Raw genomic sequence first — 110557 nt, 5'->3', positions numbered from 1 at the left:
CGAGGCCGAGAAGAAGGCTGCCGAAGAGGCCGCCGAGGCCTTCAAGCCCCTGCTCGCCAAGCTCAAGGAAGCCTTGAAGGACAAGGCAGAGGACGTGCGTGTGACCACGCGCCTGGTCGATTCACCGGCTTGCCTGGTGGTGCAGGACGATGGCATGAGCACCCAACTGGCCCGCATGCTCAAGCAGGCCGGCCAGCAGGCGCCCGAGTCCAAGCCCGTGCTGGAGGTGAATGCCGAGCACGCCCTGGTCAAGAAACTCGAAGGCAGTGTGCACTTCCACGACCTGGCGCACATCCTGTTCGACCAGGCGCTGCTGGCCGAAGGCGGCCTGCCGGCCGACCCAGCGGCCTACGTCAAGCGCGTGAACGCCTTGTTGGCCTGACGGATATCCAGGGGCATCCTCTGTTCGCGGCGATGCGCGCGGAGGCCTTTGCTCTGCGGGTGCCTCGGTTTTTGAACGCAGCCTGGAGCCATTGACGCGGGCGCGGCTTCAAGCCAGTGCCCCCGCGCAAGGGCCGCCCCGCCGCGCTGGGGGCGTCCCCCTTCCAGGGGGAAGGCGCGAAGCGCCTCAGGGGGTTACTCTTCCTTTGCCTTGGCCATGATGCGCGCGTGCACGGCATCGCGCTGCGTGGGGTCTGCTTCAATCAGCAGCTTGAGCAGGCCATCGGGCATTTCCGTGTACTGGCGCCGGTCGTTCTTGACCGGCACGTTGCGCCAGCCCGACAACACCATCCAGCTCCACAGGTCGCGCGAGATGGGCTCGGTGACGTTCATCTTCACGTCACCGCGGATGATGGCTGTGCCCACGGCGGGAACGCTGCCCACGGGCGCGGGGCGGCGCTGCTGGCGGATATTGAGCAGGTTCCTGAAAACGTCTTTCATGGTGAGGGCCGGGGTGCGGTAGCGGATATGCCGACAAGCATATACGAGTCAAATCCCCATCCCAAGTGCTTGATGGTTACAAAGCCGGCCCGCCGCGCCCATGGGCAGGCCTGCGTGGCCCCGCAGTGCAAGCCGGGTCAGGCGTTCAAAGGCTCCTCCAGCATGGCCTCGCACTGCTCGATCAGCATGTCCACCTGGCCGCGCCAGTAGTCGCTGCTGCCGAACCAGGGGAAGTTGACGGGAAAGATCGGGTCTTCCCAGCGCCGGGCCAGCCAGGCGCTGTAGTGGATGAGGCGCAGGGTGCGCAGCGGCTCGATCAGGGCCAGCTCGCGCCGGTCGAAGCTGCGGAACTGCTCATAGCCCTCGACCAGGGCGCTCAGCTGCTGGGTGCGCTGGCGCCGGTCGCCGGACAGCAGCATCCACAGGTCCTGCACGGCCGGGCCCATGCGGGCGTCGTCCAGGTCCACGAAGTGCGGGCCGCCACCGGGCAGGTCGGTGGGCGTCCAGAGGATGTTGCCCGGGTGGCAGTCGCCATGCAGGCGGATGGAGCGGGCCTGGGCGAGGCCGCTGGCGGCGACCAGCGCGAGCGCCTTGTCGCACTGCTCCTGCCAGGCCGATTGCATGTCCAGCGGGATCATGTCGTGGCCCAGCAGCCAGTCGCGCGATGCCGTGCCAAAGCCCTGCAGGTCCAGTACCGGACGGTGTGCGAAGGGCCGGGCCGCACCCACGGTGTGGATGCGCGCGAGGAAGCGGCCGATCCATTCGAGCACGTCGAAGTCATCGAGCTCGGGCCCGCGTCCGCCGCGCCAAGGGCTCACGGAGAAGGAAAAGCCCTCGTGTGCGTGCAGGGTGCTGCCGTTCAGTGCCATGGGGCCCACGGCAGGCACCTCGGCCGCCATCAGCTCGGCGGCAAAGGCGTGCTCTTCGAGGATCTGGGCCTCGGCCCAGCGGCCGGGGCGGTAGAACTTGGCGACCACGCGCTGGCCGTCTTCCAGCGAAACCTGGTAGACGCGGTTCTCATAGGACGACAGGGCCAGGAGCCGGCCGTCGCCGTACAGGCCCACGCTGGCCAGCGCGTCGAGCACCTGGTCCGGAGTCAGGTGCGCATAGGGGTGCTGAGCGGGTGGGCTGTCGGCGGTGTCGTTCGGGGGCAGTCGGTTCATGCCCCGATTGTCCGCTGTGCAGGGACTCGACCGGATCAGAGCCCGCCCATGTGCCCGGTGCGTGGGTCACCCCCGCCCCCCAGCACGGCGGCAAACAGCGCCTCGACCGCCTCGGGGCCCTGGTGCTGTTGTACCTGCAGCCAGGGCGTGGGCGGCGCCTGCACCGCCGCGGCAAAGGCCTGCCACGCAGCGACCAGTCGTTCGTTGAGCACCTGGGCGCCCCAGTCGTCGCGGCGCTTCTTGACCTGGGCGGGGGCGAAAAACATGGTCGGGCGCGGCCCGGGCAACTGGCCGGCACCGCCCAGGTCGTTCACGTGGCTGGCACCCACGGCGCAGCTGTAGGCCAGGGCGGAAAACCGCTGGTGGATGGCCGCACGCAGGGCCACGCTGCCGGCGAAGTCGATATAGACGCAGGGCGTGGCCGCGTCGATGGACTCCAGTTGGTCGTAGGCGACCACCCGGTCATAGCAACCCAGGCTTTCGCAGAAGGCCACGTTGGCTGCCGAGGTCAGGCCGATCACTTCCAGGCCCTCGCGCTGCGCCAGCTGGAAGGCTGTGCCATAGGCGGTCTTGCTCGATGCGCTGGACAGCAGCAGGCGCCGCGTGCCGAAGAACTGCTGGTCGGCCATGAAATCGTCGATCAGCCACGACGTGACGAACAGCGGGCGCAGCAGGGCCTGCACGTCCTCGGTGTCCGGCGTGTAGAACGGGTCGGTGCCGGTGCGCACGTACTGGTTGTACACGGCGTGCAGCTTGGCGCGGTGCGCCGCGCCGTCGTAAAAGCCTGTCTCGGTGAGCCGGGCCGGGGTGAGCACGGCATGGGTGGACATGGGCCAGTAGCCATAGAGCCGCTCGCCCACGGCCACGCCGGGGTGCAGGGACTGCACCACCGTGCCGAAGCCCCACACGGGCACGATGCCCCAGCCCGTCTCATCCGAAGGGAAGAACTGCCAGTACTCCAGCATGCCGCCCATGGCGGCGTAAGTGATGTTGTTGGCCGTGAGCGCGAAGCGCTCCACGCGCACGCGCACCTGGCCATCGGCCAGAGGAACATCCTGCGTGGTGCGCAGGGCCGTGTGGGCCAGGGCGTCCTGGCGTACGAGGAGGGTGGTGGTGCTCATGGCCGCACGCTAAACGAATCCGCAAGGGGGCTCAAGCGGGCGGGAGCACCTGCGCGACACCCAGGCGGCAAAAAAGCCCACCGGCATGCGCCAGTGGGCTTTCTTGTGAACCGCTTGCAGGCAGCTCAGGCGTTGCGGGCCGAGGGCTTGTCCAGCGCCAGCACCAGGGCCAGCGCGATGATGGCAGGCAGGGCCTGGGTGTAGAAGATCTTGGGCACGGCCGTGGCGGCGCCGAAGACGCCGGCCACGATCACGCAGGCCAGGAAGAAGATCTTGAACAGCCGGTTGCTGGTGAACAGGCCCCAGAACAGGCCGGCCGACAGGAACCCGTTGTACAGGCCCTGGTTGGCAGCCAGCGTGACCGTGGCATCGGCCAGTTCCTGGGTCAGGTTGAAGGTCTTCAGGCCCAGGGGCTTGTTCCAGAAGAACATCTCCAGCACCAGGATGTAGGCATGCTCGATGGCCACCAGGGCCACCGCGATGCGGGGGAGCAGCAGCCGGCCCATGGATTACGCCAGGGTGATCTTGACGTCGATGTTGCCGCGCGTGGCGTTGGAGTAGGGGCAGACCTGGTGGGCTGCGTCCACCAGCTTCTGGGCCGTGGCGGTGTCCAGGCCGGGCAGGCTGACCTTCAGGCGGGCGGCGATGCCGTAGGCGTTCGGGATGGGGCCCAGGTCGACTTCGGCGTCGATGGACACGTCCTGTGGCACAGGGATGCCGATCTTGCCGCCGACGGCCTTCATGGCGCCGATGAAGCAGGCTGCGTAGCCCGAGGCGAACAGCTGCTCGGGGTTGGTGCCGGTGCCCGAGGTACCGGGCGAGGACAGCTTGACTTCCAGGCGGCCGTCGTCGGTCTTGGCGGCGCCATCACGGCCACCGGTCACGTGGGACTTGGCGGTGTAGAGGACTTTTTCGAGTTGCGTCATGGTGTCTTCCTTTGCAGTGGGTCAATGAATGTCCGGAGGTGGACGGGGGAACGGAACAAAAAATGGGGTCAGCGCGGCGGCTGGATCCGGTCGCGGAAGGTCTTGAGCTGCCCGGTCAGCGCGGTCAGCTCGGGCACGGTGCACTGGCTGGCTTCGAGCACGCAGGGTGGAATGGCCTCGGCCTTGTCGCGCAGTGCACGGCCCGGGGCCGTGAGGCTGATGCGCACGCGGCGCTCGTCCTGCGCATCGCGGATGCGGGCGATCAGGCCCGAACTTTCCAGGCGCTTGAGCAGCGGGGTCAGCGTGCCCGAATCGAGGAACAGGCGCTCACCGAGTTCGGAGACGGTCACGCCGTCCTGCTCCCAGAGCACCAGCATCACCAGGTACTGGGGGTAGGTCAGGCCCACGGTCTCCAGCAGCGGCTTGTACAGCTTGGTCATGGCCAGCGAGGCGGAGTACAGCGCGAAGCACACCTGGTTGTCCAGGCGCAGCTGGACTGGGCTCGGGGTGTGGGTGGTGGGGTTGCTGCGTGCCATGGGGTGAATTGTGCGGCACATTTAAATTGCGTGCAATTCAATTGTGTAATCTTTTGTTGCGGTGGTGGTTTCTCAGGGGGCTGCAGCCGGCACGGGCCGAAGGTGCTATTCACGCACGGCGCGCGTGCGGGTGCAAGCGCCCGTTGGCAACGAAGCGTGACGGACGCGGGGCGCTGGTGACTTCAGCGGCCGGTGAAGCGGGCAGGGCGCCGCTCGACGAAGGCGCGCACGCCCTCGGCCGCGTCTTCGCTGTTGGCCAGCTGTTTCTGCACGGGAATGAACTCGGCCACCGCGGCGGCCTGGCCCTGCTCGATGGCCTTGAGCACGTTGAGCCGGGTGGCGACCACGGCCAGCGGGGCCTGGGCTTCGATGCGCCGGGCGATGGCCAGTGCCTCGTCCAGCACCTGGGCGGCGGGCACCACCTTCTGCACGAAGTTCAGGCGCAGCGCCTCGGCACTGCCGAATTCATCGGCCGTCAGCAGGTGCAGCAGGGCGTTGCCTGTGCCCGCACGCTCGGCCATGCGCAGCGTGGCACCGCCCGTGGCCATGATGCCGCGCTGCACTTCCATCTGTGAGAAGCGGCAGTCATCGGCCGCGACCACGATGTCGGCGCCCAGCATGAGCTCGATGCCCACCGTGAAGCAGATGCCCTTGACCGCCACCACCATGGGCTTGCTGCGCCGCCGGTAGCCGGGCAGCCCGTAGTCGTGGGGCTCCACCAGGCCTTCGGGGATGGCCTTTTCGCCGCGCTGCATGTAGGCGCTCACGGCCGGCAGGTCCAGGCCCGCCGTGAAATGGTCGCCAAAGGCATGCAGCACGCCCACGCGCAGGGTGGGGTCGTCGTCCAGCCGGGTATAGGCCTCGGCGAGCTGGCGGAACATGGGGGGCGTCCAGCCATTGCGCTTGGCCGGGCGGTTGATGCCGATCAGCAGCACATGGCCGAGCACCTGGGTGTCGATGCAGCCTTCGGCCGGGGGCGTGGTGGGCGTGATGGGGGTGGTTGTCATGGGCACGGAAGTCTCCTTGCCCTTGATTGAAAACCCAATGCAAACAGCGCGCCGTCCCCGGGGGGACAGCGCGCATGGGCTGCCTCAGTAGCTGTAAACCCCTTGGCCGGTCTTGCGGCCCAGGCGGCCGGCGGCCACCATTTCCTTGAGCAGCGGGCAGGGGCGGTACTTGCTGTCGCCGAACTCGGTGAGGTAGACGTCCATCACGGCCAGGCACACGTCCAGGCCGATCATGTCGGCCAGCGCCAGCGGGCCGATGGGCTGGTTGCAGCCGAGCTTCATGCCGGCGTCGATGTCCTCGGGCGTGGCCAGGCCTTCGGCCAGCACGAAGAAGGCCTCGTTGATCATGGGCACCAGGATGCGGTTGACCACGAAGCCAGGCGCGTTCTTCACGGTGATGGGGCTCTTGCCCAGGGCCTCGGCGAGGGCCTTCACGGCGTCGTGCGTGGCATCGCTGGTCTGCAGGCCGCGGATGATCTCCACCAGCGCCATCATGGGCACAGGGTTGAAGAAGTGCATGCCGATGAAACGGTCGGCGCGCGTGGTGGCAGCGGCCAACTTGGTGATGGAGATCGACGAGGTGTTCGAGGCGATCAGCACTTCGGGGGCGACCAGGGCGTCCACCTGCTTGAGGATCTTGAGCTTGAGCTCGTAGTTCTCGGTCGCGGCCTCGATCACGAGCTGCGCAGCCTTGAGGTCGTCGTAGCTGGTGGAGACCTTGATGCGCGCCAGCGCGGCATCCTTGTCGGCCGCGGTGATCTTGTCCTTCTTGATCAGCCGGTCCAGGCTGCCGGACACGGTGGCCAGGCCTTTTTGCACTGCAGCATCGGAGATGTCCACCATCACCACGTCGATACCCGACACCGCGCAGGCCTGCGCAATGCCGTTGCCCATGGTGCCAGCGCCGATGATGCCAACGGTTTGAATCGTCATATAGAGAGCTCTCTTCAAAGTGAAACGGATGGGCGCCATGGTAAGCCGAATCGCACGCCCGTTCGGTTATGGTCCATCGGGTCCCTGCGCGGCGAAAGCTCCGCGCACGGCCTGGAGACAAAAACATGTTGTTCGACTACATCGTGATCGGGGGCGGCTCGGCCGGCTCCGTGCTGGCCGGCCGGCTCACCGAAGACCCCGCCGTGCGCGTGTGCCTGCTCGAGGCCGGGCCCGCCGACAAGAGCGTGCTCATCCATTGCCCGGCAGGCCTGGCCGTGATGGCCAAGTTCGAGCTCAACGGCTGGGGCCAGAACACGGTGCCACAGACCGCCCTCAACGGCCGCCAGGGCTACCAGCCGCGCGGCAAGGTGCTGGGCGGCTCCAGCTCGATCAACGCCATGGTCTACATCCGCGGCCAGCATGCCGACTACGAGCACTGGGCCGAAGAGGGCAACCCCGGCTGGGGCTGGGAAGACGTCAAGCCCTACTTCCTCAGGGCCGAGCACAACGAGCGCGGTGCCGATGCCTGGCACGGGGAGGGCGGGCCCTTCAACGTGGCCGACCTGCGCTCGCCCAACCGCTTCAGCCAGCTGTTCACCGAGGCCGGCGTGCAGGCCGGCCACCCGCACAACACCGACTTCAACGGCGCCACGCAAGAGGGCGTGGGCATGTACCAGGTGACCCACCGAAATGGCGAGCGCCACAGTGCGGCCAAGGGCTACCTCACGCCCCACCTGGCGCGCAGCAACCTCCAGGTGATCACTGGCGCGCACGCCACGCGCATCCTGTTCGAAGGGCAGCGTGCCGTGGGTGTGGAATACCGCCAGGGCGGTGCGCTGCACGAGGTGCGCGCCAGCCGCGAGGTGCTGCTCAGCGCGGGCGCGCTGCTCTCGCCGCAGCTGCTCATGCTTTCGGGTGTGGGGCCGGGCGCGCACCTGCAGCGCCATGGCATCCCGGTGCTGCACGACCTGCCGGGTGTGGGCCAGCACCTGCATGACCACCCGGACGTGGTGCAGGTATTCAATGCGCCAGCACTCAAGGACCTGTTTGGCATCTCGCCTGCCGGCATGCTGGCCCAGTTGCGCGGCGTGCTGGAGTGGCGCCGCAGCCGCACCGGCATGCTCACCACCAACTTCGCCGAGGCGGGCGGCTTCATCAAGAGCGACCCGGCCGAGACCGCGCCCGATCTGCAACTGCACTTCGTGATCGGCAAGCTCGTGGACCATGGCCGCAAGACGGTGCTGGGCCATGGCTACTCGGCCCATGTGTGCCTGCTGCAGCCGCGCAGCCGGGGCACGGTGGGCCTGGCCACCAAGGACCCGATGGCCCTGCCGCTGGTGGACCCGCGCTTCCTCACCGATGCGGACGACATGCAGCGCATGGTGCGGGGCTTCCAGCGCCTGCGCGAGATCCTGGCCCAGCCGGCGCTGGCCCGTTTCGGGGCGCGCGAGCTGCCGGCATCGGCCGGTGCACAGACCCCCGCGCAGATCGAGCAATTCATCCGCCAGTACGCCGACACCATCTACCACCCGGTGGGCACCTGCCGCATGGGGTCGGGCCCGCTCGACGTGGTGGATGCGCAGCTGCGCGTGCATGGCCTCGCCGGCCTGCGCGTGGTCGATGCCTCCATCATGCCGCGCATCGTGAGCGGCAACACCAATGCACCCACGGTGATGATCGCCGAGAAGGCTGTCGACATGTTGCGCGCCGCAGCGTGAGGAATATCACGCCGCAGGTGGCGCCGGGGCGCTGAAAGCGGAAGTTCTTCACAGGCGAAAACGCCGCGCTTTCCTAGACTTCTTTCATCGGCTGCGGGTGCATGGTGCACCCGGCCGAACACTGCCAAAGAGACAGTGTGCAACGGCCCGCAAGGGCAGCATGAAAGAAGAAGACTGCGATGAACATCGACCCCCGCGAAATCTCGGCCCTGATCTCGGCCCATTCCGATGCCTCGAATTCCACCGGCGCACCGCGCGTGGACATGTACGCCGGAATCCACAAGGCGCTGCGCGCACTGATGTCCGACACCCTGCTGGCCCTGGGCCGCATGGACGTCAGCGACGATCTGGAGTTTGCCACCCACTGCGAACGCGTGATGGAGCTGCTGGACCTGTGCCGTTCGCACCTGCAGCACGAGAACACCTTCGTGCACACGGCCATCGAGGCGCGCGCGCCGGGGGCTGCACGCGCGCTCGAAGGCGAACATGGCGAGCACGAAAAAGCCATCACGGCGCTGGCCGCCGGCGTCACGCAGCTGCTGGGTTGCCCCCCTGTCGCGCGCTCGGCGGCGGCCCATGTGCTGTACCGGCAATTGGCGCTGTTCATCGCCCACAACTACGAGCACATGCATGCCGAGGAAACCGGGCACAACAGCGTGCTGTGGGCGCACTACAGCGACGAGGAGCTGATCGAGATCCACAACGCGCTGGTGGCCTCCATCCCCCAGGCGGAAATGATGGCCATCCTGCGCTGGCTGGTGCCCTTCATGTCGCCGCCCGAGCGCACGGCCATGCTGGCCGACATGCGCGCCCATGCCCCCGCGCCGGTGTTCCAGGCGGTGCTCGACAGTGTCAAGCCCCACCTCACGCCCTACGAATGGATCAAGCTGATGCGCAGCCTGGATCTGTCGGCAGAAACCGCACCACCGTATTGATGCGGGGTGGCATCTGAGGCGCGGCCGGCCCGAAGTGCTGCGCGTGCGCCGGGTTCAGGCCGCGGCGGCATCGGCCGGCGCGTAGCACCAGCGGTTGCGGCCGTTGCGCTTGGCCTCGTACAGGCCGGCGTCGGCATGGGCAATCAGCTCGTCCACACCGCGTCCATGCTCGGGGAAGTGCGACAGCCCGATGCTGGTGCCGATGTCGGCGCCCCCGGCGGCGAGCTGGAATCGGTCGGTCAGCACCGCCACCATGCGGTTGGCCACGCCCTGCGCATCGTCGGCGCTGGCACCGGGCAGCACACACAGGAATTCGTCGCCGCCCAGCCGGGCCAGGGTATCGCCCTCGCGCAGGCAGCCGCGCAGGCGTTGCGTCACCAGGCACAGCAGTTCGTCGCCCGCCGCATGGCCCATGGTGTCGTTGACATGCTTGAACTTGTCCAGATCGAGGAACAGCACCGTGAGCAGGCCATGGCGCGTGTTGGCGTCGGTCAGCGCCTGGCGCAGCCGGTCGCGCGCGATCATGCGGTTGGGCAGGCCGGTCAGCGGGTCCAGGTTGGCGGCCTCCAGCTCGCGGCGGGTCTGGTCCAGATCGGAAATGCGGCATTCGAGTTCGAACTCGCGCGCTTCGAGCTTGACCACCATGTGGGCAAAGGCCTCGGCCAGCCGGGCCTGCACGCTCTCCTCGGGGCGCTCGCCCGTCATGTCCATGAGCGGGCCGATGGCGCGCAGGTCACCCTGCTGCGCGATGCGCTGCATGACGTCGCACAGGCGTTGCAGGAAGGGGTCCTCGGTCTCGACAGGGGTCACGGGTGGTTCTCCTCATTGCGGCTGGCGGCATGCCGGTGGCCGCCCAGGCGCGCGAAGCGCCGAAATCACGCTGCAACAGCAGCTTCAGGCTCCAGAAAAAGCGCAAAGCGAGGCGCACAAACGACAGCCGCGCAACGGGCGCAATGATACGCTTGTACACTTGTTAACAATCCGGGGCTTGTCAACACGGGTGTTTCGGGCCAGCCGAAGGGCGGGCCCTAGAGCGATTGTGCCGCCCTGGCGGCTGGCAGGCAGCGCGACACCGTGACCTCGTTGACATCACCGTCGCGCCGATACTCAAACCGATCTGCCAATTTCTGCACAAAATGCACGCCCAGGCCACCCACGTCCCGATCATCCAGCGATGCCTCCACGTCGGGCGCCGCCAGGGTGGTGGGGTCGAACGCCTTCCCATGGTCGCGCAGCACGGCCTGCAGGCGGGCCGGCGCTTCAAAGCGCAGGTGCACTTCCACCAGGCCGCCCTGTCCCGCGTAGCCATGCATGGCCACATTGGTCAGCAATTCGTCGAGCATCAGCCCGAAGGAGGAGGCCAGGGGCATAGGAACGCCGTTGTCGTCGGCCCAGGCCTCCAATCGCTCGAAGAACGCGGGAAGTTCGGCCACGGTGCCGTGCAGGGTCTGCTGCCATTCGAGCGGTGGATTCATGGGTGTCTGCGCGCTGAAACCTGGGGCTGTACCGGCGGGCGCTGTCTTCGCCCCGGTCCGGTTGGTCGCCAGAGCATTGTGGCATGAGCCGGACCATGCAGACGCTTTCATCCTCCCAGGATTCGGACACCGCCGTCGCGGCCAAGCCGACCTTCGCCGCACTGTGGGAGCTCGGCGGCCTGTGGCTGCTCATCGTGCTGGCAGGCATCGCATTGATCGCCAGCCTGCTGCTGGACGTGCGCGCGCAGGAGGAAGCCCAGATCCAGCGCTCACGCCTGTCGCTGACGCTGGTGGAGCTGCAGGAGTCCATCGAGGGCGACCTGGCGCTGGGCTTTGACCTGCCCGACCACCGCGGTATCCAGCCCCGGCTGGAACGCGCCCTGGCGAGCGACAGCCAGCTGTACGCCATCGATGTGGTGGACCGCGCCGGCATGGCCCTCTTCAGCACCGATCGGGGGGCCGTCGGCGAGGCGCTGCAGCCGCGTGCCGCGCGCGCGGCCGAGGCCGGCGCGCGCCAGGACCGGGTCTGGCATGCGGCGCTGCCGGGCGAGGCCATCATGGGCCTGCCTCTGCACAATGCCTTCGGCGAGGTTGTGGGCCATATTGGCGCCACCTACGCAACCCAGGCCGTGCGCTTTCGGCTCGCCGTGTGGCAAGCCGATGGGCACACGCTCACGCTGGGCGCCATGGCCGTGCTGGTGCTCGCCACGGCCGGCCTGCTGGGCTGGCTGGCCACGCTCTGGGCCCTGCAGCCGCAATCGGCCCGCCTGCGTGCCGAATGCCGGGGTACCCAGGCCCGGACACTGGCACGCAGTGCCCAGGTGCGCCAGCGCATGGACGATTGCCTGGTGCGCCTGGACGAAAGCGAGCGCTCCGAATGACGCGCATCCGCCGCCCCTGGGCCCCCGCCACCCGCCTGGGCATCGCCGCCCTGGTGCTGCTGCTCTTGGCCGCCTGCGTCCTGTCCATTCACACCTATGACCAGTCGCGCGAAATGCGGGCCACCAGCGACCGCACGCGTTCGCAGCTGATGGCGCAGTCGCTGAGCCTGCGCATCAGCCATGCGGTCGAATCCGGCATTCCGCTGCCCAGCCTGGTCGGCGTCGAGGCGCTGTTCCAGCAGCGCATGGCGTCGCAGCCCGACATCCACGCCGTGGCGCTGGTGCTGCCGGGTGGCAAGTTGCTCTGGCAGACCACGCGCGATGCCAGCGCGGCGGGTGCCACGGCCGAAGCGCCGGTGCAGGTCCGGGGCGCCTCCGTTGCCACCCTGCGCCTGACCCTGCGCGACAGTGGCGCAGCCACGTTTTCCCGGGCCACTGCCGCGCTGCTGCTGCCGGCCATCGCACTGCTGGCGCTGCTGGCCTATCTGGCAGCCCGTTTTTCACAGGCCCAGGGCATCGAGTTGCGCAACCATGCGGCCTGGCGTGCGCGCCGTGCCATCGCCCAGGGCCGCTACGACAACACCGTGGTGCTGCCGCAGCGGCGCGGGTTCGACCTGCGCGTGCAGCAGCTCGGCCATGCCGTGCGCAGCGTGCACGAAGGGTTGGTGCGCGTGCGCCGCCTGATCGCCTCGCTGCGCCAGACAGAGCCCCAGCACACGCGGCGCGAACGCCTGGACCAGTTGCTGGCCAAAGCCGAGGCCGATGACCGCTTTGCCGAACATGGCATCGCCCAGGTGCGGGTGGTCGCCGTGGAGGCGCAGGCATTCTGGATCGCACTGCTCGTGGCCTTGAGCGCGCTGGCGCTGCAGACCCTGTGGCTGCGCAGCCTGCACCTGCAAGGTGAAACCCCCTGGCAATGGCGGGGCGTGGCGCCGGCCACGGCAGCGAGCCTGGCCGCCTTCTTCGGGGCGGGCATGGTGGCCTGGTCTGTGACACGCTGGCGCCGCTGGCCCGCACCCACTGTGGTGCTGCCCGCCTGCGCGGCCCTGCTGGCCACGGCCGTGGCCAGCGCGGCAGGCCTGCCCGCCAGCCTGCCCTGGGTTTTTTCCATGGCCGCGGGCGCCTGGCATGGCCTGGTCGTAGGGGCCGTGCTGGCCGCCTGCCAGGCCGTCGAACAGGTACCTCGCACCCGGCCCGACTACGCGTACGCCCGGCCGCGCTGGCGCGCCGCCACCTGGAGCGCCTGGACCGTCACCGCCGTCTGGCTGGGCCCGGCACTGGGCAGCCTGGCGCTGGACGCTATGGGCGCGCTGCAAGGGGCGTATGCGCTGCTGCTTCCGGCCTTGTGCGCGGGATTTTTCGTGGTGCGCTGGAACGAGCCGCGCAGTCCCTGGCGCAGCCGCACGGGCGTGCACGGAAGTGGCCTGGCGGAGGCGCCCCGGCCCGCGACCGGGCGCGCCAGGGCGCTGGGCCAATCGGGCGCCGCCGGCCTGCTGCTGGGATGGGCGCTGGCTGCCCATGCGCTGGGGCAGCCCGTCCTGTGGGCTCCTCTGCTGGGGCTGGGGGTGGGGGCAGGTCTGTTCCTGCGCAGGCGCTTGCCGTCTTCGGCTGTCCTCGCGGCGGTGGCCGCTGTGGCCACCCTCCTGGCCCTGGCGTCGGGCTGGCTGTCGGCCGGCCCCTCCCTCCAGGATGCGGTGCTCGCACTGGCCGCCCTGCTGGCCGGTGGCGCGCTGGGGCGCCTGGCGCGTGCGACCGAGGTCGAGCAGCAGTTGCCGGGCCTGTCCACGGCCCAATGGGCCGTGATGGGCGTGGGGGCCGTGGGCGCCAGCAGTGCCCTGGGGGCCCACCTGCACGGCGGCTGGCCACTGCTCGCAGCGGCGGTGTTGCTGCTGGTCTGCGGCCGGGCCGCGCCGCGCGCCGGGGGACAGCATGCACCTTAGGTACCGGCTGATTGCCATTTTGTTGGCCGCCATGGCCCTGCTGGTCGCCGCCTTCGCCGCGATGGGCTGGCTCAGCGACCAGCGCTGGTCGCAGCGCTACGACGAAGTGCTGCTGCAGAACCAGCGCATCGCCTGGGACAAGCTGCAGAACGAGAACCTGGACCGCCAGGACGTGCTGGCCCAGCAACTGCTGCAGGACGCCGCGATCCGTGATCTGGCGGCCCAGGGGGGCACGGCCCGCCTGGACGCCCTGCTGGCGGCCGCGACCCGGCGCGCCCCGGGTGTGCGCATCGATGTCTTCGATCGCCAGGGCGCCCTGGTGGCCACCACCGAGCCCGGCATTGATCCACAGCCCATGGCCGAAGTGCGCTGGGTGGCTGCGGCCAGTGGCCAGGCCGGTGCCGTGCGCGGCCTCACCCAGGTGGCCGTGCGCCAGTACCAGTGGGTGGTGGTGCGTGGCTTTGACGGTGGCGCGCTGGCCGTGGGCCAGGACGTCGCACCCAAGCTGTCCGAGCTGGCTGGCTACCTCGGGGGGGACATCTTCCTGGCCAATATGCGTGGCGCCGAAGCCGTGGGCACCCGCGCAGGCGTGCTGGCCGCCACCGAGACACCCATTCCCGTGCGCTCCAACCAGGCCGTCACCGTGCAGGTGGACGACCACGACAACCAGCCCCGCGCCTTGCGCATCGTCAGCCAGCCGGTGCACAACCCCGACGCACGCATCGTGGGCTCCCTGGTCTGGATGCAGGACGTGAGTGCCACGCACTATGCCGACCTGCTGTTCTCGCGCAGCACGCTGGCCGCGGCGCTGGTGTTCGCCGCCGTGCTGGCGGCAGGCTTGGTGGCCTACCTGCGCCATGCCATGGAGCCGTTGGCGCGCTCGGTCGGCGTGCTCAACGCGCTGGCACGCGGCGCCACCGACGCATCCCTGGACCAGGGCGAGGAAGATGCCGAGGACGAATCCGGAGAGATCGCGCGCGGCGTGGTGGCCATCCGTTCGGAGCTGCTGAACCTCGAGACCCTGCGCCAGGAGCGCATCCGCATCCGGCAGCAGCAGGAACGCCTGATCCGCGGCCAGCTGCGCACCCTGGCCGACAGCCTGGACCCGGCATCGCGCGAGGAGATCCTCACGGCGCTCGGTTCGAGCGCCGAGGCGCAGGCCGGCTCCGGCGCGACCGATGCGAATGCCGCGCCGACCAACCAACTGGCCGAACTGGCCGGTATCCTGGGCCGCATGTCCGGCCTGGTGACCAACCAGCAAAACCGCCTGCTCAAGCTGCTGCGCGAGCTGCAGGCCGCGGTGCAGACCCAGGCCACCCTGGCCAGCCTGCAGCAGGAACTGGAGATCGCCCGCCAGATGCAGCTGTCCATCCTGCCACGCTCGGCGCCGGACGTGGACGAGGTCGACATCGCGGCCACCATGATCCCGGCCAAGGAGGTGGGGGGCGACTTCTACGACTACTTCCCGATCGACGCCGAGCACCTGGCCGTGGTGGTGGCCGACGTGTCGGGCAAGGGCGTGCCGGCTGCGTTCTTCATGGCGATCTCGCGCACCCTGCTCAAGAGCAACGCATTGTTCCTGCGCGAGCCGGGCGCCACGATCCGGGCCCTCAACGACCAGCTGTGTGCCGAAAACGACCAGATGATGTTCGTCACCGTGTTCTACGGCGTGCTGCACCTGCCCACCGGGCGGCTGGTCTATGTGAATGCGGGCCACAACCCGCCGGTGCGCCTGGCCGGCAGCGGTGCCACGCTGTTCCCGCGCGGCCGCAACATGGCGCTGGCCGTGATGGAAGAGCAGGAGTACATCGAGGGCGAGGCCTTGCTCGTGCCCGGCGAAACCGTGGTGCTCTATACCGACGGCGTGACCGAGGCCACCAATGCCGACAATGCCCTGTTTGGCGACGATGCGCTGCTGGCGGCCATGGCGGCCATCGGCAGCGATCCCCGGGGCGTGGTCACGGCGCGCATTCCGGACCAGATCGTGCGCGCCGTGCGCGGTTTCGAGAATGGCGCCGCGCAGGCCGACGACATCACGGTCGTGGCAATGACCTACCGGGGGCCACGGTTGTGAACCAGATGGCGCGCGTAGCGCAAGGACACCGCGCCATCGGGTGCGCGCACTTCGCCCACACAGGCGTAGCCGGCCAGCGCCGCGGCGCGCAGCGCCTCGTAGTCCAGGCTGGGCAGCAACAGCTCGCCCTCGGCCGCGAAGCCCATGCCCTGCTCCAGGTCGATCATGGCCACGTGGCGCTGCAGCCCGTCGATCATGCCGGTCCAGACGACGCGCAGGCCCTGGCGCAGCATGTTGTGGCGGCTGCGGTGGTTGAGCAGGGACACCATGGCCATGCACAGGGGACGTCCGCAGGCCAGTGCCAGTTCCAGCCGCGCCGACAGCAGCGCACGCTGCAACTGGCGGCCACGCCACTGCGGCAGCACCATGCAGCTCGACAGATGCGCCACCATGCCCTGCTGTTCCGGGGCAAGGCCGATCACCTGGCCCAGGTTGTGGGCCTCGTGTTCGCCCGGCAGCTCCAGCATGGCGTAGGCGACCAGGGCGTCTTCCACGAACACGCCGATGACTTCGCCGCCCGGGTACATGTGGGCCTGGAAGAAGTTCTCCTCATCGTCCTCGCGCACATAGACGTCGGAGTTGGGCAGCGAGTCCAGCACGGTGTCGCGCAACGCCACCCAGGCATCGAAGTCCTGCGCCTCCAGCAGGCGGGTGCTGGCCTGGGAAAGGTTGCCCAAGCCTGCATCGGGCAGCAGGACGGGCTGGATTTGGGGCAAGGAACTGAGCACGATGGGCAAATTGGCGCACACTGTGCGCAACGGGGCGAAAGGGTTGAAAGGAATCGTAAAAGTTCCCCGACTATAGAACAGCTGTACGACATCTGACGAACACGGTATTGCAAGGAAGCACTTCCATGACCGACACGACCCCCACCACGCCCGACAGCGAGATCGATGTGGCCGCCATGCAGCGGCGCCTGCGGCGCGAATCGCTGATGTTCGCGTCGATCTTCGCCCTGGTGCTGTTCGGCCTGTCCCTGGTGCTGATCGCCTGGCGGACCGAGCAGCTGCTGACCCAGCTGGCGCAGGACCGCACCGTGCGGCTGCTGCGCCAGGTGGCAGACGAGGCCGAGTCCGGGCTGCGCTTCGGCGTTTCGGTGGCCGACCAGACGGTGCTGTCCGAGCGCGTGGCGCGCCTGGGCGCTGCAGGCAGCCCGCTGCGCGGGGTGTTCATCGACACCGACCGTGGCGAGGCCGTGCTGAACGCGGGCGATGCTGCGCTGCATTCCACCATCGCTGCGCGCTGGCGGCAGGCCCTGCTCGACGCCGGGCCGGGCCACGCGCCGGCAGTGCGCAACACCGGCCGCTATGCCTGGATCGGCGCCGCCATCTTCGACTCCACCGGCGCGCCGGCGGCCACCCTGTGGGGGGCACTGGATCCGGCCGAGGTGCGCGCCCAGGCGCGGGACGCCGCGCTCGACATGGTGCTGCGTGCGCTGCCGCTGATGCTGCTGGCCCTGGTGACCACCTGGTGGCTGCTGCTGCGCTGGAGCACCCGAATCATCACCTCGATGCGTGGCATTGGCAGTATCGAGGCCCCCCAGGGCTCCGCACGGCAGCTCTGGCTGGCCGTGGTCTTCAGTGTGGTGGTGGCGCCTGCCGCCATGCTGTGGATCGCGCGCGAGGCCGCCCGCCCGGCCGTCACGGCGCAGATCCAGGAAAACGCCGATGCCGTGGGCCGCACCCTGTCAGGGCAGGTCGCTCGCGCCCTGTCGCTGGGCGTGCCCTGGAATGCCATGAATGGCATGGACGAGTTGTTCCAGCAACAGCTCAAGGAAGCGCCCGAGCTGAGTTACCTGGCGCTGCAGCCGCCGGGCGAAGCGGCCCGCAATGCCACCTGGGGCGGCGATGTGCCTGCGCAGGCCCGCACGGCGCAGGCATCATCCGACCTGCTGCGCCGCACGCTCACGGCCGGTGACGGCGCCGTGGTCGTCGGCTACCCGGCCGACTTTGTGGACCGCCAGCTCGCCGGCATGCTGATCGACCTGGTGCTGGCCCTGGTGATCGCCGCTGTGCTGGTGCGCGAACTCTCGCGCGGCCTGTGGCGCCGCTCGCTGCTGTTCCCGCTGTCTGCCTACGTGCAGGCGCGCCTGTGGCAAGGGCTGCAGCGCCGCTGGCAAAAGCGCCATGCCATTGACCAGGAAAGCGCCCAGGCCCATGACCGAGATGCCGCCGAATGCCGGGCCCAGCTGATCCGCGCTGCGCGCAGCGACGGCCCCACGGCCGAAGCGCCCCAGGTCGGGGCCCAGCTCACCCTGCTGCGGTTGACGGTGTTCCTGGTGGCCCTGTCCGAAGAGTTGCTGCGCCCCTTCTTCACCGTGTTCGCCAGCGAGGTGCGGCCCATCGATGCGGCCCTGTCACCCGCCATGGTGGCCGGATTGCCCGTGGCTGCCTTCATGGCCACCCTGGCCCTGGCCCAGCCTGCAGGCCCGGCGCTGGCGCGGCGTTTCGACCTGCGCTGGAGCCTGATGCTGTCGGCTCTGGTCGGCACGCTGGCCTTGACCGCCACCGCCTGGGCCACTGATGCCTGGACCCTGATCGGCCTGCGCGCCCTGGGCGGCGCGGCCTACGGCCTGGCACTGATCCTGGTGCAAACCGCCATCGTGCGCATCACGCCGCCGCAGCAGCGCGCGCGGGGCCTGGCCGAAGTGGCCGCAGCCATCGTGGCGGCCGGCATCGTCGGCCCGCCCTTCGGCGGCATGATTGCCGCGCGTGCGGGCGACGGCATCGGCTTCCTGGCCTGTGCGCTGTGCATGGTCGGCGCCTTGCTGGCTGCGCTGCGCCTGTCGCTGCCCGTGCCCGAGGGCAGCCCTGCGGCCCAGCGCGGCCTGGCGACCACCGGCGGCTGGCGTGGCTACATGGCGGTGCTGCGCGAGCCGCGCGCCATCTGGGTGATCCTGGGGGCAGCGCTGCCGGGCCGCCTGGTGGCCGTGACCATCCTCTCGGTGGTCGTGCCCCTGTACATGAACGAGTTGCAGCAGCCGCCTGCGGTGGCGGGCCGGGTGCTGCTGCTGTATTTCCTGTGCTTTGCGCTCTCGGCCTCGATGGTGGCGCACTGGTCCGACCTGCTCGGTCAGCGCAAACCCTTCATCGTGGCCGGTGGCGTGTTCAGCGTGCTGGCCTGCCTGTCGCTGCCACTGCTTGGTGGCGTCTGGGGCATGGCCGCCTGCTGTGCGCTGCTGGGCCTGGGCCAGGCGCTGCAGTCCTCGCCCCAGATCGCGTTGACGACCGAGGCCTTCGAAGGCGTGGACGCCAGCCGCGCCACCGCCACCCCCGAGCAGGCGCTGGCAGCCTTCCGGCTGATCGAGCGCGGCGGCAGCATCGTCGCGCCCTTCGTCACGGCGGTTGCCGTGACCGCCTTCGGCTATGCCGGCGCAGCGGTGGCCGTGGGCCTGCTGCTGTCGGTGACGACATTGAGCCTGGCCGCCGGCCTGCGCAACCCCCGTATCCAGGCCGCGGCAGCCGCCTGATGACCCCAAGGAGAATTCCGATGACCAAGCTGCGCCGCATCCTCCTCGCCGCCGGGGCCGCCTGCGCCCTGGTGGGTACCTCGGCCGCCATGGCCCAGAGCGCCGCCAACGCTGCCGCCGCGGGCGTCGCCGCCGCCACCAAGCGCTTCACCGTCGCCATGGTGCTGCCCCGCGATGACCAGAACATCGAGGCAGGCTTCACCGGTTACCTGCAACGCCAGGATGTACCTGTGCAGTATGTGAGCATTCGCTTCTCGGGTCGCAGCGAAGACATTCCCGAGCTGCGCGCCAAAGTGCGCGCGGCGCGCCCGGACCTGATCTATGCCTGGGGCACGCCCACCACCCTGGCCCTGGCCGGGCGGGACGACCAGGCTGGCAAGGACGATGCGATCCGCGACCTGCCCATCGTCTTCACCGAGGTCACCGACCCGGTGGGCGCGGGCCTGCTGCGCACGCTGGAGGGCCATGGGCGCAATGCCACGGGCGTGAGCCACGTGGCGCCTTTGCCGGTGCAGCTCAATGCCATCCGGGCCTACCGTCCGTTCACGCGCCTGGGCTACCTGCACAACCCGGCCGAGCCCAACTCCGGCCTGATCCGCGACCGGCTCAAGGAACTCGCGCGCACGCAGAATTTCGAGGTGGTCGAGGCCAGCCTGCCGCTGCTGCCCCAGGGCGGCCCCGACCCGGCGCAGATTGCCCCGCAGATCCAGACCCTGGCCGAGCGCAAGGCCGACTTCCTCTACGTCGGTCCCATCACCTTCCTGGCCTTCACGCACCGCGACGCCGTCACCTCCGCCGCCCTGCAGAACAAGCTGCCGACCTTTTGCGCCACCGAGAGCATCGTGCGCCAGTCCGGCTGCCTGTTCGGCCTGTTCTCCAATGGGGCCAACATCGGCAGGTATGCCGGCTCCATGGCGCGCCAGATCCTGGTCGAGAAGAAGCCGCCCCAGGCCATCGCCGCCTCCACGCTGCAGCGCTTTTCGCTGCTGATCAACATGCGCACGGTGCAGGCGCTCGACCTGTATCCGCCCATGCTGCTGCTGAATGTGGCCGAAGTGATCAACGTGCCCAAGCAGGCCGCAGCAAACTGAGGCGACTTCACCCAATGCGCCCAGCCGAAGTCCGAGGGCTTGTCTTTGCGGCCCCCCATTCCAAAGGATTGCGCCCATGAACCTCGAACAGGAGCGCCGCGACGGCATCTTGATCCTGCGCCCGCGCGGCCGCCTCGACAGCAGCAGCTCGCCCGAACTCGAACGTGTGGTCACCGAGCAGCTTGAAGCGGGAATTCAGCGTGTGGTGTTCGACCTTTCGGCGCTGGACTACATCAGCTCCGCTGGCCTGCGCGTGGTGCTGCTCGCGGGCAAGAAGCTGCGCGCCAGCAAGGGCAAGCTGGTGCTGGTCGGCCTGAGCGCCATGGTGCGCGAAGTGTTCGACATGAGCGGCTTTTTGACCTTGTTCGCCGTGACCAACACCTTGGACGAAGGCCTGGCCAAAGTCTGAGCGCCGCCCTAGCTGCGAAAGCGCTTGCGGGTCAGCGCCAGGGCGACCCAGAAGGCCACCACCGTGGTCACCACCAGCACCAGGCCGTGGCGCCAGGGGTGGGCGGGCCACTGGTCCATGAACAGGGGCCGCACCAGTTCCACCGCATTCGTCAGCGGCAGCCAGTCGGAGATGGCGCGCACGATGGGCGGCAACTGCTCGCGCGGGAAGAACACGCCCGAGAGGAACATCATGGGCGTGAGCACCAGCGTGAAGTAGTAGGTAAAGAAGTCGTAGCCCTTGGCCAGCGCGTTGAAGATCAGCGCGATGCTCGAGAACATGATGCCCACGCCGAGCAGCACCGGCCAGGCCACCAGCAGCTTGGGGCTGTGGCTGATGCCCAGCGCCAGCATCACGCCCAGGATGGCGGTCACGGTGAACAAGGCCTTGAAGGCCGCCCAGAGCATCTCGGCCAGCACCACGTCGTCCAGGCGCACGGGGGCGTTCATGATGCCGTCCCAGGTCTTTTGCACATGCATGCGCGAAAAGGCCGAGTACAGCGCCTCGAAGCTGGCTGCGTTCATCGCGCTCATGCAGATCGAGCCGCTGGCCAGGAACAGGATGTAGGGCACCCGGGTGCCTTCGCCCACGCTCACCTGGCCCACCAGCGCCCCCATGCCATAGCCAAAGGCCACCAGCCACATCAAGGGCTCGGCGATGTTGCCCACCAGGCTGGGGATGGCCAGCTTGCGCCAGACCAGCAGGTTGCGCAGGAAGACGGGCCACCAGCGCGCCGACAGCGAAGGTGGCATCCACACGGATGGTGTGGGCGGTGGCAGTGGGGCCGAGGGGGGGGGGGGCGCGGCGGTTTGCATGTCCCTATTGTGCTGTGCATTGGCCGGGCATGCGCATTGCTTGCGCCCGGCGCATGAGCGCCACCGTCCTGCACCTGCCTCCCTCCGCCCCCACCCTGTGGCGCGAGCGGCTCGGGCTGCTGCTCGAATCCACGGGCGAGGGCGTGTTCGGCATCGACCTGGCGGGCGACTGCATGTTCATCAACCGGGCTGGCGCGCGCATGCTCGGTTTTGCGGCCGAGGAGGTGATGGGGCGCAACATGCATGCGCTCACCCACCACTCCCACCCGGATGGCAGCCCCTACGCGGACAGCGACTGCCCCATCTTCAATGCCTTCCGCAGCGGCCTGCCCTGCCGGGTCGACAGCGAGGTCTTCTGGCGCCGCGACGGCACGGCCTTCGCGGTGGAGTATTCGAGCCATCCCATCGTGGAGGACGGCCAGGTGCAGGGCGCGGTGATCACCTTCCTGGACATCAGCGAGCGCAAGCGCGCGGCTGGCGAGCTGCAGCGGGCGCACGACGAACTGGCTCGCGCCAACGACGAACTGGAGCGCCGCGTGGCCGCGCGCACGCAGGAGCTGTCTCAGGCCCTGGGCCAGTTGCGCGAGCTGTCGGCCTACTCGGAGCAGGTGCGCGAGGACGAGCGCACGCGCATCGCACGCGAGGTGCATGACGAGCTGGGCAGCTTGCTCGTGGCCCTCAAGATGGACGTGAACTGGCTGGACAAGCGTCTGGGCGAGCAGGGCGCCCGCACCCCCGAGGCCGCGGGTGACATGCGCCAGCAGATGCGCTGCAAATGCCAGAACATGAGCCGGCTGATCGAAACCGCCGTGGACAACGTGGGCCGCATCATCACCGACCTGCGCCCCAGCATCCTGGACCACCAGGGTCTGTGGGCGGCGCTCGAGTGGCAGGCGCAGGAATTCGTGCAGTCGGCGGAGCTGCAGCTCGACTGGCAGATGGACCTGCCCGATGCGCTGCACCTGCCCGAGCCGGCTGCCATCGCAGTGTTCCGCATCTTCCAGGAGATGCTGAGCAATGTGGGGCGCCACGCCCAGGCCAGTGCCATCGCGGTCCGCATCGCTACCCGGGAGCAGCAACTGCAGTTGTGCGTGCAGGACAACGGCGTGGGCGCTACGCGGCAGGCGCTGGAGGCGCCCACCGCCTACGGCGTGATGGGCATGCGCGAGCGTGCGCGCCAGCTGGGCGGGCACCTCTCGATCACCAGCGAGCCTGGCGAAGGCTCGAGCCTGCAGCTGAGCATCCCTTTGGAGGCCATGGCATGAGCACCGCCAGCGTGCGCGTGCTCATCGGCGACGACCACCGCATCGTGCGCGAGGGCCTCAAGCAGGTGCTGGGCGACCCCGCCAACGGCCTGCCAGAGATCGTGGTTGCGGCCGAGGCCACGGGCGGCCAGGAGGTCCTGGACCAGGTGGCCGGGCTCGGCGGCACGGCCGGCCTGGAGCTGGTGCTGCTCGACATCGCCATGCCCGGCATGGACGGGCTGGAGGTGCTGCAGGCACTGCGCACCGCCTGGCCAGGCCTGCCGGTGCTGATGCTCAGCACCTACCCTGAGCGGCAGTACGCGGTGCGCTGCATCCAGATGGGCGCGGCCGGCTACCTGCACAAGAGCGCCGACCCCGACGACATGGTGGCCGCCGTGCGCAAGGTGGCGGCCGGCGGCCGCTACCTCACGGAGGCCACGGCCCAGGCGCTGGCTGGTGCCGTGGAGCGCACCGGGGTGGTGCGCTCTGCCCAGCAGGGCATGCCAGCCGGGGTGGACGCGCTATCGTACCGGGAGCACCAGGTGTTCCGCCTGCTCACCGCGGGGCAGAGCGTGGGCGAAATTGGTGCGCAGCTCAAGCTGGCGCCCAACACGGTCAGCACCTACCGCGCCCGCATCCTCGAAAAGACCGGGGCGCGCAACGATGTGGAGCTGGCATTGCTGGCGCGCGGCACGCCAGCGGAGTGATTTCACGGCCTTGCGGGCCCGATTTGTAGTGCTGCCCCTACACGCTGTAGACAACGCACCCGCGAATTCATGACACCGGGCTGGTGGGGCCGGCAACTGGCCCGTGCCTTGCGTAGCGGCTGGCATCAACTTCACCGAGGTGTGCCATGTCCGAATTCTTCTCGCCTTTCGATGCCGACCGCCCGTTGATGCTCCAATGCAGCTGCGGCCGCGACCACACGGCGGCCGACCACCATGCCGAGGCGTCGGCCGATGCCGCGGCCGCCACCTTGCGCCAGCGCAGCCTCACGAGCGAGTTCGAGGCCTACAGCAACGAATTCATCGAGGCCACCCTGGTCAAGGCGCTGTTCCCGCAGGATGCCGTGCGCCGCCGCTTCATCAAGGCCGTGGGCAAGGGCACGGCCATGGCCGCCATCGCCAGCGTGCTGCCCGTGGCCAGCATGCAGGCCATGGCCCAGGAAAAAGGCGCACTGGAGAAGACCAACCTCAAGATCGGCTTCATCCCGATCACCTGCGCCACGCCGCTGATCATGGCGCATCCGCTGGGCTTCTACAGCAAGCAGGGTCTGAATGTCGAAGTCACCAAGACGGCCGGCTGGGCGCTGATCCGCGACAAGATGATCAACAAGGAGTACGACGCCACGCACTTCCTCTCGCCCATGCCGTTGGCCATCTCCATGGGCCTTGGGTCCAACGCCACGCCGATGAATGTGGCCACCATCCAGAACGTGAACGGCCAGGCCATCACGCTGAGCCTCAAGCACAAGGACAACCGCGATCCGAAGAACTGGAAGGGCTTCAAGTTCGCGATTCCCTTCGAGTACAGCATGCACAACTTCCTGCTGCGCTACTACCTGGCCGAGGCAGGCCTCAATCCCGACACCGACGTGCAACTGCGCGTGGTGCCACCGGCCGAGATGGTGGCCAACCTGCGCGCGGGCAACATCGACGGCTTCCTCGGCCCCGATCCGTTCAACCAGCGTGCCGTGTTCGAGGAGGTCGGTTTCATCCACGTGCTCACCAAGGACCTGTGGAACGGCCACCCCTGCTGCGCCTTTGGCACCAGCACCGAGTTCATCCAGAAGAACCCCAACACCTTCGCCGCGCTGTACCGCGCGGTGCTCACTTCGGCCGCGATGGCGCGCGACCCCAAGAACCGCGAGCTGATTGCCAAGGTGATCGCGCCCCAGGCCTACCTGAACCAGCCCGAGGCCGTGCTCAACCAGGTGCTCACCGGCAAGTTCGCCGATGGCCTGGGCAAGATCCAGAACGTGCCCGACCGCGCCGACTTCGATCCCATGCCCTGGCAAAGCATGGCCGTGTGGATGCTCACGCAGATGCAGCGCTGGGGCTACATCAAGGGCGACGTGGACTACAAGCAGATCGCCGAGAAGGTCTTCCTCATCACCGATGCCAAGAAGCAGATGAAGGCCCTGGACCAGAAGGTGCCCGACGGTACCTACCCCAAGTTCACCATCATGGGCCGCGAGTTCGATGCCGCGAAGGCGGCCGACTACGCCAAGAGCTTCCCGATCCGCAAGGTGGCATGAAATGAAGCACCCCCTGAGTCGCTTCGCGCCTTCCCCCTCAAGGGGGACGCCCCCAGCGCGGCGGGGCGGCCCTTGCGCGGGGGCGCTGGCCTCGGCCCTGCCCGTTTTGCGGGCCGGTGGATTTGTGGAACGCACGGAGATTTGACATGGCAAGTTCCAAGAACCTCCACCTGCGCGCGGGACTGCTGTCCGTGCTGATCTTCCTGGCCGTGCTCGGCATCTGGTACGCGGCCACGGCCTCGTCCGGCGCGGGCGGCAGCACGGCCGGCATGACGCCCGAGCAGATCGAATACGCCAAGATGATGGGCAAGGACCCGGGCGCCGGCACCAAGAGCAGCGGCTTTCCCACCCTGGCCGAGATGGGCACCACGGTCTGGGGCCATGTGTCCAACCCGTTCTACGACAACGGGCCCAACGACAAGGGCATTGCCATCCAGCTCGCGCATTCGCTGGGTCGCGTGGCCCTGGGCTTTGGCCTGGCCTGCCTGGTGGCAATTCCGCTGGGTTTCGTGATCGGCATGTCGCCGCTGCTGCGCCGCGCCTTCGATCCCTTCATCCAGGTGCTCAAGCCCATCAGCCCGCTGGCCTGGATGCCGCTGGCGCTCTACACCATCAAGGACTCGTCGATCTCGGGCATTTTCGTGATCTTCATCTGCTCGGTCTGGCCCATGCTGGTGAACACCGCCTTCGGCGTGGCCTCGGTCAAGCGCGAATGGCTCAACGTCTCGGCCACGCTGCAGGTCAACCCGCTGCGCAAGGCCTTCCTGGTCATTTTGCCCGCGGCGGCGCCCACCATCCTCACGGGCATGCGCATCAGCATGGGCATCGCCTGGCTGGTGATCGTGGCCGCCGAGATGCTGGTGGGCGGCACGGGCATCGGCTACTTCGTCTGGAACGAGTGGAACAACCTGTCGCTCACCAACGTGATCTTCGCCATCCTGGTGATCGGCGTGGTCGGCATGCTGCTCGATCTGTTCTTCGGCCAACTGCAGAAGGTGGTGACCTATGTGGAGTGATGTCGCCCAGCGCCCCGCCGCATCCAAAACCCCTGACGCCCACCCGCAACGAAAGGCCCCGCCCGTGACCTCCGGCTTCCTCCAGATCGACCGGCTCAGCAAGGCCTTCGTGCCGGCCAAGCCGGTGTTCGCCGACGTGTCCTTCACGCTCGACAAGGGCGAGTTCGTCTGCATCATCGGCCACTCGGGCTGCGGCAAGACCACCATCCTCAACGTGCTGGCGGGGCTCGACACCGCCACCTCGGGCACCGTCATCATGGACGGGCGCGAGGTCGCCGGCCCCAGCCTGGACCGGGGCGTGGTGTTCCAGAGCCATGCACTCATGCCCTGGCTCACGGTGCGCCAGAACATCGCCTTCGCCGTCAAGTCGCGCTGGCCCGACTGGAAGGGCGCGCAGGTCGACGCGCATGTGGAGAAATTCGTCGCCCTGGTGGGCCTCACGCCCGCCATCGACAAGAAGCCCTCGCAGCTGTCGGGCGGCATGAAGCAGCGCGTGGGCATTGCGCGCGCCTTTTCCATCCAGCCCAAGATGCTGCTGCTCGATGAGCCCTTCGGCGCGCTCGACGCGCTCACGCGCGGCACCATCCAGGATGAGCTCATGGCCATCGTGCGCCAGACGCAGCAGACGGTGTTCATGATCACGCACGACGTGGACGAGGCCATCCTGCTGTCCGACCGCATTTTGCTCATGAGCAACGGCAACGAGTCGCCCCAGGGCTACCACCCGGGCGGTATCGCCGAGGTGGTGGTCAACCCGCTGCCGCGCGAACGCACGCGCAGCAGCCTGCACCACCTGGACGGCTACTACGCGCTGCGCAACCACATCGTGGACTTTCTCGTCACCCGGGCCAAGGCCCACTGATCCTCGCCGGCCACCAGCCTCGCCGTGCCGCCCGACCGGGTGGCAGGGCGGTCTGCACCCCGGATGTTTTCCCTGTTGTCCCCTGTCAAAACCCATCCAACCGAAGGAGCCATCACTATGAACCGCAACGACGTCACCGAAAAAATCATCAGCACCAAGGTCGCCAAGGGCCTGCAATGGGATGCCATTGCCAAGAAGGTCGGCCAGTCCAAGGAATGGACTACGGCCCTGTGCCTGGGCCAGATGACGGCATCGGCCGAACAGGCCAAGGTGCTGGGCAAGATCTTCGGCCTCACGGCCGAAGAACAGAAGTGGCTGCAGGTCGTGCCCTACAAGGGCTCGCTGCCCACGCCCGTGCCCACCGACCCGCTGATCTACCGCTGGTACGAGATCGTGAGCGTCTACGGCACGACCATCAAGGAGCTGATCCACGAAGAGTTCGGCGACGGCATCATGAGCGCCATCGACTTCAGCATGGACATCACGCGCGAAGCCGATCCCAAGGGCGATCGCGTCAACGTGGTGCTCTCCGGCAAGTTCCTGCCGTATAAACAGTATTAACCCCCTGAGTCGCTTCGCGCCTTCCCCCTTTCTCTCGAATTGCTGCGCAATTCGGGAAGGGGGACACCGCCAGCGCGGCGGGGCGGCCCTTGCGCGGCGGTCGCTGGTACAGGCAGTGCTTCACATCCAGGCGTGCTCCCATGCATTGCGCCAAGGGGAATAACCAAGACGCGGTCAGAGCACCTTGACTGCCCGGCCGATGAACTGGATGGGGCCCGTGGGCTTGCCGATGGGCGAGCCCGTGGGCGGCTCCAGGGTCAGCTCGAAGAGCTGGTTGGGCTGCAGCGGTGGCAGCTTGTCGAGCTGCACCTGCAGCGGTTGGCCAGGCTTGACCAGGCCCAGGGAGACGGGGCCATTCCAGTCGTCGGCCTTGGTCCAGAACTCGAGCGCCTTGTCGGCCGGTACTTCGGCCACGCCCAGCGGTATCAGGCTGATCTCGCGCGGCGAACTGGCCTGCACCACCCAACCGGGGGCCTTGTCCTGTGGCGCCACCAGCACCACCATGAATTTTGGCGGCGCTGCCACGGGCGCGGTGCGTGTGACCAGCACCGCTGCCAGCACGGCCGCCATGGCAAATCCTGAGCCTGCGAGCGCGCGCCACAGACCCAGGTGGTTCCACCAGCCCCTGGAGCTGCTGCGCGCCGGCACCACCGCTGGGGCGGTTTGCGGCTGCTGGCGCAGCCCTTGCAGCGATGCCTCGATGCGCGAGGCCAGGGGCGCCGGCAGCGGCACGGGCTCGGCCAGCTGGGTCAGGGGCAGCAAGCGCTCCTCCCAGTCGTTCACGGCTTGCTGCAGCGCGGGTTCGGTGGCCAGGCGTTGTGATACGGCCAGGCGCTCGGCTGCAGGCAGCGTGCCCAGCACGTATTCGCCGGCCAGCACCTGCAGATCGTCGTGCGGATTGTCGGGAAAAGGTGCGCTCATGCCATGCACTCCCGCAGCGAAGTCAGGCTGCGCCGTATCCAGGCCTTCACGGTGCCCAGCGGTGCGCCCAGGCGCTCGGCAATCTCGCCATGTGAACAACCTTCGACATAAGCGTGCAGCACGCAGTTGCGCCGTGCCGGCTCCAGCGCCTCCAGGCAGTGCTGCAGGCGGCCCAGGCTGGCATTCAGCTCGAAGCTGGCGGCAGCATCGTGGAAGGCCTGCACGGACATGTCGGCCTCCAGGGTGTGGGTGGTTTCCTCGTCGATGTCGACGTGGCGGCGCGCGTTGCGCACGGCATTGAGCGCCAGGTGGCGCACCACGCTGTAGATCCAGCCGCGCGCGCTGCCCCGTGCCGGTTCGTAGCTGGTGGCCCGGCTCCAGATGTTCACGCAGGCATCGTGCACGATGTCCTCGGCCAGCGCGCGCTGGCGCACGATGCGCAGTGCCACGCCCAGCATGCGCGGGCCCTCGTGCTCGTACAGCCGGCGCATGGCCAGGCGGTCGCCGGCCGCGCAGGCGGCCAGGGCTGCTTCGTAGTCAAAATCGCCAGGGGTTTCAGGCACGGGTTGCGAGGGGCTCGGCACGGTCGTGGAATGGCTGCGTGGCGCAGTGCGCGCACCCAGGGCGTGGCTGCATCCTAGCCCACCAGGCCATGCTTTCACACGCAATCCCCAGGCGTCCAGGGGATTGCGTTCATCCTGCTGCAGGGCGTGGTCTTTACGCGGCGTTCACGCGGCCTTCCAGAAGATGTAGTCGGCCTGGTACTTCACGATCTGGCGCTCGCCCTTGTTGGCCGCAGTGCATGCCGCCATGGGCGCAGCACCGCCCTTCAAGGCCACGCGCTGGATGTAGGTCACGCCCGTCATGGCGCCCGAGCCCATGGCAGGGTTGGCCTTCACGAGCTGGTAGGGGATGTTGCCGGCACCGGCCGGGGCCACCGCGACCTGGGTGGCGGTGAGCTTGGAGCCGTCCTTGGATTCCCAGGTGGCGGGCGGGCCGTAGTAGGTGCCCACTTGCATGCCGCTGCGGTCGTTCAGCACGGCCTTGGGGCCCACGAAGAACCATTCCATCTGGCCGGGAGCGTTCGCCTTGTCGCGGCATTCGTAGGTGATCTCGCCCACGCCCACGGTTTCCATGGCGACCTTGTTGCCGCCAGGCACCTTCACGGTATCGGGCAGGCTGTCCTGCGAGAACATGGGGCCGGACGACTTCATCGAACCGCAAGCCGTCAACAGGGCCGCTGCGGCGATGGCGCCTGCCAGGGGGAGGAGACGGGTGCGCGTAGCTTGGTTGGTCATGGCGTTTCTCTTCTTCAAATGGGTTGAAAGAACAGCAGCGATAAGGAGCTGCTGCAGGTACTACCCACGAGAACGCCGTTTGGATGCACGCGTGGTGCAATTTCTCGAAAATATTTTTGCGGCCTCTTTCTCAGAGGGTCATGGGCCAGGAACTGGTCTTGACGCGTATGGGCAAGGGCCGGTGCTCATAGGGCAGGTCTGCCGCGCCCGTGATCGCGGCGGCGATGGTGCGTGCCTGGCGCGCGATCGGCTCGATGAAGCGGCTGGCCTGCCCGCCGATGGTGATGCAATCGCCCAGGGCATGGATGCCCGGTACGCTGGTCTGCAACTGTTCGGGCGTCACGGCGATGCCGCCGTCCCAGGCCAGGCCGGCGCTGTGCGCCAGGCGCGTGGGGGTCTGCAGGCCGGCGGCCACGATCACCTGGTCGGCCGTGAATTGGCGGCCATCGGTGGTGCTCAGTTGCAGGCTGCCATCGGGTGTGGGCGTCGGCAGGGTGCCGAGGGAAGCCACGCGCACGCCGCCCACGAATGCAATGGGAAGCCGGGACCACGCGGCCAGCAGTTCGCGGGCGCGGGGTTCGCCGGCGCAGCGTGCCAGGGGCAGGGCTTCGGTGTCCAGCAGGGTGATGCCGTGGCCGCCCAGGGCCAGGTCGTTGGCCAGTTCGCAGCCGATGAGGCCGGCACCCACGATGAGCACGCGGCGCGGCGTGTGGCCCAGGGCCGCGCGCAGGCGCTGGTAGGCCTGCAGGTGGTTGATGCGCCAGCACAGCGCCGCCGGCAGGCCTGGGGGCAGGGCCGCCTGCGCGCCATGGGCCAGCACCAGGTGCTGGTAGCGCTGCGGGCCGCGCGTGGTGCGCAGTGTGCCGCCGTTGCTGTCGGCGGAGGGCTCCACGCGCACGGCATGAGTGTGGGCCAGCAGGCGCACATTCAGCCTGGCGGCGGCGGCCGCGCCGCTTTCGCGCACCAGGCGCTCGGGGGGCAGGTGCTTGGCCATGGCGATGGACAGTTGCGGCTTGTCGTACAGGTCGCCGCTGCAGTTGCTCACCAGGGTGATGGGCAGCTGTGCGTCCAGCGCGCGCAGGGCTTCGGCCATCTGCCAGCCGGCACGGCCTGCGCCCACGATGAGCACGCCGGGGTCGACCTGGCGCCGCGCTGCGGGGGGAGCGCTGCTGCGCGCCAGCGTTTTGAGTGCCTCCATGCTGGGCGCCACATAGGGCTCGAAATCGTTCTTGGTCACACCGCACAGCGGACAGGCCCAGTCGTCGGGGATGTCGGCGTAGCGGGTGCCGGGCGGCAGGCCGCCATCGGGGTCGCCCTGCTCCTCGTCGTAGATGTAGCCGCAGGCGTGGCAGATGAACTGCAGCCAGGGATCGTCGGCCAGCGCCGTGTGGGTGGCTGTGGCTGCGCTCATGAGGGCATCTCCTCGGTCGAGAGGCGTGCGATCTCCTTGCGCAGGTGCTTGATGGCCGGCGTGACGATGGCCACGAAGTGCGATTCGCGCACGCGGCGCTGCACGTCGGAGCTCATCAGATAGCCGCGCGCGCCCTGGTGCATCAGGGCCGACTGGGCGGCGCGCAGGCACAGCTCGGCGCCATGGGCGCGTGCGTCCAGCACGTCGATGAAGAATTCGGTACGGGTGTCGAAGGGCGTCTCGGCCAGGCGCATCACGCGCGTGCTCAGGGCGTCGAGCTCGGCCTGCAGGGCATCGGGCCGGTCCTCGAGGAACTGGTTCACGTGGCCGAGCTGGGCCTCCACGGCCCACATGGAGTCGATGGCACCCTGGGTGACGCCCACGGCCATGCCGCACTGCAGCATGACAAAGGCGGCGCGGATGCGGGCGATGTAGGGCTTTGTCGGGTCGGCGATGGTGTGGTCCGCCCCCACGAAATGGTCCTTGAGCCGCAGCGCATAGGTGCCCGTGCCCTCCATGCCCGAAAAGCTCGGGCACTCGCGCATCTCCACGCCTGGTGCGTCGCAGCGCAGCAGGAACATCAGCTCGCGCGGGGCGGCCCCGTCGGGCTGGGCGATGGCTGCCACGGCGCCGCAGTAGTGGTCCGGCCCCAGGTTGCTGACCCAGGGCAGGGTACCGTTCACCAGATAGCCGCCTTCCACCGGCGTGGCCTGGAGCAGCAGGGCCTCGATCTGGGCATAGCTCTTCATGGGGTTGGAGAGCGCCGTGCCACCCAGGCCCGCGCCGCTGGCATGGCGCTGCAGCACCTCACCCACCAGGGCCGGGTTGCCCGATTGCTGCAGGTACAGCCCGCAGACCGCCTGGCACCACAGCATGAAGCCCGTGGCGCCGCACACGCGCGAAACCTCGGCCATGGCGCGGATGGCCAGGCCGTAGTCGGCCGGGCCACCCGTGCTGTCCAGGTGGGCCGAGATCCCGCCCACGGCCGCCAGCTGCTGCAGTTCGGCACGCGGGTAGTAGCCCACGCGGTCGATGGCCTCGGCCTGCGCGGCCAGCGGGCCCTGGGCGATGGCGCGCACGGCGGCGATCAGGGCGTCGCCCCGCAGGGCGCCTTCCAGATGGAGTTGGGGAGGGAGGTCGGCGGGTTTCATGGGGGCGGGGTCCTTGGGTGTGCGCGGCAGGGCAAAGACGGGGAGCGCGGTGCGCTCAGTCCATCAGGCTGATCTCGAACGGGATGGGGTTGCGCATGCTGTTGGCCACGGGCGAGTAGAAGTTGGCGTGCTGCACGATCTCGTCGAGCACTTCGCGCGGCGCATCGCCTTCGACCAGCACCTTCACGCGGATGGCCTGGAAGCCCATTTCGGGGGGCAGCTTCTGCAGCGCACCGCCGGCACCCCAGGCGGCAGGGTTGCCGATGTCGCCTTCCATGAAGACCTCGATCTTGCTCAGCTTGACCTGCTTCCAGGTGGCCACGGCGGTGATGCCCACGGCCAGGCAGCCGCCCAGGCCCGAGAGCACGATCTCGCCGGGGGCAGGCGCCGTGTCCTGGCCGAAGAGGTGCAGCGGCTCGTCCACCACCACGGGCGTGTGCTTGCCCACGGTGCTCAGCGAGCGGTACTGGCCTTCCATCACGGTATGGACCTTGTTGGTACCGCGGCTCGCCGGGTTGTTGCGGCCTTTCTCGGCAAAGGCCATCAGGCCATCGCGGTCGATGGGGCGCAGGGCCGTATGGATGGTGGTGACAGGGGCGGTGGGTTCCAGCAGATCGGTGGACATGGTTTTCCTTGGAGGGTTGAAAGGCGAGAAAGAAATGGGGGACGGGGCAAGGGCCCCGCAGAAGCTCAGGCCGCCAGGGCCAGCGCCGGCTTTCTGGCAGGGCGCAGCAGGGGCAGACCGCTTTCGATGGGCAGCTTGTCGTCGCGCGACCACTCGTTCCAGGAGCCGAAGTACATGCGCACATCGGCAAAGCCGGCCTGCTTGAGCGCGAGGAATGTGTTGGACGCGCGTGCGCCCTTGAAGCAGTACAGGTAGACCGTGTCGCTGGGCGCGATTCCGGCGGTGGCGCATTCGGCGCGCACTTCGTCGGGCGACTTGAACACCGGGCCCTGGGGCGAGGGCTTCATGAAGCGGTACCACTCCACCCACTTGGCGCCTGGCAGGCGGCCCTTGCGCGGCGCGAAATCCTTGCCGTAGGGGCTGGAGCTTTCGCCGATCCACTCGTCCACGTCGCGCACGTCCAGCAGCACGGTGTCCGTGCCCAAGGCCTCGGCCACATCGTCCTTGGTCAGCATCACGTCGGCCGTGGCCAGGGTGGTCGGGAAGATCGCGGGCGTGGGCATCACGGCTTCGGTGGAAACGGGCAGCTCGGCGGCCTTCCAGGCCGAGTAGCCGCCGTTCAGTACCTTGACCTTGGGGTAGCCCAGCCAGGTCAGCAGGTAGTAGCCGCGGCAGGACTGGCCGTAGCCGCTGTTCAGCGCGTCTTCATAGAACACCGCCGTCTCGGCGCCCGACAGGCCGATGGCCCCCAGGTGCGCGGCAAAGGTGTCCTTGAGTTCCTGCAGACCCTCGGGGCTGGAGGTGGCCAGGTAGGTGAAGGTCTCGCGCAGGTTCACCGCGCCCGGGATGTGGCCCAGGGCGTAGGTGTCGGCGTCGCGGGTGTCGATCAGCACGACGGGCTCTGCAGCCTGCAGGGCCTGCAGCTGGGTGGGCGAGATCAGGACGGCGTCGGAATCGGTGCTCATGGAAAACCTTTCGATGCGGTGGTGGGCAGGATGGCCTGCGTCCCTTACCGCAACAGGTGTGCCAAAGGCGCCGGATTGCGTTCTGATCTCTGGGTGTCGTTGCCTGGTATTTGTTGGTTGCTATCGCAAAAGGAGCAAGTTTGGCCCTTGTGCATGCGCCAACGGCGGATCCCCGTGGGGTGCTGTGGACACAGTGTCGACAAATTGTCGACACAGGTGCCGCTTAGCGCAGCCCCGCCTTGCGCAGCCGGTAGCTGAACTGGCGCAGGGTCAGCCCCAGGCTCTGGGCGGCGCGCGACTGGTTGCCGTGGTGCTCCGCCAGGGCGGCCTGCAGGGCCTGCGCGCTGTGCGAGTGGGCGGGGGTGTAGTCACGCACCAACGGGGGCTCTGCGGGGGCCGGTGGCGCCACGGTGGCGGGTGCTGCCGCGCCGGGCAGAAAGCGGTCCAGCTCCCCGCCGGTCACCAACGTGCCTTCGGCCAGCAGCACCAGCCGCTCGATCACATTGCCCAGCTCGCGGATGTTGCCGGGCCAGGGCTGGGCCTCCAGCCGTGCCAGGGCGTCGGGCGCCAGGTTCACGTTGCTCTGGTGGGCCTGGTTGGCCCGGCTCACGAAATGCAGCGCCAGCGCACGCACGTCCTCGCGCCGCTCGGCCAGCGAGGGCAGGCGGATCGGAATCACGTTGAGCCTGTAGTACAGGTCCTGGCGGAAGTTGCCGGCCTCCACCTCGTGCGCCAGGTCGCGGTTGGTGGCCGCCACCAGGCGCACGTTGACCTTGAGCTCGCGCTGCCCGCCCAGGCGCACCAGCGTGCCCTCCTGCAGGGTACGCAGCAGCTTGGACTGCAGGGCCAGCGGCAGTTCGCCGATCTCGTCCAGGAAGATGGTGCCGCTGTCGGCCTGCTCGAACCAGCCCGCGCGGGCGGTGCTGGCCCCGGTGAATGCCCCGCGTTCGTAGCCGAACAATTCAGATTCGAACAGAGCATCGGGGATGGCCGAGCAGTTGACCTTGATGAAGGGCCGGTCGCGCCGGCCGCTGGCCAGGTGCACGGCGCGCGCGAACAGCTCCTTGCCCGTGCCCGACTCGCCCAGCAGCAGCACGGTGGCCTGGGTCTGCGAGACGCGTTCGAGTTCGCCCAGCGCCTGCAGCAGCGGCGGCGAGTTGCCGATCAGGCCGTAGCGCGCGCTCTTGGTGTTGAGTGCGTTGGCCAGTACGGCGTTGCGCGCCTCCAGTTGGCGCGTCTGATCGGCCACCAGGGCTTCGAGCTGCAGCAGCTGCCCGACCAGGGTGGCCAGCACGCGCAGCACGGCCAGGTCGTCGTTCAGGTGGCGCTGGCGGCTGCGAATGCGGTGGCAGGCCAGCACGCCGATGGGTGCGTGGTGGAGTTCGATGGGCAGGGCGATGAAGGCCACGGTTTCGGGCGGCAGCTGGCTGCGCTCCACGGCGCGCGCCAGGAACAGGGGCTCGGCGTCGATGTCCTGCACGATGGCCGGCTGGCCCGTGGCCAGCACGCGCCCCGTGATGCCTTCGCCCCAGGCATAGCGCCCGCGTTGCACCTCGGCCTGGGTCAGGCCGTAGGCGTGCTGGATGGACGCCGTGCGCGGCGCGCCGGCCGCGGTGTCGTCCACCAGCACGATGCGCCCGCGGTTCAGGCCCAGCAGCTCGCTCATGAGGTGCAGCATTTCGCGCAGCACCAGCCCGGGTGCCAGGCTGCTGCCGATCAGGCGCATCACCTCGCGCATCAGCAGCAGCTCCTGGGCATGCCAGTCAGGCTGAGCGCGCGGGTGGCCGGGAGCGGGTGGGGCGGTCATGCCCTGGCATTGCAAGTTCTGCGCCACAGAGCGGGGCCGGGTGCATTACAGTCGGCACCCACGGGCCGCCTGGCGGCCCTCCCCATTCACCTTCTGTCGAAAGCACCGCCATGACCACCTTCGGAACCCCTCTGTCCCCCCATGCCACCAAAGTCATGCTCCTGGGCTCGGGCGAGCTGGGCAAGGAGGTGCTGATCGCGCTGCAGCGCCTGGGCGTGGAAACCATTGCGGTGGACCGCTACGAGAACGCACCGGGCCAGCAAGTGGCCCACCACAGCCGCACCATCACCATGAGCGACCCGGCCCAGCTCAAGGCCCTGATCGAGGCCGAAAAGCCGCACCTGGTGGTGCCCGAGATCGAGGCCATCGCCACGCCCATGCTCGAAGAGCTGGAGGCTGCCGGTACCGTGCGCGTGATCCCCACGGCCCGCGCCGCGCGTCTGACCATGGACCGCGAAGGCATCCGCGTGCTGGCCGCCGAAACCCTGGGCCTGCCCACCAGCCCCTACCAATTCTGCAATTCCCTGGAGGAGTTGCAGGCCGCCATCGACGCCGGCATCGGCTACCCCTGCATCGTCAAGCCGGTGATGAGCAGCTCGGGCAAGGGCCAGAGCAAGATTGACGGCCCCGATGACGTGAAGAAGGCCTGGGACTACGCCATGGCCGGCGGCCGCGTGAGCCACGGCCGTGTGATCGTCGAGGGTTTCATCGACTTCGACTACGAGATCACCCAGCTCACAGTGCGTGCCGTGGGCGCCGATGGGCAGATCGAGACCCACTTCTGCGACCCCATCGGCCATGTGCAGGTCAGCGGCGACTATGTGGAAAGCTGGCAGCCCCACCCCATGCACCCGGCCGCGCTCGAAAAGTCGCGCCAGATCGCCAAGGCCGTGACCGACAACCTGGGTGGCCAGGGCCTGTTCGGGGTGGAGCTGTTCGTCAAGGGCCAGGACGTCTGGTTCAGCGAGGTGAGCCCGCGCCCGCATGACACTGGCCTTGTGACCCTGTGCACCCAGAACCAGAGCGAGTTCGAGCTGCATGCCCGCGCCATCCTGGGCCTGCCGGTGGACACCAGCCTGCGCAACCCCGGTGCCAGCGCCGTGATCTACGGCGGCGTGGAGGCCGTGGGCATCGTCTTCGACGGCGTGGACGAGGCCCTGCGCGTGCCCAACACCGACCTGCGCCTCTTCGGCAAGCCCGAGAGCTTCACCAAGCGCCGCATGGGTGTGGCCCTGGCGCGCGCGCAAGACGTGGACACCGCGCGCGACAACGCCAAGCTGGCCGCGAGCAAGGTGAAACCACGCAAGGCCTGACAGGCCTCAGCCGTCCTCCCGGATCTGCCGCCCGGTGAGCTTGAGGAACAGGTCCTCCAGGTTCGCCGGCCGGTGCAGGGTGCGCAGGTGGGGATGTGCGCCCAGCGCCTGCAGCAGGGGCTGGGCGTTCTGGGTGTAGAAGAACACCGTCTCGCCGCTGATCTCCACGCGCGCGGCCAGGGCGCGCAGTGCGGCGTCCTCGGCCAGGGCCACGGCACCCAGGCCGAAGACCTCGACCACATCGGGCTCCAGGTGCTGGGCGATGAGCTCGCGCGGGCGGCCCTCGGCGATCTTCCTGCCATGGTCCAGCACCAGCAGGCGCGAGCACAGGCGTTCGGCCTCGTCCATGAAGTGCGTGGTCAGCAGGATGGACTTGCCCTGCTGCAGCAGCAATTGCAGCCGCTCCCACATCAGGTGGCGGGCCTGCGGGTCCAGGCCCGTGGTGGGCTCGTCCAGCAGCAAGAGGCGCGGGTCGTTGACCAGGGCGCGTGCCAGGCTCAGGCGGCGCTTCATGCCGCCCGACAGCTCGCCGGGCTTGGCATTGGCCTTGTGCGTGAGCGCCGCGAATTCGAGCAGTTTGGGCACACGCTCGTCCATGGCGGCACCCTTGATGCCGAAGTAGCGGCCGAACACGCGCAGGTTCTCGGCGCAGGTGAAGTCCGGGTCCAGGGTGTCGAACTGCGTCACCACACCGATCTGCGCCTTGATGGCCAGGGCATCGTGCGGCATGTGCAGCGGCCCCGCTCCCCCGGCCGGGTGGAAGCGCACGCTGCCGCTGTCGGGGTTGGTCAGGCCCAGGCACATGCGGATGGTGGTGGTCTTGCCCGCCCCATTGGGGCCGATCACGCCCAGGCATTCCCCGGGGGCGATGGCGAACGAGACATCGTTGACCACCGTGGCTTCGCCATAGCTTTTGCGCAGTTCGCGCACGTCGAATAAATCCGTCATGCACCGATTGTGTGCGATACCGGAATCCGGGGTGCGCTCACGCCTCGACCATGCGTCCTCTTCCCTGGGCCTTGGCCAGGTAAAGCGCAGCGTCGGCCCGTGCCATCAGGTCGGGCAGGCGGGTTTCCGCCGGCAGCAGCACGGCCATGCCAGCGCTGTAGTCCAGCCCAAAGCCCAGTTCCGCCATGCTGAGGGTCTGCAGGCGGTTGCGAAGGCGCTGGTCGAAGGCGATGCCTGCGGGAGCGCTGTTGTGCAGCAGCAGCACGCCGAATTCCTCGCCGCCCAGGCGTCCGACCAGATCGCCGGTGCGGCAGGTTTCCTCCAGCAGGCGGGCAAACAGCTTCAGCGCGCGGTCCCCGGTCTCGTGGCCATGCGTGTCGTTGATCTGCTTGAAATAGTCCAGGTCCAGCACCAGCGCCGTCAGAGGCAGGTGGTGGCGCCAGGCGTGCGAGAGCATGTTCTCGGCCTGCTTGTTGAAGCCGCGCCGGTTGAGCACACCCGTGAGCCCGTCGGTCATGGCCAGGGCGCGCAGCTTCTGCTCGGCTTCGGCGCGCCAGGCCACCAGCACGGCCACGGTGCCCAGCACCAGGCTGACGTTGGTGGCCACAGCGGCGGCCAGGTTGACGGGGTGGGGTGTGCGAAAGCTGGGGTACTGGTCGGTGAAGGCCCCCAGCAGGCCGCGGGCCAGCGTGAACGCAGCCGAGGTGACCAGGCAGGCCATCAGCAGGCGGCGCCAGCGCGGGTCGGCATAGTGCGCGGGGTACAACGTGGCGCGGGCCACGATGAGCAGGATGGCGGACATCAGCAGGTTGGCCCAGCCCACGCGCCAGGCGTAGTGGTCGAACGCCAGGGTGTAGCCCAGCGGGGTGATCACCACCAGCGCCAGCAGCAAGGACTGCAAGGGGCGCTCGCCCAGCCACTCGCGCAGTGCACGGTAGAGCATCCACTGCGCCAGCGCATTGCAGGCCACCGAGACGGTGGACAGGGCCTGGTCCCACCACGTCCCGGCTGCGATGATGGCGGCCCAGGCCACGGCCTGCAGCAGCATGCTGGCCTGCACATGGCGGGCTGCGGTGCTCACGCCGGGTCCCATGATCAGCGGCAGGGAGGCCGAGATCATGAACAGGTTGGCGGCCATCACCGCCATCAGTGTCAGAAAATCCAGTGGCATGGAGGGAGATGCCGCCTGCATCAGGCGGCGGGTCTACTGGAAAGCCACCTCGGCAAAGCTGCGCAGCTTGCGGCTGTGCAGGCGGTGGATGCCCCCTTCGCGCAGGATCTCGATGGTGCGCATGCCGATGCGCAGGTGCTGGTCCACGCGTTCGCGGTAGAAGTGGTTGGCCATGCCGGGCAGCTTGATCTCGCCGTGCAGGGGCTTGTCGCTCACGCACAGCAGGGTGCCGTAGGGCACGCGGAAGCGGAAACCGTTGGCTGCGATGGTGGCGCTCTCCATGTCCAGCGCCACGGCACGGCTCTGGCTGAAGCGGCGCTGGGGCATGTTGTCGGGCAGCAGCTCCCAGTTGCGGTTGTCGGTGCTGGCCACGGTGCCCGTGCGCATGATGCGCTTCAAGTCCGCCTCGGCGATCTGGGTCACATCGGCCACGGCCTGCTCCAGCGCCACCTGGATCTCGGCCAGTGCCGGGATCGGTACCCACAGCGGCAGCTCCTCGTCGAGCACATGGTCCTCGCGCACATAGGCGTGGGCCAGCACATAGTCGCCCAGTTGCTGGCTGTTGCGCAGGCCCGCGCAGTGGCCCAGCATCATCCAGGCGTGCGGGCGCAGCACGGCGATGTGGTCGGTGATGGTCTTGGCGTTGGCCGGGCCCACGCCGATGTTCACCATGGTGATGCCGCTGCGGTCCTCGCGCACCAGGTGGTAGGCGGGCATCTGCGGCAGGCGCGGCGGGGCCACGCCCAGGGCATCGGCCTCTGCCGCGGGCAGCCCGACGCGGCGCGTGACCACATTGCCCGGCTCGATGAAGGCCACGTACTCGCTGTCGGGCTTGGCCATCTCGGCATGGCCCAGGCGCACGAATTCGTCGATGTAGAACTGGTAGTTGGTGAACAGCACGAAGTTCTGGAACCACTCCGGCGCCGTGCCCGTGTAGTGGCGCAGGCGGTGCAGCGAGTAGTCCACACGCGGCGCGGTGAACAGCGACAGGGGCTGCGCTTCGCCCTGGCGCGGCGCCCAGGTGCCGTTGGCGATGCCGTCGTCCATGGCGGCCAGGTCGGGCAGGTCGAACACGTCGCGCATCAGCATGCGCCGCTCCTGCGTCAGCGTGCCCTCGATGTGGTCGTGCTCGGCGAACGAGAAGTGGATGGGGATGGGCTGCGCGCTGGTGCCCACTTCCAGTTCCACATTGTGGCTTTTGCGCAGCAGGCGGAACTGCTCGGCATAGTAGTCGCTGAACAGGTCGGGCCGGGTCAGTGTGGTTTCGTAGCGGCCGGGGCCTTCCACGAAGCCATAGGCCAGCTTGGTGTCGGCCCGCGCCACGGTGGTCGTGTGGATGCGCACAAAGGGGTAGAAGGCGCGCACATGCCCTCCCGGCGTCTCGCCGGCCACAAAGCGGTGCATGGCATCGCGCAGATGGCCGATCTGTTGCTGGTAGATGCGCTGCACCTGGGCCAGGGCCTCGGCGGGATCGGTGTGGCGGGTGGGGGCGATGAAGTCGGGAATCAGGGGCATGGACCCTATTGTCCACAAGCGGCGGGGCAGCGGGCTGACAGCCGCTGGTTGCGCACCAGAAATTCACGCGAAACCCCCGCTGCCTGATGCCTGGCGCGGGTCTGCAGGGGCTCAGGCGGCGGTCCGGGCGGAGGGGCCCAGCAGCCATTGGCGGATGGCGGGGGCGTCCATGGGCTCCGAGACCAGGTGCCCCTGGACAAGGTCGCAGTCCAGGCGGCGCAGCAAGGCCATCTGCTCGGCCGTTTCCACCCCCTCGGCCACGGTCTTGAGCTGCAGGCTGCGGCCCATCTGCACGATGGCCGTGACGATGGCCACGTCGTCGGCGCTGCCAGGGGTGTCCATCACGAAGGAGCGGTCGATCTTGAGCTTGTCGATGGGGTAGCGCTTGAGGTAGGCCAGCGAGGAGTAGCCCGTGCCGAAATCGTCGATGGAGATGCCCACGCCCAGGTCCTTGAGGGCCTGCAGCGTGTCGAGCACCTGGCCGGTCTGGTGCATCAGCACCGACTCGGTCAGCTCGATCTCCAGGTACTGCGGCGCCAGACCCGTGGCCTGGAGGGCCGCGGCGATCTCGCCGGCCACGTCGCGCTGGCGGAACTCCAGCGCCGACAGGTTGACCGCCACGGGCACCAGGGCCAGCCCTTCGTCCTGCCAGGCCTTGAGCTGGCGGCAGGCCTCGTGCAGCACCCAGCGGCCGATCGGCGTGATCAGCCCGCGCGACTCGGCAAAGGCGATGAACTCGATCGGACCCACCAGGCCGCGCACCGGGTGGCGCCAGCGCACCAGGGCCTCGAAGCCCCGCAGCGTGCCGTCCTTCAGGCAGATCTGTGGCTGGTAGTGCAGCACGAAGGCGTTGTCTGCGATGGCCTCGCGCAGCAGGCGCTCCTGCTGCAGCACCTCCATGGCGCGCACGTCCATGCCGGGCTGGTAGAACTGCCGGTTGCCGCGGCCACTGTCCTTGGCCTGCTGCATGGCCGCGTCGGCGCAGCGCAGCAGCGCATCGCCCGTGGCCCCGTCGTCGGGGAACAGGCTGATGCCGATGGAGGGCGACATGGTCAGCGGCAGGTGCCCGACCGTGAAGACGGTGCGCATGGCCTGCAGCACGGCATCGGCGACGCGAGCGGCATCCTCGGGCGCCTGGATGGGGGTGAGCACCAGCACGAACTCGTCGCTGCCCAGGCGGGCCACGACGTCGGCCTCCCCCACGCAGTGGCGCAGCCGGTCGGCCACCTCGCGCAGCAACTGGTCGCCGGCATGGTGGCCGAGCGAGTCGTTCACGGTCTTGAAATGGTCCAGGTTCACGAACAGCACCGCCACCCGGTCCTGGCGGTGGCGGACCAGGGCCTTGGCCAGCTGCTCCATCAGGTGGCGGCGGTTGGGCAGTTGCGTGAGGGAGTCGTGCAGTGCGTTGAAGGCCTCGCGCTCCTGGGCCTGCTTGCGCGCGGTGATGTCGCGCACCACCACGATGCGGTAGTCCGCATGGTGGAAGGGCATGGTCTTGCCGACCACCTCCACCGGAATGGCGTGGCCATCCTTGTGGCGGATGGTGACTTCGTAGGGGTCTTCGCGGCCGCTGCGCGTGTAGTCAAGCGCCACCGCGCGCCATTCGGGGCTGATGAAGTTGAAGATGGACAGGCCCACCACCTCGTGCAGTGCATAGCCCGTGAGCCGGTAGAGCGCTTCGTTGCCGTCCGAGATCAGGCCGTCGCGGTGGAACACGATGGCCTCGTCGGTCGCCTCGGTGAACTTGCGCATGCGCTCTTCGCTCTCGCGCACCGAGCGTTCGGCGCGCCAGCGTTCGGTGATGTCGGTGATCAGCACGAAAGAGCCCAGTTGCCGGTCCTTCTGTGCAGCGTCGAAGTGCGGAATGAGATTGACTTCGATCATGCGCAGCTCGCCATTGGGCAGGGTCTGCTCGCGCGCATACTTGACGTGCTCGCCCCGGCTGGAGCGCTCCACATGGGGCTGTATGGCCTGCCAGGCCTTGTCGCCAATGGCCTCCTGCACCGTGAGGCCGAGGATGGATTCGGTGGAATGGCCGTTGTAGGCCGCATACCCCTGGTTGGCGAACAGGCAGCGCAGGCCGGGCAGGTCGAAATAGGCCATCAGCGCAGGCACGGAGTCCGCGATCAGGCGCAGCAGCAGGTCGCTGGAGCGGCCCTGCCCGGCGGTGCTGGCTGCGTTGATCGTTTCTGGCATGTACCACCCGGTTCCTGCACTGCATTCGTTATAGCCGATCCACCTGACAACGGCGTAAGGTAGTTGCCCCTATGCCGGCGCCGAATGGTCCTTTTGTGGCCTGCCCCGGATAATTGGGGCCATGACCTCCAAAGAAAACCAAGCCGCCGCTGATTTCAGCGCGCTGGCCCTCGGCCCTGCCACGCTGGCCAACCTGCAGCAACTGGGCTACACGCAGATGACCCCCATCCAGGCAGCCAGCCTGCCACCCGCCCTGCTGGGCAAGGACCTGATCGCCCAGGCCAGCACCGGCAGCGGCAAGACGGCCGCCTTCGCCCTGGCCCTGCTGGCCAACCTCAACCCGCGCCGCTTCGCCGTGCAGGCGCTGGTGCTGTGCCCCACGCGCGAGCTGGCCGACCAGGTGACCACCGAGATCCGCCGCCTGGCGCGGGCCGAAGAGAACATCAAGGTGGTGACCCTGTGCGGTGGCGTGCCGCTGCGCGGCCAGGCCGTGAGCCTGGAACACGGCGCCCACATCGTGGTGGGCACGCCCGGGCGCGTCATGGACCACTTGGAGCGCCAGAACCTGTCGGTGGAGGCGCTCAACACCCTGGTGCTCGACGAGGCCGACCGCATGCTGGACATGGGCTTCTTCGACGACATCGCCACCGTGGCGCGCCAGTGCCCCCAGGGACGCCAGACCCTGCTGTTCTCGGCCACCTACCCCGAGGGCATTGCCAAGCTCAGCCAGCAGTTCATGAAGGCGCCCGTACAGATCACCGTGCAGGCCCAGCATGCCGAGGGCAAGATCGCGCAGCGCTGGTACGAGGTGAAGAACTCCGAACGCCTGCACGTGGTCTCGCAGATCCTGAACCACTTCCGCCCCGAGTCCTCGCTGGCGTTCTGCAACACCAAGCAGCAGTGCCGCGACCTCGTGGCCGTGCTGCAGGCCCAGGGCTTCAGCGCCCTGGCGCTCTACGGCGAACTCGAGCAGCGCGAGCGTGACCAGGTGCTGGTGCAGTTTGCCAACCGCAGCTGCTCGGTGCTGGTGGCGACCGACGTGGCCGCGCGCGGCCTGGACATCGCCAACCTGGCGGCCGTGGTGAATGTGGACGTGACGCCCGACCCCGAGGTGCACATCCACCGCATCGGCCGCACCGGCCGCGGCGATGCCGAGGGCCTGGCGCTCAACCTCGCGAGCATGGACGAGATGGGCAGCGTGGGCAAGATCGAGCAGTTGCAGGGCCGCGAATCGCGTTGGTACCCGTTGGCCGAGCTCGTGCCCACGGGCGGTGGGCCGCTGGTGCCGCCCATGGCCACCATCCAGATCGTGGGCGGGCGCAAGGAAAAGATCCGCGCCGGCGACGTGCTGGGCGCACTCACGGGCGAGATGGGCTACACGCGCGAGCAGATCGGCAAGATCAACGTCAACGAGTTCTCCACCTATGTAGCGGTGGACCGTTCCATCGCCCGCCAGGCGGCCGACCGCCTCAACAGCGGCCGCGTCAAGGGCAAGGCCGTCAAAGCGCGCCTGGTCACGGACTGACCAGCATCTGCACCATGGCATCGTAGCCCCGCTGGCGTGCCAGTTGCAGGGGGGTGTTGCCCTGCCGGTCGGTCAGCGCCTTGCTGGCGCCGGCCTGGACCAGGGCCTTGAGCGTGGCCTGGTGGCGCGGCCCGCCATTGCCCAGCACGATGGACTCGATCAGCGCCGTCCAGTGCAGGTTGTTCACATGGTCCAGCGGCGCGCCGGCGGCGATCAACTGGCGCACCACGCCATCGTGGCCCAGGTGGGCGGCGGCAATCAGGGCCGTGCCGTCGTAGCGGCTGGTCACCTGTTTCGCGCTGGCGCCCAGCGAGAGCAGCAGGGCCAGGGTCTCTTCGTCGTCGGCCACAGCGGCGATGGTCACGGCGTCGTAGCGGTCGTTCTCCAGCAGGTCCAGCCCGGCGCCGGCCTTGGCCAGCACGCGGATGGCTTCGCGCTGGCGCGCGAAGGTGGCCACATGCAGGGCCGTGCGGCCATGGGCGTCGCGGGCATTGAGCTGGGCGGCACCGGCGCTGGCCAGCAGGCGCTGCAGCGCCGCGCTGTCACCCTGGGCCGCCGCGGCATGCACGCCCTGGTAGGCGGCGATGTCGGCCGCGCTGGGCGGCACCTGGGCCTGGGCCGGCTGCAGCGCAGCGCAGGCCAGGGTCGCGGCGATGGCGCACAGCGCACGCGCCGTGCTGGCGAAAGGGGGGGCGGTGCGGTGGGCCATGGCGTGCTCTGGTTCGGTTCGCGAGGGCTTACTTGAGCTGGTCCTGCACCTTGGCGATGCCCGCCACGGCGCATTGCTCGTCCAGGTGGCCGCCGGGCGCACCGCCCACGCCCACGGCGCCGATCACTTCATTGCCCACCTTCACGGGCACGCCGCCGCCCAGCAGCAGGTAACCGGGGATGTTGACCAGGTTGGCGGCGGCGGGGTTCTTCTGTGCGCCTTCCATCATGGCCAGCGTGGTGTTCTTGGCCGATGCCGAGGTGTAGGCCTTCAGGCGGCTGGCTTCCAGCGTGTGCGGGCCGGCGTTGTCGGCGCGGTAGACGGCGCGCACGGTGCCGGCGCGGTCCACCACGGTGGCGGTCACGGCATAGCCGTTGGCGGTGCAGGTGGCCACGGTCTGGGCGGCGATCTGCGTGGCCAGGTCCAGCGAGATGTTCTTCTCGGTGCGCACGCCTTCGGCGCTGGCGGCGGTGGCAGCGAATGCGATGGCGATGGCGGCGGCGGTCTTGGCGTAGCGTTGCATGGTGTGTTCTCCGGTGGTTTGGAAGGCCGGCCTGGCAAGGTGTCGGGCCGTGGGAGAACTGTAAAAAACGCCGGCCGCCGGCACCATTCGTGCGGCTACGCGCGGGCCTCCGTAGAACTACGGAGCGCCGTCCACCAGCGCTGCATAGCGCCGTATCAGCTGGGCCAGCGATTCGGCCCCGAGCTTGGCGAACAGGTTGGCGCGGTGGGTTTCGACCGTGCGCGGCGAGAGTTCGAGCGCGCGGCCGATCTCCTTGTTGGTCAGCCCCTCGATGATCAGGCCCAGCACCTCGCGTTCGCGCGCCGAGAGCTGGGCATGGCGCTCGCGCGCCTGCTGGTCGGCCTGCTGGCGCTCGCGCGAGCGCACATGCTGGCGCACGGCGTTCTGCAGGGTCTCCAGCAGCACCTCGTCGTCCACCGGCTTTTCCAGGAACTCGGCCGCCCCGGCCTTGAAGGCGCGCCGGCACATGTCCACCGTGCCATGGCCGGTGAGCATCACCACGGGCTGGTCCACCCCTTGGGCCAGCAACTGCTCCAGCAGGGCCAGGCCGCTGGTGCCCGGCATGCGCACGTCGAGCACGATGGCGCCGATGCTGGCGCGGTCGAAGCCGCTGGCAAAGGCCAGCGGGTCGGCCCAGGCCTGCACGCGCAGGCCCACGGTGCTGATGAGCAGGGAGAGGCTGTCGCGCACGGCGGCATCGTCGTCCACCAGGTGGATCAGCGGGGACAGGGGCGTGGCGTGGTCGGTCATGGATGCACGGGGGTGTGGAGGGACGCGGCCGGGTGGGCCACCGCGGGCGCCTGCGCCGTCACGGGCAGCTCCAGCACGAAGGCCGCACCGCGCCCGCCGGCCGGCGCCAGCCAGAGCTGCGCGCCCATGGCCTGCGCCAGGCTTTCGCACAGCGTGAGCCCCAGGCCCAGGCCGCCTTCGCGCGTGGTGTAGAAAGGTTCGAACAGGCGCTCGCGCGCCTCGGCCGGGATGCCCGGGCCATGGTCGCGCACGGTCAGCGCCACCTGGCCCGTGTCCTGCTGCGCCATGTGCAGTTCGAGCCGGCGCTCGCTGGCCGGCACCTGTTCCATGGCCTGCAAGGCATTCATCACCAGGTTGTGCACGATCTGCTGCAGCGCCACGGGCTCGGCCAGCACCGCGGGCAGGTCGGGTTCGGCGGCCAGCTCCAGGGCCACGCCGCGCTGGCGGAGCTCGGGCTCCACCAGGTGCAGCACGTCCTGCACAGCGGCCGGCAGTGCCAGCGGCTGGGCCTGGCCGGCCAGGTCGGGCCGCTCCACCAGGCGGCGCAGCCGGCCCACCACGGCCGATGCGCGGCGCGCCTGCTCCACGGCGCGGCCCATGGCTTCGAAGGCCGTGTCCAGGTCGGGCGGCGACTCGCCCAGCAGGCGCTTGGCGGCCTGGGTGCTGGCCAGCAGGGCCGTGAGGGGCTGGTTGAGCTCGTGCGCCATGCCGGCGGCCAACTCGCCCAGGGTATTGAGCCGGGCCACCTGGCCCAGGCGCAGCAGTTCTTCGGCCCGCTGGCGCGCCACACGCTGGCGCCACCAGGCCAGGGCCCCGGCCCACAGCGCCGCAGTGAGTGCACACCAGCCCAGCATGGCCCACCAGGGCAGCTCGGCCGGGGTCACGGTGCGTTCGGCCACCACGTCCAGGGGCTGGCTGGGCGATGCCAGCAGCTTGTGCACGCCGAATCGCCAGCCCATGCGGTCGAGGTGGCGGCCTGGCTGCACGATGAAGGCCTGGCCGGACTGTTCGAGCGCCACGCGCACCGGGCTGGTCACCCGGTTCATCGGCCATTCCTCCTGCGGCACGGTGGCGGCCAGATCGATCTGCAGCGCGTAGCTGGCGGGGCTGCCCGCCAGCACCAGGTGGTAGCGGCCGGCGGCCAGATCGGCCAGGGCCATCTCGGCGCGCCCGGTGCGGCGCGATGTGGCTTCGGCGGCATCGAGCGCCGCCTTCTGCGCGGCCGGCCAGGCACCGCCGGCCGGCCGCTGCAGCACGGCCAGGATCTGCGGATAGACGGAAGGCAGGCGCGGCAGGGTCGAGGCCGCTGCCGTGTCGGCCATGGCGCCCGGGACCGGGGGCTGGAGCAGGGCCAGCGTGGCCATCACGGCGTCGTGTTGCACCACGCGCTGGCTCAGCAGCCGGTGCACGATGCGCGCGTCGGTATCGAAGGCCGCGCGCAGCTGTTCCACGCGCGCATGGGCGAGCCAGCCGGCGCCGGCTCCGGCCACGAGGGCCCACAACAGCAATCCTGCGAGGCGATGGCGCCATGCCTTGGTCATGGTGCGGATTCTGGCACGCAGGCGGTCTGGTGTAATCCAGTCCGCCATGCCCACCACCACCCCGCCGCACCATCCCTGGCTCACGCCCCGCAATCTGCTGTGGGCGTCGGTGGCCGTGGCGCTGGTCACCATCGCGCTCAAGACACTGGCCTGGTACGTGACCGGCTCGGTCGGCCTGCTGTCGGACGCCATGGAATCCTTCGTCAACCTGGCCAGCGCCGTGTTTGCGCTGGCCATGGTGACCATCGCCCAGTGGCCGGCCGACGAGAACCACCCCTATGGCCACCACAAGGCCGAGTACTTCTCTTCGGGCTTCGAGGGCATTCTCATCGTCGGGGTGTCGCTGGGCATTCTCTGGGCGGCCGGGCACCGGCTCTTCGCTCCACAGCCGCTGGAGCAGGTGGGCTGGGGGCTGGCGCTGTCGGTGGCCAGTTCGGTCCTCAACGGCGTGCTGGCCTGGCTCATGCTGCGCTCATCGCGTGTGCACCAGTCGATTGCGCTGGAGGCCGATGCGCGCCACCTCTTCACCGATGTCTGGACCTCGGCCGGCGTGCTGGTGGGCATCACGGCTGCGGCACTCACGGGCTGGCTGTGGCTCGACGCGGCAGCCGCGATCGCCGTCGGGCTCAATATCCTCAGGGAGGGCGTGTCCCTGGTCTGGCGCTCCTCCCAGGGCCTGATGGACGAGGCCGCCGAGCCCGAGGTCCAGGCCGCCATCGAGGCCACGCTGCAGCGCTTCGCGCAGGCGCAGGTGCCCGGGGCGGTGCGCTTCGACCATGTGTCCACGCGGCGCGCGGGCCAGCGCCAGTTCGCCAGCCTGCACCTGCATGTGCCCGCCAACTGGACCCTGGGCCAGGCCGCCCGCTTGCGCGGCCAGGTGGAGCGGGCCCTGGTGGCGGCCGTGCCCGGCCTGCGTGCCACCATCGAGCTGCTGCCCAACGACGTGGAGGCGCTTTTCCATGAACCCGAAACCGAGGATGTGACGACGTGATCAGTGTGATTCAGCGCGTGCGCGAGGCGCGCGTGGACGTAGAGGGCCAGACCGTGGGCGCCATCGGCCATGGCCTGTTGGTGCTGGTGTGCGCCGAGCGCGGCGACACCGAGGCCGAGGCCGACCGGCTGCTGGCCAAGCTGCTCAAGCTGCGCATCTTCGGCGACGAGGCCGGCAAGATGAACCGCAGCCTGCAGGACGTGGCCGGCGGCCTGCTGCTGGTGAGCCAGTTCACGCTGGCTGCCGACACCACCGGCGGCAACCGCCCGAGCTTCACCCAGGCCGCCGCGCCCGACGAGGGGCGGCGCCTGTTCGACTACGTGGTGGAGCAGGCCCGTGCCCTGCACCCGGTGGTGGCCACCGGCCGCTTTGCGACCGAGATGCAGGTGCACCTCATCAACGACGGGCCGATCACCATACCGCTGCGCATTGCGCCAGCGGCGCCTGTGCAGTAGGCAGGGTCAGGCGGCAACGAGTTTCTGGAACGAGCCCAGAACCGCCGGGCCGTTGAAGGGCTTGACGATCCAGCCGCGGACGCCGGCGGCCTTGCCGCGCTCCTTCATGGCAGGCGAGTTCTCGGTGGTCAGCATCACGATGTTGACGCCGGTGTTCTTGAGCTCGCCACGCACCTTCTCGGCCATGGTCAGGCCGTCCATGTGGGGCATGTTCACGTCGCAGACCACGAGCTTGATGCGCGGGTCCTGCTGCAGTTTGGCGAGGCCATCGCGGCCGTCCACCGCGAACGCGATGTCGAAGCCGTTCTGGCCCAGGAAGTTGCCGACTTCGTTGCGCACGGTGCTGGAGTCATCGACGACGAGGATATTGGCCATGGTGCTGTCCTTGTAGGAAAGAGAAAAAGCGGGTCAGAAGAATTCCAGCTCGCCCGCGGTCTCCTGCACCTCGGGGGCTGTCCAGTGGAAGTCCATGGGGGTGTAGGCGCGGGCGCACAGGGTCGCGTACAGGGGCGGGCCGGGCAGCAGGTCGGTGATCTCGAAGTGCTGCAGGTGGTCCGTACCGATCTGCGCCAGGTGCGGCAGGCTGCGGATGTCCAGGACCTGCGGGGTGGACAGGCCCAGGCAGTCGTAGAACGCACCCAGTTCGCGGTTCAGCGTGCCGCAGCACATGTTGCCGATCTCGCAGACCGCGTCGAGGAACGGCTGGCCGCCCATGCCGGATTCGTCCAGGCCGATCCGGCCCGCGATCCAGGCGCGGGTGCGCGCATCGTGTGCGAAGTGCAGCGCCGTGATGATGCGAAAGGAGTAGGAGGCAATCGACAGCACCGCCATGTGGGTGGCTGCCGATGCCGGCCCGGGGGCGGCCACGGCGCGGAGCTGCGCGCCGGGGTGGTGCTGCGCCATGCTCTGGCGCAGGCCCTCGGCCATCATGCCGTCCAGGCTGTCCCTGGCGCGTTGGCTCAGTGTCATGGTGTTGGGATCAGGCGCCCAGGGCGGTCTGGATCTTGCGATTGGTCAGCGCCAGGCCCATGGCCGTGTTGATGACCATCTTGCCGCCCGCCTGCATGTCCTGGAAGGTGGTGGTGGCGATCAGGTCGTTCTTGTAGAGGTTGTCCCGGTAGTGCTTGGACAGGGCTTCGGCGTTCACCGAGAGCGCGCGCATCTCGTTGGCCACCACGGCAAAGCCGCGCCCCGCACCGCCCGCGCGGGCCGCCTCGATCGAGGCATTCAGCGCCACGATCACCATCTGGCGCACGATGCGCGCGAACTCGTCGTTCTTCTCGTGCATGTCCTTGTTGTGGGCCACGAGCTTGCTCATGTCGGCATGCCAGCGCTCGAAGGTCTTGCTGATGCCCTGCAGCTCGGCCAGGGCCTTGGCCAGTGTCTGGCTGTGGCCCATCGCGCCCTGCACCACGGCCTGGGTCTGCTGCCCGGCGCTGTGTGCGATCAGGCGCTGCTCCTGCTGCCACTGCGTGAGGGCGTCTTCCATGCGGGCCTGGGTCTGCTGCAGCGTATCGTGCAGTTGATCGACCTGGGTCTGGAGCCGGGCGTTCTCACTCTCCAGCGCCCATTGGGCATGCGGGTCCTCGGCCTCGGCCGCCAGCGCGGCCTGGCGCAGCCGGCGGCGTGAAAGCCATCCGACCAGCGCTGCGCCCAGTGCGCCTCCGCACAGCAGCATCAGGATGTCCATCATCGTGCGGCCTCCTCGGCAAACTCCACCGGGGTGCGCTGCGCCACGCCGTACTGCGCGGGCAGGTGGATCACGGTCTGGAACGGCGCATGCTCCGAACCCTCTGTGGTCGGCCCCAGTTCGAGCGCGATGCTGCCGCCCACGGATTCGACGAAGGCCTTCACCGCGTCCATGCCGACCCCGCGGCCCGAGATGGCGGTCACCGCGCGGGCGGTGGAGAAACCGGGGGCAAAGACCAACTGGGCCGTTTCGGCGGGCGTGAGGCGGCGGCCCTCTGGCACCAGCCCCGAGGCGACAGCCTTGTCGCGGATGCGGGCGAGGTCCAGGCCCCGGCCATCGTCGGACAGCCGCAGCGTGAGCTGCGCGCCGGCCTGGTGCAGGCTGATTCCAATCCGGCCCTGCGGCGGCTTGCCGTTGGCGGCGCGCTCCGCCGCTGCCTCGATGCCGTGGTCCAGCGCGTTGCGCAGCAGGTGCATGAAGGTGTTGCGCAAGACGTCGGCGACCTGGGTGCGCAGCACCACGCCACCATCGGCGATGGCGACCTGGGGCGCTTCCTTGCCCAGTTCTTGCGCCAGTCCGGGCAGCGAGGCGAGCACCGGTTCCAGCATGTCCTGCAGCGGGCTGGTGCCCAGCAGTTGCAGGGCGTGCTGTACCTCTTCGAGCAGGGCACGCGGGGCGTTGGCGTCGCCGCTCTGGAGGGCATTGTCAGTGGCGTGCAGCAGCGCGTCGATGCGTTCGCGGGGCACCATCAGGTACTTTTCCACGCTGCCACGGCGCCCCGGGCCCTTGCGGCCGAGCGTGGTGTCGTTGATCTGGGCATAGTGCTCCAGCGATGCGCGCACCGCCTGCAGTTCGGCTTCGAGTGCTGCAACGTCCCAGCCCGAGAGTTCCTGGCGCAAAGTGTCGTAGCGCTGCTCGGCCGTGTGGGCCACGTCCGCCAGCTGCAGCAGGCCGTAGGTGCGGGCATTGCCCTTGAGGGTGTGCATGTTGCGAAACAGCTCCGCGACAGCGGCGCTGCGGGCCGGCGCATCGGTGGCTGCGGCGTCCAGCAGGCGCTGGTTGTGCCGCACGAAGGAGGCCGAGCTGTCCGCGAAGTCCTGGAATTTCTCCTGCTGCACGGCCAGCACCTCGCCGATCATGGCCAGCTCCTGCTTTTGCACCTGGGCGGCCCGTGCCAGCTCGCGCAACTCGGTCACGTCGCGCACGCAGAGCATCAGGCGCTCGATGCTTGCGTCGGCCGCTGCGATGGGTGACCAGGTGAGGTCCAGCACCTTGGGCCGCCCGTCCCCGAAACGCGCGCTCACCTCGCCGGGCAGCAGGTGGGCGTTGAAGTCGAAGTTCATCAGGTCCTCGCCGATGCACGCGTCGATGGCCGTGGTGGCCTGCGAGAGCGCATCCGCACCCAGATCGGTGTGGGTGAGCAGCAGATCGACCACGCTGCGCCCGGCGATTTCGCGGGTGCCGACGATGCTGGCCAGGTGGTCCGAGTATTCGGGGTGGACCAGGCCGCCAGCCTGCAGCGTCAGGATGCCCTGGGGAATGGTGTGCAGCATGACCTGGATGTCGGCCGTCCGCTGGCGGACCAGCTCGGTGCTCTCCTCGATCTTGGCCACCATGAGGTTGAAGGCCGTGAGCGAGCGCCCGATCTCGTCCATGCGCGCCACTGGCACGCGGTGCGAGAAGTCCTGGCTGGTGGCGATCTCGGTCATCTTGCGCTCCATTTCGCCGATGGGGCGCACGATCTGGCGGTACAGCATGAGCCCGATGCCCGCCATGCCCAGCACCGCCACCAGGGTGATCGCGCTCAGCGTGGTCGTGGTTTCGCGCAGGTTGGTGTTCAGCGAGGCGATGGCCTGGTCCTTGCCGCGGCGTTTTTCCACCTGCACGGCCTCGATCATCTGGCCCTGCTCGCGCAGGTACTGGTCCACGGTCGCGGCCATGGTGGCCTCGGCGGCCTCCTGCTGGCCGGCCAGCTTGAACTGGGCCGTGCTGTCGATGGCCTGGAAGTAGTTCTCCAGGCTCATCTCGGCCTCTTTGATCAGGCCGCGCTGGGCGTCGCTGTCGGCCTGGCGCGTCTGCTCGGCCAGGGCCTTCTGCAGGTCCGCCTTGCGCGTGGAGAGGGCTTCGTGCAGGGTCTTGGCGCTGGCTTCGTCGGGTGCCGAGACCATGGCCATGGTGGCGATGTGCACATCCTTGAGCTGGCCCATCAGTTCCACCGACTGGATGGTGCTGGGCACCACGCCTTCGGTGACTGCCTTGACCTGCTGGGCCCCGCGGGACGACTGGTACAGCGCAAAGCCGCCGATGGCGCACAGTGCCAGGAAGGTGAGGGTGATGAGCAGGGTGATGCGCAGGCGGACGGTCATGGGCAGGACTGGCGGCTGAACCAATGTAACAATTTGATTCAACTGTCGCCGCCACGCATTGCGGCTTGATGACAGTGCCCCCGGGCAGCCAAGGGGCAAGCCCGCCTGGTTCGGCGCAGAGAGCCAGCGCTCCAGGCCTGCGCGGGCTGCTACGGCAAGGTGAACGCCAGCGCGAAGGGCAGGAACACCAGCGCGCCCAGATTGCCGATGAGCACCATCGACGCCACCTTGTCGGGCTCCTGCCGGTAGCGCTCGGCCAGGATGAAGTTGATCACCGCGGGCGGTAGCGCACCGAAAACCAGCAGCAGACCCTGCTCGCGCGGCGCGAGGCCCATGCCCCAGGCCACGGCCCAGGCGATGGCCATGCCCGCCACCGGGCGCAGCACGGCACCGAAGACGCCGAAGCCGATGGAGTGGATGCGCGAGTCCGCCATGCGCACCCCGAGCGCGAACAGCATCAGTGGGATGGAGATGTCGCCCACCATGCGGATGGCCGTGAGCAGGGGCGGCCACAGCTCCCAGCCCGCCAGGCCCACGACCAGGCCTGCGATGGCCGCCAGGATGGCGGGCGAGGCCCACACCGTGCGCAGCCGTGCCTGGTGGTCCAGCAGCCAGATGCCGAACGAGAACTGCAACGCGTTGGAGACCACGAACATCGCCACCGCCGGTGCCAGCGCTTCCTGGCCGAAGGCCAGCACCGCCAGCGGCAGGCCCAGGTTGCCGCAGTTGTTGAACATCATGGGCGGCACCAGCGTCTTGGGGTCCATGCGCAGCGCACGTGCCACCAGCCAGCCCACCACGCCCGTGCCGGCGATGAGCAGCAGCGTGGCCGCCAGCAGCGGCAGGTGGTCCTGGGCGCGGAAATCCTTGCTCGCGATGGCGCCGAACACCAGGGCCGGCGCGAACACGGCCAGGTTGAGCTCGTTGGTGGTGGAGAGATCGGGCTTCATGCGCCGCCCGACGGCATAGCCCAGGGCTGCAATGGCGAACAAAGGAAACAGGATGGAGAGAATGCGCAGCAGCATGGAAACCCGGGGAGCGATTCCCCGAGCTTAAAGCACCTGCGCCAGGCCTGCAGGGGCAGGCCTCAGCCGCCTGCGCTCGCCAGCACTTGGCGCAGGCGACCCGCGTCGATCATTTCCCGGGTGTCCTGAGTGCCGGGCTGCATCCACCACCGCCCCGCAGTCATTGCCGCCAGAAGAATAAGCCCGCCATCACCAACCCCGTGGCCACGATGCCGGCGCGCAGCCAGTGCGCGGGGATGCGCCGCGCCACGCGCGCACCGCCGTAGCCGCCGGCCGTGGCGGCCAGCATCATCATCAGGGCCTGGGGCCACTGCACCACGCCACCGGCCGCATAGATGGCCACGGCAATCGCCGTGAGCAGGGCCGACACCCAGTTCTTGAGGCCGTTCATGGCATGCAGGTTCGCCTGCCCGAGCAGACCGAACAGGGCCAGCAGCAGGATGCCGAGCCCGCCATTGAAGTAGCCGCCATAGGCCGCCACGGCCAGCAGGCCTGCGACGGCCTTGGGGGTGGAGGGGGCGCCGTCCGCCAGCCGTTGCCGCAGCCAGGGGCCGAAGGCGAACAGCGCCGTGGCGGCCAGCAGCAGCCAGGGCACCACGCGGCGGAAAGTGGACTCGGGCGTGACCAGCAGCAGGGCCGCACCGGCCGCACCGCCCACGAGGGCCAGCACCACCAGCAGCCGCATCGACAGCCCGGGCGGTGGCGCCGTGTCTTCGCGGAATCCCCAGGCCCCCGCCATGTAGCCGGGCAGCAGCGCCACCGTGCCCGTGGCATTGGCCACCACCGGGGGCACCCCTGTGAACACCAGGGCTGGCAGGGTCAGGAAGCTGCCCCCCCCGGCAACGGCATTGAGGGCGCCGGCCACGAAGGCAGCGGCAAGCAGCAGGGCAATTTCAGGCATGGAACGCAGGGGTCGGTGGTGCAGAGAAAGCGCCAGCCCAGGCTGGCGTCGCGCGCATCTTAGGGGGAGATGCAGCGCCCTGCGCGGTCACGGCGCATGGATAGGGTAAAAGGTGTTTTGCCTCAAAAAGGGAAATTCCAAGGGCCTCCCCCGCTTCACCATGCGCACCCTGCATTTCATCAGCCACCCCGATGTCGTGATCGACCCCGCTGTGCCCATCACCCGCTGGTCCCTGTCCGCGCGTGGCAGAGACCGCATGGCGGCGGCGCTCGCGCTGCCCTGGGTGGCGGGCCTGTCATCCATCTACTGCAGCACCGAGCAAAAGGCCATCGATGGCGCTGCCATTCTGGCGGCGCATTGCGGGCTGGGGTTCACCCAGGATCCAGCGCTGGGCGAAAACGACCGCAGCTCCACCGGCTATCTTCCGCGGGCCGAGTTCGAGGCCGTGGCCGATGTGTTCTTTGCGCAGCCCGGTGCATCGGTGCGCGGCTGGGAGACGGCCATCGATGCGCAGGCCCGGATCACGGCGGCCGTGGCCTCCATTGCTGCCAGCGACACCACGGCCGGCGGTATCGCCATCGTCTCGCACGGTGCCGTGGGGACCTTGCTGTACTGCCACCTCACCGGTCAGCCCATTGCACGGCGCTGGGACCAGCCTGCCAACGGCGGCGGCAACTACTTCACGGTCCAGTGGGGTGCGCAGCCCCGCGCACTGTCCTGGTGGCTGCCGGTGGATGGGGTTTCCTAGCGCTTGCGGGCCTTCGCCGGCCTGGCCGCCACGGGCTTGGCGTCGTAGGGGTCGGCAAAGCCCAGTTCCTGCAGGATGGCGGTTTCGTAGGACTCCATCTCGTCGGCATCGGCCGCGCTGGTCTCGTGGTCCCAGCCCTGGGCGTGCAGTGCGCCATGCACCAGCATGTGGGCGTAGTGCTCTTCCAGGCTCTTGTTCTGCTCCTTCGCCTCGCGCTCGATCACCGGGGCGCACAGCACCAGGTCGGCCGCGACCAGGGGCTCCTGGGTGTAGTCGAAGGTCAGCACATTGGTCGCATAGTCCTTGTACCGGTAGTCCTTGTTGAGCTGGCGGCCTTCCTCGGCATCGACGATGCGCACGGTGATCTCTGCGTCGGTGGCCAGGGCGTGGCGTATCCAGCGCGCGACCTTGTGGCGTGGCAGCACGGCGCGGTGGGCGGCGGCGCCGTCGAAGCGGCCGAATTGCAATGACAGGGACAGTTGGTTCAATGGCATGGATGGCTCTCAGTGCTTGCTCGCCGCGCTGCGGCGCGTGGTCGAGGCCTCGTAGGCATCGACGATGCGTGCCACCAGCGGGTGGCGCACCACGTCGGCGCTGGTGAAGCGGGTGACGGCGATGCCCTTGACGCGCTTGAGGATCCGCTCGGCGTCGATCAGGCCGCTCATGGCGCCCTTGGGCAGGTCGATCTGGCTCACGTCGCCCGTGACCACGGCGCGCGAGCCGAAGCCGACGCGCGTGAGGAACATCTTCATCTGCTCGGGCGTGGTGTTCTGGGCTTCGTCCAGGATCACGAAGGCGTTGTTCAGCGTGCGCCCGCGCATGAAGGCCAGCGGTGCGATCTCGATGGCATTGCGCTCGAAGGCCTTCTGCACCTTGTCGCTGCCCATCAGCTCGTACAACGCGTCGTACAGCGGGCGCAGGTAGGGGTCCACCTTCTGCGCCAGGTCGCCGGGCAGGAAGCCCAGGCGCTCGCCGGCTTCCACGGCCGGGCGGGTCAGCACGATGCGCTGCACATTGCTGCGCTCCAGCGCGTCCACCGCGCAGGCCACGGCCAGGTAGGTCTTGCCGGTGCCGGCCGGGCCGATGCCGAAGGTGATGTCGTGCGTGGCGATGTTCTGCAGGTACAGGTTCTGCGTGGGCGTGCGCCCGCGCAGGTCGGTCCGGCGCGTATTGAGCACGATGGCGTCGTCCGGCGCTTCCAGCAGTTCGCTGTCGCCCGCCAGCATGAGCTGGATGTGGTCTTCGGGAATGGGGCGCTCGGCCATCTCGTACAGGGCCTGCAGCAGCTCCATGGCCTGGGTTGCCTTGGCCTTGGGTCCATCGACCTTGAACTGCTCGTGCCGGTGCGCAATGCTGACCTGCAGCGCCTCCTCGATGGTGCGCAGGTGCGCATCGGCCGGCCCGCACAGGTGGGTGAGCCGGGTGTTGTTGTGGGGAGTGAAGGTGTGGCGCAGGATCACGCTGATAATTCCCGTCAGGCAATGGAAACGGCCGCAGGCACGGTGCATGCGGCGGCGCCGCGCGGCACGCCAGCGTCGGCAAAGGACATCAATGATAGGCAAATTGACCGGCACCCTGCTGGAGAAGAATCCCCCCGAGGTGCTTTTGGACTGCCACGGCGTGGGCTACGAGGTGAATGTGCCCATGAGCACCTTCTACAACCTGCCCTCGGTGGGCGAGCGCGTGAGCCTGCTCACGCAGTTCATCGTGCGCGAGGACGCGCAGCTGCTCTACGGCTTTGGCACGCCCGAAGAGCGCCAGGCCTTTCGCGAGCTGATCAAGATCTCGGGCGTGGGCCCGCGCACGGCGCTGTCCATCCTGAGCGGCATGGGCGTGGGCGACCTGGCCCAGGCCATCACGCTGCAGGAGGCGGGGCGCCTGGTCAAGGTGCCCGGCATCGGCAAGAAGACCGCCGAGCGCCTGCTGCTGGAGCTCAAGGGCAAGCTGGGTGCCGACATGGGCGGCGCACACCACCACGCCGCCAGCGATGCCCAGGCCGACATCCTGCAGGCCCTGCTGGCCCTGGGCTACAACGACAAGGAGGCGGCCGCCGCGCTCAAGGCCCTGCCGGCCGACGTGGGCGTGAGCGAGGGTATCAAGCTGGCACTCAAGTCACTGGCCAAATAGCTACTGGGCTTCGCGTACCAGGCGGCCATTCGTCGCCTGCACGGGCCGTGCGTTGGGCGGCGACACGCGCTGCAGCAGGCGCAGCTGTTCGAGCCCTATGCTCACCGGGGCCTTCATCACGATGCGCAGCACGCCCTCGGTGCAGGGCGGGGCGCTCAGGGAGCCTGCATACTGGTAGTAGCGCCGGTCCTGCGGCAGCAGCTCGCCCACGGAAAGCACCGGCTGCGGCAGGCGCACGCGGTCCTGCGCATCCAGGGGCATGTGCGTCCAGATGCGGGTGATGAAAGCATTGGGGTTGCCCAGCTGCATGGGCACGCTCACCACGGCCATCTGGCCGTTCGGGCCCTGGTACACCAGTTCGGTGGCCATGGGGTAGTTCTGCAGGTGCACCCGCTCCTCCGCCGGGTGGCGGAACTGCAGGCGCACCAGGCGCCAGGGGGCCCCGCGCAGGGGCAGGATGCTGGCGCCTTCCACCTCCAGTTCCAGGCCGTGCCCCGTGTTCCACACCGTGCCGCCGAAGAACTGGTGGCCGAAGGGCAGGGGGTCTGCCGGGCCGACCGCAACATCCTGGGCCGTGATGTGGATCGGCGACTGCCGCGTGCCCTGGCTGCAGGCCGCAAAGTCCGGGTGCAGGCTGCCCCAGGCCTGGGGGCCTTTGTCGCCGCTGGCGTGGTCCCAGCGCACCGTGCGCGGGTCGGCAGGCGGTGGTGGCGGGGCCGGCGGCGCGGCGGCGGCGAGCTCGGCCGCCCGCGTCTGGATGTAACGGCGGCTGGCTCCAGGGTCCTGCACGGCCGGCCGGGGCGGGGCCGGCGGGGGGGCTTCGGCCTTGGCCGGCATGCGCGGGCGCTCGGACGGAATGCGCACTTCCACGCTGGGCAGGGGCTCAGCCCGCCGGCGTGCGCCTGGCGGGGTGGGGGCCGCATTCCGGGCCTTGGCGCGCTGGATGGCCTCGTCGATCCGGGTGGCCAGGGTGGCCTTGTCCTGCGGGTTCTCGATGCGGATCGTGCCGCTGGCGGCCCGCGAGGGCGGGGGCGGCGCGGTCTGGGCGGTCGCGGCAAGGGCGGTGGCGCCACAGGCCGCCAGCGCGGCCAGCTGTTGCAGCAGCAGTGGCCGGGGCAGGCGGGTGGGCGCGGGCATCGTCTTTTTCATGGTCTTCTTCCTCTATCGGCGCCGCTCCCGCTTACTTTACCCCTGGGGAGACGCCCGGGCGATATAGTTCCAGCCTGCCCGCCTGCGCGGGCATTCGACCCCCGGACAGAACCACCGTGACCATCCAGACCGACGATTTCGCCCCCGTGCCACCGCCCAAGCGCGTGGTGTCCGCCGCGCCCGCCTCCCCGCAGGAGGAGGCGATCGAGCGTGCCCTGCGGCCCAAGCTGCTGCAGGAGTACGTGGGCCAGGCCAAGGCGCGCGAGCAGCTGGAGATCTTCATCGGCGCGGCGCGCAAGCGCGAGGAGGCGCTGGACCATGTGCTGCTGTTCGGCCCGCCGGGCCTGGGCAAGACCACGCTGAGCCACATCATCGCGGCCGAACTCGGGGTGAACCTGCGCCAGACCAGCGGCCCGGTGCTGGAAAAGCCCAAGGACCTGGCGGCGCTGCTGACCAACCTGGAAAAGAACGACGTCCTCTTCATCGACGAGATCCACCGCCTCTCGCCCGTGGTCGAGGAAATCCTCTACCCCGCGCTCGAGGACTACCAGATCGACATCATGATCGGCGAAGGCCCGGCGGCGCGCAGCATCAAGCTCGACCTGCAGCCCTTCACGCTGGTGGGGGCCACCACGCGCGCTGGCATGCTCACCAACCCGCTGCGCGACCGCTTCGGCATCGTGGCGCGGCTGGAGTTCTACACCTCTGAAGAGCTCGCGCGCATCGTGCAGCGCAGCGCCGGCCTGCTCAATGCCCCCATGGACGAGGCGGGCGGCTTCGAGATCGCACGCCGTTCGCGTGGCACGCCGCGCATCGCCAACCGCCTGCTGCGCCGCGTGCGCGACTATGCCGACGTCAAGGGCAATGGCCGCATCACGCAGGAGATCGCCAACCGCGCCCTGGCCATGCTCGACGTGGACCCGCAGGGCTTCGACGTGATGGACCGCAAGCTGCTCGAGGCCGTGGTGCACCGCTTCGACGGCGGGCCTGTGGGGCTGGACAACATCGCCGCCAGCATCGGCGAAGAGGCCGGCACCATCGAGGACGTGATCGAGCCCTACCTGATCCAGCAGGGCTTTTTGCAGCGCACCACGCGCGGCCGGGTGGCCACGCTGGCCGCCTACCGGCACCTGGGCGTGACACCGCCCAAGACCGGCGGGCAGGACCTGTTCGAAGGCTGAAGCCACCGGGGCGCTGTCCGGCCATGTCCCGCTCCAAAAAGCGCCGCAGGCAGCTGCGCGAAATCGCCAAAGCCCAGGCCGAGCGCCGCGGAAAAGGCGTGGCCAGGGCCCTGGCCTGGCAGTCCGACTGGGAGGCCCTGGCCCCCGAGCAGCGCTTTCTCAACTCCTGCGGCCTGGCCCTGGTCCTGGGCTGCATGGTGTTGCACGGGCTGGGTGGGGTGGTCTATGGCCACTTGCCTGTGTTTCTGCTGGAGGGCTTCGAAGACCTGCCGGGCTGGGTCGCCGTGTGGGGCGCGGCCAGCCTCTGGTGCCTTGCAGCCGCCTGGGCCACCTACCTGGCGGGGCGGCACCTGCCCGCCTGGGGGCCGCAGCGCTGTGCGCGCTGGCGCTTGCGGGCCTACCTGGCTTCGGGCACGCTGGCGGGCATCAGCCTGCTGCTGTGGCTGCTGAGTACACCGGGCATGTGGGGCGCGCTGGGCGTCTGGCCGGGGGCGGCGCCGCGGTCCGAATGGCTGCTGGCCCCGCTGCCCTGGGCCTGGCCATGGGTGCTGCCCGTGGCCAGCGACGGCCTGCAGCCCTGGTGGCTGGGCTCGGTGGGCTTGGGGATCTCCCTGGGCCTGTGGTTCTTCGGTGCCGGCAAGCGACCGCGTGCCGGGCTGGCCTGCATGGGCGTTGCAGTGCTCGCCGTCGGCATGTGGGCCCTGGGCGGCGCGGTGTACCACTATGTGGCGGGGCGCGGCCTTGCCGGGGTGGTCGAGGAGGTGGCGGCGCTGAACCTGCAGTCCCATCCTGGCCAGCGCAATGCCGATACCTTCCTGTGGTTGCTGTGCTCCTGGTTCCTTCTGGCCCTGGGCGCCCTGCTCATGGCCGGGGCGTTGCATATCCCGTCGGCGGCACTGCAGCGCTCGCAGCAGAACCTTCGCCACTGAGTACTGCGGAACCTTCACCACCGACCGCGGTGGAACGCTGCGGGCGGGCCGGGTACAGCATGCCCGCCACGATCAGCACCTGCGCAATGTAGTAGGTGGACAGCACCCACAGCTGCGCCAGCGGCAGGGGTTGCACAAAGCGGTTGGTGGCCAGCGTGGCATCGCTGAGCATGAAGAAGCCCGCGCCGATGGCGACCAGCCAGGCGCCACGCCCGCCGAGCACAGTGGCCCGGCCAATGGCCTGGGCGGCCATGAGGGCGATCACCAGCACATAGGCCGCCACGGGCCCGCGCAGCGCGGTGGGCAACCCACCCAGCCACAGGAAGGCATACATGCCCGCACCGATGGCCAGCGTGGCCAGCAGCGCGCCGCGCCGTGCAAACCAGGGCACGCCCTTGCGGAACAGCACGATATAGCACAGGTGGGCGAGCAGAAAGCTCACCAGCCCGGGGATGAAGAAACCGCTGAACATCAGGAACACATCGCCCGCGAGCGAGCCGGCCAGCGCGGCGATGAGCCAGCGGCCTTCGGACCGGCCGAGCCCGCTGCCGGGCGCCGCGGCGCGCAGGTGCCCGGTGACCACGGCGATGGCGATCACCATGGTCAGGGGCTTGAACAGCCAGTGCCATTCCTGCAGCCCGAGCACGCTGGTCGCCGTGGCCAGGGCGGCCGATTCGATGAGGAGCGCCATGCCCATGCCGATGCGGCCCTGCACCGCTGCGCCCAGGGCCCATTGGGCCGCCAGCAAGGTCGCAAACCAGACGGCGTTGTCCGCCAGCGGCGCCGCATCGGCCTGCCAGAGAAAGGCCGCCACGCCCGCCAGCATGAGCGCGAACTGCACGCCGGCGAACCACTGCAGGGCGCGTGACATGGGCGGGTGGTACAGCGGCATCTGGGCGATGTCGAACGCCGGCTTGGGAAAGCGCTCGGCCACATCGGTCGGGCGCCAGCCCGGCGGCTTGATCCAGACCCGGAGCTTGTCGAGCCAGTTGCGTGCATGCCAGCTGTCGTGCGCCAGGCCGGCGTAGACCTGGGCATTGGCCCACAGCGGGTCCCAGCTGTTGAGCAGGCCGCGCGTGCCGTACGCGCATTGCTCCCGGTCGTCCTCGTCCTTGAAGGTGCCGAACAGGCGGTCCCAGACGATCAGGATGCCGCCGTAGTTCCTGTCCAGGTAGACGTCGTTGACGGCATGGTGCACGCGGTGGTTGCTGGGGCTGCAGAACCAGCGGTCGAACCAGCCCAGGCGACCGACCTGCTCGGTGTGCACCCAGAACTGGTAGAGCAGGTCGACCAGCGCCACGGTGGTGAACACCAGCGGTGGCACGCCCGCGAGCGCCATGGGCACATAGAACATCCAGCCGAGCAGCGCGCCCGAGCTGGTCTGGCGCAGCGCGGTGGACAGGTTGTAGTCCTGGCTCTGGTGGTGCACGGCGTGCGCGGCCCAGAGCACGGCCGACTCATGGCCCATGCGGTGCAGCCAGTAGTAGCAGAAGTCGTAGAACAGCAGGGCCAGCAGCCAGCCCGGCAGGCTGAGCCAGAAGGCATCATTGCGCCACAGCGCGACATGCTCGAACACGGCGGTGTAGATGCCTATGCGCAGCAGCCGCGTGAACACCGCGCTGGTCTGGCTCAGCATGCCGAGGCTGATGCTGCTGATGGCATCGGGCAGCCGGTAGGTGATGCGCTGGCGCTTGTAGCCCACCGCCAGTTCGATGGCGATCAGCAGGAAGAAGACCGGGGTGGCGAGAACGATGATCTGGTTGGGGCTCATTGAAGGGCGAACACGGAGGTTTCGCCGATTCTTGCCCCAATCAGGTCAGCGCGCCTCTGGCATCAACCCTGATGATGCGCTCCACCGTGCCCAGCGCCAGGCCGCCGCGCACGCCGATCAAGTGGTCGTGCAGGTTCACCGTGGGATCGCAGTGGCCGGGAATGAGCCAGAGCATGCGGCCCAGGGCCGGCAGCCGGGTCTTGGGGCTCTCGGCATGGAGCAGGCCATGCTCGTCGCCGCCGTTGGCGTAGCGCAGCGCGCGGTCCGGGGGCAGCAGGGCCACCACAGGCAGGCCCGAGTCGATGGCGTGGCTTTTGTGGCCCGCGTCGCACACGGCATGGGTGTCGCAGACCGAGATCACCTGGGTCTTGACGAACAGCGCGTGCTCGAACTGGGGTTGCGCCGGCTCGCGCTCGTTGCGCGCGTAGTCGGCATCCATGAAGAGGAAGGAGCCGGCCTGCAGCTCGCCATACACCCCGCTGGCGGCCTCGTGCACCAGGGTGCCGGTGCCCGATCCGGTGATGAGCGGCACGGGAATGCCCGCGGCCTCGATGCGCTGGCGGGTGTCGGCTGCGGCACGCACCACGCCGGCAATGGCCTCGCGCCGCTCGGCCATGCCCGGCAGGTGCTGGGCGCGGCCATGGTAGGCCTGCAGCCCGGCAAAGCGCAGGCGCGGGGCATGGCGCGCGATGGCCTGGGCCAGGGGTACGGCGGCCTCACCCGGGGGCACGCCGCAGCGGCCCTGGCCTACGTCGATCTCCACGAACACGTCGATGCTGGCTTCGCCGCCGGCCAGCACCATGGCCTCGGCCAGGCGCTCGATGCCCTCGGGGCTGTCCACCGCAATCGCCAGCCGGCCGCCACGCGCCGCCAGCTGCGCGGCCAGCCGGGCGGTGCGCAGCAGCTTGGGCCCGGCCACGACCTGGTTGCTGATGTAGATGTCGTTCACGCCCCCGGCGGCCAGCGCCTCGGCCTCGGCCACCTTCTGCACGCACACGCCCTGGGCGCCGGCCTGCTGCATCAAGAGGGCCAGCTCGGCGCTCTTGTGCATCTTGGCGTGCGGGCGCCAGCGTACCCGGTGCTTGCGCGCGAACTCGGCCATGCGCTGGATATTGCGCTCCATGGCGTCCAGGTCCACCACCAGGGCGGGGGTGTCGATCAGGTCCACCCGCGCGCCGATGCTGGCGCGCAAGGCTTCAGGTAGTGGTTTCATCGCGCGCTGCGTTGTCCAGGTGTTGGGTATCTGCCCAGCCGACCAGGGTGAGGCCGTCCGGGGTCCAGAGCAGGCGGTTGATGGCCGCGTTGGACAGCTGCCAGGTGCGTGGTGCCTGGATTTCCTGGCGCGTGGCGAGGCGGTAGAGCACGTCGAGCACGCCGCCATGCGCCACCATCAGCACCTGCTCTCCAGGGTGCTTTTCGGCCAGCGCGAACACGGTGCGCTCGATGCGCTCGCGCAGCATCACCAGCGATTCACCGCCTTCGGGCGTGTAGTCGGGCTCGCGCGTGCGCCAGCGCCGCGCATCGTCGGGCAGCTCGGCCTCGATTTCCTTGAAGGTGCGGCCCTGGAAGTGGCCGAAGCTGCGCTCGCGCAGCCCCTGCTCGGGCGTGATGGGCGCCCCCGTGGCATCGGCCACGGCCTGGGCGGTGGCGAAGGCGCGCTGCAGGTCGCTGGCGTAGATGGCGTCAATCGCCTCACCGGCCAGCGCCTGGGCCAGTTGCCGGGCCTGCCACTGGCCGGTCTCGTTCAAAGGGATGTCCAGGTGGCCCTGGATGCGGGTATCGACATTCCAGGCGGTTTCGCCATGGCGTACGGCAATGATGCGGGTGGCTTGCATTCAGAAGGGATCAGGGGGATGGGGGTACGAGCGGAATGCGCACCTGGCGGGGGCCGCCGGAGGGCTTGGGGAAGCCGGTCAGCGCCGCGTCGAAAAGGATGCCGAACACGGCGGGGTCGGCGACCCACACGTCTTCATGCACGGCCGAGGTCTCGTACACCGTGGCCTGGGTGGTGGCATCGCGCATCACCAGGCTCACGGCGCGGCGGTGCAGGGGCGTGGGCTCGCCCATGCGCCACAGGCCACCCATGCCCCAACCGCGGCCATACCAGCCGCCATGACCCCAGCCGTAGTAGCCGCGGTACGGGCCGTAGAAACCATAAGGGCCATAGGGCCAGTAGGGGTCGTAGCGCGGCACCGTGCCGGCCTGCACGCCGATCTGCACCAGCAGCTTGGGGGCAGCATCGTCGCGCTGCAGCCCGGCGCGGGCCAGCGACTGCTCGGCCAGTGCTGCAATGGCGTCGAAGGCCGGTGTCTGTTGCGAGGGCAGGCGGTCAATGCGGTAGGTGGCCGGGCTGGGCACGGCCGCCAGGGTGGAAAAGCTCTGCACCTGGCCTTCCACCATCCGGGTGGTGCTGCAGCCGGCGAGGGCGGCAGCGGCAAGGCCAAGCAGCAGGGTGGGAATCCAGCGACGGGTCATGAAAATCTCCTGGGCGTTTCCATCTTGGAGCGCGATCCAGTTCCGAGGTTCACGACAGCTGCACCACCTGCACACCGGGTAACGAGGGGCTGGGCGCTGAAAACTCTTCCTTGTCGAAAGCCTTGTCGCCGTTCTCATTGGCCACGCCCGTGGCGCGTGCGTTCTTGAAGTCGTACTGGCTGCCGTCCAGCAGGTGCGAGGGCACGACGTTCTGCAGCGCGTTGAACATGTTCTCCACGCGGCCGGGGAATTTTTTCTCCCATTCGCGCAGCATCTCGCCCACCTGCTTGCGCTGCAGGTTCTCCTGGCTGCCGCACAGGTTGCAGGGGATGATGGGGAAATTGCGCTGTGCCGCCCAGCGCGTGGTGTCCTTCTCGGTCACGTAGGCCAGGGGGCGGATCACCACGTGGCGGCCATCGTCGCTCACCAGCTTCGGGGGCATGCTCTTCATCTTGCCGCCGAAGAACATGTTGAGCAGCAGGGTCTGCAGAATGTCGTCGCGGTGGTGGCCCAGCGCGATCTTGGTGCAGCCCAGCTCATCGGCCACGCGGTACAGGATACCCCGGCGCAGCCGGCTGCACAGGCTGCAGGTGGTCTTGCCCTCGGGGATCAGGCGCTTGACGATGCTGTAGGTGTCTTCGTTCTCGATGTGGAAGGGCACACCGGTGCTGGCCAGGTACTCGGGCAGCACATGCTCGGGAAAACCGGGCTGCTTCTGGTCCAGGTTCACCGCCACCAGGTCGAAATGGATGGGGGCGCGCGCCTTGAGCTTGATCAGGATGTCCAGGAGGGCATAGCTGTCCTTGCCGCCGGACATGCAGACCATGACCTTGTCGCCTTCTTCGATCATGTTGAAGTCGACGATGGCCTTGCCCACCTCGCGGCACAGGCGCTTTTCAAGCTTGTGGGCTTCGCGCTCGATCTTCAGGCGCGCAGGGCCGGACGCGGCCGCGCCGGCATCGGCGCCGGCGTCTGCCAGCTCGGGGGGCTCTGCGGTCCAGCCGGCCTGGGTGGTTTCGTTGATCACTGCGCTCATGGAAAGGGTGGACTCTGGGGTCGGGTGAAGCGGTGCCCGCCGGGCGCCTGGGGCCGGGGCGCCCGCTTGGGGCCAAAAAAGACGGAAATAGCCCCCAATTGTCGGCGAAACCGTGCGCCCATGGGCTGGAGCGGGCTCTCCACTGCCTTGTACCCCTGGCTTGGGGCGCTATTTTCCCGCTTCCGGGGGCTCGTTGCCAGGGGGGGCTTCGGGCACCGGCGGTGCCCGCTCCACCAGCCACAACCGCATCTCGCGCTTTCCTTTGGCGTTGGCCGCACGCCAGGCCTGGCGCGCCAGGTCCAGAAAGCGCTCTTCGGCCGGGTCGGGGTGCGCCGTGGCGTGCTCCGCGTCGAGCCAGCCGATGTCCACCTGCGCGTGGCGCTCGATCTGGCGCGCCAGCGTGTTGCCGATGGGGCGGGAGCTCTTGATCTGGCTCCACATGCTGGGCGAGATCTCGAGCGAGGCGGCAAATGCCTGGTCCAGGCCCTTGGCGGGCTTGCCAGCGGCGATCTGCTGTTCGAGGAAAAGGCGGTGCAGCGCCAGCACATTGGTGCGGCGCAGGACGGTGAGGGAGGGCGGGGTCACAACGAAAAAAACAACAAACGCGAAAAAAGATTGTGCCGGGTGTTGACCGTCGCGTAAAGACTATTTACAGTCCCCATCCATCAGGACTCCGTGTCCTCCACCTCTGGACCACCACCGAACCACTTTTCGCCGAAAGCCCATCGTGAACGCCATCCGCACCGCCATCCTCCGCCGCCCCTGCCAGGGCGCCGTGGCCGTGCGCGGGTTGTCGCCGTTCTCCCATGCGCATTCGGCATCCATGCCGTCCCTGGCCAAACGACTGTCGGCATCGCAGCAGCGCATGGCATCCAGTGCGTACTTGCAGGGCAATGGCAACCAGCCGCAGTGGCTGGGCAGCAATGGTTTCGAGGATACCGCTCCACCCCCGGGCGGAGGTTGCAACGCAGGGCAATAGCCCCAGAGCGTTCTCCCTCCCGATCTCTCCAGCAGAGGCCCGGCAACCAGGTGGTTCCGGGCCTTTTTCATTGCGGCTTTTTTTCTTTCCACCGTTCCACCTTTTCGCAGCGCCCGCGCTGCCCCCCAGGGCATCGACCCACCGGGGACCCGGTTCTTTAACAACTTGCTGCAGGCGGCAATGCTCCACCGGAGCCACGGCCAGCCTGCCCATCGAAAGCAGAGAGGGCAGCGTGCAGCGCACGCTCGTGTCCTCTCTCCATTTCGGGTGTGCCTTTGCTTTCACCGCCGGATCCGGCCGCATGCGCGGCCCGGCGGGATGTGCTGGGATTGATCACCCAGTGCAGCGACGTGCATGCGCGGCGCCCTTGCGGGCCGCGGTCGCGTGAAGACACAACCGAAATGGAGGCAGCCCTGAAGCGCCTGCCCGATTCATCTGATGCGTGTGTAGCTCAACTGGCAGAGCACTGGTCTCCAAAACCAGCGGTTGAGGGTTCGACTCCTTCCGCGCGCGCCAATCTTTTTTTCCTGGCAATGCCAGGCATGCCGTAGCAGCCCTGTCGGATTGGGGCGTCTGGTCTTTTTTGGGCCGGGGATTGCAGGTTCGACTCCTGTCTGCGGCTCCCTCTTTCCTCTTTCCCCTTTGTTGACCGGTCGCCAAGTACCGGAACCTGTTCAAGGCCTTTTTGAAGCCGCGCAAGAGCCTTGCCGGGATGGGATGCAAGGCGCGGTGCGCAGTTGATAGCTCGGCTATCAACAAGCGCCGCAACGCCGCAGACCGCCCGGCAAGGCACTTGCCCGAAGGGTTGGGGCGAAATCGGGCGATTGGACGCCCCGGCTGCTTGCATGGGCATGAGCCCATGCAAGCAGCCGAAGCATCCACTCATCCCGATTGCGCCCCAACGCGGCTTCAAAAAGGCCTTGAGCAGGTTCCAGGGCAGCGGATTTTGATTCCGCCATACGGAGGTTCGATCCCTCCCCGGTCTGCCCCTTTTTCTCAACCCACCCACCTCGTTCATTCACCCAATCACCTTCAGGAGTCCACCATGGCCATCCAGCATTCCCTTTCCCTTGGTGCCCCACGGCGCCGCTCCGGCCTCGCCGGCTGGCTGGCCCGCCTGGCATCCGTGCGCGCTCGTCTGCCCCGCGCGGCCGCCCGCGTGGTTCCTGACGCCCGCCGCCTCGATCACCTCGACCTCGACCAGCGCGTGCGCGAGGTTGGCGAGTGGTAGCGGCTTGTGCGCTCTTGCGCCCACTGCCTGCCTCACTGCATCCACCAGGGCGTCCATCGATTGCCGATGGACGCCCGCCTTTGCCATTGATTGACTGTTGTTGTTGAACCGGGGCGTGCGCTTGGCTGGGCGGCTGCGCCCTGCATTGCCAAGCAAGAAAGGAAGCACCATGCCCCGCACCGAACCCGAAACCCCCACCCGAAAGCCCCAGGCCCCGACACCGCGCGTGCTGCAGCTGGACCTGCATGGCACGCCCCAGTCGTGGATGCCGCTGGAGCAGGCCGCCGTGCATTACGCCAGCGGCGCCGTGGCCTGGGATGCCGGCCTCGAAGCCCTGGCCACATTGCGTGGCGGGCACAACGCGGCAACGGGCCGCCAGTCGGTGCTGGAGATCGCGCCCATCATCGCGCTGCGCGGCGTGTCCCGGATCAACCTCTTTGACGTGGTGCCGGGGCTGACCAAGCGCCGCCTGCTGCGCCGAGACCGCCACACCTGCGCCTACTGCGGCGATGTCTTCGCAGAAGAGGCCCTGCAGTGCGAGCACATCGTGCCGCAGTCGCGTGGTGGCGCCACCGCGTGGACCAACCTCGTGGCGGCCTGCGCCGGCTGCAACGGCTACAAGGCCGACCGCCTGCCCGAGGAAGCCGGCATGCGCCTGCTGTACCTGCCCTATGTGCCCAGCCGGTATGAATCCTTCCTGCTGGACGGGCGCAACGTGCGCGCGGACGTGCATGAGTGGCTGGCCAAGCGGCTGCCCAAGGGCTCCCGCCTCCATTGAGGGGGCGGAAAAAGACGAGGGCCGTGGTCGATGACCACGGCCTTTTCTTTTGCCATCGCCGGATCACCCGGGGCTGATCACGGTTGCAGGTTGTGGATGCAGGCGGGGCTTGGCTATGTCTTGTCCAGCATTCGGTGCACCAGCTTTCCGAGAGTATGGGTGCCCCTGACCACCTTGTCGGCGGACGTGGAGCAGTAGTTCAAGCGGATGCAGTGGGCGAAGCGCCGGTCTGCTGAGAACAGGGGGCCGGGCGTGAGGCTCACCCCGGCAGCCATCGCCGAGCGCATGAGTTCCAGGGCGTCTATGCGCCTGGAAAGTTCCACCCACAGGAAGTAGCCACCCTCGGGTTGCGTGACCTTGGTGTCCGCTGGAAAGGACTCTGCAATGGCGTCGACCATCAGCGCCCGGTGATGAAGAAGCGTCTGCCGGAGGCGGCGCAGGTGCAGGTCATAGCCCCCTTGTGCCAGGTAGTCGGAAATGGCCGCCTGCGACGGGATCGATGCGGAAAGGCTGCTCATCACCTTCAGCCGCTCGATATCGCGGGTCCACCGTCCTGCGCATGCCCACCCCACGCGGTAGCCTGGCGCCAAGGTCTTGGAGAACGACGCGCAATGGATGACCCAGCCGTCGCGATCGAACGCCTTGACCGGTCGTGGCTTGCGGGGCCCGAAATACAGGTCGCGATAGACGTCATCCTCGATCAGGGGGACCTGGTACCTGGCCAGCAGGTCCGCCAGCGACTTCTTCTTCTCGTCCGGCATCAATGCCCCGAGCGGGTTCTGGAACGAGGGCATGAACCAGCAGACCTTGACCTCCCCCGCCGCCAGTGCCGCCTCCACGGATTCCAGGCTCACGCCATCGGAAGGGCTGGTCGGCAGTTGCAAGGCGCGCAGCTTCAGGCGTTCGATGGCCTGCAGCGGGGCATAGAAAGTAGGCGCCTCCAGAAGCACCAGATCGCCAGGCTGCGTCAAAGCCTGCAGGCTGAGATTCAGCGCATCCATCGCGCCATTGGTGATGATGATCTCGTCGACACCGGCATGGATTCCGTCGGCCGCATAGCGCTGTGAAATCTGCTGGCGCAGGCGCAATTGCCCCGTGGCCAGCTCTTCAATGAGTTTCTCGGGAGCCAGCCGCCGCATGGCGGTGCCCAGTGAGCGGGCAAGCCGGTCCACAGGGAACAGCGTGGGATCCAGGAAGGCCGAGCCCAGGGGCACCACCTGGCTGCCATGCGGCTGGTTCAGCAGCGCAACCACCAGATCATTGATGGCCACGCCGTGGGGGCGCGGGGACGGGCGGCTCGTCTTCGGGCGCTGCAAGGGCGCGGGCACCCGGGGGCGCACGTAGTAGCCCGAACGGGGGCGGGCCTCGATCAGACCACGGGACTCCAGCAGGTAGTAGGCCTGGAAAACCGTGGACTGGCTCAGTTGGCGCCGCTCGCTGGACTGGCGCACCGAGGGCAGGCGATCTCCCACCCGCAATGACCCCGAATGGATCAGTGCATGGATTTCATCCGCAAGCTGCTCGTACTGCGTCATGGCCGGGGTGGTCGCAAAGGAAGCGCCCAGAATAGCCGAGGGGCGGTATGCGACCATGGCGCGTGGTCGACGCGGGGGAATCCAGCACTGCTGGGGCCCGGCAGAGACAGGAGACTGCATTCGCCCAATGCCACGAGGCGGTGAGCGGCTGGGGGTGTCCGCTCTCGGAGGGGTTTGTCCTACCAAGGCCCTCTGCGGAGATGGGTCGACTGCTCGGGGGCGCCCGGGGGGGGATCGGCGGGGGCTTGCGCTCCGCTGGCTTCCTTTTTCTTCTGCTTGCCTTGGTCGTAGTGCCACTTGATGGCAAAGAACATTCCCGTGCCGAACACGAGAACCTTGAACGTCACGAAGACGATGGGGACCCAATCCATGTTTGCGTATTTCCTGGCAATCGCTTGACACGCTGCGTCGCGGGGTGCGTGACCCCCAACGCTGCCTGCGCCGCTTCATCCCTGGTCAAGCTGCGATGGGGCCTGGCCGAAGCTTCGAAAGCATGGGGCGATGCTATCTGGCCCTCTGTGCGGGCGAACAGATCAGCTCTGCGGAATTTTGTCCATAGCAGATGGCCACCACTGCACTGGTCTTTGGCAAGAGGTCACCACTGCCCGGTCTCGATGCGGATGGCCACCTCGCAGTCGTCGAAGATCTCCAGCTTGGCGATCTTCACGCGCACGCCCAGCACGCCGGGCAGCAGCATCAGTCGGTTGGCGAGCTTGCCGATCAGGCTCTCGAGCAGGTTCACGTGCTCGGCGCGGCATTCGTCGATGATGATCTGGCGCACTTTGCGGTAGTCCAGCACGTGCAGGATGTCGTCGTCGCGCGGCGACAGCGGCTGCACGCCCAGGCTCAGCTCGGCATCGACCTGGATGGGCTGGGGATCGGTCTTCTCGTGCGAGAGGATGCCCAGGTTGGCGTCGAAGCGCAGGCCGGTGAGGGTGAGGATCTGGGTGCCGGTGGCGTGGGTGGTCGTCATGGGGGTGTCCTGTGCGGGCGCAGGCCCGCTCACATCAGCGAAAAATCGCGCTCGAACTTCATCAGGTGCTGGCCGCCGTCCACCATCAGCGTGGTGCCGGTGAGGGAGCGGTTCTCCAGCGCAAAGCGCACGGTGGCGGCCACGTCCTCGGGGGTGGAGGAGCGGCCCAGCGGGCTCAGGCTGTGCAACTGGGCAAACTTTTCGTCGCTGAGCATGTGGCTCGTGAGCGTGAGGCCCGGGGCCACGCCCACCACGCGCACGCGGGGTGCCAGGGCCAGCGCCAGCATGGTGCCGGCCGCTTCCAGCGCCGCCTTGGACAGCGTGTAGCTCATGAAGTCGGGGTTCTGGTTCCACAGCTTCTGGTCGAGCAGGTTGACCACGGCGCCCTGGGCATCGGCCTCGCCCGCCGCCACGCGCGCCTGCAGGTGCTCGTGCAGGGCCTGGGCCAGCAGCACCGGGGCACCGGCATTGCTGCGCAGGTGCTTTTCCAGGGCCGCGTAGCCCAGGGTGGCCGCGTTGTCGTGCTCGAACAGCGAGGCGTTGTTGACGACCGCATCCAGCGCGCCGAAACGCTCCACCACCCGGGGCACCAGCGCGCGCACGGCGGCCTCGTCGTCAAAGTCTCCATCGAAGTGCGCGCTGGTGGCCGAGGACAGGCGCGCGCATTCGGCCGCCGTGGCGATGGCATCCTGCTCGGAACTGCGGTAGTGCACGGCCACCTGCCAGCCGCCGGCGGCCAGCGCCAGCGCAATGCTGCGGCCCAGGCGCTTGGCGGCACCGGTGACGAGCACCGTACGGGGGCGGGGGGAAGAGGGCATGGGGGACAATACGGGCCGTGACGACGAAAACACCCGACAGTTTAACGACCGCCCTCACGGCGCACATCGCCGATGCCATCACCGCCGCGGGCGGCTGGATCGGTTTCGACCAGTTCATGGCCCTGGCCCTGTACACACCCGGCCTGGGCTACTACGCCAATGACTCGGCCAAGTTCGGCCTGCTGCCCGATTCCGGCAGCGACTTCGTGACCGCACCCGAGCTCACGCCCCTGTTCGGCCAGACCCTGGCCGTGCAGGTGGCCGAGGCGTTCGAGCACACCGGCGCCAACGAGGTCTGGGAGTTCGGCGCCGGTTCCGGCGCGCTGGCGCTGCAACTGCTCGACGCCCTGGGCGACCGGGTGCAGCGCTACACCATCGTCGACCTGTCGGGCAGCCTGCGCGCACGCCAGCAAGCGTTGCTGGCGCCGCACGCGCACAAGCTGCAGTGGGTGGATGCGCTGCCCGAGCGTTTCGAGGGCGTGGTCGTGGGCAACGAGGTGCTCGACGCCATGCCCGTGCAGTTGCTGGCACGCCACGGCGGCCAGCAGGGTGGCGTGTGGCACGAGCGTGGTGTGGCGCTGCACGAGGGCGCCTTCACCTGGGCCGACCGGCCCACCGCATTGCGCCCGCCCGTGGAGGTGGAAGGCCCGCAGGACTACCTGACCGAGATCCATGCCCAGGGCGAGGGCTTCATCCGCACCCTGGCCGACCGCCTCGCGCGTGGCGCGATCTTCCTGCTGGACTACGGCTTTGGCGAGAGCGAGTACTACCACCCCCAGCGCCACATGGGCACCGTGATGTGCCACCAAGGCCACCTGGCCGATGGCGACCCGCTGGTGGCGGTGGGTCGCAAGGACATCACCGCCCACGTCAACTTCACGGCCATGGCCCTGGCCGCGCAGGACGCCGGCATGAACGTGCTGGGCTACACCACGCAGGCGCACTTCCTCATCAACTGCGGACTGGCCCAGCGCATGGTGGAACTGCCGCCCCTGGAGCGCGCCACGGCCGCCAAGCTCATCATGGAGCACGAGATGGGCGAGCTGTTCAAGGTCATCGCCCTGGGCGTGGGCGAGGCCTGGGAGCCCATAGGATTTGCCCAGGGCGACCGTTCGCACCGCCTCTGAGGCACGGGATCAGTTCAGGCGGGCTCCGCTGGTCGCATCGAACAGGTGCGCCTGCGCGGCCACGGGCCGCAGCCACAGCGCATCGCCCGGCCGCACATCGATGCGGTCGCGGAACGCCGCCAGGATGTCATGCCCACCGGCCAGCCGCACGGCGACCTGGGTCTCCGAGCCGGTGGGCTCCACCACCCTGACCTGGGCGGGCAGGCCGTCGCCGCTGGCCTGTAGCGCGAAGTGCTCGGGGCGGGCACCGTAGAGCACGCTGTCGCCGTGGCGCCCCTGCGGCGGCCGGTCCAGGGGCAGGTGCAGGCCGTCGTCGGTCACCACGCGCGCCGTGCCGTCCAGGTGCAGCCGGCCGGGAATGAAGTTCATGGCCGGCGAGCCGATGAAGCCCGCCACGAAGGCATTGGCTGGCCGGTCGTAGAGTTCGAGCGGTGCGCCCGCCTGCTCGACCACGCCATCCTTGAGCACCACGATGCGGTCGGCCAGCGTCATGGCCTCCACCTGGTCGTGCGTGACGTAGACCGTGGTGGTGCGCAGGCGCTGGTGCAAGGCCTTGATCTCGGTGCGCACCTGCACACGCAGCTTGGCATCCAGGTTGGACAGGGGCTCGTCGAACAGAAAGGCATCGGGCTGGCGCACGATGGCCCGGCCCATGGCCACGCGCTGGCGCTGCCCGCCCGAGAGCTGGCGTGGCGTGCGGTCCAGCAGTTGCTCCAGGCCCAGGATGGCCGCCACCTCGCCCACCCGGCGCTGGATGGCTGCCTTGTCCTCGCCCTGCAGCTTGAGTGAGAAGCCCAGGTTCTGCGCCACCGTCATGTGCGGGTACAGCGCGTAGTTCTGGAACACCATGGCGATGTTGCGGTCCTTGGGCGCCACGTCGTTGATCGCGCGCCCGCCCAGGCGGATTTCGCCGCTGGTGATGGCTTCGAGCCCCGCGATGGCGCGCAGCAGCGTGGACTTGCCGCAGCCCGAAGGGCCGACCAGGGCGACGAACTCGCCGTCCTGGATGGCGATGTCCACGCCGTGGATCACGGGCGTGCTGCCGTAGTGCTTGACGATCTGGTGGAGGGAGAGGGCGGCCATGTCGGTCAGTCTTTCACGCCGCCGGCGGTGAGGCCGCGGACAAGGTAGGTGCGCACCAGCACCGTGAAGATCACCACCGGGAACATCACCAGCGTGCCGCTGGCAGCGATCTTGGTCCACTCCCAGCCTTCGTACTGCAGGAAGTTGACGATGGCCACGGGCGCCGTGATGGCGTTGGTGCGCGTGAGGATGAGGGCGTAGAAGAAATCGTTCCACGAGAAGATGAAGCACAGCACGGCCGTGGCCGTCAGCCCGGGCGAGGCCAGCGGCAGCGTGATGCGCCAGAAGGCCTGCCAGACGCCGCAGCCGTCGATGTAGGCGGCTTCTTCCAGGGCCGTGGGCACGGCCTCGAAGAAGGTCTGCATGAGCCAGATCACGATGGCCAGGTTGAAGGTCAGGTAGACAATGGCCAGGCCGGCAATGGTGTCTTGCAGCCCCAGCCAGCGGTAGGCCAGGAAGAAGGGGATGGTGAAGGCGATGGGCGGCGCCATGCGCGTCACCAGAATCCACAGCGCCACATGGCGCCGCCACCTGAACTGCCAGCGCGTGAGCGCATAAGCCGCCGGCACGCCGATCAGCAGCGACAGGCCGGTGGACAGGGTGCTCACCGCCAGGCTGTTCCAGAAAGACTTCAGGAAGTTGCCCTGCAGCAGGCTGCGAAAGCCTTCCAGCGTGGGCACGAAGAGCAGGCTGTCCTCGAAGATCTCTGCCCCGGGCTTGAAGGCCAGCTGCACCAGCCACAGGAAGGGGAACATCACCACCAGCAGCAGGGCGATGGCCACCAGGCCGCGCGCATGGCGGCGCAGCCAGCCGGCGTGGCGCGTGGCAGTCAGCGGCAATGCGGCAGCAGCGGGTGGTGCCGGCAGGGGCAGGGTGGCGTCAGCGCTTGTCATGCTCGTTCCATCCGAGTCGGCCCACCAGCCAGCTGAGCGCGAACACGCCCGCGAGGATCACCATCGCGATGGCGCTGGCATAGCCCCAGTAGGAGAAGTTGAAGGCCTGGATGAAGCCGTAGTAGTTGGTCACCTCGGTCACCGTGCCCGGGCCGCCGTCGGTGAGCACATAGATCAGCGGAAAAGCCTTGAAGCTGTCGATCAGCCGGAACAGCCCGCACACCGCCAGCACCGGCCGGATATGGGGGAACACGATGTAGACGAACAGCTGCCAGCGGTTGGCACCGTCCAGGCTCGCCGCCTCCAGCGGCTCGTCGGGCACCATTTGCAGCGTGGCCAGCACCATCAGCATGGTGAACGGGAACCACTGCCAGGTGTCGGCGATGGAGATGGCCCACAGGGCCGTGTCGGGGTTGGCGATGAGCGAGCGCACGGGCAGGCCCACGGCCTCCAGCGCGCGGTGCAGGGGGCTCACGTCGGGCGTGTACATGATCTTCCAGATCAGCGCCACCACGATGGGCGGCAGCACCATGGGGATCAGGAACACTGTGCGCGTGGCGCCCAGCAGCCTGGAGCGCCCGTTGAGCAGCAGCGCCAGGCCCAGGCCCACAGCCAGCTGCAATGCCACGCTGGAGGCCGACAGCTTGAGCTGCGTGGCGATGGAGTGCAGGAAGCGCTCGTCTTCCAGCAGATGGCGGTAGTTGCCCAGCGGGTCCCTGAAGTGGAAGGTGGCGGACGCGTCCGTCAGGCTCAGCGGCGTGAAGCTGGCCACCAGCAGCGCCGTGGCCGGCGCCAGCGTGATGAGCAGCAGCACCGCCAGCGAGGGTAGCAGGCCCCACAGGAAGGCGCGCCGGCGGGCCTGCTCCCAGCCGATGCCAGGGCGCACAGTCAAGGCGGTCATGGGCGTGGGGTCAGAGGTTCTGCCCGGCGCGCTTGAGCTCGGTGATCGACTGCGCCTGGGCCTGCTGCAGCGCCTGCTTGGCGCTGGCCTGGCCCGAGGCGATCAGCGCGATCGCCTTGTTGAGCTGCTGGTCCACCTGCGGGTAGACCGACACCGTGCGGTACTTCATGTGCCCGGTCTTGGAGGCCAGTTCGATCGAGTCGAGCGCCAGCTGCGCCAGGTCGTTGCCGTTGATGACCTGCTTGGCGCGGAACTCCCTGGAGTCGATGTCCGAGCGGCGCGCGGGCGAACCGTAGCCCGCCAGCACCGCCTTGCGCGTGGTCTGCTTGGACAGCGCCCACTGGATGAAGGCCCAGGCGGCCTCCTTGTTCTTCGAGCCTGTCGGAATGCCCAGGCCATGCACGGCCGTTCCCGGGAAGCGCCCGGCCGGGCCCTTGGGCACCTGGCCGAACTTCAGCGTCTTGATCGTCTTGCTCGTGGCTGCGTCGCCCAGTTGCGCCAGGTGCAGCTGGCCCGCGTCGGTGAAGTTCACGCGCCCGAGCTTGAGCGCCTGGGTCACCTGGTCGGGCGTGTAGGTGATGGCGCCATCGGGCCCGAACTCGCGCAGCAGGCTGGCGTAGTACTCGGCCGCGGCAATCGCCTCGGGCGTGTCCAGCGTGGGGTACAGGTCGTCGGGTGCCTTGCGGAATACGTCGCCGCCGAAGGCGTGCAGGTAGGGCACGAAGGTCCAGCCGTAGTGGCTGTCGGAGACGAAGCCCGCCACGCGCTCCTTCTTGTTCACGGCGCGCAGCACCTTGACCAGGTCGTCCGTGGTGTCGGGGTAGGCCAGGCCGGCCTGCTGCACCAGGTCGAAGCGCGACGACGCGGACAGCAGCGCCTCGGCGGTCCACGGGATGCCATAGAGCTTGCCGTCCTTGCCGGTTTCGGGCGCGCGCGCACCGGGCAGGAAGTCGTTCACATCCCAGTCGGCGGGCGTGAGGTTGGGGTTCCTGATGAAGTCGTCGAGCGGCGTGAGCCAGCCCGAGTTGATCCAGCGGCTCGAATAGATGAAGGTCACGTTGACCACGTCGTAGGCCGATCCCTTGGTGGACAGCTCCAGGTCGGCGCGCTGGTTGTAGACCGGGAAGGAGGGCGCATCGAAATTCACCTTGGCACCCGTGAGCGCCTCGAACTCGGGCAGGTACTGCTGCAGCAGCTTGGGGTAGGCGGCGCTGAAGGTCGAGACATTCAGGGTCACGCCCTGGAACTTCTTGGCACCGCTCTGGGCCTGGGCAAAGCCAGGCAGCAGGGCGGTGGCACCGAGGGCCGAAGCGGCCTGGAGCAATTGGCGTCGTTGGGTCATATCGGGCATTCCTTGATCTGGCAGGGGCCGTAGTTACTGCGTTTGTCTGATGAAACTGGCGTGGGCTAAGCCAGTGCCCCCGCGCAAGGGCCGCCCCGCCGCGCTGGGGGCGTCCCCCTCCCGAATCGCGCAGCGAGACGAGAGAGGGGGAAGGCGCGAAGCGACTCAGGGGGTGATTTCATGCCGTGGCGGTGATGAGGGTGTCGATCTGGGCGTCGTTGGTGGCCTCGGGGCGTGTGCGCGTGCGGCTTTTGCGGCCGTCCACGGCCACGGCCGGGTCGCCGTGCACGGTGACGCGGCGCACCAGACGGGCCTGGTTGCCGTAGTCGTTGATGGCGAAATGCTGGGTGGCGCGGTTGTCCCAGATCGCCACGTCGTCCTGCTGCCACTGCCAGCGCACGGTGTTCTCCAGGCGGATCACGCGGTTCTGCAAAATCTCGAAGAGGCGCGCCGATTCGGTGCTGGAGAAGCCCGCGATCTTCTTGACAAAATGGCCCAACAGCAGCGCGCGCTCGCCCGACACCGGGTGCACATGCACGACAGGGTGCTCGGCCTCGTACACGGCCGAGACGAAGACCTTGCGGTGGTGGTTCAGGCGCTCCTCCTCGACCATCACGCGCTCGGCGCCGTAGTCGTAGTCGTTGCTGTGCACGGCCCACAGGCCATCGGCCAGGCGCTTGAGGTCTTCGGGCAGGCGTGCATAGGCAGCCGCCGTGTTGGCCCACACCGTGTCGCCACCGTAGGCCGGGATCTTCACGCCGCGCAGGATGCCGTACTTGGGGAAGGCATCGAGAAAGGTCACGTCGGTGTGCCACGAATCAGCGCGGCCACCGCCCTTGGAGGCATCGAGCTCGAAAATGCGCGTGCCCGCGGGCGAAGGCACCGTGGGGTGGGCCACCGTCTTGCCCAGCAGGGCGCCGAAGGCCTGGTGGCTGGCATCGGTAAGGTGCGACTGGCCGCGGAAGAACAGCACCTTGTGCTGCACCAGCGCGGCGGTGAGGTCGGCGATGGTGGCGCCATCCAGTTCACCCGAGAGCTTCAGGTCCAGGACTTCACCGCCCAGGCTGCCGGCCACGCGGCGGATGCGCAGATTCCCGAAGGAGGTATCGATGTTGGATGGGGACGAGGTCGCGCTCACGGGCAAGCTCCAGCAGTGGTGGGGGAGCGCCGGATTCTGCGGACGGGGGGCCCGCCTGCGAAGCAATGAAAACCGATATCCAAGCTGCCGAAACATTCGGCAATATCGAAAGCAGCGAAAGTTGGGTAGGTTCCTGGGCGTTACCCGTTGGCCAGTGGGCCCCCGGAGGGGGCAGCCTCCAAGGTGACGGCATCACTGCGGTCCTTGAGGCCGATGCCCGTGAGGCCCAGGCGCCTGGCCTCCACGCACAGCCACCACAGGCGCGCCGCCGCAGCGGCGGGCGCCAGGCCTTCGGCCCGCACGTTGGAGATGCAGTTGCGCTCGGCATCGCTACGGCCCACCTGGGGCTGCCAGGTGAGGTAGATACCCAGGCTGTCGGGCGAGCTCAGGCCCGGGCGCTCGCCGATCAGCACGGCCACCATGCGCGCGCCCAGCAGCGCGCCGACCTCGTCGCCCAGGGCCACGCGCGCCTGGGTGGCGATCACCACGGGCCCCATGTGCCAGCCCTGCGGGGCGCCTTGCACGATGGCCTGCACCAGCGGCACGGCGTTGCGCTCGATGGCCAGCGCCGAGAGGCCGTCGGCCACGACCAGCAGCAGGTCGCAGCCTGCCTGCGGTGCGTCGCCGAGCTGCCGTGCATCGGCTGCATCCAGGCGCCGGCCGAGGTCGGGGCGCAGCAGGTAGGTGGCGCGGTCGGGCGCGGCGCTGGCCACACGCAGCGTGGCGCAGCCCAGATCGGTGAGCTGTGTTGCCAGCGCATCGCCATCGAGCGGCAGGTGCACCGCATCGCGCGCTTGGGCATGGGCCAGGCCAAAGTCGAGCAGCTCGCGCGTGGGGATGGCCGTGCCGGCACGCCCCAGGGCCAGCCGGGCGGCGGTGTGGGCGCGCAGGTCGCCCCAGGGGTCGGGCTGCGGGCCGATGGAGGGAGCCGGGAGAGTCATGCGCGCATGCCTATCTGCCGCAATTGGGCGATGGCGGCCTGTTGCTGCGCGGCGGGCAGCAGCCGGCCAGCCTCGTCCGCCAGGTGCATGCGCTGCAGCCAGGCATCGAACTCGGGGGCGCGTTGCAGGCCCAGCACCTCGCGCAGGTAGAGTGCATCGTGGAACGAGGTGCTCTGGTAGTTGAGCATGATGTCGTCGGCCCCCGGCACGCCCATGATGAAGGTCAGGCCGGCCACGCCCAGCAGGGTCATCAGCGTGTCCATGTCGTCCGAATCGGCTTCGGCATGGTTGGTGTAGCAGACGTCGCAGCCCAGCGGCACACCGAGCAGCTTGCCGCAGAAATGGTCTTCCAGGCCCGCGCGGATGATCTGCTTGCCGTCGTACAGGTACTCGGGCCCGATGAAGCCGACCACCGTGTTGGTGAGCAGCGGCGAGAAGGCGCGCGCCACGCCGTAGGCCCGCGCCTCGCAGGTCTGCTGGTCCACGCCGTGGTGGGCGTTGGCCGACAGTGCGCTGCCTTGGCCCGTCTCGAAGTACATCACGTTGTCGCCCAGCGTGCCGCGCTGCAGGGACAGGGCGGCCTCGCGCGCCTCGCGCAGCAGCGCCAGGCTGACGCCGAAGCCCGCGTTCGCCTTCTCGGTGCCGGCAATGGACTGGAACACCAGGTCCACCGGCGCGCCCTGCTCGATCATCTGCACGGTGTTGGTCACATGCGTGAGCACGCACGATTGCGTGGGGATCTGCAGCGTGGAGACCACGCCATCGAGCATGTGCACCAGCCCGGTGAGTGCGGTGATGCTGTCCGTGGCCGGGTTGATGCCGATCACCGCGTCGCCCGCGCCGTAGAGCAGGCCATCGACCATGGAGGCCGCGATGCCGCGCAGGTCGTCGGTCGGGTGGTTGGGCTGCAGGCGCACGGCCAGGTGGCCCGGCAGGCCGATGGTGTTGCGAAAACGCGTGACCACGCGGCACTGGCGCGCCACGGCCACCAGGTCCTGGTTGCGCATGAGCTTGCTCACGGCGGCCACCATCTCGGGCGTAAGACCCGGGGCCACGGCGGTGAGCGCGGCGGTATCGGCCGCCAGCAGCCAGTCGCGCAGGCCGCCCACGGTGAGGTGGGCGATGGGGGCGAAGGCCGCGGCGTCGTGCGTGTCGATGATGAGGCGCGTGACCTCGTCGCTCTCGTAGGGCACCAGTGCCTCGTTCAGGAAGCGGGGCAGTGGCACATCGGCCAGGCACATGCGTGCTGCCATGCGTTCCACTGCCGATTGCGCCGCGATGCCGGCCAGCGCATCGCCCGAGCGTGCGGGCGTGGCCTTGGCCATCACCGCGCGCAGGTCGTCGAACAGCCAGCGCTGGCCGTGGAGGGTGTGGTGGTAGGTCGCCGACATCGGTGCAGGGATGGGTGGGCCGTGGCAATGATGGCATGCCCTTGCAAGCGGTGTGCCACGATGGGGTACAGCAGTCTTAGCTGTTTTGGTTGTTAATAACTGAGAAAACCTTCGTTCCCAGAATAAGAGCGGCAACCTAGAGTTGGGGCATCTGCGGCACCACCGCCCCCACGTCCCACGAGGTTCTCATGTCTGCCGTTCTGTCTTCTGTTGTTGCCGCCCCCTATGGCGACGCACCGCCGCAAGGCCTGGTGATCCGCTCCATCGAAGGCGCAGCCGGCCCGCTGGGGGCTGAGGTGCTGGGCCTGGACCTGTCGCGCCCGCTGGGCCGGGAGGACTTCGCACGCATCCACCGTGCGCACCTGGACCACCATGTGCTGGTGTTCCGCGACCAGCGCATCACGCCTGCCCAGCATGTCGACTTCAGCCGCCGCTTCGGGCCGCTGCAGATCCATGTGCTCAAGGGCTTCCAGCTCGCGGGCCACCCCGAGATCCTGATCGTCTCCAACATCAAGGACGGCGCCGGCCAGCCCATCGGCCTGGGCGATGCGGGCCACTACTGGCATTCGGACCTGTCGTACAAGGACAAGCCCAGCCTGGGCTCGCTGCTGCATGCGCAGGAGTTGCCGGGCGAGGGCGGCGACACCCTGTTCGCCGACCAGCACGCCGCTTATGACGCACTGCCCGAAGCGCTCAAGGCGCGCATCGCGCCGCTGCAGGCCGAGCACAGCTACCTGGCCAAGTACGAGGAACTGCGCGCCCGCAGCCCCTGGCGCCCCAAGCTCACCCAGGCGCAGATCGACGAGGTGGCGCCCTCCATCCACCCCGTGGTGCGCACCCACCCCGAGACAGGGCGCAAGGCGTTGTTCGTGAGCGAGCACTTCACGACGCGCATCGTGGGCCTGTCCGAGGACGAAAGCCAGGCCCTGCTGGCCGAGCTGTTCGCCGCCAGTGTGCGCCCCGAGTTCACCTACCGCCACCAGTGGCAGCCGCACGACCTGGTGTTCTGGGACAACCGCTCCGTGACCCACCTGGCGGCCGGCACGCCCGACAGCGAGCGCCGCAAGCTGTACCGCACGACCATCGAGGGCGATGTGCCCTTCTGATTCGCCGCTGACTCCATCCCCTGTTTTCCATCTTTGACTGCACAGTACCCATGACCATGTTCCAGACCTCCCGCCGCCGCCTCGTGCGCAAGACCATCGCGGCCCTGGCCACCGCCGGGCTGCTGGCCGGCGGGTTGAGCGCCACGGCCCATGCGGCCGAGGGCCAGCTGCGCATTGCGCAGCAGTTCGGCATCGTCTACCTGCTGCTCAACGTGGCGCAGGAGAACAAGCTGATCGAAAAGCACGGCAAGGCCGCAGGCGTCGACATCAAGGTGGAGTTTTTGCAGCTGTCGGGTGGCTCGGCCGTCAACGATGCGCTGCTGTCGGGCAATATCGACATCGCCGGTGCCGGCGTGGGCCCGCTGTTCACGCTGTGGGACCGCACCAAGGGCCGCCAGAACGTCAAGGGCGTGGCCTCGCTGGGCAACTTCCCCTACTACCTGGTGAGCAACAACCCGGCCGTCAAGACCATTGCCGACTTCACCGACAAGGACCGCATCGCCCTGCCGGCCGTCGGCGTTTCGGTGCAGTCACGCGTGCTGCAGATGGCCTCGGCCAAGCTCTGGGGCGACAAGGAGTTCAACCGCCTGGACAAGATCCAGGTGGCGCTGCCGCACCCCGATGCGGCGGCGGCCATCATCAAGGGCGGCACCGAGATCACGGGCCATTTCGGCAACCCGCCCTTCCAGGAGCAGGAACTGGCCGGCAACCCCAAGGCGAAGATCGTGCTCAATTCGTACGACGTGCTGGGGGGCCCGGCATCGGCCACCGTGCTCTATGCCACCGAGAAATTCCGCAATGAGAGCCCCAAGACCTACAAGGCCTTCGTCGATGCGCTGGACGAGGCGGCGAAGTTCGTCTCCGCCAACCCTGAGAAGGCGGCCGACATCTACCTCAAGGTGGCCGGGGGCAACACCGACCGCGCGCTGCTGCTCAAGATCATCCAGAACCCCGAGGTTCAATTCAAGGTGCGCCCCGAGAACACGCTGGGCATGGGCCAGTTCCTGCACCGCGTGGGCGCCATCAAGAACCAGCCCACGGCGCTCAAGGATTACTTCTTCGACGACGCGCACACCGCGTCGGGCAACTGACGGGCCATGCGGGCATGAGTGAGCACACCATCCGGCTGGGCCCCTTCTCGCCGCCGCTGCAGAGCGAACGCGCGGCGCTGGAGGACGAGGCGCAGGCCCTGGACCTGGCTGTTGCCAATGCGGACGTGCCTGCCGGTTCTTCCGCAGCGCTGCTGCAGGTGCAGGGCGTGAGCATCGACTACCGCACGCGCGAGCGCGTGGTGCGTGCCACGCACCGCGTGGGCTTCGACGTGCATGCGGGCGATCGCTTCGTGCTGCTGGGCGCCTCGGGTTGCGGCAAGTCCACCTTGCTCAAGTCGATCGCGGGCTTTATCGCGCCCAGCGAAGGGCAGATCCTGCTCGACGGCCGCGCCGTCACGCGGCCTGGGCCCGACCGCGTGGTGGTGTTCCAGGAGTTCGACCAACTGCCGCCGTGGAAGACGGTGCGCGACAACGTGATGTTCCCGCTGCTGGCCTCGCGCAGCGTGGGCCGCCAGGAGGCGGCGGACCGCGCGGCGCTCTACATCGACAAGGTGGGGCTGTCCAAGTTCGCTGACGTGCACCCGCACCAGCTCTCGGGCGGCATGAAGCAGCGCGTGGCCATTGCGCGCGCGCTGGCCATGCAGCCCCAGGTGCTGCTGATGGACGAGCCCTTTGCCGCGCTCGATGCCCTCACGCGCCGGCGCATGCAGGAGGAGTTGCTCTCGCTGTGGGACGAGTTTCGCTTCACGCTGATCTTCGTGACCCATTCCATCGAAGAGGCGCTGGTGGTGGGCAACCGCATCGCCATCCTCTCGCCCCACCCGGGCCGGCTGCGCGCCGAGGTCAACAGCCACCAGTTCGGGCTGAACAGCCTGGGCGGTGCCGACTTCCAGGCCACGGCCCAGCGCATCCACCGCCTGCTCTTCGATGAGCCCGGTGCGGCAGCCGTGCCGGGCTCGGTGCAGGCCGATGCCGAGGCGCTCACGCCCGGCCGCCAGGGCGGCGTGCCGCTTGTCACCCCGAAGCGGCCCGTGGGCGCGCTGCCTTTCCAGATTTCCGTATGAGCGCTCCCACCCTGCTGACCCCACCTGTGCGCCCCGAATTCGAGCGCAGCCTAGAGCCGCTGGGCGGCATCGCGCCCGTGCAGCCGCTGCCCCTGGCCGCGCGCATCTGGCAACAGGCATGGGTGCGCAAGCTCGTGATCCTGGCCGTGCTGGCCGTGCTGTGGGAGGTGGTGGCGCGCTGGCAGGACAATGATCTGCTGCTGCCCACCTTTTTGCAGACCGCCAAGGCCCTGGTGGAGGGCTTGGCCTCGGGCGAGCTGGTGGCCAAGACGGCGATCTCGCTGTCGGTGCTGCTCAAAGGCTATTTCGCGGGCATCCTGGGTGCCTTCGTGCTCACCACCCTGGCCGTGTCCACGCAGTTCGGGCGCGACCTGCTGTCCACGCTGACCTCCATGTTCAACCCGCTGCCGGCCATTGCGCTGCTGCCGCTGGCGCTCTTGTGGTTCGGCCTGGGGCAGGGCAGCCTGGTGTTCGTGCTCGTCCATTCGGTGCTGTGGCCGCTGGCGCTCAATACCTATGCGGGCTTCCAGTCCGTGCCCGAGACCCTGCGCATGGCCGGGCGCAACTACGGCCTGACCGGCATGCGCTACGTGCTGCAGATCCTGGTGCCGGCTGCGCTGCCGTCCATCCTGTCGGGGCTCAAGATCGGCTGGGCCTTTGCCTGGCGCACGCTGATCGCGGCCGAGCTGGTGTTCGGCGCATCGTCGGGCAAGGGCGGCCTGGGCTGGTACATCTTCCAGAACCGCAACGAGCTCTACACCGACAAGGTGTTCGCGGGCCTGGTGCTGGTGATCCTGATCGGCCTGGCGGTCGAAAGCCTGGGCTTTCATACCCTGGAGCGTCTGACCGTGCGCCGCTGGGGTGTTTCCAGGTAGGCGCCTACACTCGGGGCATGCTCCGCTGGTTTCTTGTCGTCTTTCTTGCGCTGATGTTCATCAGCTGGCTGTCGCCCATGCTGCGGCGCATCGGCTTTGGCAAGCTGCCGGGGGACCTGCGCTTTCGGTGGCGGGGGCGCGAATGGGACATCCCGCTCGCCTCCACATTGCTGCTGAGCTTTGTTGCCAGCCTGATCGCCAAATTCATCTGAACGCCGTCAGTCCCCTGCTTCCTGCAGGGCTTGCAGGAAGGCCTTGCGCCACCAGTGCACGTCGTATTCGCGGATGCGCGCCATGAGCTTGCCGTGCCGCGCCTGGCGCTCGGCCAGCGGCATCTGCAGCGCCTGCTGGATGCTGTCGGCCGTGCCCTGGGTGTCGTAGGGGTTCACCAGCAGCGCTTCCTTCAATTGCTCGGCGGCCCCCGCAAAGCGCGAGAGCACCAGCACCCCCGGGTCCTCAGGGTCCTGCGCCACCACGTATTCCTTGGCCACCAGGTTCATGCCGTCGCGCAGCGGTGTCACCAGGCCCACGGCCGCGGCGCGGCACAGGCCGGGCACGCGCTTGCGCGCCACCGTGCGGTGGATGTAGCGCACGGGCATCCAGTCGAGCTCGCCATAGTCGCCGTTGACCGATCCGCACAGGCCTTCGAGCTCGTGGCGCAGGTCCGCGTAGGCGTGCACGTCGTCGCGCGAAGGCGAGGCGATCATGATCATCGTGGCGCTGTTGCGGTTCTCGGGGTAGCGGTCGAGCAGCTCGCGGTAGGCGCGCACCCGGTGCGGTATGCCCTTGGAGTAGTCGAGCCGGTCGATGCCCAGCAGCAGGCGCCGGCGCGAGTACTCGTCGCGCATGTTCTCGCAGGTTTCCACGGCGTCAGGTGCCTGCGTGAGCCGCGTGAACTCGTCCACGTCGATGCCGATGGGAAAGGCCTGCACCTGCACCGTGCCGCCAAAGGCACGCAGGCGCTGGGCGCCCACTTCCTCGGCGCTGCCTTCGTTGCGCACATAGCGTGTGAAGTGCGAGACATCGGCCTCGCTCTGCAGGCCCACCAGGTCGTAGGCGAACAGCGATCGCATCAGCCACTCGTGCTGCGGAATGGCCGCCATGATGAGCGGCGGCGGCATGGGGATGTGCAGGAAGAAGCCGATGCGCTGGCGGCAGCCCATGGCGCGCAGTTCGGCGGCCAATGGGATCAGGTGGTAGTCGTGCACCCAGATGGTGTCGTCCTCGCGCAAGAGCGGCAGCAGCTTGCGCGCAAACATCTGGTTCACGCGGCGGTAGCCGGCGACGTAGCTGGCGTTGAAGTCGGCCAGGTCCAGCCGGTAGTGGAACACCGGCCAGAGCACGCTGTTGCTGTAGCCCTGGTAGTAGGCGTCGTGGTCTTCGCGGCACAGGTCCACGGTGGCCAGCGTCACGGGCCCGGCCTGGCGGGTATGGAGTTCGCCCTCGCCAGGCGTGCCACCTTCGACGACGGTGCCGCTCCAGCCGAACCAGAGCCCTCCGGTCTGGTTCAGGGCCTCGCCCAAGGCAACCGCCAGGCCTCCAGCGGCAGGTTTGCGGGGGTCGGCAAGGCGGTTGGAGATGACAACAAGACGGCTCATGCGTCCATCATCTCCACCAGAACCGCGTTCGCTTGTGGGACACGGCCGCAAACCGGGGGTGTGGGGCTCAAATCACGCTGTCCCAGCGGGCCGACAGGCGCACGGCCGCGTTGATCACGCCCACCATCGAGTAGGTCTGCGGAAAGTTGCCCCACATCTCCTGCGTTTCCGGGTGCGTGTCTTCCGACAGCAGGCCCAGCGGGTTGCGCGCAGCCAGCATGGTCTCGAAGATGGCGCGCGCCTCGTCCTTGCGGCCGATGCGCGCCAGCGCATCAATGCGCCAGAAGGTGCAGATGTTGAAGGCCGTCTCGGGCTTGCCGAAGTCGTCGGCCGCCTCGTAACGGCGCATGTAGGGGCCATCGCACAGGCTCTTTTCCATGGCCTCGACGGTGCTCACGAAGCGCGGGTCCCTGGGGTCGATCAGGCCGACCTCGGCCATCAGCAGTACGCTGGCATCGAGCTCGTTGCCGCCGAAGCTTTCGGCAAAGGCCTGGCGCGATTCGCTCCATGATTTGGCGATGATCTCCTCCTGCATGCGCTGCGCGTGGCCGTGCCAGTAGGCGGCGCGGTCGGGCAGGTTCAAGGCCGTGGCGATCTTGGCCAGGCGGTCGCAGGCGGCCCAGCTCATGAGGGCCGAAGAGGTGTGCACGCGCGCACGCGTGCGCAGCTCCCACATGCCGGCGTCGGGCTGGCCGTAGACGCGCACCGCGTTCTCGCCCACCTGTTCGAGCCGCGTGAACTCCCCCAGGCCCGCGCGGTGCAGCAGCCGGTGGTCGTGGAAGGCCTGGGCCGCGCCCAGCACGATGTTGCCGTACACGTCGTGCTGGAAATGCTCGGCCGCCTGGTTGCCCATTCGCACCGGGCCCATGCCGCGGTAGCCTGCGAGCTGCGGCACCAGGGACTCGGGCAGCTCGCGCTCCAGGCCGATGCCGTACAGCGGCTGGATGTGCCCGCTGCCGGCATCTACCACCACATTGCTGAGCCAGCGCAGGTAGTCCTCCATGGTGCCCACTTCGGACAGGCTGTTGAGCGCGCGCACCACGAAGAAGGCGTCGCGCAGCCAGCAGAAGCGGTAGTCCCAGTTGCGCCCGCTGTGGGCCGACTCGGGGATGCTGGTGGTCATGGCCGCCACGATGGCGCCCGTGTCCTCATACAGCGAGAGCTTGAGCGTGATGGCCGCGCGGATCACTGCGTCCTGCCACTCCAGTGGCACGGCCAGGGCCCGGCTCCAGCCGCGCCAGTAGGCGGTGGTCTCCTGCTCGAACAGGCGCGCCGTGTCGGCGATGCCATCGAGCAGGCTCTCGTCGGCGCCCAGGATGAAGTTGTGCTCGCGCGTGAGCACGAAGGGCTGGCCCGAGAGCACGTGCGATACCGGCGCATCGGTGGACAGGCGCAGCGCCATGCTGCCGCCCACATAGCGGATGTGGTTGCTGCCGCGCGTGATCTGTGGTTCGGTCTGGCCCCAGTCGTAGCGCACCTTGATGGCCACGCGGATGCGCGGCGAGCCCTGGATGGGGCGCACCCGGCGCACCAGCGTCATGGGCCGGAAGAAACGCGAGCGGCTGAAGAAGCGCGGCGCGAAGTCGGTGATCTCCACGCCGTGCCCGGCCTTGTCGAACAGCTGGGTGCGCAGGATGGCGGTATTGGGCTCGTACCACTGGTGCGCAGACGCCATGTCCTCGATCTCGATGGCGAAGTGGCTACCGTCCTCGCCCGGCTGCAGCAGGGCATTGAAGACCGGGTCGCCATCGAAGCGCGGCAGGCAGCACCAGACCATGCGGGCCTGGCTGTCGATCAGGGCGCTGATGGCGCAGTTGCCGATCATGCCCAGGTTGAGCGAGCCCTGTTGCGGCGCCACGGCGGCGGTGGGTTGGTCGTGGGTCGTGGTGGTGGTCATCGTGCGCGCTCCCAGGAGGTTCGTGCCGCCGACAGCCAGCCACGCAATGCGGCCGGTGTCATGCAGCGGTGCTGTGCCTGCGTCGGGCCTTCGCCCACCTTGATGCCCCAGCCGCCCAGGGCATGCACGGCGGCAAAGCCGGCTTCATCGGTCACGTCATCACCGGCGAAGACGGGCATGCGGCCCGCAAAGGGCGGCTGCGTCATGAAGTCGGTGATGGCCTGGCCCTTGTCCACGCCACGGGGCTTGGCTTCGAAGACGAACTTGCCTTGCATGAGTTCCAGGCCATGCACCTTGCGCAATGCAATCAGCATGGTCTCGCGGCACAGGTCCTCCAGGTGCGGTGCCAGCCGGTAGTGCAGGGCCACGCTGGCGCGCTTGGGCTCGACCAGCAGCCCGCCGTGCTGCGCGGCCAGTTGCGTGGTGGCCTGGAGCACGGGCTCCAGGTTGGGCGGAGTGATGGCCGGGCGCGATCCGTCGGCCAGCCGGTACTGCGAGCCGTGCTCGCTGGCCAGCGGCAGGCGCAAGGGGTCCAGGAAGTGGTCGATATCGCTCTCGCGCCGGCCCGTGACGATGGCCAGGGCACCATCGAGGTGCGTGCTCAGCGCGGCGAGCGTGGGGACCAGGCCCGAAGAGATGCGCACGGCCTCGGGCCGGGGCGCCATCTCGGTGAGGGTGCCATCGAAATCAAGAAAAAGCGCATGGGCTGTTGTCAGGGAAGGGAGCAGCTGCATGTGGCCGCACCATAGCAGACGGGATAGGCCTCTGCCAGCGAGCCTGAGCGCTTGCGCGGGTACTTGTCGTACGTCCGCGGCAGGCCCGAAAGCCGCTCCAGGCTTGGGCTTGCGCAGGGTGGGGGCTTGCAAAGGCTGTGCTGCGCCCCCATTGTCACAAGATGAAAATGGCCCTTTGTCTTACAGGCAGCCCCACCTGCCCAGCGCACGCTGCAGCGTGCTCCACGGAGATTTTTGCGTGAACGAAGAAGCATCCCCCCACATCGTCTGCCCCCATTGCCACACCACCAACCGTGTCAAGCGGGCGGACTTCTCGAGCGCCCCCGATTGCGGCAGCTGCCACCAGCCCCTGTTCGCCGGCGCGCCGGTGTCGTTGGATGCCGCGTCGTTCGACAAGCATGTGGGCCGCAGCCACCTGCCCGTGGTGGTGGACTTCTGGGCCCCCTGGTGCGGCCCCTGCCTGCAGATGGCGCCGGCCTTCGCGCAGGCCGCCAAAGACCTGGAACCGCAGGTGCAGCTGGCCAAGCTCGATACCGAGGCCCACCAGGCGATTGCGGGGCGCTTTGGCATCCGCAGCATCCCGACCATGATCCTCTTCAAGGAAGGGCGTGAGGCCGCGCGGGTCTCTGGCGCCATGAATGCAGCCGACATCGCGCGCTGGGTGCGCAGCGTGGGCTGACCGGGCTCAGCGGATTCCGAGGATCCGGTCGAGGGAGAGGTTGCCCGCGCCGCGCCCGGCCAGGTAGAAGAGCAGGCCGGCCCACGACAGGTGCGTGGGCCAGGCGTCGGGGTAGACGAAGACCTGGATCACCAGCACCATGCCCAGCAGCGCCAGGGCCGACAGGCGGGTGCACAGGCCCAGCACCAGCAGCACCGGGAACAGGTGCTCGGCCACGGTCGCCATCTGTGCCGCCAGCTCGGGCGGGAGCAGGGGCAGCTTGTACTCCTCGCGGAACAGCAGGTAGGCGCTGTCCGAGATGGTGAACCAGCCCTCGACCTTGGTGCGGGCCGACATCCAGAAGATCGCGGCAATGCCCAGGCGGTTGGCCAGTGCCAGCAGGCTGTGCGGCGTGGCCCATTCCAGCAAACCGGCCAGCCGGGCCAGCGCATGGCGTGGGCCCGAGGCGGGCACCGTGGGCGTGGCATGGGGAAACGAAGAGGTGGTGTTCATGGTGTGTCCTTCTCAGCGGGAATTCGGGGTGGGTGGCAGGCACAGTGCGCCGGCCTGCAGCAGCTGGACCAGGAGCGCGCCCAGGTCGGCGCCGGGATCGGCGGCCAGGGCCTGTTCGGCGGCCTGCCCCAGCGTCTGGCCTGCGGCACAGGTGTTCAGAAAATCCATGCCCGCGCGCTGCAGCGGCCTCCACTGCACGCCGCCCGCGGGCCGGGTGAGCAGGGCGCCATCACCCTGCCAGGGCAGCTCGGCATCCATGGCGTCGCCGTTGCGCTGGCGTTGCCAGAGCGTGCAGGCCGGGTGGTCTTCGCTCCAGGTCCAGCGGGCCGCGGGGTGGGGCACCAGGTGCATGCCCGCCAGGGCGTCCGGTGCCTGGGCGGCCAGCCACGCGGCATCCAGCGCCGGGGCGTCGGCGGCCAGGTGGCTCTCGGTCCAGCAGCGGTCCAGGTGGGCCACGCCGGGCAGGTAGGGCAGGTCTGCCGCGGGCGCGAAGCGCTGCAGGAAGTGGGCGAAGCCTTCGCCATAGGCCATCAGGCGCGCATCGCGCGGGGGCTGTTCCTGCACGAAGACAGCGGCCGCCGCGCGCAACCAGTCTTCGCCGACCATGCCGCCCACCGTGGGGTAGTTGGCCAGCAGGGCGTCGATGCAGCCCTTGTACACCGTGTTGCGGTACACCGCGAAGCCCGGCTGGGCCTGCAGGGCGGCCAGCCATTCCGGCGCCTCGGCGTGGGGCGCCGACAGCGGCATCAGCGCATTCGCGAGGCCCTCCTGGAAGTGGCTCAGTTGCATGGCAAGGCCTCCAGATCTGCATGCGCCTGCGCACGTTCGTCGCGCAGCACGTCGAACGCGGGCAACTGGTCGTCGCGTTCGATCAAGGTGGGCACCGGGCCGGTGCGCTCGATCACGCGCCGGTACAGTGCCCACACGGCATCGGCCACGGGGGCATCATGGCTGTCGATCAGAAGGGCATTGCCCAGCGCGGGGTCGGCCTGGTGGCCGGCCAGGTGGATCTCGGCCACCGCATGCAGGGGGAAGGCGTCCAGGTAGTCCTCTGCGCGGGTGCCCAGGTTGTGGGCGCTCACATGGACGTTGTTCACGTCCAGCAGCAATTGGCAGCCGGTGCGGCGCACCAACTCGGCCAGGAAGTCGGTCTCGGCCCAGTCGTGGCCGTTGAAGTGCAAATAGTGCGTGGGGTTCTCGATGGCGATGGGCCGCCCCAGCACCTCCTGCGTGCGCCCGATGTTGGCCGCCACGCGCGCCAGGGCCGCGTGGGTGCGCGGAAACGGCAGCAGGTCGGGCAGGTAGCGGCCGCGCCAGGTGGACCAGGCCAGGTGCTCTGAGACGATCGCCGGCTCGATGCGCCGCGCCAGGGCCGCCAACCGGGCCAGGTGCGCCTCGTCGGGCGGCGCGTCGGCCGCCAGCGAGAGCGATACACCATGCAGTGCCACCGGATGCCGGGCGCGGATGGCCTCCAGCCAGGCCAGGCGGGGGCCGCCATCGGCCAGGTAGTTCTCGGGGTGCACCTCCCACCACAGGCCGGGGTCCGTGCAGTGAAGGGCCTGTTCGTAGTGCGCGGGCTTGAGCCCCAGGCCGGCGGTGAGGTGCGGTGCCATGGCGGGCTACCTGGCGGATCAGCTCTTCATCGGGGTGAGCGAGCCCATGCCCTTGGGGGTCTTGATCGATGCGCAGGTGCCGGCCGGCACGAACTTCCAGGCATTCGCCTGGTAGTCCACCTTGGAGGTGCCTGCACAGGTGGTGCCGGCGCCGGCCGCACAGTCGTTCTTGCCGGCCAGGGAGACGCCATAGCACTTTTCCATGGCGGGCTTGGCGGCTTCGGCGGGTTTGTTGGTCTGGGCCAGGGCGGCGCCGGATGCGAGGGCGGCAAGGGCCAGGGCGCCGAGGCTGAGGGAAGAACGTGCGGTCATGTCGGGATCTCCGTTGGGCTGAGGGGGTTGTGGAACAGACCGGAGGGACTGCAGCTGCGAATGCGCTGCGGCCACCGATCTGCGCTGTAATTCGCACTGGTGGAGTGCCGGGTTACACCGCCGGCAAAAAAATCCAGACAAAAAGAAAATTGGCATCCGCTGTAACCCGTGGGCCCCGCAATGCGAATACCGGTGAGGGAGAACGCATGGAGATCGAAGAGCGACTGCGCAGCCTGCTGCTGCTGGGACTGGACGCCGATGCGGCGGCCTACCAACGGTTCCTCAAGGAGCTGAGTGCCCACCTGCGCGCCTTTCTGCGCCGCCGGTTGGCGCAGCGGCCCGATGAGGTGGAGGACCTGGTGCAGGAGACCTTGCTGGCGGTGCACAACCAGCGCCATACCTACCGGACCGACATGCCGGTGACGGCCTGGGTGCATGCGATTGCGCGCTACAAGCTCATCGATTGGCTGCGCTCGCACCGGGTGAAAGAGGCGCTCAACGATCCGCTGGACGATGCCAACGAGCTGTTCTCCAGCAGCGACAGCGAGGCGGCCCAGGCCCGGCGCGATCTGGGGAAGTTGCTGGAGACGCTGCCCGATCGGCAGCGCCTGCCCATCCAGCATGTGAAGCTGGAAGGGCTGTCGGTGGTGGAGACGGCGCAGCTCACGGGGCTGTCGGAATCGGCAGTCAAAGTCGGCGTGCACCGGGGCCTCAAGGCCCTGGCCGCCAAGATCAGGGGAATGGCATGAAAACCGATGAATTGATCCAATTGCTGGCCACCGATGCCGGCCCGGTGCAGGCCCAGGCCATCGAGCGCCGTTTTGCGCTGGCCTGCCTCGCGGGCATGGCCGGGGCAGGTGTGCTGATGATGGCGGTGTTCGGGGTGCGCCATGACCTGGCGCAGACCCTGGTGCTGCCCATGTTCTGGACCAAGCTGGTGTTTGCCGCGGCACTGGCCCTGGCCGGCCTGGCGCTGCTGCGGCGCATGGCACGCCCCGGCATGGCCGTGGGCCACGCCGCGGCGCTGGTGGCCGTACCGCCGCTGGTGCTGTGGGCCATGGCAGGGGGGGCGCTGTCGCAGGCCGACCCTGGCGAGCGGATGGCCCTGGTGCTGGGCAGCACATGGCGCACCTGCCCCTTCAACATCGCGCTGCTTTCCGTGCCGGCCTTCGTCGCAGGTTTCTGGGCGCTCAGGGGCGCCGCTCCCACGCAGCTGGCCTGGGCCGGTGCCGGGGCGGGCCTGTTGGCGGGGGCGTTGGGCGCGCTGGTCTATGCCCTGCACTGCCCCGAGATGGCCTCGCCTTTCATCGCCGTCTGGTACCTGGCCGGCATGGCGCTGCCCACGGCGCTGGGCGCCCTGCTCGGGCCCCGCCTGCTGCGCTGGTAGCGGCTCAGCGGGCCGGGTGGGCCGACAGCCACTGGGCCACGGCCTCCACCCGGGCCTGGTGGATCAGATCGCCCACCTGCGGGCCCGACAGGCCCTTGGCGGCGGCCTTGGCCGCGATCTCGCGCGTGACCACCGACTGCGCGGCCGCGAGCACGCCCAGCAGGCGCGGGCGTTGGGGGTAGGCGTTCTCCTCCATGCCCAACCGGCCGCGTGCATCGCACTCGCAGGCCAGCAGGATCTCGGGCATGCGCCCGGGCTTGCGCAGCGCGTCGCAGCGTTCCAGCAGGCGCACCAGCGGCGCGGCGGCGAGCTCGCCGCTGCGGTGGATGTTGCCATGCTCGCGCGCCACCACGTCGGCGATCTCGCGGCAGTCCACGGGCACGCGCAGGCGCTCGGCCACGTCCTGCAGCAGCTCGGCGCTGCGCCGTTCGTGGTCGATGTGGCGCGGCAGCACATCGGCCGGTGTCGTGCCCTTGCCCAGGTCGTGCGCCAGGCAGGCAAAGCGCACGGTGAGCGGAGCGTCGAGCCGCGCCGCCATGTCCAGCACCATCATCAGGTGGACGCCGGTGTCCACCTCGGGGTGGTGCTCGGCGCGCTGGGGCACGCCCCACAGGCGCGCCACCTCGGGCAGCAATACCTGCAAGGCCCCGCAGTCGCGCAGCACCTCGAACATGCGCGAGGGTTTGGCTTCCATCAGCCCGCGCGCCAGCTCCTGCCACACGCGCTCGGGCACCAGGTGGTCCACTTCGCCTTCGGCCACCATCTGGCGCATCAGCGCCATGGTTTCGGGCGCCACGGTGAAATCGGTGAAGCGCGCAGCAAAGCGTGCCAGGCGCAGGATGCGCACCGGGTCTTCGCGGAAGGCCTCGGTCACATGGCGCAGCACGCGCGCCTGCAGGTCCTGCTGGCCGCCGTAGGGGTCGACCAGGGTGTCCGGCGCATCGGGACTCCGGGCGATGGCGTTGATGGTCAGGTCGCGGCGCGAGAGATCCTCCTCCAGCGTCACTGCGGGTGAGTTGTCCACCACAAAGCCGCGGTAGCCGCGCCCGCTCTTGCGCTCGGTGCGTGCCAGCGCATACTCCTCGCGTGTCCCGGGGTGCAGAAAGACCGGAAAATCCCTGCCCACGGGCAGGTAGCCACCCGCGAGCATCTGCTCGGGCGTGGCACCCACCACGACCCAGTCGTGGTCATTCACGGGGCGCCCGAGCAGCGCGTCGCGCACTGCGCCCCCTACCATGTAGATTTGCATGGCGGCAGTGTAGGGGAGCTGCGGCGAAAGCCGTATAGTGCGCGCCTCACCAGCCCACGGTCGGCACCATGTCCATTTCTTCGTCCCTCACCATTGCACAGTTGAACCCGGACGGCAGCGTGCCCGTGCCCACGCCGCCCGATGCGGCCGCGAACGCCGCGGCCGAGGCCCTGCGGCGCGAAGCGCAGTTCGAGGCGATGCAGGCGCAACTCGAATCCTTGCAAGAGATCCTGGCCAAGCCGCTCAGCGAAATCCTGGCCGACCGCGACAAGTTCAAGGAGACCGCCGCGGCCTGGGATTCCTATGGCGCCATGTGGATGCTGTCGCAGCGCGCCATGAAGCGTGTGGCGCTGGACCTGGCGGCGCAGCAGGGTGTGGGCGAGGAGGAAGTCGTGGCGCGCGCCATGCGCCATGCCAATGCGGTGCTCAATGGCGATGGCGAGGACCTGGGCGGCATCGTTGCCGAGGCCCAGTTGGCGCACATTGCGCGCCACCGGGCCTTGTTGCGCAAGCAGTTTCGTTAGGAAAACACCGGCCGGAAGAAGCTGCGCTCGTAGCTGATGATGCAGCCCGTCTCTTCCGCATAGCGGAAGGCCGCCTGGCACTCGGCATCTTCCATGGAGCGCTGGCGGTAGACCTCGTAGCTCGCCAGGCTCTCGAAGGTGAACAGCGCCAGCGCGATGTTGTTGGCGCCCTCGCTGGGCATGAAGTAGCCGTGGTGCTGGCCGCCGAATTTCTCGACCAGCGGGATCCACAGCTTGCCATAGTGCTCGAATTCCTTGAGCTTGGAGGTGTTGAGCACGTAGCGCAGGTAGATGGTGACGGCCATGCGCTGCTCCTCAAACATGGCGCAGGCGGTAGGGTTCCTCGAAGTCGAGGAAATCCTTCTCGGCCAGGGCGTCGTCGATCCAGGCCTTCACGCCGGGCAGGGCGCGCACGCGCTGCACGTAGGCGGCGATCTGCGGTGGCACCGGCAGGCCGTAGCTGTGCAGGCGCATGCACACGGGGGCGAAATAGGCATCGGCCACGGTGAACTCGCCGAACAGCAGCGGGCCGCCGTGTTCCGCGAGCAGGGCGCTCCACATGTCCACCAGGCGCTGCACGTCGGCGCGCACACCGGCCTTGTCGCGCCAGATCAGGGCGCCGGTGGCGGCCAGGTCGGCCTCGATGTTCATCGGGCAGTTGCTGCGCAGGGCGGTGAAGCCGCTGTGCATCTCGGCACAGACGCTGCGGGCACGGGCACGCGCCTGGGCGCTGGCGGGCCAGAGCTTCTTGTCGGGGTGGGTCTCGGCGACATATTCGGCAATGGCCAGGGTGTCCCAGACCACCAGGTCGCCGTCCACCAGCACGGGCACCTTGCCCGTGGGGCTCACGGGGCCGATGGCGCGCTTGAATTCGGAGTCGGCTTCGAAGCTGTCGAAGCGCACGCGCACTTCGTCGAATGCGATGCCCGCCTGGCGCAGCAGCACCCAGGGGCGCATGGACCACGAGGAGTAATTCTTGTTACCGATATAGAGCTTTGGCATGGGTGGCACTCTTTGTAAGGGGAAATTTGGGCAAGACTTTCCATGCTAACGCCGGCTGGTGGCTTGTGCCAATGACCGATGGACGGGTTTTTGATGCGCAGTACGCATCAAAGCCGGTGCGCCGCGCTGGAATGGGGCACTGCGGCACAATCCAGCGCTTTGTCGCCTGTTTTCTTCCCCGGTCCACCCGGACCGGCGTCGCTGATGCGCTCGTCGTCCTTTTTGTACTTTTTCTTCAAGGCTTGGTGGTGTCTGCTGGTGTGGGTGGCGTGCGGGCCCGCGGCCGCCCAGGCTGCGGCAGAGCGCGATGTGCCGGCCCTGCTGTCCGCGAAGGCCGGCGGCATGTCCATCGTGCCGTTCATGGGCATGTTCGAGGACGCCGGCCGCACGCTGGACATCGCGCAGGTGCGCACCCCGGAGAACGAGGCCCGCTTCGCCTACCCGGACAATCCTCTGAAGGGCGCCGAATCGGACCGGGTGCTCTGGTTCCGCGTGCGCCTGCAACTGGCCGACCCGGCCGACGCCCTGCGCGAATTCCTGCTGCTGGTGCCCACCGTCTCCACGCACGAGCTGCGCTTTTACGGCCCCTACAACGATGAGGGGCGCGCGCTGGGCGACCCGGTGGTGACCGGCATGCGCCACCCGTGGGCCACGCGGCCGGCGGACTCGGAGCAGATGGCCTGGCGCTTCAAGCTGCCCGACGACCAGATCTACACCGTGTACTTCCGCGTCGAGTCGACCTTTGCCCGCTTTTATGCCGCACGTGTCTGGGACCTGGCTGACTACCTGCAGGAGACCCAGGACAAGCGCATGTTCGATGGCGTCTGCTACGGCCTGCTCATGGGCCTGGCGATCTTCAGCACCGTGATGCTGCTGGTGTTCCGCGAGAGCATCTACGCCTGGTACCTGGTGTCCTGCATCGGGGCCTTGCTGGCGCTGGCGGGCTTCAATGGCCACACGCTGCGCTACCCCTTTGCCCATTGGCCGGCCGCGGCGGGCTTCTTCTACAGCATGGCCCCGCCGCTGTGGGCCATCTCCAAGCTGATGTTCGGGCGCAGCCTGCTGCGCCTGGCGGACTACGCGCCGCGCGTGGACAAGGTGGTGCTGGCCATGGTGGCAGCGCTGGCGCTGGCCGCCGTGTACGGCCTGCTCGGGTCGCACCCGCTGTGGCTGTTCCGCCTGGTGCAGGCCTCCGTGGTGGCCTCCACCGTGGTGCTCACGGTCGGCGCCGTGATGGCCATGCGGCGGCGCTACTGGCCGGCCGTGCTCTACAGCCTGGGGGTCACCATCCTGCTGCTGGGCATTTGCGCCATCATCGTCGCCAGCTGGGGCTGGGTGGCCTGGACGCCGCAGCAGATGGACATGACCCAGACCGTGCTGGTGGCCGAGTCCATCGTCTTTGCGGCGGCCATGGCCTCTCGCGTGCGCCTGCTGCGCCGCTCCGAGCAGGCACTGACCGTGCGCACCCAGGAACTGGTCGAGGCCCTGGGCACCGACGCGCTCACCGGCGCCGCCAACCGCGCGGGCCTGACCAGCCATGGCGAGGCCGCCATCCGCGCCGGCCAGCCGTTCGCGCTGCTGCTGCTGGACCTCGATGGCTTCAAGGGCGTCAACGACACCTATGGCCACGCCGCAGGCGACGCCGTGCTGGTGGCCATGGTGCGCCGCCTGCGCGCCCAGCTGCGCGCGGGCGACCTGGTGGCCCGCCTGGGCGGGGATGAATTCGCCGTGCTGATCGCGGGCAGCCCCTCGCGCGACGTGATCGCCGCCATGGCCCGGCGCATGGCGGCCAGCGCCGCCGAACCCCTGGTCTTCGAAGGCCGCTCCCTGGTCGTGGGCATGAGCCTGGGCATCGCCTGCCACCCGGCCGACGGCCGCACCCTGGCCGACCTGCTGCGCGCCGCCGACAGCGCCATGTACACCTGCAAGCGCCGCCCCGAAGGCGGCGACTGCTACGCCTTCGCCTCGGAACTGCAGGCCGGCTGAGATTTTCTGGGGTCAATCCGTCACCGGCCAAGGAACAGGGCGCACCCCCATACCAGGGCCACCGTGGAACTGGCTTTGCCAGGCCACGGGTGGCGTCCCCCTGGGGGGAAGGCGCCGAAGGCGACTCAGGGGGGCCGCTTATACAGGCCAGACCACCCCGTTGTCGTTCAGGATCGCATCCAGCGGCGCGTCCCAGGACTCCGGTTCGAACTCTTCCAGGAAGCCGTTGGTGAAGCCCAGGCCCACCGTGAACGGCTTGGGCTGCAGCGTGGCCAGGGTGCGGTCGTAGAAGCCGCCGCCATAGCCCAGCCGGTAGCCGCCCGCCGCATAGCCCACGCAGGGCACGAACAGCAGGGTGGGCACGATGAGCTCGGTGTCCTTGGGCTTGGGGATGCCATAGGCGTCCTCTTCCATGGGGCAGCCCGGGTACCAGGCGTGGAAGGTCAGGGTCTTGTGCTGCTTGTTGACCACGGGCAGGCCGATGCGGCGCAACTGGGGTTCGTCGAGCAGTTCGCCGTCTTCCTTCCAGCGGTGCAGGGCGGGCAACGGGTCGAATTCGCCCTTGATGGGCCAGTAGGCGCCGATCACCGTGTCGGGCCGGTTCACCAGCCAGATGCGCATCACTTGCTGTAACAAATCGGCCCGGTGTAGGCGATCTGGCAAATTCAGGCGTTCTTCTATCAAGGCGCGCCGCAGGGCTGCTTTGTCCATCAGATAATTCCCCCATGCAATTGACTCAGATTCTGACACCGCTGCTGGTCAGCGCCTTGCTGGCCACCACCGCGCCCCTTGTCCAGGCGCAAACCCGGGCCGACGATACCCTGCTGGAGATGCAGCAAGCGTTCAAGCGCGGCGACCGCAAGAAGCTGGAGCAATTGCTGCCCGCCGCGCGCGGCCATGTGCTCGAACCCTGGGCCGGCTACTGGGAGCTCAGGCTGCGGCTGGGCGAAGCGCAGCCGGCGGAAATCCAGTCCTTCATGCAGCGCTATGCCGGCAGCTACCAGGAAGACCGCATGCGCAACGACTGGTTGCTGCTGCTGGGCCAGCGGCGCGACTGGGCCCAGTTCGCCGAGCAGCACCCGAGCTACCGCATGTCCGACGACCGCGAGGTGCGCTGCTACGCCCTCCTGATCGACGACATCAAGGGCAATCCCCAGCCCGGGGCGGCCGACGACATCAAACGCAACTGGTACGCGCTGCGCGATGCCGACGATGGCTGCACCCATGCGGCCAGCCAGTTCTACGCCGGCAAGAAGATCAGCGCCCTGGACGTCTGGCGCAAGGCCCGCTTCGCGGTGGATGCCAACCGGCCGCGCGTGGCACGCAATGCGGTGGAGATCGTCGCGCCCGACGCCGTGGCCCAGGTCAAGGAGCTCATGGATGCCCCCACCAAGTACCTCACGGCCCGCGCCACAGCCCGTGGCCAGGCGCGCCAGGAACTGGTGACGCTGGCGCTGATCAAGCTCGCCTCGGGCGATCCGGACAATGCCGCCGCCCAGCTGGACGGCAAATGGAGCGTGCACCTCTCGCCCGAGGAGCGCAACTGGGTCTGGGGCGTGATCGGCAAGCAGCAGGCGCAGAAGCTGTCGTCCGATGCCAACCGGGCCTTTGCCAACATCACGCGCGATGCCGACCTCAACGATGACATCCTGGGCTGGAAGGTGCGCGCCGCCCTGCGCGCCGGCCAGTGGAAGGTGGTGGGCAAGGCCATCGACGCGATGAGCGAAGAAGGCCGCCAGGACAGCACCTGGGTGTACTGGAAGGCCCGCTCCCTGCTCGCCGGCAAGCCCGGCGAGGCCGAGCGCGCCGAGGCACGCAAGCTGCTCGAAGGCATTGCGAGCACACGCGGCTTCTACGAACAGCTGGCCACGGAAGAGCTGGGCCAGCGCATTGCCATGCCGCCCGCACCCGCGCCGCTCACCGCCGAGGAAAAGGCCGCCGCGCGCGCCAACCCGGGCCTGAATCGCGGCCTGTACGCGATCTTCCTGGGCCTGCGTTCCGAAGGCGTGCGCGAGTGGAACTACGCCACCAACCTGCACATCCCTGGCGGCATGCCCGACCGGGAGCTGCTCGCCGCCGCCGACTTTGCCTGCGCGCGCGAGGTCTGGGACCGCTGCATCAACACCAGCGAGCGCACGCGCAGCGTGATCGAGACCAGCCAGCGCTTTCCCACGCCGTTTCGCAATGCCGTGGTCGAGCGTGCCAACAGCATCGGCCTGGACCCGGCCTATGTGTACGGCCTGATCCGCCAGGAAAGCCGCTTCATCATGGACGCACGCTCGCATGTGGGCGCCTCGGGCCTGATGCAGGTGATGCCGGCCACCGCACGCTGGACGGCCAAGAAGATCGGCATGACCAACTTCACGGCCGACCAGATCAACGACCGCGATACCAACATCGCCATCGGCACGGCCTACCTCAAGCTGGCGCTCGACGACTTCGCCGGTTCCATGCCCATGGCCGCCGCCGCCTACAACGCCGGCCCGGGCCGCCCGCGCAACTGGCGCAACGGCCCGGTGCTGGACGCTGCCATCTGGGCCGAGAACGTGCCCTTCGGCGAAACGCGCGACTACGTAAAGAAGGTGCTGGCCAACACCACCAACTATGCGGCCATGCTCACGGGCCAGCCCCAGTCGCTCAAGGGACGGCTGGGCACCATCGGCCCGCGCGATGCTTCGGCGCCCGAGGTGAACAAGGACCTCCCGTAAAAAAGCACAAAGGCCCCTTTGGGGCCGTTGTGCTTCAGACCTCCGACCACATCCGCAAAAGATTGTGGTACTGGCCCGTGAGGGCCACGGTCTCCTCGGTTTCGCCCAGGCGGGCACGCAGCTTCTGGATGGTCTGGTCCAGCTCGAACAGCATGGCGCGGCGCACATCGTCGCGCACCATGCTCTGCACCCAGAAGAACGAGCATACGCGTTCGCCGCGCGTGACAGGCTCCACGCGGTGCAGGCTGGTCGAGGGGTAGAGCACCAGGTCGCCCGCGGGCAGCTTGGCCTCGTGCGTGCCATAGGTGTCCACCACCACCAGCTCTCCGCCCTCGTAGTCCTCGGGCTCGCACAGGAACAGCGTGCACGACAGATCGGTGCGCAAGGTCCCTCCGCCCGGCAGGGGGCGCATGGCGCCGTCCACATGCAGGCCATAGGTCTCGCCGCCGGAATAGCGGTTGAACAGGGGCGGCACGGTGCGCAGCGGCAGGGCCGCGGCGAAATACAAAGGATGCACCGCCAGCGCCTGCTGAATGAGGCGCCCCTGTTCCAGCGCCACTGGCGAGTGCTCGGGCAGCTGCCGGTTGTGCTTGACCTGGGCGCCCTGGGCACCCACGGTGGCCCGGCCATCCACCCAGTCGGCGGCATCGATGGCCGCGCGCATGGCGCGCACCTGCGCGGGCGTGAGGACGTTGGGGATGTGCAGCATCATGGCAAATGTCTCCAGAAACGGGAAGGCCCCGGGGTTGCCGGGGCCCTTGGATGGTAGACAGCTTTTCAGGCTGCCATCTTGCGCTCGATCAGAACGTGAAGTTGGCCGTCAGGCGTGCCGAGCGGGGGATGCCTGGCGTGTAGCGGTAGCCGCTCTTGTTGATGGCGGCCACATAGTCCTTGTCGGCCAGGTTGTACACGTTCAGCTGGACATCGAAGTTCTTGTTGATGCGGTAGGAGGCCATGGCATCGAAGACCCAGTAGGCCTCGGTGTAGGCCGGCGTGCCCACGGCGCCGTCGGTGCCGCGCAGCAGCTTGCCTGCGTAGCGTGCGCCGCCGCCGATCGTCACGCCGAAGGGCAGGCGGTAGGTGGTCCACAGCGTGAAGGCATTCTTGGGCGTGTAGGCCAGGGCCGTGCTGCCATCGGCCGTCTTGGGCGCACCGCTCAGCACCTTGGTGTCCATGGTGGTGTAGCCCGCGCTCAGCGACCAGTCGTTGGTGATGGCGCCGATGGCAGTCAGCTCCAGGCCCTGCACGCGCTTCTTGCCGGTTTGCACGAAGTTGGCCGAGTTGGTGGGGTCCACTTCGATGTCGTTGGAGACATCGGTGCGGTACAGCGCGCCGGCCAGGGCCAGGCGCCCGCCCAGCACGTCCCACTTGGTGCCGACCTCGATGGTCTTGGCCTTCTGCGGGTCGAACTTGGGGTTGGCCGCGTTGTTGGCGGCGGCGCTCAGCTGGTTGTTGGCACCGCCCGGGGGCTGGGCCGAGGTGGCGTACAGCGCATACACGCTGCCGTTGGCGGCGGGCTTGTAGACCACGCCGACCTTGGCGCCGATCAGTGTGTCCGACAGGCTCGCCGACGATGGCGTGAGCACGCCAGCCGGCAGCGCGCCCTGCGTCACGGCGTCGAAGTCGGTCTTGAAGCGGTCCACGCGCAGGCCACCCGTGACCTGCCACTCGGGCGACAGCTTGGCCGTGTCGAACAGGTAGGCGGCGACGGTGTTCGTCACGCCCTTGGACCAGGCGCCGTTGGCGATGCGGTTGAAGCCCGTCACATTGGGGTTGGGGTTGTACAGGTTGGCCGCGGGCAGCGAACCGGCCGGTGCATACGTGGTGTTCACGCTGGCAAAGCCCTGGCCGTAGTAGCCCAGGTTGGTCTGCTCTTCGCGCGAGATCTCCAGGCCGGCAGCCAGGTCGTGCTGCACCGAGCCGGTGTTCACCGTGGTGGTCAGGCTGGTCTGGTTGACGGCGATCTTGTTGACCTGGTTGACGTTGGTCGGCAGGTTGCGCGTCACCGTCCAGGTGGAGGGATCGGCGGGATTCGGCGTGGCCAGCAGGGCCGAGGCGGCCGTGAGGGAACCCGTGGCCGGGAAGCCACCGCCCATGAAGGCCGTCAGGCGGTAGTCATTGTGCGTGCGGCCGAAGCGCGTGGTGTTGCGCAGCTTCATGCCCGAGGCGAAGTCGTGCTCGATGCGCGCCGTGACCATGTCCATGTCCACGTCGGCAAAGTCCGAGGTCGTGCCGTAGAAGTTGCTCGAATTGACGCGCGCCGCGGTGTTCAGGAAGGGGCGGCGGTTGGCCAGGGCCAGGGCATCGGGCGAGGTGTAGCCGGGCAGGCCGATAGTGGGCACGCCGCCATCGGGCATGTTGTCCTGCTTGACGTGCAGGTAGTTCAGGAACACGCGGGTGGGCGAGTTCAGGCCCAGGGCCAGCGAGGGGGCCACGCCCCAGCGCTTGTTCTTGACCAGGTCGCGGCCGGCCACGCCCGAGTCCTCGGTCATGACATTCAGGCGGAAGGCGGCGCCGGGGTAGGCTTCCAGGGCCTTGTTCCAGTCCACCGTACCGCGCTTGTAGGAGGCGCTGCCCGCGCCCAGCGAGGCTGCGAAGCTGTTCTCCAGCGTGGGCTGCTTGCTCACCAGATTGATGGCGCCGGTGGGAGCTGTGCGGCCGTTGTCGGTGCCGGCCGGGCCCTTGACCACTTCCACCTGCTGGATGTTGAAGACGTCGCGCGAGACGGCACCCAGGTCGCGCACGCCATCGACGAAGATGCTGCTGGAGCTGTCGAAGCCGCGCATGTAGATCGCATCGCCGGTGCTGGTGTTGCCGTTTTCGCCCAGGAAGAAGGTGCTGGCGCCAGGGGTGTTGCGCAGGGCCTCGGTCAGGGTGGAGGCCGCCTGCTCGCGCAGCACCTGCTCCTTGACCACCGAGATGGTCTGGGGCGTGTCCAGCAGCGGCTGGGTGAACTTGGGCGAGGAGACCGTGCCGGCCTTGTAACCCGCATCGCCTGCCGACTCGACCTTCACCTCGGGCAGGGTCGCGCTCGGGGTGGTCTGTGCCTGGACGGGCATGCCCAGGGCCACGAGGGCAGCGGCCGCCGCCATGCCCACTGGCGTGGCCCGTGGGCCGGAAACGGGGTGCTTGCGGCTCTTGATGTATGTCGTGTTGTGCGCCATGAAAGGATCCGTAGGAGTGAGAAAACGGAACTTGGCTGGCTACAGGGACTACAGGCAGGAGCGCGCGGCAACAAGATGGCGGCGCGGCGGGTGTCGGTCGGTGTCGGCTGGCTGGGGCCTGCGCAGCCGGGCATGTGGCAGGCTTGCAGGAACATCAAATGATAACAATTATCATTTGATGCTGGTTACATCTGGCTGCAACGGGGCCGGATACGGACCCTGAACGTGGCCCGATGTTGCATTGCGGCAACAGGCCGTGGTGGGGTGGCTTGGCCGGGAGCCGGCGGTTTCAGGTGTTGTGCAGCATCTCGCCCCGGCGCGTGGCCGCGCCCGAGCGGACCAGGTCGTCCATCAGGCCGGCGAGCCATTCGCTCTCTCCCTGTTCGGCGAAATGCCGCGCGTGCAGCATGCCGAAGTAAGGGGTGGCTTCCGTCCAGGCCCTGAGGTCGGCCAGGCTGATCTGCTGCCATTCGAGCAGCTTGTACTTGAGCAGTACCTTGGCGGCATAGAGCGCATGCTTGTGCGGGTTGCGCACAAAGCCATCGAGCCGGCGCCGCGCGCCCTCGATGGCGCGCGGCGCATCGGAGAACACCGGGCCGTGGCCCGGGATCACCGTGCGCGGCGCCAGGCGCTCGATCAGGTCCAGCGTGGCGCCCACCTGGGCAAAGGCATCCTCGCCTTCGAGTTCGGGGAAGACCACACCGAAACCGTTCTCCCAGAGTGCATCGGCCGAGATCAGGATGGCATCGCGCGGCTCGAACAGCACGATGGAGTGCGTGTCGTGCCCCGGCGCGGCATGCACCTGCCAGGTGCGGTCGCCCAGGAGCACGCAGGAGCCCGGGTCGAGCAGGCTGTCTGCCCGGAATGGGGGGCATTGCTGGCCGGTGGGCGTGTAGCTCAGGGCATAGGCATCCCACTGGCGCACATGGCGGGCCTGGCCCGGCGGTATGGCAGTGAGCGCGCGCGGCCAGGCCTTCTGCAGTGCGGCGTTGCCACCGCAGTGGTCGCTGTGCAGGTGGGTGTTGAGCACACGGTCCAGCGGCCTGCCGCCCAGGGCCGCCTGCACCAGCGCCACGGTCTGCTCGGCATGGCTGCAGTAGCCCGTGTCCACCACGGCCGTGTCGTGGTGGCCGATGAACAGGATATTGTTGGCCGACAGCCAGCCGCGTTCCAGTACGGCGATTTCAGGGGGCAGAAAGGGCGTGGAAGAGGCTGGCGTGGACATCAGGGCGGGCGGGCAGAGGGCGTGGCGCAGCGGCTGGCTTGCCTGCTGCGGCGATCTGTCAGCCTAACCCAGGGCCCCTGCGCGGCGGGTTATCCAAAACCCGCGCGTCACCGGGCAGATTGCTTCAGAACGTCACACCGGCGCAGAGGACGACGTTCGCATAGGGCGTGCATTCCCCGGTGCGCACCATCACGCGGGCCTCGCGGCACAGGCGCTTGAAGTCCTCGTGCGGCAGCGCCTCGGGCACCACGGGCAACTGGCACCAGCCGGGCAGGGCGCCGCCCGCGCGCTCCACGGCCTCGGCGGCGATCAGGGCGCGCTCCACCTGCATCTCCTCCAGCACCGCCTGCAGTACATCGGCCACGGCCGGGATGCCCGGCGTCAGCGCCAGGTCGATGCGCCGGGGCCCGGGCGGAATGGGCAGGCCCACGTCGCCGATCACCAGCATGTCGCCATGGCCCAGGCAGGCAATGGCGTGGGAGAGTTCGGCATGCAGCAGGGTCGTGCGTTTCACAGCGGGATCCAGTCGGGTGGTTGGGGGCTGGCCGCCACGGCGGCCCGGTGGGGAATGGAGGGCTGGGCGCCGCTTCGGGTCACGCACAGCGCAGCAGCGCGCATGCCTTCGCGCACGGCGGCATTCAGGGGCTCGCCCTGGGCCAGGCCCACGGCCAGCGCCCCCAGGAAGGTATCGCCCGCGGCCGTGGTGTCCACCACCTGCACCTGCATGCCGGGGTGGTGGGTGCTGCCCCGGGTGTCGGCGGCCACGGCGCCCTGGGCGCCCAGGGTCACCACCACCTGGGCCGGGCCCAGGCCGCGCAGTGCCTGCGCTGCCACGGCGGCGTCGGCCACGCTCTCCACGGCGGTGCCTGCCAGGGCGGCTGCTTCCACCTCGTTGACCACCAGGGTGTGCACCAGCGGCCACAGGCCCTCGGGCAGGGGCTGGATGGGCGAGGGGTTGAGCAGCACGGGACAGCCGGCAGCAAAGGCCTGCTGCGCTGCGGCCAGCACCTCTGGCAAGGGGGTCTCGAACTGCAACACCAGGCTGCTCGCGCGGCCCAGCACCGAGCCCAGTGCCCGCGCATCGAGCGCGAAGCGTCCATTGGCGCCCGGCACCACGACGATGCGGTTCTGCCCCGTGGCTTCCACGGTGATCGCAGCCACGCCCGTGGTCTCGGTGGTGTCGGTCTGCACGCCGGTGTGGTCGATGCCGTCCTGCGCCAGGCCGGCGCGCAGCGTGTGGCCATAGGCGTCGTCGCCCACGCGGCCGAACAGGTGCACCTGCGCGCCCTGGCGCGCGCAGGCTACCGCCTGGTTGCCGCCCTTGCCACCGGGCACCAGGTGCAGGGCCTGGGCCAGCACGGTTTCACCGGGCCCCGGGGCCTGGGCAACCTGCAGCACCAGGTCCATGTTGAGGCTGCCCACCACCGCGATGGTGGGGGCCGTGGTTTGCGCCGGGCTCGTCGTCATGGCCGGGCCTCTGCCGTGGAGGCGCGCACGCGCAGCTCGGGCTGCAGCATGACCTTGCGCGCATCCTGGCGCTTGCCGTCGATGCGCTCGAGCAGCATGTCCACCGCGAGCGCACCGATGCGCTGCTTGGGCTGGGCCACGGTGGTCAGCGGCGGGCTGGTGAAGGCCGTGAGCTCGATGTCGTCGAAGCCCACGATGGACAGGGCCTCGGGCACACGCAGCCCGCGTTCGTGGGCCGCGCACAGCGCCCCCATGGCCATGAGGTCGTTGCAGACGAAGACGGCGGTGGGCGCATCCTGCGCACGCAGCACGGCATGCATGGCTTCGTAGCCGCCCTGGCTGGTGAAGTTGCCGTGCCACAGCAGGCCTTCGCCCTGGCCGCAGCCGGCATCGGCCAGCGCAGAGCGCCAGCCGGCGATGCGCTGCTCGCTGGGTGCAATGCCCTCGGGCCCGCCGATGCAGGCGATGCGCCGGTGGCCCAGCGACAGCAGGTGGCGCGTGGCCAGCAAGCCGCCCTGCATGTGGGCGGTCTCGACCAGGTCGCAGGGCTGCTGCTCGGTGAGTTCGATCTCGCGGTCCACCAGCACGGTGGGGATGGACAGGCCCGCCAACTGGGTGGGCAGCGTGGCGTCGTGGCCGGTGGAGACCACGATCAGCCCGTCGATGCGCCGCTCGGCCAGCACCTGCAGGTAGCTGCCCTGGCGGTGCGCCTCGTCATTGGTGTTGCACAGAATGACGTTGTAGCCCGCGCCGAAGCATCGGTCTTCCACGGCGTGCACGATCTCGGCGAAATAGGGGTTGGAGCTGTTGGGGATCAGCATGCCCAGCGTGCGCGTGTTGTTGCTCTTCAGGCTGCGCGCAATGGCGCTGGGCACATAGCCCAGCTCGCGGATGGCCTTTTCCACGCGTGCACGCCCTTCGGGGCTCACGTGGCGCGTGCCGTTGACCACGTGGGATACCGTGGTGACCGATACGTCGGCGTGCCGCGCAACGTCTTTGATGGTGGCCATGCAGAAAATCAGGAAAGGTTCGGAGACGGGGGGATCATGCCGCGGCGGCGCGCCGCTGGCGCAGGGTGTCCACGATGACGGCGGCGACGATCACCACCCCCGTGATGATGCGCTTGCTCGGCTCGCTTGCGCCCACCTGGGCCAGGCCCGCCTCCAGCACCGCGATGATGAGCACGCCGAAGGCCGTGTTCACCACCGAGCCCCGTCCGCCCATCAGGCTGGTGCCGCCGATCACCACGGCGGCGATCACCTGCAGCTCCATGCCGGTGCCGGCATTGGGGTCGGCCGCCTCCAGCCGGGCCGACTGCATCAGCCCGGCCAGGCCTGCGAGCAGGCCGGTCATGGCGAACACGATGATGCGCACGGGCCGCGGGTCCACGCCCGCCAGGCGCATGGCCTCCTCGTTGGTGCCGATGCCCACCACGCTGCGGCCGAAGACCGTGCGCGTGAGCACCAGCTGCGCCGCCACCACGAGCAGCAGCGCGATCAGAAAGGCCACCGAGATGCCGCCGAGCAGGGGGGCGGCCAGCCACGAGATGGCGTCACCCACATACTGCGTGCGCGAGTCCGTGACCACATAGGCACCACCGCGCACGGCTTCGAGCATGCCCAGCGAGACGATGAAGGTCGGCAGGCGCCAGGCCACCGAGACGGCGCCCGTGACCGTGCCGCAGATCAGCCCCGTCGCCAAGGCCAGCAGCGCGGCGGCGGGCACGCTCCATTTCCACTGCACGATGGCCGCGGCCGAAGTGGCGGCGGACAGCGCCATCACCGAGCCCACCGACAGGTCGATGCCCGCGATGATGAGCACGAAGGTCATGCCCACCGCCATCACGGCCAGCGCCGGGATCTCGTTGGCGATGGTGATGAAGGTCTCGGCGCTCCAGAAATACTCGGACAGCGTGGAGAACAGTGCCACCATGCCCGCCAGTACGGCCAGCAGGCCGAGGTAGGTGCCGAGCTGGCTGCGCCAGGCAGGCGTGGGGCGGGGCGCTGCGGAAGCAGGGGATGCGGGGGCGTTCATGCGGTGGCGGGAGAAGAAGGGGAAGGGGAGTGGGCGGGGGCGTCGCGCCCGCCCGGCTCGGAGAATGCGGCGGCCAGCAGCGATTGCTCGGACCACTGGCCGCGCTCGAACACGGCCACCAGGCGGCCGGCGCTCATCACGCCGATGCGGTCGGCCATGGCCATCAGTTCGCGCAGGTCGGACGAGACCATGAGCAGGGCGCGCCCGTTGGCGGCCATGCGGTCGAGTTCGCCATAGAGTTCGGCGCGCGCGCCCACATCCACGCCGCGCGTGGGTTCGTCGAGCAGCAGCACCCGGCCTTCGCGGTGCAGCCAGCGTGCGAACACCACCTTCTGCTGGTTGCCGCCCGAGAGCGTGCCCACCGGCTGCTCCGGGCTGCGGCAGCGGATGCCCAGCGTCTGGACGAAGCCCTGCACCAGGCGGTTTTCCTTGGCGCGTTGCAGCCAGCCTGCGCGCGAGATCGCGGACAGGTCCGACAGCGTGGCGTTGACGCGAATGGACTGGGCCAGCAGCAGGCCCTGGGACTTGCGGTCTTCGGTGACCAGGCCCACGCCAGCGGCAATCGCTTGGAGCGGCGAGGCAAAGCCGCGCGGCAGCACGCGCGGTGCGGTGCCTGCGGCGGAATCCTCAGGGTGCAGCGTCACGTTGCCCCGATCGGCGCGATCGGCCCCGAACAGCAGGCGCACGAGTTC

At 68.7% G+C, this 110557-nt stretch carries 110 protein-coding genes and 1 tRNA gene (2 of these 111 only partly in view); 37 read left to right on the top strand and 74 right to left on the bottom strand.

What is annotated here, in order from left to right:
* A protein-coding gene (htpG, locus tag HNP48_RS16835) for a molecular chaperone HtpG (protein WP_184859041.1) crosses the window boundary here: on the top strand, positions 1-382 show its final stretch. Its footprint begins 1595 nt before the window's first position; only the last 382 of its 1977 coding nucleotides appear in the window; its start codon lies off the left edge, out of view; the stop codon is at positions 380-382.
* Positions 383-576: 194 nt separating this feature from the next.
* Here the strand turns inward: htpG and HNP48_RS16830 are convergent, their stop codons facing one another.
* From HNP48_RS16830 to HNP48_RS16795, 8 genes are all read right to left on the bottom strand, one after another.
* The gene (locus HNP48_RS16830; protein ID WP_184859039.1) at positions 577-882 is read right to left on the bottom strand and encodes a hypothetical protein; all 306 of its coding nucleotides are present in this window, start codon (positions 880-882) and stop codon (positions 577-579) included.
* A 137-nt stretch (positions 883-1019) separates the two neighbouring features.
* Positions 1020-2045: a serine/threonine protein kinase gene (locus HNP48_RS16825; RefSeq protein ID WP_184859037.1), complete on the bottom strand. Its 1026-nt coding sequence runs from the start codon at positions 2043-2045 to the stop codon at positions 1020-1022.
* A 35-nt stretch (positions 2046-2080) separates the two neighbouring features.
* Positions 2081-3166, bottom strand: coding sequence for a DUF2855 family protein (locus HNP48_RS16820; protein ID WP_184859034.1), 1086 nt, complete (start codon positions 3164-3166; stop codon positions 2081-2083).
* 125 nt (positions 3167-3291) lie between these two features.
* Positions 3292-3672 carry a DUF1304 domain-containing protein gene (locus HNP48_RS16815; protein WP_184859032.1) on the bottom strand — a complete coding sequence of 127 codons (381 nt, stop codon included), beginning with the start codon at positions 3670-3672 and terminating at the stop codon, positions 3292-3294.
* A 3-nt stretch (positions 3673-3675) separates the two neighbouring features.
* A complete protein-coding gene (locus HNP48_RS16810; protein WP_184859030.1) occupies positions 3676-4092 on the bottom strand; it encodes an organic hydroperoxide resistance protein in 417 nt (138 codons plus the stop codon).
* Positions 4093-4160: 68 nt separating this feature from the next.
* Positions 4161-4628: a MarR family winged helix-turn-helix transcriptional regulator gene (locus HNP48_RS16805; protein ID WP_184859028.1), complete on the bottom strand. Its 468-nt coding sequence runs from the start codon at positions 4626-4628 to the stop codon at positions 4161-4163.
* A 182-nt stretch (positions 4629-4810) separates the two neighbouring features.
* Complete coding sequence (locus tag HNP48_RS16800) at positions 4811-5635, bottom strand: crotonase/enoyl-CoA hydratase family protein (RefSeq protein WP_184859026.1); 825 nt, start codon at positions 5633-5635, stop codon at positions 4811-4813.
* An 84-nt stretch (positions 5636-5719) separates the two neighbouring features.
* The gene (locus HNP48_RS16795) at positions 5720-6568 is read right to left on the bottom strand and encodes a 3-hydroxybutyryl-CoA dehydrogenase (RefSeq protein ID WP_184859024.1); all 849 of its coding nucleotides are present in this window, start codon (positions 6566-6568) and stop codon (positions 5720-5722) included.
* A 128-nt stretch (positions 6569-6696) separates the two neighbouring features.
* Between HNP48_RS16795 and HNP48_RS16790 the strand changes: the two genes are divergently transcribed.
* Together HNP48_RS16790 and HNP48_RS16785 are read left to right on the top strand one after the other, a co-directional pair.
* Positions 6697-8286: a GMC family oxidoreductase gene (locus tag HNP48_RS16790; protein ID WP_184859308.1), complete on the top strand. Its 1590-nt coding sequence runs from the start codon at positions 6697-6699 to the stop codon at positions 8284-8286.
* Positions 8287-8465: 179 nt separating this feature from the next.
* A complete protein-coding gene (locus HNP48_RS16785; RefSeq protein ID WP_184859023.1) occupies positions 8466-9221 on the top strand; it encodes a hemerythrin domain-containing protein in 756 nt (251 codons plus the stop codon).
* A gap of 54 nt (positions 9222-9275) precedes the next feature.
* Here HNP48_RS16785 and HNP48_RS16780 read toward each other — a convergent pair whose 3' ends face one another.
* Both HNP48_RS16780 and HNP48_RS16775 read right to left on the bottom strand, forming a co-directional pair.
* Positions 9276-10031, bottom strand: a complete 756-nt coding sequence (locus HNP48_RS16780; protein WP_184859021.1) for a GGDEF domain-containing protein — start codon at positions 10029-10031, stop codon at positions 9276-9278.
* A 218-nt stretch (positions 10032-10249) separates the two neighbouring features.
* The gene (locus HNP48_RS16775; RefSeq protein WP_184859019.1) at positions 10250-10696 is read right to left on the bottom strand and encodes an ATP-binding protein; all 447 of its coding nucleotides are present in this window, start codon (positions 10694-10696) and stop codon (positions 10250-10252) included.
* A gap of 95 nt (positions 10697-10791) precedes the next feature.
* Between HNP48_RS16775 and HNP48_RS16770 the strand changes: the two genes are divergently transcribed.
* From HNP48_RS16770 to HNP48_RS16760, 3 genes are read left to right on the top strand one after another with little or no spacing between them, the layout of a single operon-like run.
* On the top strand, positions 10792-11577 hold the full coding sequence (locus HNP48_RS16770) for a hypothetical protein (RefSeq protein WP_184859017.1): 786 nt from the start codon (positions 10792-10794) through the stop codon (positions 11575-11577).
* Positions 11574-13517, top strand: coding sequence for a hypothetical protein (locus tag HNP48_RS16765; RefSeq protein WP_184859015.1), 1944 nt, complete (start codon positions 11574-11576; stop codon positions 13515-13517). The genes HNP48_RS16770 and HNP48_RS16765 overlap by 4 nt, the downstream gene beginning before the upstream one ends.
* A complete protein-coding gene (locus HNP48_RS16760; protein WP_184859013.1) occupies positions 13507-15591 on the top strand; it encodes a PP2C family protein-serine/threonine phosphatase in 2085 nt (694 codons plus the stop codon). The genes HNP48_RS16765 and HNP48_RS16760 overlap by 11 nt, the downstream gene beginning before the upstream one ends.
* Here the strand turns inward: HNP48_RS16760 and HNP48_RS16755 are convergent.
* Positions 15570-16268 (bottom strand): GNAT family N-acetyltransferase, encoded by a 699-nt coding sequence (locus tag HNP48_RS16755; protein ID WP_184859011.1) that lies wholly within the window; start codon positions 16266-16268, stop codon positions 15570-15572. The genes HNP48_RS16760 and HNP48_RS16755 overlap by 22 nt on opposite strands.
* A 176-nt stretch (positions 16269-16444) precedes the next feature.
* Between HNP48_RS16755 and HNP48_RS16750 the strand changes: the two genes are divergently transcribed.
* From HNP48_RS16750 to HNP48_RS16740, 3 genes are all read left to right on the top strand, one after another.
* Positions 16445-19060, top strand: a complete 2616-nt coding sequence (locus HNP48_RS16750) for an MFS transporter (RefSeq protein WP_184859008.1) — start codon at positions 16445-16447, stop codon at positions 19058-19060.
* Between the two features lie 20 nt (positions 19061-19080).
* A complete protein-coding gene (locus HNP48_RS16745) occupies positions 19081-20151 on the top strand; it encodes an ABC transporter substrate-binding protein (protein ID WP_184859006.1) in 1071 nt (356 codons plus the stop codon).
* Positions 20152-20227: 76 nt separating this feature from the next.
* A complete protein-coding gene (locus HNP48_RS16740) occupies positions 20228-20560 on the top strand; it encodes an STAS domain-containing protein (RefSeq protein ID WP_184859004.1) in 333 nt (110 codons plus the stop codon).
* A gap of 8 nt (positions 20561-20568) precedes the next feature.
* Here HNP48_RS16740 and HNP48_RS16735 read toward each other — a convergent pair whose 3' ends face one another.
* A complete protein-coding gene (locus HNP48_RS16735; protein WP_184859002.1) occupies positions 20569-21414 on the bottom strand; it encodes an ABC transporter permease in 846 nt (281 codons plus the stop codon).
* Positions 21415-21467: 53 nt separating this feature from the next.
* Here HNP48_RS16735 and HNP48_RS16730 point away from each other — a divergent pair, with 53 nt between their 5' ends.
* The 6 genes from HNP48_RS16730 (at position 21468) to cynS (ending at position 27354) form a co-directional block, all read left to right on the top strand.
* Positions 21468-22679 (top strand): PAS domain-containing sensor histidine kinase, encoded by a 1212-nt coding sequence (locus tag HNP48_RS16730; RefSeq protein WP_184859000.1) that lies wholly within the window; start codon positions 21468-21470, stop codon positions 22677-22679.
* Positions 22676-23365: a response regulator transcription factor gene (locus HNP48_RS16725; RefSeq protein ID WP_184858998.1), complete on the top strand. Its 690-nt coding sequence runs from the start codon at positions 22676-22678 to the stop codon at positions 23363-23365. Before HNP48_RS16730 ends, HNP48_RS16725 begins: the two co-directional genes overlap by 4 nt.
* Before the next feature lie 146 nt (positions 23366-23511).
* Complete coding sequence (locus HNP48_RS16720; RefSeq protein WP_184858996.1) at positions 23512-24915, top strand: CmpA/NrtA family ABC transporter substrate-binding protein; 1404 nt, start codon at positions 23512-23514, stop codon at positions 24913-24915.
* Between the two features lie 146 nt (positions 24916-25061).
* Positions 25062-25931, top strand: coding sequence for a nitrate ABC transporter permease (gene ntrB, locus HNP48_RS16715; RefSeq protein WP_184858994.1), 870 nt, complete (start codon positions 25062-25064; stop codon positions 25929-25931).
* Positions 25921-26793 carry an ABC transporter ATP-binding protein gene (locus tag HNP48_RS16710; RefSeq protein WP_184858992.1) on the top strand — a complete coding sequence of 291 codons (873 nt, stop codon included), beginning with the start codon at positions 25921-25923 and terminating at the stop codon, positions 26791-26793. The genes ntrB and HNP48_RS16710 overlap by 11 nt, the downstream gene beginning before the upstream one ends.
* 117 nt (positions 26794-26910) lie before the next feature.
* Positions 26911-27354 carry a cyanase gene (gene cynS, locus HNP48_RS16705; RefSeq protein WP_184858990.1) on the top strand — a complete coding sequence of 148 codons (444 nt, stop codon included), beginning with the start codon at positions 26911-26913 and terminating at the stop codon, positions 27352-27354.
* Positions 27355-27528: 174 nt separating this feature from the next.
* Here the strand turns inward: cynS and HNP48_RS16700 are convergent, their stop codons facing one another.
* The 8 genes from HNP48_RS16700 to HNP48_RS16665 form a co-directional block, all read right to left on the bottom strand.
* Entirely contained in the window at positions 27529-28275 is a 747-nt protein-coding gene (locus tag HNP48_RS16700) for an anti-sigma factor domain-containing protein (RefSeq protein ID WP_184858988.1), read from the bottom strand.
* A complete protein-coding gene (locus HNP48_RS16695) occupies positions 28272-28838 on the bottom strand; it encodes a sigma-70 family RNA polymerase sigma factor (protein WP_184858986.1) in 567 nt (188 codons plus the stop codon). Before HNP48_RS16695 ends, HNP48_RS16700 begins: the two co-directional genes overlap by 4 nt.
* 165 nt (positions 28839-29003) lie before the next feature.
* Positions 29004-29573, bottom strand: coding sequence for a DUF3455 domain-containing protein (locus HNP48_RS16690; RefSeq protein ID WP_184858984.1), 570 nt, complete (start codon positions 29571-29573; stop codon positions 29004-29006).
* A gap of 130 nt (positions 29574-29703) precedes the next feature.
* Entirely contained in the window at positions 29704-30984 is a 1281-nt protein-coding gene (locus HNP48_RS16685) for an FAD-dependent oxidoreductase (protein ID WP_184858982.1), read from the bottom strand.
* Complete coding sequence (locus HNP48_RS16680) at positions 30981-32135, bottom strand: acyl-CoA dehydrogenase family protein (RefSeq protein ID WP_184858980.1); 1155 nt, start codon at positions 32133-32135, stop codon at positions 30981-30983. The genes HNP48_RS16685 and HNP48_RS16680 overlap by 4 nt, the downstream gene beginning before the upstream one ends.
* Positions 32136-32190: 55 nt before the next feature.
* Positions 32191-32760 carry an OsmC family protein gene (locus HNP48_RS16675; RefSeq protein WP_184858978.1) on the bottom strand — a complete coding sequence of 190 codons (570 nt, stop codon included), beginning with the start codon at positions 32758-32760 and terminating at the stop codon, positions 32191-32193.
* Between the two features lie 65 nt (positions 32761-32825).
* On the bottom strand, positions 32826-33725 hold the full coding sequence (locus HNP48_RS16670) for a sulfurtransferase (RefSeq protein WP_184858976.1): 900 nt from the start codon (positions 33723-33725) through the stop codon (positions 32826-32828).
* A 223-nt stretch (positions 33726-33948) separates the two neighbouring features.
* The gene (locus tag HNP48_RS16665) at positions 33949-35532 is read right to left on the bottom strand and encodes a sigma 54-interacting transcriptional regulator (RefSeq protein WP_184858974.1); all 1584 of its coding nucleotides are present in this window, start codon (positions 35530-35532) and stop codon (positions 33949-33951) included.
* 110 nt (positions 35533-35642) lie between these two features.
* Here HNP48_RS16665 and purT point away from each other — a divergent pair, with 110 nt between their 5' ends.
* The gene (gene purT / locus HNP48_RS16660) at positions 35643-36845 is read left to right on the top strand and encodes a formate-dependent phosphoribosylglycinamide formyltransferase (RefSeq protein ID WP_184858971.1); all 1203 of its coding nucleotides are present in this window, start codon (positions 35643-35645) and stop codon (positions 36843-36845) included.
* 6 nt (positions 36846-36851) lie between these two features.
* Here the strand turns inward: purT and HNP48_RS16655 are convergent, their stop codons facing one another.
* The 4 genes from HNP48_RS16655 to HNP48_RS16640 form a co-directional block, all read right to left on the bottom strand.
* Positions 36852-37793 carry an ATP-binding cassette domain-containing protein gene (locus HNP48_RS16655; RefSeq protein WP_184858969.1) on the bottom strand — a complete coding sequence of 314 codons (942 nt, stop codon included), beginning with the start codon at positions 37791-37793 and terminating at the stop codon, positions 36852-36854.
* A gap of 37 nt (positions 37794-37830) precedes the next feature.
* A complete protein-coding gene (locus tag HNP48_RS16650) occupies positions 37831-38964 on the bottom strand; it encodes a GGDEF domain-containing protein (protein WP_184858967.1) in 1134 nt (377 codons plus the stop codon).
* A gap of 33 nt (positions 38965-38997) precedes the next feature.
* On the bottom strand, positions 38998-40479 hold the full coding sequence (locus tag HNP48_RS16645) for an AMP nucleosidase (protein WP_184858965.1): 1482 nt from the start codon (positions 40477-40479) through the stop codon (positions 38998-39000).
* A gap of 111 nt (positions 40480-40590) precedes the next feature.
* The gene (locus tag HNP48_RS16640) at positions 40591-42675 is read right to left on the bottom strand and encodes a bifunctional diguanylate cyclase/phosphodiesterase (RefSeq protein ID WP_184858963.1); all 2085 of its coding nucleotides are present in this window, start codon (positions 42673-42675) and stop codon (positions 40591-40593) included.
* Positions 42676-42796: 121 nt separating this feature from the next.
* Between HNP48_RS16640 and dbpA the strand changes: the two genes are divergently transcribed.
* Positions 42797-44200, top strand: a complete 1404-nt coding sequence (gene dbpA, locus HNP48_RS16635; protein ID WP_184858961.1) for an ATP-dependent RNA helicase DbpA — start codon at positions 42797-42799, stop codon at positions 44198-44200.
* Here dbpA and HNP48_RS16630 read toward each other — a convergent pair.
* The 4 genes from HNP48_RS16630 to HNP48_RS16615 form a co-directional block, all read right to left on the bottom strand.
* Positions 44190-44909 (bottom strand): ankyrin repeat domain-containing protein, encoded by a 720-nt coding sequence (locus tag HNP48_RS16630; protein WP_184858958.1) that lies wholly within the window; start codon positions 44907-44909, stop codon positions 44190-44192. The two genes, dbpA and HNP48_RS16630, sit on opposite strands and share 11 nt — an antisense overlap.
* 28 nt (positions 44910-44937) lie before the next feature.
* Positions 44938-45432, bottom strand: coding sequence for a heme-binding protein (locus HNP48_RS16625; protein ID WP_184858956.1), 495 nt, complete (start codon positions 45430-45432; stop codon positions 44938-44940).
* A 117-nt stretch (positions 45433-45549) separates the two neighbouring features.
* Entirely contained in the window at positions 45550-46182 is a 633-nt protein-coding gene (locus tag HNP48_RS16620; RefSeq protein ID WP_184858953.1) for a response regulator transcription factor, read from the bottom strand.
* The gene (locus tag HNP48_RS16615) at positions 46179-47723 is read right to left on the bottom strand and encodes a sensor histidine kinase (protein WP_184858952.1); all 1545 of its coding nucleotides are present in this window, start codon (positions 47721-47723) and stop codon (positions 46179-46181) included. Before HNP48_RS16615 ends, HNP48_RS16620 begins: the two co-directional genes overlap by 4 nt.
* A 46-nt stretch (positions 47724-47769) precedes the next feature.
* Here HNP48_RS16615 and HNP48_RS16610 point away from each other — a divergent pair, with 46 nt between their 5' ends.
* A complete protein-coding gene (locus HNP48_RS16610; RefSeq protein WP_184858950.1) occupies positions 47770-48714 on the top strand; it encodes a cation diffusion facilitator family transporter in 945 nt (314 codons plus the stop codon).
* Positions 48711-49169: a D-aminoacyl-tRNA deacylase gene (gene dtd / locus HNP48_RS16605; RefSeq protein ID WP_184858948.1), complete on the top strand. Its 459-nt coding sequence runs from the start codon at positions 48711-48713 to the stop codon at positions 49167-49169. The genes HNP48_RS16610 and dtd overlap by 4 nt, the downstream gene beginning before the upstream one ends.
* Positions 49170-49175: 6 nt before the next feature.
* Here dtd and HNP48_RS16600 read toward each other — a convergent pair whose 3' ends face one another.
* From HNP48_RS16600 to HNP48_RS16575, 6 genes are all read right to left on the bottom strand, one after another.
* Complete coding sequence (locus HNP48_RS16600; RefSeq protein WP_184858946.1) at positions 49176-49544, bottom strand: response regulator; 369 nt, start codon at positions 49542-49544, stop codon at positions 49176-49178.
* A 33-nt stretch (positions 49545-49577) separates the two neighbouring features.
* Positions 49578-50138 (bottom strand): hypothetical protein, encoded by a 561-nt coding sequence (locus HNP48_RS16595; protein ID WP_184858944.1) that lies wholly within the window; start codon positions 50136-50138, stop codon positions 49578-49580.
* A 10-nt stretch (positions 50139-50148) separates the two neighbouring features.
* Positions 50149-50862 (bottom strand): methyl-accepting chemotaxis protein, encoded by a 714-nt coding sequence (locus HNP48_RS35660; protein ID WP_184858942.1) that lies wholly within the window; start codon positions 50860-50862, stop codon positions 50149-50151.
* Positions 50859-53225: an ATP-binding protein gene (locus HNP48_RS16585; protein ID WP_184858940.1), complete on the bottom strand. Its 2367-nt coding sequence runs from the start codon at positions 53223-53225 to the stop codon at positions 50859-50861. The genes HNP48_RS35660 and HNP48_RS16585 overlap by 4 nt, the downstream gene beginning before the upstream one ends.
* A 149-nt stretch (positions 53226-53374) precedes the next feature.
* Positions 53375-54250, bottom strand: coding sequence for an AEC family transporter (locus HNP48_RS16580; RefSeq protein ID WP_184858938.1), 876 nt, complete (start codon positions 54248-54250; stop codon positions 53375-53377).
* A gap of 160 nt (positions 54251-54410) precedes the next feature.
* The gene (locus tag HNP48_RS16575) at positions 54411-55151 is read right to left on the bottom strand and encodes a sulfite exporter TauE/SafE family protein (protein WP_184858936.1); all 741 of its coding nucleotides are present in this window, start codon (positions 55149-55151) and stop codon (positions 54411-54413) included.
* A gap of 160 nt (positions 55152-55311) precedes the next feature.
* Here HNP48_RS16575 and HNP48_RS16570 point away from each other — a divergent pair, with 160 nt between their 5' ends.
* Entirely contained in the window at positions 55312-55899 is a 588-nt protein-coding gene (locus HNP48_RS16570) for a histidine phosphatase family protein (RefSeq protein WP_184858934.1), read from the top strand.
* Here the strand turns inward: HNP48_RS16570 and ybeY are convergent.
* Both ybeY and HNP48_RS16560 read right to left on the bottom strand, forming a co-directional pair.
* A complete protein-coding gene (gene ybeY, locus HNP48_RS16565) occupies positions 55896-56393 on the bottom strand; it encodes an rRNA maturation RNase YbeY (RefSeq protein WP_184858932.1) in 498 nt (165 codons plus the stop codon). The two genes, HNP48_RS16570 and ybeY, sit on opposite strands and share 4 nt — an antisense overlap.
* Before the next feature lie 9 nt (positions 56394-56402).
* Positions 56403-57359, bottom strand: a complete 957-nt coding sequence (locus HNP48_RS16560; protein ID WP_184858930.1) for a PhoH family protein — start codon at positions 57357-57359, stop codon at positions 56403-56405.
* A gap of 91 nt (positions 57360-57450) precedes the next feature.
* On the opposite strand from HNP48_RS16560, the gene ruvA reads away from it, so the two are divergent.
* Positions 57451-58026: a Holliday junction branch migration protein RuvA gene (ruvA, locus tag HNP48_RS16555; RefSeq protein ID WP_184858928.1), complete on the top strand. Its 576-nt coding sequence runs from the start codon at positions 57451-57453 to the stop codon at positions 58024-58026.
* On the opposite strand, the gene HNP48_RS16550 is transcribed toward ruvA, so the two are convergent.
* Positions 58027-59175 carry a carbonic anhydrase family protein gene (locus HNP48_RS16550; RefSeq protein WP_184858926.1) on the bottom strand — a complete coding sequence of 383 codons (1149 nt, stop codon included), beginning with the start codon at positions 59173-59175 and terminating at the stop codon, positions 58027-58029.
* Positions 59176-59291: 116 nt separating this feature from the next.
* Between HNP48_RS16550 and ruvB the strand changes: the two genes are divergently transcribed.
* Complete coding sequence (gene ruvB, locus HNP48_RS16545; protein WP_184858924.1) at positions 59292-60356, top strand: Holliday junction branch migration DNA helicase RuvB; 1065 nt, start codon at positions 59292-59294, stop codon at positions 60354-60356.
* 23 nt (positions 60357-60379) lie between these two features.
* Positions 60380-61285 (top strand): hypothetical protein, encoded by a 906-nt coding sequence (locus tag HNP48_RS16540; RefSeq protein WP_184858922.1) that lies wholly within the window; start codon positions 60380-60382, stop codon positions 61283-61285.
* On the opposite strand, the gene HNP48_RS16535 is transcribed toward HNP48_RS16540, so the two are convergent.
* From HNP48_RS16535 to HNP48_RS16510, 6 genes are all read right to left on the bottom strand, one after another.
* A complete protein-coding gene (locus HNP48_RS16535) occupies positions 61218-63056 on the bottom strand; it encodes a lysoplasmalogenase family protein (protein WP_184858920.1) in 1839 nt (612 codons plus the stop codon). The two genes, HNP48_RS16540 and HNP48_RS16535, sit on opposite strands and share 68 nt — an antisense overlap.
* A 40-nt stretch (positions 63057-63096) precedes the next feature.
* Positions 63097-64269, bottom strand: a complete 1173-nt coding sequence (locus tag HNP48_RS16530) for a DSD1 family PLP-dependent enzyme (RefSeq protein WP_184858918.1) — start codon at positions 64267-64269, stop codon at positions 63097-63099.
* Positions 64253-64891 (bottom strand): histidine phosphatase family protein, encoded by a 639-nt coding sequence (locus HNP48_RS16525; protein WP_184858915.1) that lies wholly within the window; start codon positions 64889-64891, stop codon positions 64253-64255. The genes HNP48_RS16530 and HNP48_RS16525 overlap by 17 nt, the downstream gene beginning before the upstream one ends.
* Positions 64892-64901: 10 nt before the next feature.
* Complete coding sequence (locus HNP48_RS16520) at positions 64902-65531, bottom strand: DUF4136 domain-containing protein (protein ID WP_184858913.1); 630 nt, start codon at positions 65529-65531, stop codon at positions 64902-64904.
* Between the two features lie 49 nt (positions 65532-65580).
* A complete protein-coding gene (ttcA, locus tag HNP48_RS16515; RefSeq protein WP_260420256.1) occupies positions 65581-66567 on the bottom strand; it encodes a tRNA 2-thiocytidine(32) synthetase TtcA in 987 nt (328 codons plus the stop codon).
* Positions 66568-66735: 168 nt separating this feature from the next.
* Positions 66736-67152 (bottom strand): hypothetical protein, encoded by a 417-nt coding sequence (locus tag HNP48_RS16510; protein WP_184858912.1) that lies wholly within the window; start codon positions 67150-67152, stop codon positions 66736-66738.
* 834 nt (positions 67153-67986) lie between these two features.
* Between HNP48_RS16510 and HNP48_RS16505 the strand changes: the two genes are divergently transcribed.
* A tRNA-Trp gene (locus tag HNP48_RS16505) sits at positions 67987-68062 on the top strand.
* A gap of 502 nt (positions 68063-68564) precedes the next feature.
* Here HNP48_RS16505 and HNP48_RS16500 read toward each other — a convergent pair.
* Positions 68565-68948 carry a hypothetical protein gene (locus tag HNP48_RS16500; protein ID WP_184858910.1) on the bottom strand — a complete coding sequence of 128 codons (384 nt, stop codon included), beginning with the start codon at positions 68946-68948 and terminating at the stop codon, positions 68565-68567.
* Here HNP48_RS16500 and HNP48_RS16495 point away from each other — a divergent pair.
* Positions 68947-69555, top strand: a complete 609-nt coding sequence (locus HNP48_RS16495; protein WP_184858908.1) for an HNH endonuclease — start codon at positions 68947-68949, stop codon at positions 69553-69555. The two genes, HNP48_RS16500 and HNP48_RS16495, sit on opposite strands and share 2 nt — an antisense overlap.
* 113 nt (positions 69556-69668) lie before the next feature.
* On the opposite strand, the gene HNP48_RS16490 is transcribed toward HNP48_RS16495, so the two are convergent.
* The 4 genes from HNP48_RS16490 to HNP48_RS16475 form a co-directional block, all read right to left on the bottom strand.
* The gene (locus HNP48_RS16490; protein WP_184858906.1) at positions 69669-71090 is read right to left on the bottom strand and encodes a PLP-dependent aminotransferase family protein; all 1422 of its coding nucleotides are present in this window, start codon (positions 71088-71090) and stop codon (positions 69669-69671) included.
* 179 nt (positions 71091-71269) lie between these two features.
* Positions 71270-71461 carry a hypothetical protein gene (locus HNP48_RS16485; RefSeq protein ID WP_184858904.1) on the bottom strand — a complete coding sequence of 64 codons (192 nt, stop codon included), beginning with the start codon at positions 71459-71461 and terminating at the stop codon, positions 71270-71272.
* A 224-nt stretch (positions 71462-71685) separates the two neighbouring features.
* Positions 71686-72063 (bottom strand): dihydroneopterin aldolase, encoded by a 378-nt coding sequence (locus tag HNP48_RS16480; RefSeq protein ID WP_184858902.1) that lies wholly within the window; start codon positions 72061-72063, stop codon positions 71686-71688.
* A 29-nt stretch (positions 72064-72092) separates the two neighbouring features.
* On the bottom strand, positions 72093-72881 hold the full coding sequence (locus HNP48_RS16475) for an SDR family oxidoreductase (RefSeq protein WP_184858900.1): 789 nt from the start codon (positions 72879-72881) through the stop codon (positions 72093-72095).
* A gap of 8 nt (positions 72882-72889) precedes the next feature.
* Between HNP48_RS16475 and HNP48_RS16470 the strand changes: the two genes are divergently transcribed.
* Positions 72890-74008: an SAM-dependent methyltransferase gene (locus tag HNP48_RS16470; RefSeq protein WP_184859304.1), complete on the top strand. Its 1119-nt coding sequence runs from the start codon at positions 72890-72892 to the stop codon at positions 74006-74008.
* Between the two features lie 9 nt (positions 74009-74017).
* Here the strand turns inward: HNP48_RS16470 and HNP48_RS16465 are convergent, their stop codons facing one another.
* The 7 genes from HNP48_RS16465 to HNP48_RS16435 all read right to left on the bottom strand — a co-directional run bounded on the left by HNP48_RS16465 (position 74018) and on the right by HNP48_RS16435 (position 81697).
* Positions 74018-75091 (bottom strand): ABC transporter ATP-binding protein, encoded by a 1074-nt coding sequence (locus HNP48_RS16465; RefSeq protein WP_184858898.1) that lies wholly within the window; start codon positions 75089-75091, stop codon positions 74018-74020.
* 5 nt (positions 75092-75096) lie between these two features.
* A complete protein-coding gene (locus tag HNP48_RS16460; RefSeq protein WP_184858896.1) occupies positions 75097-75984 on the bottom strand; it encodes a carbohydrate ABC transporter permease in 888 nt (295 codons plus the stop codon).
* Positions 75971-76885, bottom strand: a complete 915-nt coding sequence (locus HNP48_RS16455) for a carbohydrate ABC transporter permease (RefSeq protein ID WP_184858894.1) — start codon at positions 76883-76885, stop codon at positions 75971-75973. Before HNP48_RS16455 ends, HNP48_RS16460 begins: the two co-directional genes overlap by 14 nt.
* A gap of 10 nt (positions 76886-76895) precedes the next feature.
* On the bottom strand, positions 76896-78227 hold the full coding sequence (locus tag HNP48_RS16450) for an ABC transporter substrate-binding protein (protein ID WP_184858892.1): 1332 nt from the start codon (positions 78225-78227) through the stop codon (positions 76896-76898).
* A gap of 178 nt (positions 78228-78405) precedes the next feature.
* A complete protein-coding gene (locus tag HNP48_RS16445; RefSeq protein ID WP_311773828.1) occupies positions 78406-79365 on the bottom strand; it encodes a TauD/TfdA family dioxygenase in 960 nt (319 codons plus the stop codon).
* A gap of 140 nt (positions 79366-79505) precedes the next feature.
* Positions 79506-80306, bottom strand: a complete 801-nt coding sequence (gene eutC / locus HNP48_RS16440) for an ethanolamine ammonia-lyase subunit EutC (protein WP_184858888.1) — start codon at positions 80304-80306, stop codon at positions 79506-79508.
* On the bottom strand, positions 80303-81697 hold the full coding sequence (locus tag HNP48_RS16435; RefSeq protein WP_184858886.1) for an ethanolamine ammonia-lyase subunit EutB: 1395 nt from the start codon (positions 81695-81697) through the stop codon (positions 80303-80305). The genes eutC and HNP48_RS16435 overlap by 4 nt, the downstream gene beginning before the upstream one ends.
* 188 nt (positions 81698-81885) lie before the next feature.
* On the opposite strand from HNP48_RS16435, the gene HNP48_RS16430 reads away from it, so the two are divergent.
* Genes HNP48_RS16430 through HNP48_RS16410 form a run of 5 tightly spaced genes read left to right on the top strand, consistent with a single transcriptional unit; the run spans position 81886 to position 86006 of the window.
* Positions 81886-82803, top strand: a complete 918-nt coding sequence (locus HNP48_RS16430; RefSeq protein ID WP_184858883.1) for a TauD/TfdA family dioxygenase — start codon at positions 81886-81888, stop codon at positions 82801-82803.
* Between the two features lie 56 nt (positions 82804-82859).
* Entirely contained in the window at positions 82860-83894 is a 1035-nt protein-coding gene (locus tag HNP48_RS16425; protein WP_184858881.1) for an ABC transporter substrate-binding protein, read from the top strand.
* A gap of 14 nt (positions 83895-83908) precedes the next feature.
* Positions 83909-84919, top strand: a complete 1011-nt coding sequence (locus tag HNP48_RS16420; RefSeq protein WP_184858879.1) for an ABC transporter ATP-binding protein — start codon at positions 83909-83911, stop codon at positions 84917-84919.
* Positions 84916-85794, top strand: coding sequence for an ABC transporter permease (locus HNP48_RS16415; RefSeq protein ID WP_184858878.1), 879 nt, complete (start codon positions 84916-84918; stop codon positions 85792-85794). Before HNP48_RS16420 ends, HNP48_RS16415 begins: the two co-directional genes overlap by 4 nt.
* Before the next feature lie 17 nt (positions 85795-85811).
* Positions 85812-86006, top strand: a complete 195-nt coding sequence (locus HNP48_RS16410) for a DUF2905 domain-containing protein (RefSeq protein WP_184858876.1) — start codon at positions 85812-85814, stop codon at positions 86004-86006.
* 6 nt (positions 86007-86012) lie between these two features.
* On the opposite strand, the gene otsA is transcribed toward HNP48_RS16410, so the two are convergent.
* From otsA to otsB, 3 genes are all read right to left on the bottom strand, one after another.
* Positions 86013-87392, bottom strand: coding sequence for an alpha,alpha-trehalose-phosphate synthase (UDP-forming) (gene otsA / locus HNP48_RS16405; protein WP_184858874.1), 1380 nt, complete (start codon positions 87390-87392; stop codon positions 86013-86015).
* A 67-nt stretch (positions 87393-87459) separates the two neighbouring features.
* Entirely contained in the window at positions 87460-89289 is a 1830-nt protein-coding gene (locus HNP48_RS16400; RefSeq protein WP_184858872.1) for a glycoside hydrolase family 15 protein, read from the bottom strand.
* The gene (gene otsB, locus HNP48_RS16395; RefSeq protein ID WP_184858870.1) at positions 89286-90023 is read right to left on the bottom strand and encodes a trehalose-phosphatase; all 738 of its coding nucleotides are present in this window, start codon (positions 90021-90023) and stop codon (positions 89286-89288) included. The genes HNP48_RS16400 and otsB overlap by 4 nt, the downstream gene beginning before the upstream one ends.
* A 238-nt stretch (positions 90024-90261) precedes the next feature.
* Here otsB and trxC point away from each other — a divergent pair, with 238 nt between their 5' ends.
* Positions 90262-90702, top strand: a complete 441-nt coding sequence (gene trxC, locus HNP48_RS16390; protein WP_184858868.1) for a thioredoxin TrxC — start codon at positions 90262-90264, stop codon at positions 90700-90702.
* A 6-nt stretch (positions 90703-90708) separates the two neighbouring features.
* Here the strand turns inward: trxC and HNP48_RS16385 are convergent, their stop codons facing one another.
* Genes HNP48_RS16385 through HNP48_RS16370 form a run of 4 tightly spaced genes read right to left on the bottom strand, consistent with a single transcriptional unit; the run spans position 90709 to position 93119 of the window.
* Positions 90709-91194 (bottom strand): DoxX family protein, encoded by a 486-nt coding sequence (locus tag HNP48_RS16385; RefSeq protein ID WP_184858865.1) that lies wholly within the window; start codon positions 91192-91194, stop codon positions 90709-90711.
* Between the two features lie 12 nt (positions 91195-91206).
* Entirely contained in the window at positions 91207-91983 is a 777-nt protein-coding gene (locus tag HNP48_RS16380) for a DNA-binding domain-containing protein (RefSeq protein WP_184858864.1), read from the bottom strand.
* Positions 91974-92807 (bottom strand): DUF692 domain-containing protein, encoded by an 834-nt coding sequence (locus HNP48_RS16375; RefSeq protein WP_184858862.1) that lies wholly within the window; start codon positions 92805-92807, stop codon positions 91974-91976. The genes HNP48_RS16380 and HNP48_RS16375 overlap by 10 nt, the downstream gene beginning before the upstream one ends.
* 18 nt (positions 92808-92825) lie before the next feature.
* On the bottom strand, positions 92826-93119 hold the full coding sequence (locus tag HNP48_RS16370; RefSeq protein ID WP_184858859.1) for a DUF2282 domain-containing protein: 294 nt from the start codon (positions 93117-93119) through the stop codon (positions 92826-92828).
* Between the two features lie 206 nt (positions 93120-93325).
* Here HNP48_RS16370 and HNP48_RS16365 point away from each other — a divergent pair, with 206 nt between their 5' ends.
* Positions 93326-93868, top strand: a complete 543-nt coding sequence (locus HNP48_RS16365) for a sigma-70 family RNA polymerase sigma factor (RefSeq protein WP_184858857.1) — start codon at positions 93326-93328, stop codon at positions 93866-93868.
* Entirely contained in the window at positions 93865-94506 is a 642-nt protein-coding gene (locus HNP48_RS16360; RefSeq protein ID WP_184858855.1) for an NrsF family protein, read from the top strand. The genes HNP48_RS16365 and HNP48_RS16360 overlap by 4 nt, the downstream gene beginning before the upstream one ends.
* 4 nt (positions 94507-94510) lie before the next feature.
* Here the strand turns inward: HNP48_RS16360 and HNP48_RS16355 are convergent, their stop codons facing one another.
* Positions 94511-95755: a multifunctional CCA addition/repair protein gene (locus HNP48_RS16355; protein ID WP_184858853.1), complete on the bottom strand. Its 1245-nt coding sequence runs from the start codon at positions 95753-95755 to the stop codon at positions 94511-94513.
* A gap of 68 nt (positions 95756-95823) precedes the next feature.
* Here HNP48_RS16355 and HNP48_RS16350 point away from each other — a divergent pair, with 68 nt between their 5' ends.
* Positions 95824-96279, top strand: coding sequence for a hypothetical protein (locus HNP48_RS16350; RefSeq protein ID WP_184858851.1), 456 nt, complete (start codon positions 95824-95826; stop codon positions 96277-96279).
* Here the strand turns inward: HNP48_RS16350 and HNP48_RS16345 are convergent.
* Complete coding sequence (locus HNP48_RS16345) at positions 96276-96584, bottom strand: NIPSNAP family protein (RefSeq protein ID WP_184858849.1); 309 nt, start codon at positions 96582-96584, stop codon at positions 96276-96278. The two genes, HNP48_RS16350 and HNP48_RS16345, sit on opposite strands and share 4 nt — an antisense overlap.
* 10 nt (positions 96585-96594) lie before the next feature.
* Positions 96595-97281, bottom strand: a complete 687-nt coding sequence (locus tag HNP48_RS16340; protein WP_184858847.1) for a glutathione S-transferase family protein — start codon at positions 97279-97281, stop codon at positions 96595-96597.
* 204 nt (positions 97282-97485) lie between these two features.
* Here HNP48_RS16340 and HNP48_RS16335 point away from each other — a divergent pair, with 204 nt between their 5' ends.
* Positions 97486-99267 (top strand): diguanylate cyclase, encoded by a 1782-nt coding sequence (locus HNP48_RS16335; protein WP_184858844.1) that lies wholly within the window; start codon positions 97486-97488, stop codon positions 99265-99267.
* 138 nt (positions 99268-99405) lie between these two features.
* Here the strand turns inward: HNP48_RS16335 and HNP48_RS16330 are convergent, their stop codons facing one another.
* Positions 99406-99978, bottom strand: coding sequence for a 5-formyltetrahydrofolate cyclo-ligase (locus HNP48_RS16330; RefSeq protein ID WP_184858842.1), 573 nt, complete (start codon positions 99976-99978; stop codon positions 99406-99408).
* Positions 99979-99992: 14 nt separating this feature from the next.
* Here HNP48_RS16330 and HNP48_RS16325 point away from each other — a divergent pair, with 14 nt between their 5' ends.
* Complete coding sequence (locus HNP48_RS16325) at positions 99993-101975, top strand: lytic transglycosylase domain-containing protein (protein WP_184858840.1); 1983 nt, start codon at positions 99993-99995, stop codon at positions 101973-101975.
* Positions 101976-102009: 34 nt separating this feature from the next.
* Here the strand turns inward: HNP48_RS16325 and HNP48_RS16320 are convergent, their stop codons facing one another.
* The 8 genes from HNP48_RS16320 to HNP48_RS16285 all read right to left on the bottom strand — a co-directional run.
* On the bottom strand, positions 102010-102687 hold the full coding sequence (locus HNP48_RS16320; RefSeq protein ID WP_184858838.1) for a Fe2+-dependent dioxygenase: 678 nt from the start codon (positions 102685-102687) through the stop codon (positions 102010-102012).
* 88 nt (positions 102688-102775) lie between these two features.
* Complete coding sequence (locus HNP48_RS16315; protein ID WP_184858836.1) at positions 102776-105139, bottom strand: catecholate siderophore receptor Fiu; 2364 nt, start codon at positions 105137-105139, stop codon at positions 102776-102778.
* 289 nt (positions 105140-105428) lie between these two features.
* A complete protein-coding gene (locus HNP48_RS16310) occupies positions 105429-106364 on the bottom strand; it encodes an MBL fold metallo-hydrolase (protein WP_184858834.1) in 936 nt (311 codons plus the stop codon).
* A 124-nt stretch (positions 106365-106488) separates the two neighbouring features.
* Entirely contained in the window at positions 106489-106878 is a 390-nt protein-coding gene (gene rbsD, locus HNP48_RS16305) for a D-ribose pyranase (RefSeq protein ID WP_184858832.1), read from the bottom strand.
* A complete protein-coding gene (rbsK, locus tag HNP48_RS16300; protein ID WP_184858829.1) occupies positions 106875-107831 on the bottom strand; it encodes a ribokinase in 957 nt (318 codons plus the stop codon). Before rbsK ends, rbsD begins: the two co-directional genes overlap by 4 nt.
* Complete coding sequence (locus tag HNP48_RS16295; protein WP_184858827.1) at positions 107828-108841, bottom strand: LacI family DNA-binding transcriptional regulator; 1014 nt, start codon at positions 108839-108841, stop codon at positions 107828-107830. The genes rbsK and HNP48_RS16295 overlap by 4 nt, the downstream gene beginning before the upstream one ends.
* Before the next feature lie 34 nt (positions 108842-108875).
* The gene (locus HNP48_RS16290; RefSeq protein WP_184858825.1) at positions 108876-109865 is read right to left on the bottom strand and encodes an ABC transporter permease; all 990 of its coding nucleotides are present in this window, start codon (positions 109863-109865) and stop codon (positions 108876-108878) included.
* On the bottom strand, positions 109862-110557 hold the final stretch of the coding sequence (locus HNP48_RS16285) for a sugar ABC transporter ATP-binding protein (protein WP_184858823.1). It continues 903 nt past the right edge of the window; 696 of the gene's 1599 nt are visible here — the last part of the coding sequence; its start codon lies beyond the right edge, outside the window; the stop codon is at positions 109862-109864. Before HNP48_RS16285 ends, HNP48_RS16290 begins: the two co-directional genes overlap by 4 nt.

The organism is Acidovorax soli (assembly GCF_014207955.1).
Taxonomy (GTDB): Bacteria; Pseudomonadota; Gammaproteobacteria; order Burkholderiales; family Burkholderiaceae_C; genus Acidovorax; species Acidovorax soli_A.
The sequence above is the reverse complement of the archived record's forward strand: the minus strand, read 5'-3'. Positions and strand labels throughout refer to the sequence as shown.

Bases quoted from the DNA above. Each gene is read 5' to 3' on its own strand.
- HNP48_RS16745 (WP_184859006.1), top strand. From the start codon at position 19,081: ATGACCAAGCTGCGCCGCATCCTCCTCGCCGCCGGGGCCGCCTGCGCC.
- HNP48_RS16530 (WP_184858918.1), bottom strand. From the start codon at position 64,269: ATGAAACCACTACCTGAAGCCTTGCGCGCCAGCATCGGCGCGCGGGTG.
- HNP48_RS16615 (WP_184858952.1), bottom strand. From the start codon at position 47,723: ATGACCAAGGCATGGCGCCATCGCCTCGCAGGATTGCTGTTGTGGGCC.
- HNP48_RS16620 (WP_184858953.1), bottom strand. From the start codon at position 46,182: ATGACCGACCACGCCACGCCCCTGTCCCCGCTGATCCACCTGGTGGAC.
- HNP48_RS16350 (WP_184858851.1), top strand. From the start codon at position 95,824: ATGTCCATTTCTTCGTCCCTCACCATTGCACAGTTGAACCCGGACGGC.
- HNP48_RS16765 (WP_184859015.1), top strand. From the start codon at position 11,574: ATGACGCGCATCCGCCGCCCCTGGGCCCCCGCCACCCGCCTGGGCATC.
- HNP48_RS16340 (WP_184858847.1), bottom strand. From the start codon at position 97,281: ATGCCAAAGCTCTATATCGGTAACAAGAATTACTCCTCGTGGTCCATG.
- dbpA (WP_184858961.1), top strand. From the start codon at position 42,797: ATGACCTCCAAAGAAAACCAAGCCGCCGCTGATTTCAGCGCGCTGGCC.
- HNP48_RS16760 (WP_184859013.1), top strand. From the start codon at position 13,507: ATGCACCTTAGGTACCGGCTGATTGCCATTTTGTTGGCCGCCATGGCC.
- HNP48_RS16425 (WP_184858881.1), top strand. From the start codon at position 82,860: ATGTTCCAGACCTCCCGCCGCCGCCTCGTGCGCAAGACCATCGCGGCC.
- ntrB (WP_184858994.1), top strand. From the start codon at position 25,062: ATGGCAAGTTCCAAGAACCTCCACCTGCGCGCGGGACTGCTGTCCGTG.
- HNP48_RS16680 (WP_184858980.1), bottom strand. From the start codon at position 32,135: ATGAAACCCGCCGACCTCCCTCCCCAACTCCATCTGGAAGGCGCCCTG.
- HNP48_RS16370 (WP_184858859.1), bottom strand. From the start codon at position 93,119: ATGACCGCACGTTCTTCCCTCAGCCTCGGCGCCCTGGCCCTTGCCGCC.
- otsA (WP_184858874.1), bottom strand. From the start codon at position 87,392: ATGAGCCGTCTTGTTGTCATCTCCAACCGCCTTGCCGACCCCCGCAAA.
- HNP48_RS16700 (WP_184858988.1), bottom strand. From the start codon at position 28,275: ATGAGCGCACCTTTTCCCGACAATCCGCACGACGATCTGCAGGTGCTG.
- HNP48_RS16525 (WP_184858915.1), bottom strand. From the start codon at position 64,891: ATGCAAGCCACCCGCATCATTGCCGTACGCCATGGCGAAACCGCCTGG.
- HNP48_RS16450 (WP_184858892.1), bottom strand. From the start codon at position 78,227: ATGACCCAACGACGCCAATTGCTCCAGGCCGCTTCGGCCCTCGGTGCC.
- HNP48_RS16675 (WP_184858978.1), bottom strand. From the start codon at position 32,760: ATGTCCACCGATCTGCTGGAACCCACCGCCCCTGTCACCACCATCCAT.
- HNP48_RS16315 (WP_184858836.1), bottom strand. From the start codon at position 105,139: ATGGCGCACAACACGACATACATCAAGAGCCGCAAGCACCCCGTTTCC.
- HNP48_RS16335 (WP_184858844.1), top strand. From the start codon at position 97,486: ATGCGCTCGTCGTCCTTTTTGTACTTTTTCTTCAAGGCTTGGTGGTGT.
- ybeY (WP_184858932.1), bottom strand. From the start codon at position 56,393: ATGCCATTGAACCAACTGTCCCTGTCATTGCAATTCGGCCGCTTCGAC.
- HNP48_RS16495 (WP_184858908.1), top strand. From the start codon at position 68,947: ATGCCCCGCACCGAACCCGAAACCCCCACCCGAAAGCCCCAGGCCCCG.
- HNP48_RS16490 (WP_184858906.1), bottom strand. From the start codon at position 71,090: ATGACGCAGTACGAGCAGCTTGCGGATGAAATCCATGCACTGATCCAT.
- HNP48_RS16805 (WP_184859028.1), bottom strand. From the start codon at position 4,628: ATGGCACGCAGCAACCCCACCACCCACACCCCGAGCCCAGTCCAGCTG.
- HNP48_RS16725 (WP_184858998.1), top strand. From the start codon at position 22,676: ATGAGCACCGCCAGCGTGCGCGTGCTCATCGGCGACGACCACCGCATC.
- HNP48_RS16795 (WP_184859024.1), bottom strand. From the start codon at position 6,568: ATGACGATTCAAACCGTTGGCATCATCGGCGCTGGCACCATGGGCAAC.
- HNP48_RS16345 (WP_184858849.1), bottom strand. From the start codon at position 96,584: ATGGCCGTCACCATCTACCTGCGCTACGTGCTCAACACCTCCAAGCTC.
- HNP48_RS16400 (WP_184858872.1), bottom strand. From the start codon at position 89,289: ATGACCACCACCACGACCCACGACCAACCCACCGCCGCCGTGGCGCCG.
- HNP48_RS16650 (WP_184858967.1), bottom strand. From the start codon at position 38,964: ATGCCACTGGATTTTCTGACACTGATGGCGGTGATGGCCGCCAACCTG.
- HNP48_RS16585 (WP_184858940.1), bottom strand. From the start codon at position 53,225: ATGACCGTCCGCCTGCGCATCACCCTGCTCATCACCCTCACCTTCCTG.
- HNP48_RS16825 (WP_184859037.1), bottom strand. From the start codon at position 2,045: ATGAACCGACTGCCCCCGAACGACACCGCCGACAGCCCACCCGCTCAG.
- HNP48_RS16800 (WP_184859026.1), bottom strand. From the start codon at position 5,635: ATGACAACCACCCCCATCACGCCCACCACGCCCCCGGCCGAAGGCTGC.
- cynS (WP_184858990.1), top strand. From the start codon at position 26,911: ATGAACCGCAACGACGTCACCGAAAAAATCATCAGCACCAAGGTCGCC.
- HNP48_RS16655 (WP_184858969.1), bottom strand. From the start codon at position 37,793: ATGACGGATTTATTCGACGTGCGCGAACTGCGCAAAAGCTATGGCGAA.
- HNP48_RS35660 (WP_184858942.1), bottom strand. From the start codon at position 50,862: ATGATGGACATCCTGATGCTGCTGTGCGGAGGCGCACTGGGCGCAGCG.
- HNP48_RS16815 (WP_184859032.1), bottom strand. From the start codon at position 3,672: ATGGGCCGGCTGCTGCTCCCCCGCATCGCGGTGGCCCTGGTGGCCATC.
- HNP48_RS16540 (WP_184858922.1), top strand. From the start codon at position 60,380: ATGTCCCGCTCCAAAAAGCGCCGCAGGCAGCTGCGCGAAATCGCCAAA.
- HNP48_RS16575 (WP_184858936.1), bottom strand. From the start codon at position 55,151: ATGCCTGAAATTGCCCTGCTGCTTGCCGCTGCCTTCGTGGCCGGCGCC.
- HNP48_RS16375 (WP_184858862.1), bottom strand. From the start codon at position 92,807: ATGGCACCGCACCTCACCGCCGGCCTGGGGCTCAAGCCCGCGCACTAC.
- HNP48_RS16665 (WP_184858974.1), bottom strand. From the start codon at position 35,532: ATGACCGCCCCACCCGCTCCCGGCCACCCGCGCGCTCAGCCTGACTGG.
- HNP48_RS16475 (WP_184858900.1), bottom strand. From the start codon at position 72,881: ATGCCCTCTTCCCCCCGCCCCCGTACGGTGCTCGTCACCGGTGCCGCC.
- HNP48_RS16670 (WP_184858976.1), bottom strand. From the start codon at position 33,725: ATGAGCACCGATTCCGACGCCGTCCTGATCTCGCCCACCCAGCTGCAG.
- HNP48_RS16580 (WP_184858938.1), bottom strand. From the start codon at position 54,250: ATGCTGCTGCGCATTCTCTCCATCCTGTTTCCTTTGTTCGCCATTGCA.
- HNP48_RS16410 (WP_184858876.1), top strand. From the start codon at position 85,812: ATGCTCCGCTGGTTTCTTGTCGTCTTTCTTGCGCTGATGTTCATCAGC.
- purT (WP_184858971.1), top strand. From the start codon at position 35,643: ATGACCACCTTCGGAACCCCTCTGTCCCCCCATGCCACCAAAGTCATG.
- HNP48_RS16625 (WP_184858956.1), bottom strand. From the start codon at position 45,432: ATGCAACGCTACGCCAAGACCGCCGCCGCCATCGCCATCGCATTCGCT.
- HNP48_RS16520 (WP_184858913.1), bottom strand. From the start codon at position 65,531: ATGACCCGTCGCTGGATTCCCACCCTGCTGCTTGGCCTTGCCGCTGCC.
- ruvA (WP_184858928.1), top strand. From the start codon at position 57,451: ATGATAGGCAAATTGACCGGCACCCTGCTGGAGAAGAATCCCCCCGAG.
- HNP48_RS16735 (WP_184859002.1), bottom strand. From the start codon at position 21,414: ATGCAAACCGCCGCGCCCCCCCCCCCCTCGGCCCCACTGCCACCGCCC.
- HNP48_RS16310 (WP_184858834.1), bottom strand. From the start codon at position 106,364: ATGTCCACGCCAGCCTCTTCCACGCCCTTTCTGCCCCCTGAAATCGCC.
- HNP48_RS16415 (WP_184858878.1), top strand. From the start codon at position 84,916: ATGAGCGCTCCCACCCTGCTGACCCCACCTGTGCGCCCCGAATTCGAG.
- ttcA (WP_260420256.1), bottom strand. From the start codon at position 66,567: ATGAGCGCAGTGATCAACGAAACCACCCAGGCCGGCTGGACCGCAGAG.
- HNP48_RS16290 (WP_184858825.1), bottom strand. From the start codon at position 109,865: ATGAACGCCCCCGCATCCCCTGCTTCCGCAGCGCCCCGCCCCACGCCT.
- HNP48_RS16355 (WP_184858853.1), bottom strand. From the start codon at position 95,755: ATGCAAATCTACATGGTAGGGGGCGCAGTGCGCGACGCGCTGCTCGGG.
- HNP48_RS16360 (WP_184858855.1), top strand. From the start codon at position 93,865: ATGAAAACCGATGAATTGATCCAATTGCTGGCCACCGATGCCGGCCCG.
- HNP48_RS16820 (WP_184859034.1), bottom strand. From the start codon at position 3,166: ATGAGCACCACCACCCTCCTCGTACGCCAGGACGCCCTGGCCCACACG.
- HNP48_RS16455 (WP_184858894.1), bottom strand. From the start codon at position 76,885: ATGACCGCCTTGACTGTGCGCCCTGGCATCGGCTGGGAGCAGGCCCGC.
- HNP48_RS16785 (WP_184859023.1), top strand. From the start codon at position 8,466: ATGAACATCGACCCCCGCGAAATCTCGGCCCTGATCTCGGCCCATTCC.
- HNP48_RS16640 (WP_184858963.1), bottom strand. From the start codon at position 42,675: ATGCCAGAAACGATCAACGCAGCCAGCACCGCCGGGCAGGGCCGCTCC.
- HNP48_RS16570 (WP_184858934.1), top strand. From the start codon at position 55,312: ATGCGCACCCTGCATTTCATCAGCCACCCCGATGTCGTGATCGACCCC.
- HNP48_RS16295 (WP_184858827.1), bottom strand. From the start codon at position 108,841: ATGGCCACCATCAAAGACGTTGCGCGGCACGCCGACGTATCGGTCACC.
- otsB (WP_184858870.1), bottom strand. From the start codon at position 90,023: ATGCAGCTGCTCCCTTCCCTGACAACAGCCCATGCGCTTTTTCTTGAT.
- HNP48_RS16740 (WP_184859004.1), top strand. From the start codon at position 20,228: ATGAACCTCGAACAGGAGCGCCGCGACGGCATCTTGATCCTGCGCCCG.
- HNP48_RS16610 (WP_184858950.1), top strand. From the start codon at position 47,770: ATGCCCACCACCACCCCGCCGCACCATCCCTGGCTCACGCCCCGCAAT.
- HNP48_RS16710 (WP_184858992.1), top strand. From the start codon at position 25,921: ATGTGGAGTGATGTCGCCCAGCGCCCCGCCGCATCCAAAACCCCTGAC.
- HNP48_RS16685 (WP_184858982.1), bottom strand. From the start codon at position 30,984: ATGAGCGCAGCCACAGCCACCCACACGGCGCTGGCCGACGATCCCTGG.
- HNP48_RS16430 (WP_184858883.1), top strand. From the start codon at position 81,886: ATGTCTGCCGTTCTGTCTTCTGTTGTTGCCGCCCCCTATGGCGACGCA.
- HNP48_RS16435 (WP_184858886.1), bottom strand. From the start codon at position 81,697: ATGTCGGCGACCTACCACCACACCCTCCACGGCCAGCGCTGGCTGTTC.
- HNP48_RS16365 (WP_184858857.1), top strand. From the start codon at position 93,326: ATGGAGATCGAAGAGCGACTGCGCAGCCTGCTGCTGCTGGGACTGGAC.
- HNP48_RS16690 (WP_184858984.1), bottom strand. From the start codon at position 29,573: ATGACCAACCAAGCTACGCGCACCCGTCTCCTCCCCCTGGCAGGCGCC.
- HNP48_RS16480 (WP_184858902.1), bottom strand. From the start codon at position 72,063: ATGACGACCACCCACGCCACCGGCACCCAGATCCTCACCCTCACCGGC.
- HNP48_RS16775 (WP_184859019.1), bottom strand. From the start codon at position 10,696: ATGAATCCACCGCTCGAATGGCAGCAGACCCTGCACGGCACCGTGGCC.
- HNP48_RS16810 (WP_184859030.1), bottom strand. From the start codon at position 4,092: ATGACGCAACTCGAAAAAGTCCTCTACACCGCCAAGTCCCACGTGACC.
- HNP48_RS16485 (WP_184858904.1), bottom strand. From the start codon at position 71,461: ATGGATTGGGTCCCCATCGTCTTCGTGACGTTCAAGGTTCTCGTGTTC.
- HNP48_RS16420 (WP_184858879.1), top strand. From the start codon at position 83,909: ATGAGTGAGCACACCATCCGGCTGGGCCCCTTCTCGCCGCCGCTGCAG.
- HNP48_RS16720 (WP_184858996.1), top strand. From the start codon at position 23,512: ATGTCCGAATTCTTCTCGCCTTTCGATGCCGACCGCCCGTTGATGCTC.
- HNP48_RS16770 (WP_184859017.1), top strand. From the start codon at position 10,792: ATGCAGACGCTTTCATCCTCCCAGGATTCGGACACCGCCGTCGCGGCC.
- HNP48_RS16535 (WP_184858920.1), bottom strand. From the start codon at position 63,056: ATGAGCCCCAACCAGATCATCGTTCTCGCCACCCCGGTCTTCTTCCTG.
- HNP48_RS16645 (WP_184858965.1), bottom strand. From the start codon at position 40,479: ATGCCCCTGATTCCCGACTTCATCGCCCCCACCCGCCACACCGATCCC.
- HNP48_RS16460 (WP_184858896.1), bottom strand. From the start codon at position 75,984: ATGACAAGCGCTGACGCCACCCTGCCCCTGCCGGCACCACCCGCTGCT.
- HNP48_RS16320 (WP_184858838.1), bottom strand. From the start codon at position 102,687: ATGATGCTGCACATCCCCAACGTCCTCACGCCCGCGCAGGTGCGCGCC.
- HNP48_RS16385 (WP_184858865.1), bottom strand. From the start codon at position 91,194: ATGAACACCACCTCTTCGTTTCCCCATGCCACGCCCACGGTGCCCGCC.
- HNP48_RS16325 (WP_184858840.1), top strand. From the start codon at position 99,993: ATGCAATTGACTCAGATTCTGACACCGCTGCTGGTCAGCGCCTTGCTG.
- HNP48_RS16830 (WP_184859039.1), bottom strand. From the start codon at position 882: ATGAAAGACGTTTTCAGGAACCTGCTCAATATCCGCCAGCAGCGCCGC.
- HNP48_RS16330 (WP_184858842.1), bottom strand. From the start codon at position 99,978: ATGGACAAAGCAGCCCTGCGGCGCGCCTTGATAGAAGAACGCCTGAAT.
- HNP48_RS16465 (WP_184858898.1), bottom strand. From the start codon at position 75,091: ATGGCCGCCCTCTCCCTCCACCAGATCGTCAAGCACTACGGCAGCACG.
- rbsK (WP_184858829.1), bottom strand. From the start codon at position 107,831: ATGACGACGAGCCCGGCGCAAACCACGGCCCCCACCATCGCGGTGGTG.
- HNP48_RS16380 (WP_184858864.1), bottom strand. From the start codon at position 91,983: ATGCAACTGAGCCACTTCCAGGAGGGCCTCGCGAATGCGCTGATGCCG.
- HNP48_RS16500 (WP_184858910.1), bottom strand. From the start codon at position 68,948: ATGGTGCTTCCTTTCTTGCTTGGCAATGCAGGGCGCAGCCGCCCAGCC.
- eutC (WP_184858888.1), bottom strand. From the start codon at position 80,306: ATGACTCTCCCGGCTCCCTCCATCGGCCCGCAGCCCGACCCCTGGGGC.
- HNP48_RS16630 (WP_184858958.1), bottom strand. From the start codon at position 44,909: ATGGCCCACCGCACCGCCCCCCCTTTCGCCAGCACGGCGCGTGCGCTG.
- HNP48_RS16600 (WP_184858946.1), bottom strand. From the start codon at position 49,544: ATGGCCAATATCCTCGTCGTCGATGACTCCAGCACCGTGCGCAACGAA.
- HNP48_RS16595 (WP_184858944.1), bottom strand. From the start codon at position 50,138: ATGACACTGAGCCAACGCGCCAGGGACAGCCTGGACGGCATGATGGCC.
- HNP48_RS16730 (WP_184859000.1), top strand. From the start codon at position 21,468: ATGAGCGCCACCGTCCTGCACCTGCCTCCCTCCGCCCCCACCCTGTGG.
- HNP48_RS16550 (WP_184858926.1), bottom strand. From the start codon at position 59,175: ATGAAAAAGACGATGCCCGCGCCCACCCGCCTGCCCCGGCCACTGCTG.
- HNP48_RS16750 (WP_184859008.1), top strand. From the start codon at position 16,445: ATGACCGACACGACCCCCACCACGCCCGACAGCGAGATCGATGTGGCC.